Annotated in this window: 87 protein-coding genes and 2 pseudogenes (2 of these 89 cut by a window edge); 45 read left to right on the top strand and 44 right to left on the bottom strand. The window is 45.9% G+C overall.

Annotation, left to right across the window (positions count from 1 at the left end):
* The 3 genes from H6F73_RS07135 to H6F73_RS07125 all read right to left on the bottom strand — a co-directional run.
* Positions 1 to 902, bottom strand: partial view of a metallophosphoesterase gene (locus tag H6F73_RS07135; protein ID WP_190758070.1) — the 5' portion only. It extends 670 nt beyond the left edge of the window; 902 of the gene's 1,572 nt are visible here — the first part of the coding sequence; its start codon is at positions 900 to 902; its stop codon lies off the left edge, out of view.
* 194 nt (positions 903 to 1,096) lie between these two features.
* Positions 1,097 to 3,052: a gamma-glutamyltransferase gene (ggt, locus tag H6F73_RS07130; protein WP_242072359.1), complete on the bottom strand. Its 1,956-nt coding sequence runs from the start codon at positions 3,050 to 3,052 to the stop codon at positions 1,097 to 1,099.
* A gap of 53 nt (positions 3,053 to 3,105) precedes the next feature.
* A complete protein-coding gene (locus tag H6F73_RS07125; protein ID WP_190758069.1) occupies positions 3,106 to 4,521 on the bottom strand; it encodes an S-layer homology domain-containing protein in 1,416 nt (471 codons plus the stop codon).
* Positions 4,522 to 5,186: 665 nt separating this feature from the next.
* Between H6F73_RS07125 and H6F73_RS07120 the strand changes: the two genes are divergently transcribed.
* Entirely contained in the window at positions 5,187 to 8,561 is a 3,375-nt protein-coding gene (locus H6F73_RS07120; protein WP_190758068.1) for an ATP-binding protein, read from the top strand.
* A 73-nt stretch (positions 8,562 to 8,634) separates the two neighbouring features.
* Here the strand turns inward: H6F73_RS07120 and H6F73_RS07115 are convergent, their stop codons facing one another.
* Entirely contained in the window at positions 8,635 to 8,901 is a 267-nt protein-coding gene (locus H6F73_RS07115; protein WP_190758067.1) for a hypothetical protein, read from the bottom strand.
* A gap of 256 nt (positions 8,902 to 9,157) precedes the next feature.
* Here H6F73_RS07115 and H6F73_RS07110 point away from each other — a divergent pair, with 256 nt between their 5' ends.
* Both H6F73_RS07110 and H6F73_RS07105 read left to right on the top strand, forming a co-directional pair.
* Complete coding sequence (locus H6F73_RS07110; RefSeq protein WP_190758357.1) at positions 9,158 to 10,636, top strand: folate/biopterin family MFS transporter; 1,479 nt, start codon at positions 9,158 to 9,160, stop codon at positions 10,634 to 10,636.
* A 150-nt stretch (positions 10,637 to 10,786) separates the two neighbouring features.
* Positions 10,787 to 12,286, top strand: coding sequence for a carotenoid oxygenase family protein (locus H6F73_RS07105; RefSeq protein ID WP_190758066.1), 1,500 nt, complete (start codon positions 10,787 to 10,789; stop codon positions 12,284 to 12,286).
* Positions 12,287 to 12,403: 117 nt separating this feature from the next.
* On the opposite strand, the gene H6F73_RS07100 is transcribed toward H6F73_RS07105, so the two are convergent.
* A complete protein-coding gene (locus H6F73_RS07100) occupies positions 12,404 to 12,964 on the bottom strand; it encodes a transcriptional repressor (RefSeq protein ID WP_190758065.1) in 561 nt (186 codons plus the stop codon).
* Between the two features lie 1,059 nt (positions 12,965 to 14,023).
* Between H6F73_RS07100 and H6F73_RS07095 the strand changes: the two genes are divergently transcribed.
* The gene (locus H6F73_RS07095) at positions 14,024 to 16,504 is read left to right on the top strand and encodes a WD40 repeat domain-containing protein (protein WP_190758064.1); all 2,481 of its coding nucleotides are present in this window, start codon (positions 14,024 to 14,026) and stop codon (positions 16,502 to 16,504) included.
* Between the two features lie 23 nt (positions 16,505 to 16,527).
* On the opposite strand, the gene H6F73_RS07090 is transcribed toward H6F73_RS07095, so the two are convergent.
* The 4 genes from H6F73_RS07090 to H6F73_RS07075 form a co-directional block, all read right to left on the bottom strand.
* Complete coding sequence (locus tag H6F73_RS07090) at positions 16,528 to 17,931, bottom strand: response regulator (RefSeq protein ID WP_190758356.1); 1,404 nt, start codon at positions 17,929 to 17,931, stop codon at positions 16,528 to 16,530.
* A gap of 165 nt (positions 17,932 to 18,096) precedes the next feature.
* Positions 18,097 to 20,859, bottom strand: coding sequence for a response regulator (locus H6F73_RS07085; RefSeq protein ID WP_190758063.1), 2,763 nt, complete (start codon positions 20,857 to 20,859; stop codon positions 18,097 to 18,099).
* Positions 20,860 to 20,872: 13 nt separating this feature from the next.
* Positions 20,873 to 21,781 (bottom strand): phosphate/phosphite/phosphonate ABC transporter substrate-binding protein, encoded by a 909-nt coding sequence (locus H6F73_RS07080; protein ID WP_190758062.1) that lies wholly within the window; start codon positions 21,779 to 21,781, stop codon positions 20,873 to 20,875.
* 540 nt (positions 21,782 to 22,321) lie between these two features.
* Positions 22,322 to 22,663, bottom strand: a complete 342-nt coding sequence (locus tag H6F73_RS07075) for a hypothetical protein (RefSeq protein WP_190758061.1) — start codon at positions 22,661 to 22,663, stop codon at positions 22,322 to 22,324.
* Between the two features lie 945 nt (positions 22,664 to 23,608).
* Between H6F73_RS07075 and H6F73_RS07070 the strand changes: the two genes are divergently transcribed.
* The 8 genes from H6F73_RS07070 (at position 23,609) to H6F73_RS07035 (ending at position 32,203) form a co-directional block, all read left to right on the top strand.
* Complete coding sequence (locus H6F73_RS07070) at positions 23,609 to 24,694, top strand: HMA2 domain-containing protein (protein WP_190758060.1); 1,086 nt, start codon at positions 23,609 to 23,611, stop codon at positions 24,692 to 24,694.
* A gap of 283 nt (positions 24,695 to 24,977) precedes the next feature.
* Positions 24,978 to 27,182, top strand: a complete 2,205-nt coding sequence (locus tag H6F73_RS07065) for a heavy metal translocating P-type ATPase (RefSeq protein WP_347239484.1) — start codon at positions 24,978 to 24,980, stop codon at positions 27,180 to 27,182.
* Between the two features lie 214 nt (positions 27,183 to 27,396).
* A complete protein-coding gene (locus H6F73_RS07060) occupies positions 27,397 to 27,690 on the top strand; it encodes a DUF5132 domain-containing protein (protein ID WP_190758059.1) in 294 nt (97 codons plus the stop codon).
* A gap of 103 nt (positions 27,691 to 27,793) precedes the next feature.
* Positions 27,794 to 28,117 (top strand): DUF5132 domain-containing protein, encoded by a 324-nt coding sequence (locus H6F73_RS07055; protein WP_190758058.1) that lies wholly within the window; start codon positions 27,794 to 27,796, stop codon positions 28,115 to 28,117.
* A gap of 136 nt (positions 28,118 to 28,253) precedes the next feature.
* Positions 28,254 to 28,841 (top strand): HMA2 domain-containing protein, encoded by a 588-nt coding sequence (locus H6F73_RS07050; protein ID WP_199330443.1) that lies wholly within the window; start codon positions 28,254 to 28,256, stop codon positions 28,839 to 28,841.
* Positions 28,842 to 29,379: 538 nt separating this feature from the next.
* Entirely contained in the window at positions 29,380 to 29,952 is a 573-nt protein-coding gene (locus H6F73_RS07045; RefSeq protein WP_190758057.1) for a hypothetical protein, read from the top strand.
* Between the two features lie 80 nt (positions 29,953 to 30,032).
* Positions 30,033 to 31,859, top strand: a complete 1,827-nt coding sequence (locus H6F73_RS07040) for an HMA2 domain-containing protein (protein WP_190758056.1) — start codon at positions 30,033 to 30,035, stop codon at positions 31,857 to 31,859.
* Positions 31,860 to 31,903: 44 nt separating this feature from the next.
* Complete coding sequence (locus tag H6F73_RS07035) at positions 31,904 to 32,203, top strand: DUF5132 domain-containing protein (RefSeq protein ID WP_190758055.1); 300 nt, start codon at positions 31,904 to 31,906, stop codon at positions 32,201 to 32,203.
* A gap of 252 nt (positions 32,204 to 32,455) precedes the next feature.
* Here H6F73_RS07035 and H6F73_RS07030 read toward each other — a convergent pair whose 3' ends face one another.
* The 4 genes from H6F73_RS07030 to H6F73_RS07015 all read right to left on the bottom strand — a co-directional run bounded on the left by H6F73_RS07030 (position 32,456) and on the right by H6F73_RS07015 (position 39,508).
* The gene (locus H6F73_RS07030) at positions 32,456 to 33,223 is read right to left on the bottom strand and encodes an opioid growth factor receptor-related protein (protein ID WP_190758054.1); all 768 of its coding nucleotides are present in this window, start codon (positions 33,221 to 33,223) and stop codon (positions 32,456 to 32,458) included.
* A 48-nt stretch (positions 33,224 to 33,271) separates the two neighbouring features.
* The gene (locus H6F73_RS07025) at positions 33,272 to 33,997 is read right to left on the bottom strand and encodes a queuosine precursor transporter (RefSeq protein WP_190758053.1); all 726 of its coding nucleotides are present in this window, start codon (positions 33,995 to 33,997) and stop codon (positions 33,272 to 33,274) included.
* 24 nt (positions 33,998 to 34,021) lie between these two features.
* Entirely contained in the window at positions 34,022 to 38,137 is a 4,116-nt protein-coding gene (locus H6F73_RS07020) for a PAS domain-containing protein (protein ID WP_190758052.1), read from the bottom strand.
* Positions 38,138 to 38,491: 354 nt separating this feature from the next.
* Complete coding sequence (locus tag H6F73_RS07015; protein WP_190758051.1) at positions 38,492 to 39,508, bottom strand: TOBE-like domain-containing protein; 1,017 nt, start codon at positions 39,506 to 39,508, stop codon at positions 38,492 to 38,494.
* Between the two features lie 424 nt (positions 39,509 to 39,932).
* Between H6F73_RS07015 and chlP the strand changes: the two genes are divergently transcribed.
* A complete protein-coding gene (gene chlP, locus H6F73_RS07010; RefSeq protein ID WP_190758050.1) occupies positions 39,933 to 41,153 on the top strand; it encodes a geranylgeranyl reductase in 1,221 nt (406 codons plus the stop codon).
* A 238-nt stretch (positions 41,154 to 41,391) separates the two neighbouring features.
* Positions 41,392 to 42,147 (top strand): choice-of-anchor K domain-containing protein, encoded by a 756-nt coding sequence (locus tag H6F73_RS07005; RefSeq protein ID WP_190758049.1) that lies wholly within the window; start codon positions 41,392 to 41,394, stop codon positions 42,145 to 42,147.
* A gap of 157 nt (positions 42,148 to 42,304) precedes the next feature.
* Here H6F73_RS07005 and H6F73_RS07000 read toward each other — a convergent pair whose 3' ends face one another.
* The 5 genes from H6F73_RS07000 to H6F73_RS06980 all read right to left on the bottom strand — a co-directional run bounded on the left by H6F73_RS07000 (position 42,305) and on the right by H6F73_RS06980 (position 47,214).
* Complete coding sequence (locus tag H6F73_RS07000; RefSeq protein ID WP_190758353.1) at positions 42,305 to 43,078, bottom strand: response regulator transcription factor; 774 nt, start codon at positions 43,076 to 43,078, stop codon at positions 42,305 to 42,307.
* Between the two features lie 272 nt (positions 43,079 to 43,350).
* Positions 43,351 to 44,151 carry a tryptophan synthase subunit alpha gene (gene trpA / locus H6F73_RS06995; RefSeq protein WP_190758048.1) on the bottom strand — a complete coding sequence of 267 codons (801 nt, stop codon included), beginning with the start codon at positions 44,149 to 44,151 and terminating at the stop codon, positions 43,351 to 43,353.
* Between the two features lie 124 nt (positions 44,152 to 44,275).
* On the bottom strand, positions 44,276 to 44,584 hold the full coding sequence (locus H6F73_RS06990; RefSeq protein ID WP_190758047.1) for a DUF3007 family protein: 309 nt from the start codon (positions 44,582 to 44,584) through the stop codon (positions 44,276 to 44,278).
* Between the two features lie 237 nt (positions 44,585 to 44,821).
* A complete protein-coding gene (ndhL, locus tag H6F73_RS06985; RefSeq protein WP_190758046.1) occupies positions 44,822 to 45,034 on the bottom strand; it encodes an NAD(P)H-quinone oxidoreductase subunit L in 213 nt (70 codons plus the stop codon).
* 839 nt (positions 45,035 to 45,873) lie between these two features.
* Entirely contained in the window at positions 45,874 to 47,214 is a 1,341-nt protein-coding gene (locus H6F73_RS06980; RefSeq protein WP_190758045.1) for a pentapeptide repeat-containing protein, read from the bottom strand.
* A gap of 875 nt (positions 47,215 to 48,089) precedes the next feature.
* Here H6F73_RS06980 and H6F73_RS27220 point away from each other — a divergent pair.
* Together H6F73_RS27220 and H6F73_RS06970 are read left to right on the top strand one after the other, a co-directional pair.
* On the top strand, positions 48,090 to 50,258 hold the full coding sequence (locus H6F73_RS27220; RefSeq protein ID WP_190758044.1) for a PQQ-dependent sugar dehydrogenase: 2,169 nt from the start codon (positions 48,090 to 48,092) through the stop codon (positions 50,256 to 50,258).
* Between the two features lie 152 nt (positions 50,259 to 50,410).
* Positions 50,411 to 51,472 carry a TIGR03032 family protein gene (locus H6F73_RS06970; protein WP_190758043.1) on the top strand — a complete coding sequence of 354 codons (1,062 nt, stop codon included), beginning with the start codon at positions 50,411 to 50,413 and terminating at the stop codon, positions 51,470 to 51,472.
* On the opposite strand, the gene H6F73_RS06965 is transcribed toward H6F73_RS06970, so the two are convergent.
* The gene (locus H6F73_RS06965) at positions 51,469 to 52,011 is read right to left on the bottom strand and encodes a DUF4347 domain-containing protein (protein ID WP_190758042.1); all 543 of its coding nucleotides are present in this window, start codon (positions 52,009 to 52,011) and stop codon (positions 51,469 to 51,471) included. The genes H6F73_RS06970 and H6F73_RS06965 overlap by 4 nt on opposite strands.
* Positions 52,012 to 52,244: 233 nt before the next feature.
* Positions 52,245 to 52,607 (bottom strand): late competence development ComFB family protein, encoded by a 363-nt coding sequence (locus H6F73_RS06960; protein ID WP_190758041.1) that lies wholly within the window; start codon positions 52,605 to 52,607, stop codon positions 52,245 to 52,247.
* A 379-nt stretch (positions 52,608 to 52,986) separates the two neighbouring features.
* Between H6F73_RS06960 and H6F73_RS06955 the strand changes: the two genes are divergently transcribed.
* The 6 genes and pseudogenes from H6F73_RS06955 (at position 52,987) to H6F73_RS06935 (ending at position 68,373) form a co-directional block, all read left to right on the top strand.
* A complete protein-coding gene (locus H6F73_RS06955; RefSeq protein ID WP_190758040.1) occupies positions 52,987 to 54,258 on the top strand; it encodes an NB-ARC domain-containing protein in 1,272 nt (423 codons plus the stop codon).
* 150 nt (positions 54,259 to 54,408) lie between these two features.
* Positions 54,409 to 54,495: pseudogene (locus tag H6F73_RS27215) on the top strand (4-Cys prefix domain-containing protein); the annotation flags it as partial.
* Between the two features lie 18 nt (positions 54,496 to 54,513).
* Positions 54,514 to 55,995 carry a serine/threonine-protein kinase gene (locus H6F73_RS06950; RefSeq protein ID WP_242072358.1) on the top strand — a complete coding sequence of 494 codons (1,482 nt, stop codon included), beginning with the start codon at positions 54,514 to 54,516 and terminating at the stop codon, positions 55,993 to 55,995.
* Positions 55,992 to 56,909: a hypothetical protein gene (locus tag H6F73_RS06945; RefSeq protein ID WP_190758038.1), complete on the top strand. Its 918-nt coding sequence runs from the start codon at positions 55,992 to 55,994 to the stop codon at positions 56,907 to 56,909. The genes H6F73_RS06950 and H6F73_RS06945 overlap by 4 nt, the downstream gene beginning before the upstream one ends.
* Positions 56,909 to 67,591 (top strand): CHAT domain-containing protein, encoded by a 10,683-nt coding sequence (locus H6F73_RS06940; RefSeq protein WP_206754741.1) that lies wholly within the window; start codon positions 56,909 to 56,911, stop codon positions 67,589 to 67,591. Before H6F73_RS06945 ends, H6F73_RS06940 begins: the two co-directional genes overlap by 1 nt.
* A gap of 122 nt (positions 67,592 to 67,713) precedes the next feature.
* The gene (locus H6F73_RS06935) at positions 67,714 to 68,373 is read left to right on the top strand and encodes a cadmium resistance transporter (protein WP_190758036.1); all 660 of its coding nucleotides are present in this window, start codon (positions 67,714 to 67,716) and stop codon (positions 68,371 to 68,373) included.
* A gap of 39 nt (positions 68,374 to 68,412) precedes the next feature.
* On the opposite strand, the gene H6F73_RS06930 is transcribed toward H6F73_RS06935, so the two are convergent.
* Positions 68,413 to 69,222 (bottom strand): prohibitin family protein, encoded by an 810-nt coding sequence (locus H6F73_RS06930; RefSeq protein ID WP_190758035.1) that lies wholly within the window; start codon positions 69,220 to 69,222, stop codon positions 68,413 to 68,415.
* A 601-nt stretch (positions 69,223 to 69,823) separates the two neighbouring features.
* Between H6F73_RS06930 and H6F73_RS06925 the strand changes: the two genes are divergently transcribed.
* Positions 69,824 to 70,210, top strand: coding sequence for a hypothetical protein (locus tag H6F73_RS06925; RefSeq protein WP_199330442.1), 387 nt, complete (start codon positions 69,824 to 69,826; stop codon positions 70,208 to 70,210).
* Between the two features lie 22 nt (positions 70,211 to 70,232).
* Here H6F73_RS06925 and H6F73_RS06920 read toward each other — a convergent pair whose 3' ends face one another.
* Positions 70,233 to 71,237, bottom strand: coding sequence for a LysR family transcriptional regulator (locus H6F73_RS06920; protein ID WP_242072357.1), 1,005 nt, complete (start codon positions 71,235 to 71,237; stop codon positions 70,233 to 70,235).
* Positions 71,238 to 71,436: 199 nt separating this feature from the next.
* Here H6F73_RS06920 and H6F73_RS06915 point away from each other — a divergent pair, with 199 nt between their 5' ends.
* From H6F73_RS06915 to H6F73_RS06885, 7 genes are all read left to right on the top strand, one after another.
* Positions 71,437 to 72,891, top strand: a complete 1,455-nt coding sequence (locus tag H6F73_RS06915) for an APC family permease (RefSeq protein ID WP_190758034.1) — start codon at positions 71,437 to 71,439, stop codon at positions 72,889 to 72,891.
* Between the two features lie 87 nt (positions 72,892 to 72,978).
* Positions 72,979 to 73,680: a cadmium resistance transporter gene (locus H6F73_RS06910; RefSeq protein WP_190758033.1), complete on the top strand. Its 702-nt coding sequence runs from the start codon at positions 72,979 to 72,981 to the stop codon at positions 73,678 to 73,680.
* An 87-nt stretch (positions 73,681 to 73,767) separates the two neighbouring features.
* Positions 73,768 to 74,430, top strand: a complete 663-nt coding sequence (locus tag H6F73_RS06905) for a hypothetical protein (protein WP_190758032.1) — start codon at positions 73,768 to 73,770, stop codon at positions 74,428 to 74,430.
* A 227-nt stretch (positions 74,431 to 74,657) separates the two neighbouring features.
* Positions 74,658 to 75,080 carry a DUF202 domain-containing protein gene (locus tag H6F73_RS06900; RefSeq protein ID WP_190672991.1) on the top strand — a complete coding sequence of 141 codons (423 nt, stop codon included), beginning with the start codon at positions 74,658 to 74,660 and terminating at the stop codon, positions 75,078 to 75,080.
* A gap of 123 nt (positions 75,081 to 75,203) precedes the next feature.
* On the top strand, positions 75,204 to 76,355 hold the full coding sequence (locus H6F73_RS06895; RefSeq protein WP_190758031.1) for a glycosyltransferase family 4 protein: 1,152 nt from the start codon (positions 75,204 to 75,206) through the stop codon (positions 76,353 to 76,355).
* A gap of 113 nt (positions 76,356 to 76,468) precedes the next feature.
* The gene (locus tag H6F73_RS06890; RefSeq protein ID WP_190758030.1) at positions 76,469 to 77,863 is read left to right on the top strand and encodes a sulfotransferase family protein; all 1,395 of its coding nucleotides are present in this window, start codon (positions 76,469 to 76,471) and stop codon (positions 77,861 to 77,863) included.
* A gap of 26 nt (positions 77,864 to 77,889) precedes the next feature.
* On the top strand, positions 77,890 to 79,740 hold the full coding sequence (locus H6F73_RS06885) for an ABC transporter transmembrane domain-containing protein (protein ID WP_190758029.1): 1,851 nt from the start codon (positions 77,890 to 77,892) through the stop codon (positions 79,738 to 79,740).
* Here H6F73_RS06885 and H6F73_RS06880 read toward each other — a convergent pair.
* Both H6F73_RS06880 and H6F73_RS06875 read right to left on the bottom strand, forming a co-directional pair.
* Positions 79,707 to 80,444 (bottom strand): phosphatase PAP2 family protein, encoded by a 738-nt coding sequence (locus tag H6F73_RS06880; protein ID WP_190758028.1) that lies wholly within the window; start codon positions 80,442 to 80,444, stop codon positions 79,707 to 79,709. The two genes, H6F73_RS06885 and H6F73_RS06880, sit on opposite strands and share 34 nt — an antisense overlap.
* Positions 80,445 to 80,497: 53 nt before the next feature.
* Entirely contained in the window at positions 80,498 to 81,514 is a 1,017-nt protein-coding gene (locus H6F73_RS06875) for a TOBE-like domain-containing protein (RefSeq protein ID WP_190758027.1), read from the bottom strand.
* A 166-nt stretch (positions 81,515 to 81,680) separates the two neighbouring features.
* On the opposite strand from H6F73_RS06875, the gene H6F73_RS06870 reads away from it, so the two are divergent.
* Positions 81,681 to 81,893: a transposase gene (locus H6F73_RS06870; RefSeq protein WP_190758026.1), complete on the top strand. Its 213-nt coding sequence runs from the start codon at positions 81,681 to 81,683 to the stop codon at positions 81,891 to 81,893.
* Between the two features lie 314 nt (positions 81,894 to 82,207).
* Here H6F73_RS06870 and H6F73_RS06865 read toward each other — a convergent pair whose 3' ends face one another.
* Both H6F73_RS06865 and H6F73_RS06860 read right to left on the bottom strand, forming a co-directional pair.
* Positions 82,208 to 82,849, bottom strand: a complete 642-nt coding sequence (locus tag H6F73_RS06865) for a Uma2 family endonuclease (RefSeq protein ID WP_190758025.1) — start codon at positions 82,847 to 82,849, stop codon at positions 82,208 to 82,210.
* Between the two features lie 148 nt (positions 82,850 to 82,997).
* On the bottom strand, positions 82,998 to 83,621 hold the full coding sequence (locus tag H6F73_RS06860) for a class I SAM-dependent methyltransferase (protein ID WP_190758024.1): 624 nt from the start codon (positions 83,619 to 83,621) through the stop codon (positions 82,998 to 83,000).
* Between the two features lie 112 nt (positions 83,622 to 83,733).
* Here H6F73_RS06860 and hemH point away from each other — a divergent pair, with 112 nt between their 5' ends.
* The gene (gene hemH / locus H6F73_RS06855) at positions 83,734 to 84,897 is read left to right on the top strand and encodes a ferrochelatase (protein WP_190758023.1); all 1,164 of its coding nucleotides are present in this window, start codon (positions 83,734 to 83,736) and stop codon (positions 84,895 to 84,897) included.
* A 163-nt stretch (positions 84,898 to 85,060) separates the two neighbouring features.
* Here the strand turns inward: hemH and H6F73_RS06850 are convergent, their stop codons facing one another.
* The 4 genes from H6F73_RS06850 to H6F73_RS06835 form a co-directional block, all read right to left on the bottom strand.
* The gene (locus H6F73_RS06850) at positions 85,061 to 85,672 is read right to left on the bottom strand and encodes a pentapeptide repeat-containing protein (RefSeq protein ID WP_190758022.1); all 612 of its coding nucleotides are present in this window, start codon (positions 85,670 to 85,672) and stop codon (positions 85,061 to 85,063) included.
* Between the two features lie 245 nt (positions 85,673 to 85,917).
* On the bottom strand, positions 85,918 to 86,475 hold the full coding sequence (locus H6F73_RS06845) for a pentapeptide repeat-containing protein (RefSeq protein ID WP_190758021.1): 558 nt from the start codon (positions 86,473 to 86,475) through the stop codon (positions 85,918 to 85,920).
* A gap of 429 nt (positions 86,476 to 86,904) precedes the next feature.
* Positions 86,905 to 88,872 (bottom strand): iron uptake porin, encoded by a 1,968-nt coding sequence (locus H6F73_RS06840; protein ID WP_190758020.1) that lies wholly within the window; start codon positions 88,870 to 88,872, stop codon positions 86,905 to 86,907.
* Positions 88,873 to 89,105: 233 nt separating this feature from the next.
* The gene (locus H6F73_RS06835) at positions 89,106 to 89,708 is read right to left on the bottom strand and encodes a DUF4126 domain-containing protein (protein WP_190758019.1); all 603 of its coding nucleotides are present in this window, start codon (positions 89,706 to 89,708) and stop codon (positions 89,106 to 89,108) included.
* 683 nt (positions 89,709 to 90,391) lie between these two features.
* Between H6F73_RS06835 and H6F73_RS06830 the strand changes: the two genes are divergently transcribed.
* Both H6F73_RS06830 and H6F73_RS06825 read left to right on the top strand, forming a co-directional pair.
* Positions 90,392 to 91,678: a Glu/Leu/Phe/Val dehydrogenase gene (locus H6F73_RS06830; RefSeq protein ID WP_190758018.1), complete on the top strand. Its 1,287-nt coding sequence runs from the start codon at positions 90,392 to 90,394 to the stop codon at positions 91,676 to 91,678.
* A 262-nt stretch (positions 91,679 to 91,940) separates the two neighbouring features.
* A complete protein-coding gene (locus tag H6F73_RS06825; RefSeq protein WP_190758017.1) occupies positions 91,941 to 92,891 on the top strand; it encodes a type IV pilin-like G/H family protein in 951 nt (316 codons plus the stop codon).
* On the opposite strand, the gene msrP is transcribed toward H6F73_RS06825, so the two are convergent.
* Entirely contained in the window at positions 92,888 to 93,865 is a 978-nt protein-coding gene (gene msrP / locus H6F73_RS06820) for a protein-methionine-sulfoxide reductase catalytic subunit MsrP (RefSeq protein ID WP_190758016.1), read from the bottom strand. The two genes, H6F73_RS06825 and msrP, sit on opposite strands and share 4 nt — an antisense overlap.
* 147 nt (positions 93,866 to 94,012) lie before the next feature.
* On the bottom strand, positions 94,013 to 94,657 hold the full coding sequence (locus H6F73_RS06815) for a Uma2 family endonuclease (protein ID WP_190758015.1): 645 nt from the start codon (positions 94,655 to 94,657) through the stop codon (positions 94,013 to 94,015).
* Positions 94,658 to 95,369: 712 nt separating this feature from the next.
* Here H6F73_RS06815 and H6F73_RS06810 point away from each other — a divergent pair.
* From H6F73_RS06810 to H6F73_RS06795, 4 genes are all read left to right on the top strand, one after another.
* Positions 95,370 to 95,681, top strand: coding sequence for a hypothetical protein (locus H6F73_RS06810; RefSeq protein WP_190758014.1), 312 nt, complete (start codon positions 95,370 to 95,372; stop codon positions 95,679 to 95,681).
* 198 nt (positions 95,682 to 95,879) lie between these two features.
* A complete protein-coding gene (locus H6F73_RS06805) occupies positions 95,880 to 97,607 on the top strand; it encodes a succinate dehydrogenase/fumarate reductase flavoprotein subunit (RefSeq protein WP_190758013.1) in 1,728 nt (575 codons plus the stop codon).
* A gap of 257 nt (positions 97,608 to 97,864) precedes the next feature.
* On the top strand, positions 97,865 to 98,293 hold the full coding sequence (locus H6F73_RS06800; RefSeq protein ID WP_190758012.1) for a GNAT family N-acetyltransferase: 429 nt from the start codon (positions 97,865 to 97,867) through the stop codon (positions 98,291 to 98,293).
* 307 nt (positions 98,294 to 98,600) lie between these two features.
* The gene (locus H6F73_RS06795) at positions 98,601 to 98,972 is read left to right on the top strand and encodes a DUF2237 domain-containing protein (protein ID WP_347239501.1); all 372 of its coding nucleotides are present in this window, start codon (positions 98,601 to 98,603) and stop codon (positions 98,970 to 98,972) included.
* An 83-nt stretch (positions 98,973 to 99,055) separates the two neighbouring features.
* Here H6F73_RS06795 and H6F73_RS06790 read toward each other — a convergent pair whose 3' ends face one another.
* The 3 genes from H6F73_RS06790 to H6F73_RS06780 form a co-directional block, all read right to left on the bottom strand.
* A complete protein-coding gene (locus H6F73_RS06790; protein ID WP_190758010.1) occupies positions 99,056 to 99,742 on the bottom strand; it encodes a hypothetical protein in 687 nt (228 codons plus the stop codon).
* A 133-nt stretch (positions 99,743 to 99,875) separates the two neighbouring features.
* Positions 99,876 to 100,271: a type II toxin-antitoxin system death-on-curing family toxin gene (locus H6F73_RS06785; RefSeq protein WP_242072356.1), complete on the bottom strand. Its 396-nt coding sequence runs from the start codon at positions 100,269 to 100,271 to the stop codon at positions 99,876 to 99,878.
* A complete protein-coding gene (locus H6F73_RS06780; RefSeq protein WP_190758008.1) occupies positions 100,258 to 100,446 on the bottom strand; it encodes a DUF2281 domain-containing protein in 189 nt (62 codons plus the stop codon). Before H6F73_RS06780 ends, H6F73_RS06785 begins: the two co-directional genes overlap by 14 nt.
* A gap of 113 nt (positions 100,447 to 100,559) precedes the next feature.
* Here H6F73_RS06780 and H6F73_RS06775 point away from each other — a divergent pair, with 113 nt between their 5' ends.
* The gene (locus tag H6F73_RS06775) at positions 100,560 to 101,132 is read left to right on the top strand and encodes a Uma2 family endonuclease (RefSeq protein ID WP_190758007.1); all 573 of its coding nucleotides are present in this window, start codon (positions 100,560 to 100,562) and stop codon (positions 101,130 to 101,132) included.
* A 54-nt stretch (positions 101,133 to 101,186) separates the two neighbouring features.
* Here the strand turns inward: H6F73_RS06775 and H6F73_RS06770 are convergent, their stop codons facing one another.
* The 3 genes from H6F73_RS06770 to H6F73_RS06760 all read right to left on the bottom strand — a co-directional run bounded on the left by H6F73_RS06770 (position 101,187) and on the right by H6F73_RS06760 (position 103,680).
* Positions 101,187 to 101,750 (bottom strand): Uma2 family endonuclease, encoded by a 564-nt coding sequence (locus H6F73_RS06770; protein ID WP_190758006.1) that lies wholly within the window; start codon positions 101,748 to 101,750, stop codon positions 101,187 to 101,189.
* A 152-nt stretch (positions 101,751 to 101,902) separates the two neighbouring features.
* Positions 101,903 to 102,316, bottom strand: a complete 414-nt coding sequence (locus H6F73_RS06765; RefSeq protein ID WP_190758005.1) for a hypothetical protein — start codon at positions 102,314 to 102,316, stop codon at positions 101,903 to 101,905.
* Positions 102,317 to 102,444: 128 nt separating this feature from the next.
* Positions 102,445 to 103,680, bottom strand: coding sequence for an LL-diaminopimelate aminotransferase (locus H6F73_RS06760; protein ID WP_190758004.1), 1,236 nt, complete (start codon positions 103,678 to 103,680; stop codon positions 102,445 to 102,447).
* A 265-nt stretch (positions 103,681 to 103,945) separates the two neighbouring features.
* Between H6F73_RS06760 and H6F73_RS06755 the strand changes: the two genes are divergently transcribed.
* Positions 103,946 to 104,341, top strand: coding sequence for a RidA family protein (locus tag H6F73_RS06755; protein ID WP_190758003.1), 396 nt, complete (start codon positions 103,946 to 103,948; stop codon positions 104,339 to 104,341).
* Between the two features lie 142 nt (positions 104,342 to 104,483).
* Here H6F73_RS06755 and H6F73_RS06750 read toward each other — a convergent pair whose 3' ends face one another.
* Both H6F73_RS06750 and H6F73_RS06745 read right to left on the bottom strand, forming a co-directional pair.
* Positions 104,484 to 106,478 (bottom strand): family 10 glycosylhydrolase, encoded by a 1,995-nt coding sequence (locus H6F73_RS06750; protein ID WP_190758002.1) that lies wholly within the window; start codon positions 106,476 to 106,478, stop codon positions 104,484 to 104,486.
* Positions 106,479 to 106,490: 12 nt separating this feature from the next.
* Entirely contained in the window at positions 106,491 to 106,646 is a 156-nt protein-coding gene (locus H6F73_RS06745) for a hypothetical protein (RefSeq protein ID WP_190758001.1), read from the bottom strand.
* A 120-nt stretch (positions 106,647 to 106,766) separates the two neighbouring features.
* Between H6F73_RS06745 and H6F73_RS06740 the strand changes: the two genes are divergently transcribed.
* From H6F73_RS06740 to H6F73_RS06730, 3 genes are all read left to right on the top strand, one after another.
* A complete protein-coding gene (locus tag H6F73_RS06740; protein WP_190758000.1) occupies positions 106,767 to 107,345 on the top strand; it encodes a Uma2 family endonuclease in 579 nt (192 codons plus the stop codon).
* 120 nt (positions 107,346 to 107,465) lie between these two features.
* On the top strand, positions 107,466 to 108,227 hold the full coding sequence (locus H6F73_RS06735) for a Uma2 family endonuclease (protein WP_190757999.1): 762 nt from the start codon (positions 107,466 to 107,468) through the stop codon (positions 108,225 to 108,227).
* Between the two features lie 149 nt (positions 108,228 to 108,376).
* Positions 108,377 to 109,711, top strand: a complete 1,335-nt coding sequence (locus tag H6F73_RS06730; RefSeq protein WP_190758351.1) for a DUF3370 domain-containing protein — start codon at positions 108,377 to 108,379, stop codon at positions 109,709 to 109,711.
* Between the two features lie 374 nt (positions 109,712 to 110,085).
* On the opposite strand, the pseudogene H6F73_RS06725 reads toward H6F73_RS06730, so the two are convergent.
* Positions 110,086 to 110,169 (bottom strand): annotated as a pseudogene (locus tag H6F73_RS06725) (DNA-binding response regulator); the annotation flags it as partial.
* Positions 110,170 to 110,443: 274 nt separating this feature from the next.
* Between H6F73_RS06725 and H6F73_RS06720 the strand changes: the two are divergent.
* Entirely contained in the window at positions 110,444 to 110,725 is a 282-nt protein-coding gene (locus tag H6F73_RS06720; protein ID WP_242072355.1) for a hypothetical protein, read from the top strand.
* A gap of 45 nt (positions 110,726 to 110,770) precedes the next feature.
* Here H6F73_RS06720 and H6F73_RS06715 read toward each other — a convergent pair whose 3' ends face one another.
* The 3 genes from H6F73_RS06715 to H6F73_RS06705 all read right to left on the bottom strand — a co-directional run bounded on the left by H6F73_RS06715 (position 110,771) and on the right by H6F73_RS06705 (position 114,158).
* Positions 110,771 to 112,198: a hypothetical protein gene (locus H6F73_RS06715; RefSeq protein WP_190757997.1), complete on the bottom strand. Its 1,428-nt coding sequence runs from the start codon at positions 112,196 to 112,198 to the stop codon at positions 110,771 to 110,773.
* Positions 112,199 to 112,406: 208 nt separating this feature from the next.
* Positions 112,407 to 112,760 (bottom strand): phage holin family protein, encoded by a 354-nt coding sequence (locus H6F73_RS06710; RefSeq protein ID WP_190757996.1) that lies wholly within the window; start codon positions 112,758 to 112,760, stop codon positions 112,407 to 112,409.
* A 189-nt stretch (positions 112,761 to 112,949) separates the two neighbouring features.
* On the bottom strand, positions 112,950 to 114,158 hold the full coding sequence (locus H6F73_RS06705) for a sorbosone dehydrogenase family protein (RefSeq protein ID WP_347239483.1): 1,209 nt from the start codon (positions 114,156 to 114,158) through the stop codon (positions 112,950 to 112,952).
* 176 nt (positions 114,159 to 114,334) lie between these two features.
* On the opposite strand from H6F73_RS06705, the gene H6F73_RS06700 reads away from it, so the two are divergent.
* A protein-coding gene (locus tag H6F73_RS06700) for an iron uptake porin (RefSeq protein ID WP_190757995.1) crosses the window boundary here: on the top strand, positions 114,335 to 115,343 show its 5' portion. Its footprint extends 689 nt past the window's final position; the window shows 1,009 of its 1,698 coding nt (coding positions 1-1,009); it begins with the start codon at positions 114,335 to 114,337; the stop codon falls past the right edge of the window.

Below are 115,343 nucleotides of genomic sequence, written 5' to 3'. Positions count from 1 at the left end.
TCGTCGAGATGTTCTGCTTCATCGGGGACATTGGGGTTAAGACGAGACGAAGTTTCGGCAATTTCAACTTGTTGTTGGTCTAACTCATCCCGGCGCTTTTCTAACAGACGGCGGTAAGCATCCCCTTCTTTGGTTGCCGGCAACGGTGGGGGTGCATTAAAAGTATTTGAATCGAGGGCAAAAAAGTCAATTCCACCGTAACGAAAGCTATAATAACGGTTAGGTAAGCGAGTAAAACGTCCGGGTTCGTAACGCAGACATCGCCCGGTTTCTGTTGTGGCGGTGTAATGCCGGTCTAAATGATTTCCCAGCTCCCAATCGTTAACGCCTTGAAGGTAATCGAGGAACGCTTTCGCATACGCTTTGCCTTGCCCTGAACCATGCAAACCTATATCAAGATCCAGCCGAGATCGCAGCAACCGGCGAAGTGGCAGCGCGACTAAAGACATCACACCGTAGACTAAAGGCAAGTCATAGTAATCGTGATTGCCCAACACCGGCAGAAACGGCAAGTTAAACACCATCTTGTCATAATCAATGCGGTCAGGATGCTCGCCGCCGGCAAGAAACTCTCGATAAGGCTTGATAAAGTTTTCGGGGTAATATTCGCTCGATCCCACGAGATAAATCACGTCGCCGGTGTGCAGCACAAACCGGCAACTGTCTCGCTGTAGCGCCATTTGTTCTGCAATTTGCCGTTGTGGGTTTTGACTGCCATGCCGGCCCGATCCGCTATCTCCGACAACCAAAAATGAAAACTCTGGAGAGTCGTCTTTGCCATCGTCCACAACCATTCGGGTTTGATCGATAGAACGTTCGGCAATCATGGAGTGCCGCCACCGCACCCGCTCATTCATCTTGCGGATTTTAACAGTGATCGATGGGTCGGACACGAATTGCATGACTCTTTACTCCCAGATTCCCAACTTCGACAAGCCTTGTACCTTTGTAACCAGAATGGATACTCAAGGGCAATTACATTCCATCTTCCCAGATGTGCGTAAAAACTTGTCTTTTGCCTTTTTTATCAATGGTTTTTAAAACCCTCGCGCCGCAACTTCCCCATCAGCTGCTCCTTCTAACGTCCCATCCGGCGTTACCACGACCACATTGGCATTGGCATTGCCTCAAAAAAGCCTCGCGCCGCACCTTCCCCACGCGGATCGGCTGCTCCTTCTAATGTCCCATCCGGTGTTACCACAACCACATTGCCATTGCCCCAAACGGGTTGCACATCAATCTGATGACCCCGCCGGCGCAATTCTTCTAGCGTTGCCGGATCAAACCCCCAAGGTTCCACCCGCAGTTGATCAGGCAACCATTGATGGTGCAAACGCGGCGCAGAAACCGCAGCACCGGCATCCATCTCATAAACCAGCACATTCAGCACAATTTGCAGCACGGTGGTGATAATGGTACTGCCACCCGGAGCACCGGCAGCCATCCGCAATTTGCCATTTTCCCTGACAATCACCGGCGTCATACTGGAAAGCGGCGTTTTTCCCGGTGCGATCGCATTGGCTTCGCTGCCTACCAACCCGAATAGATTCGGTGTATTCAGTGCGATCGCAAAATCATCCATCTCGTTGTTAAGCAGAATGCCGGTTCCCTCCGCCACGACGCCGGCACCAAAGGGACCGTTCACGGTAAAGGTTAAGCTGACAACATTGTGCTCTGCATCCACCACTGTTAAATGCGTGGTATCTTGGGATTCACCCTTGGCAAATCGGCTTAGTGTCTCGGCATCTACCGGCTTCACTTCAGTTGCCGGTCTGGCTCGTCCCATCTCGATTTCCTGACGCCGTAATTTAGCATAATCTGGGCTAATCAGCGACGCCACCGGCACCTTCACAAAATCCGGATCTCCCAAATGTTTAGAACGATCCGCATAAGCAATTTTCATGGCTTCCGCGATTAGGTGCAGTGCGTCTGGATGGTGCCAACCCAAAGATTTTAAATTTGTATCCCCGATAATATTTAAAATTTCTAACAGGTGAACCCCACCCGAAGAAGGCGGCGGCATGGAGCAAATTTCCACTTGCAGCGCCACCCCACACAGCGGTTCACGCCAGATCGGTTTGTAAGCTTTCAGGTCTTCCAGGGTGATTAAACCGCCATTTTTCGCCATATCTGCAGCGATCGCCTGGGCAGTGACGCCGGTGTAAAAACTTTGGGGATCTGCGGCAATATTCTGCAAGGTTTGGGCCAAACTCCACTGCTGCAAACGCTCTCCCACGGCGTACATCCTCCCATCAACGGTGAAAATCTCGCGGGCGGCTGGGTTACTCAGCAGCATCTCTTTGCGATATTCTGCATAGGTCACGTACTTCCGGCCTACTAAAAAACCTTGATTTGCCAGACGAATTGCCGGCTGCACCACTGATGACCAGGGCAATTTTCCATACTGCCGGTGAACTTCATATAACCCGGCAACCGTTCCCGGTACACCCGCCGCCAGATGTCCGTTTAGGCTAGAATTTGGGCGCACCTTACCCGCTTGATCCAGGTACATATCTCGCGTTGCCGCCAGGGGTGCGCGTTCCCGAAAGTCCAACGCCTTCACATCTTTTGTACCGGCTTGGTGCAGCAGCAAAAACCCACCACCCCCAATGCCGGCGGAAAATGGCTCAACCACAGAAATTGCAAAAGCCGTCGCCACTGCTGCATCAACGGCATTGCCACCCTGTTCCAACATCGCCACACCGGCATCACTTCCCGAAGGATGAGCAGAGACAACCATGCCTTTTTGACTGCGTTCCGGTTGCACAAACGCTGCCGGTGCCGGTGCCGGTAAAAGTAAGATGGAAACTGCAATCAGGAAGATATCTTTATACCTGAAATTTTTTCCGCAATCCTTTGTTTTCGTGACATTTTCTCGATGCCGGCTCACCCACTTAAACTTAAAATCCCCAGCTAATAACGAAAGTCGGATGAATCCGACTGAAGAGGAATATTTTTTCCTTTCAGGGACATTTTCAAGGGGTGACTTTTTATTTCTGCTATTAGCCAGAGAATTCATTTTTTTGTGAGGGAGCGTTACTGGCGGTTTCATGATTTAGAAAATTTCCACTAATAAAACGATTGCCTTTTTTCTTCTTACTTTCTTTACTGAGAATAGCCGATACTGCGAAGGAATCCCCGTAAATTTTCCAAATATTGCGTGCGATCACTGCCGGCATAATTACTCTGCACTTCACTCCAGGCTTCGCGACCTTGACCCAGCAAGAATTGATTCGCAAGATATGCCGCTAAGACTGATCTGACATCCTGACCTTGAATGAGCCGAGATTCATAATCTTGCAATAATTTACTAGAATTATCTGCGACTAAAATCGGATATTGACGAGTAACATCAAACATCTGCCCTTGCCGGTATTGCCAAATTTGAAGAGGAGCTGCCGCTTCCTCATAAGTCGAAGCAAATCGCAAGCCAAATCGCGGATCTTGACTTTCAAATTCTGGCACACCATCCTGATTGAAATCTCTGAGATTGTAGCCGGCATATCCCCACGGTTGTTGCAGATAAGTATACTGTCCAGATGCGGGAAGATAGCGATAAATCAAAGAATAAGTACAGCAGCCTTCCCCGCGTGGAAATAAATCGATTAACAGTTCCGGTTCCGTATCGCCATCTAAATCAAGCAATCGAAATGCTAAGGAAGAACTGACGCCGCCACCAACCGGCAACGGAGAGTCTAGCAACGTTTGCCCGGCTTGTTCAACTTTGACACGCAGGTTGCTGAACACATAATTTTCTTTCTGATAAGTCAGCTGCGCCCGCACTTGTCCGTTGGGAGAGGTTTGAACATTGGTTTGGATGCCTCCAGAACTTGGGGGGGCGACGACATACTGCTGCGCGACCGGCGAAGCTTTCCCGGAACTAGCAAGTGCTTGACAGACAAAGGCTGCGACTTCTGCCCGTGTTGCCGGCTGGTTGGGTTGAAGGAAGCGGATTTCGGGATAGTTGACAATTAACCCTCTTTCTGTTGCGGCAACGATTGAATTGAGGGCATAATCGGGAATCGATTTCGCATCATCATAAACCAGCCCTAACTCGCTGACGGCAAAGTTAGTCGGTGCCAAGTTTAATCCATTGGTTAAGGAAACGATTGCTTGAACACGAGTCAGGGGTTCATCGGGTTGGAAGACGCCACTGGGAAAGCCGGCAAGAAAGCCGGTTTGACGGGCAGTGCGAACTGCGGTGCCGGTGCGGGTACGGGTGGGAACATCAAAAAATGGGACGTCGTTGCCGACTGCCGGTGCACTGAAAAACGCTTGAGCGACAACTGTGGCAAATTCCCCCCGCGACATTAGCGCATTCGGACGGAATGTACCATCGAGATAGCCGGTGACAACACCCTGCTGTGCCAATCGTTCAATGCACAATTGCGCCCAATGCCCCTGCACATCTTCAAAGGTTGTGCGGGCTAAGGCTGGGCTGTGAATTGCCAAGGGAGCAAGGCTGCCGGTTGTCAGTCCCAAGGCTGCAAGGAATGCCGAGCCTGTTTGCCATCTGCCCATTTTTACCACCTCTATAAAATTACACGCTGACCGATAATATTTTTTATGATGGCGATCCAAGTTTTTTGGTTGCCAGAACCCAGCCCACTGTCTTTGTTTGGATTTTACCGAATTCTGGAGTGGGTGTGCCGGCCATCTATCTTACAGTAATGTTGTTTCGCTTGCTTTGAGATGTTTTATAGATTGCTTACAGCGCCTAGTCACCTATCCAAAACAAGCCAATTTCAGGATTAACATATCGGCAGTTGCCCAAACCAGCCCACCCATCACTTGCCGGCCATAAAAGTGACTAACAGAACACTTTTTTGTTTAAGTATTTGTGCTAATTTTTACGGCATCTTGTGTTGCTGCAATCGCCCATGTATCAGTTATCAAATCCTCCAATAAAAAAATGAAGAAACAAGGTTATTTCAGATATTTATAAAAACCTTTAATTTTAGGTTTCAGTGAAAATGCTAGCTTTATAAACAAAAAAACAGGCATTTATTAGTTTTGAGCAGTAATTTAATCATTACAAAAAAACAGTAAGTATTATAAAAACTTAAATAAATATGAATTATTACATTTTTTTACATTGTCTTTTATTTTCTAATGATCTGGGATAACCCATATAAGGCTTGTGCAACTCCCTTATACTTTTTTTACAGCATACTCGGCTCACCCCCATGTCAACCGAATTTTTGAACCGTTTAGTTGCCCGATTTCCTAAGCAGATTTCTTTGCAAGCCGTTCTCATTGTTCCTTTTATCCTGCAAATCTTTGCCGCAGTGGGACTGACCGGCTGGCTGTCGTTTCGCAACGGGCAAAAGGCAGTAAACGAGCTGACTGCTCAGTTGCAAACCGCCGCCACAGCCCGCATTGAAGAACGCTTTCGTCCCTACTTAGAAACCCCCCACATTGTCAATCAGATAAACCTCGATGCTATCGAGCAGGGTTTATTGCGCCCGCGAGACTTGAGCAGCATCGAGAGCTACTTGTTGAAACAGCTCAACTTGTTTCAAGCGGTGGGCTATATTGAATGGGGCAATGAGTTTGGAGAATTTATTGGAGTGGTGCGAGTTCGTGATGATGGCACTCTTAACATTGAAGCCGCCGACGCCTCCACCCGAAATCACTACTATACCTACACGGTAAACAGCAAAGGTCACCGAGACAAACTTTTAAGAGATAATGGACCCTACGATCCTCGAAAACGGCCTTGGTATAAAGCCGCGATGCAACAAGGGAAACCGGGCTGGAGTCCAGTTTATCTCGGCTATGGCACAGCGGAAGTTGTAACCGATGCCATTGTTCCTGTCTACGACAAAAACGGCAAGAAGTTAGGCGTTTTAGGAACGACTTTATTTCTCTCACAAATTGGTGACTTTCTCCGCAACTTAAAAATTAGTCCTTCCGCACAGAGCTTTATCGTTGAACGTTCGGGATTATTGATTGCTTCTTCCACGCTTGATAAGCCGTTTGTCATGCGAAACGGTCAGGCAGAACGGATGAAAGCGACCGAAAGCAAAGATATTTTAATTCGCTCCACTGCAAAGTATTTAATCGAGCGCTTTGGCAATCTTAGCGAAATTAATAGTAGCCAGTTTCTGACCTTCGAGCTAAATGACCAGCAGGAATTTCTTCAGATAACTCCGTTGCGTGACAATCGAGGTCTGGATTGGTTGATAGTTGTGGTGGTTCCTGAAGCAGACTTCATGGAACAGATAAACCAGAATACCCGCACTACAATTGTGCTGTGTATTGTTTCCTTATGCTTGGCAACCGGCATCGGAATTCTCACAGCCCGCTGGATAACCCGACCAGTTCACCAATTAAACCAAGCCTCACAAGCCATTGCCAGAGGAGAATTTGATCGTCTCGTTGCCGTCAAAGGGATTAGCGAACTAAAAACCCTAGCCCAGTCCTTCGCCGGCATGGCTGGACAATTGAAAGCATCATTTGTCAGATTAGAAGCACAAAACGAAGAATTAAAGCGCCTAGATCAACTCAAAGATGAGTTTTTAGCAAATACCTCTCACGAACTCCGCACTCCCCTCAATGGCATCATTGGCATTGCCGAATCCTTGGTAGATGGCGCAACCGGCCAATTGCCGGCAGCCACCGCAGCAAACCTTAACTTAATTGCCTCTAGTGGTCGTCGTTTGTCAAGGCTAATCAATGATGTTCTCGACTTCTCCAAACTCCGGCATAAAAACTTAGAACTACAACTCAAACCCGTAGACTTACGAGCAGTGACCCAGGTAGTTTTAACCCTAAGTAACCCCTTAATTGCCAATAAAAACTTGCAACTCGTGAACGCCATTCCCGTTGCTTTACCCCTTGTAGAAGCTGACGAAGATCGTCTGCAACAAATTTTGCACAACCTCGTCGGCAACGCCATTAAATTCACTCCCTATGGAACCATCACTCTCTCAGCCGAAATCCTCAACACTCAGCCGTCAGTGACGAATGAGAATGAAAAAATAGCGATTACTATCTCCGACACAGGAATTGGGATTCCTGAAGATAAATTTGAGAGCATCTTTGAATCCTTTGAACAAGCCGAAGGTTCCACCGCTAGAGAATATGGAGGTACAGGACTGGGACTTGCTGTTACAAAAAAACTGGTGGAATTGCACGGAGGAGAAATTAGCGTTAAATCTCAACTGGGACAAGGTTCGCAATTTACATTTACCTTACCCATTTCTCAGGCTCAAGTTAAATCTACGAAAGCCCCTACTGCTATTTCTGATAGTGTTCCTTTAGAGTTAGTGCTTCCTTTAGCACGGCCAGAAAATGAAACAATCCTAAATCAAAAGCAATTCAAAGTCTTGATAGTAGATGATGAACCCGTTAACCTTCAGGTACTTGTAAACATTCTCTCTCTATACAATTATGCGATTACCAAAGCCAGTAACGGACAAGAAGCTCTGGAAATTATTCAAGAAGGTTTTATTCCCGACCTCATTTTACTGGATGTGATGATGCCGAAAATGACGGGGTATGAAGTGTGCCAACAAATTCGCGAACGCTTTCCCGCACACGAACTCCCGATTGTCATGCTAACGGCAAAAAATCAAGTCGCAGATATTGTGGCAGGATTTGAATCGGGAGCCAATGATTATCTCTGCAAGCCGATTCAAAAACAAGAAATGCTAGCTCGAATTAAAACGCATTTGTATTTAGCTAAATTAACTTCTGCTTATGGGCGATTTGTTCCGCATAATTTTCTCAAGTTCTTAGAGAAAGAAAGCATTATTGATGTCAATTTTGGAGATCAAATGCAACAAGAAATGACCGTCATGTTTTCTGATATTCGATCATTTACAACGCTGTCAGAGTCTATGACGACCCAGGAAACTTTTAGTTTTATCAACTCTTATTTAAGCCGCGTTAGCCCCTTAATTCGTCAGCACAAGGGATTTATTGATAAATACATCGGCGATGCAATTATGGCTTTGTTTCCTGAGTCAGCTTCGGACGCTATCTTGGCGGCACTGGCTATGCAAAAAGAAGTGAGACTCTATAACCAACATCGTCAGAAAGTCGGTTACGCTCCCATTAAAATTGGCATAGGCTTGCATACAGGCAATTTAATGCTCGGAACCGTTGGTGAATCGGAACGGATGGACACAACCGTAATTTCTGATGCCGTCAATCTAGCATCTCGGTTGGAAGGATTAACTAAGGTTTATGGAGCCGGTATTTTGGTGAGCGAACAGACCATTGCCCAACTGAAAAATGTATCGAGCATTCAGTATCGCTTTCTAGATCGGGTTCGGGTGAAAGGGAAGAGTGAAGCGGTTGCAGTCTATGAAGTGTATGATGAAAAGTTGGACTCGTCAAACTTGTTAAAGAGCGAAACGCGAGGGCTTTTTGAACAAGCGTTTTCAGCTTATAGCCGGCAAGATTTTCCTAAGGCAAAAAAACAGTTTCAAGAAATATTAGCGATAAATGCCCACGATAAAGCTGCCATGCTTTATGTAAAACGATGCCAGGAATATCTGCATTATGGTGTTTCCCAAGGGTGGGAAGGTGTGACGACTCTCGATTTTAAGTAAAAAGTCTGGCGTGGCTGATATCGTGTTGATTACATTCCCCACAAAAATATTTGGTCTTTTCTCCATAAACGGACTAATCAATAAAGTTGCCGGCATCACTACCGCCCATGAATCCTGATTCGTGGCTGCCGGCAAAAAAATTTCTCAGCCTCATCAAAACTTGAGAACTTAATGCTCTGCCTGATCGATATTGCGCTGATGCTGATGGACAAATGCGAGGACAATGCCTGATTTTCCTGAAAATACTCGTAAAGTTTAAAACTTCCTGGGAAATATCCTCCAATTTATACAGATTATTGCTTCTTTGTTGAACCGGCTTTGTTGGCTCTAAGTTCGGCATCTGGTATCTGATAAACCGCTTGAAGACGCTCTTATACTGGGTAGTACCGGCTAAATTGATGGAATTTTCAAATTTTCTGATCCAAATAACTCTTTGATGAGATAGCACCGGCACAGTATTTATCCGATTGTTGTCTTCTTACCACAGACCGATATTTCTTGATTGTGGCCCCTTCTTCACATCCTCCCTAGTCGGCAGCCACTCACTGAGAACGGTATGATATAAAAGTTGAAGCTTCTTAATGAATTTTAATCAAATGTTGATTTCTTCCTCTGGCCTAGCCAAGTTCAAAGAATCAATAACAGAAAAAGTGTTTTTTGGCAATGAGCCAACCCCAGAATTAATCGCAATCTTACTTGTTTATTTCGTTCAAGGAATTCTGGGGTTAGCGCGTCTCGCCGTCAGTTTCTTTCTCAAAGACGAACTGGGGTTGAGTCCTGCCGAAGTGTCGGCTTTGTTTGGGGTTGTCGCTTTGCCCTGGATAATCAAACCTTTGTTTGGCTTTATTTCCGATGGCTTGCCGATTCTAAACTACCGCCGGCGTCCCTACCTCATTCTATCAGGGCTGTTAGGGACATCCGCTTGGGTAGCCCTGGCCACCGTCGTTCATAACGCCTGGGCTGCTACCGCTGCGATCGCTTTGAGTTCTCTCGCTGTCGCTGTCAGTGACGTGATTGTAGACTCCCTCGTGGTGGAACGGGCGCGGCAAGAATCTGCTAGCACTGCCGGCTCGCTGCAATCAGTCTGCTGGGGCGCTTCTTCTCTAGGCGCATTAATCACAGCGTACTTTAGCGGTGCTTTACTCCAACACTTCAGCACCCACACGATCTTTCTGATCACGGCATCCTTCCCCCTCATCGTCTCAGCCGTCGCTTGGTTAATTGCCGAGTCGCCGGTGACTGAGCAACCCAACTTCGACACAGTCAAGCAGCAAATTGGGCAGCTGCGTCAAGCGATTACCCAGAAAGCGATCTGGATGCCGACTGCTTTTCTTTTCATCTTGCAAGTTACGCCAACGGCTGACGCTGCCTTTTTCTACTTCACCACCAATGAATTAGGCTTTGAACCGGAATTTCTGGGTCGTGTGCGCCTTGTCACCAGCATCGCCTCTCTTGCCGGCGTCTGGTTATTTCAGCGCTTCTTTAAATCTGTCCCCTTTCGCACCATTTTCGGCTGGTCAACTTTAATTTCAGCCGTTTTGGGGATGACAACTCTATTGTTGGTTACTCATGCTAACCGTGCATTGGGAATTGATGATCACTGGTTTAGTTTGGGCGACAGCCTGGTACTGACGGTGATGGGGCAAATTGCTTATATGCCGGTGTTGGTGTTAGCTGCACGTCTTTGTCCACCCGGTGTTGAAGCAACTTTATTTGCTTTGCTAATGTCTGTAACGAATTTGGCTGGGCTGCTTTCTTATCAATTTGGTGCGCTGTTGATGCACTGGTTTGGTATCACTCAGACTAATTTTGACAAACTTTGGTTGTTGGTTTTGATTACGAATCTTTCGACGCTTCTGCCGCTTCCTTTTCTGGGTTTGCTGCCGGCAAGTAGTGCTCAAAGTGATGGAGAAGGTGCGACTGCAGAATCATTACCGGCTCTTGAACCTGGGTTTAGCAGTGCTAAGCCGGTGGGGCAGCATCTTGTCCCGGATTTTATGCCGGAATTGTTGCCGGCGGGGGGTTTGTCTGATAAGCACCCGACTGATGATAGCGCAGCGTGCCGTGAGGCATAGGCAGATAATCTGCTAAAGGTTTGTGTCTTTGGAGTTTACGAATTAACCGCAGATAATAGCGCAGCCTGCCACAGGCTAACGCAGATTTTTATTGACTTAATCTGCCTATTTCTGCTTTTCAAAAATTACAAAACAAGAGGTTTTACCATCATGCAGAATCTACAGATTGCGGGGCCGGCACCAACATCTGAAAAGGTGCCCTACAACCGCAATGACTGGCAGCGCGGTTATGAATCTCAACCGAATGAACATGACTACTGGATTGATGACATAGAGGGTCAAATTCCGCCGGAACTTCACGGCACTTTCTTTCGGAATGGCCCTGGTTTGCTGGATGTGAATGGCGAACGCATCCATCACCCGTTTGATGGGGATGGCATGGTGTGTTCGGTCGGTTTCTCTAATGGTCGCGCCCACTTCCGCAACCGCTTTGTCCACACTGAGGGTTATTTAGCCGAAAAGAAAGCCGGGAAAATTCTCCATCGCGGTGTATTTGGCACACAAAAAGCGGGCGGTTGGTTGGCTAATATTTTTGATATCAAGATGAAAAATATTGCCAACACTCATATTATTTATTGGGGTGGCAAACTTCTGGCATTATGGGAAGCGGCTGAACCCCACCGGCTTGATCCTCACACCTTAGAAACGATTGGGTTAGATTCGCTTGATGGTGTTTTAAAAGCCGGTGACGCTTTTGCGGCTCATCCCCGAATTGAAAATAGGCAGGAAAATGGGGAGCAGAGATTAGTTAATTTCTCTGTCAAACCCGGACTTTCCACCACGATTACGATTTACGAATTAGATGTGGATGGCAAAGTTGTAGAGCGTCATGCTCACTCGGTTCCGGGTTTTGCTTTCCTGCATGATATGGCGATTACGCCGAATTATTGCATCTTTTTCCAAAATCCTGTTTCGCTCAATCCTCTGCCTTTCTTGTTAGGATTGCGGAGCGCCGGCCAATGTTTGCAATTTAACCCGAATCAACCAACGCGAGTCATTATTATTCCCCGTGATGGTAAGCGTGAGGTTCAAATTTTAGACACTGAGCCTTGTTTTGTCTTCCACCACGCGAATGCTTGGGAAGAAGGGGATAACATTTTTGTGGACTCGGTTTGTTATGAGTCTTTCCCCAGTGTTGAGCCAGATGGAGACTTCCGCGACGTTGATTTTGAGGCGATTCCTGCCGGCGAATTGTGGCGGTTGCGGGTGAATTTGCAGGAGAAAACCGTACGGCATCAGGTGGTAGAAAGCCGGTGTTGTGAGTTTCCCACGTTGCATCCCGATAATGTGGGACGCTCTTACCGATACTTATATATTGGTGCGGCGGATGCCCCCACCGGCAATGCGCCATTGCAAGCTGTGCTGAAAATTGATTTAGTCACGGGAAATCGCCAAATGTGGAGTGCCGCACCACGGGGGTTTGCCGGTGAGCCGGTGTTTGTACCGCGTCCGGGTAGTACGGCTGAGGATGATGGCTGGCTGATCATGTTGGTTTATGATAGCGCTCACCATCGTTCTGATGTGGTCATTTTAGATGCGCGTGACTTAAATAAAGGGCCGGTGGCGCGTCTGCATTTGAAGCATCATGTGCCTTATGGCTTGCATGGCAGTTTCACGCCTGAGTATTTTGGCCCTAATGCCGGTGTGTAAGGAAATTGTCAACTAAAAAAGCGCAGAGGAGCCAACTAAGCGTTCCTTTGCGCTTTTTTGTCTAAAAAGGGGAGTTTTTTAACGGAGTTTATCACCGGCATGACTTTTGACGTTGGCTTAGTGTGCAACCTCCTCCGCATGGAGTTCATGGGTGTGGAGTTCGCTTTCATCCCAGGGATGTGCTTCCATTTGAGAGCGTGGGCATGACCAATTACTCGGCAGCAAAGAAGGCCATCCCTGGCGCAATGCTTCCGGACAAATGGTATGAATGGTTAGCTGACAGTCAATCATCTGCAAGCCGGATTTTTCTGCTTGTTTTAAGCCACTTTTTAAAATCGTGTCATTTTTGAATTCAATCGTTTTGTTGCACTGAATGCACACCAAATGATGGTGGTGATGCGGATATGGCTGATTGAGTTCATAATGTTTATGGCCTTCAGCAAGCTCCAGTTCACGCAAAAGCCCCATCCGTGCCATCAACTTCAGTGTCCGGTAGATGGTGGACAGGCTAATTGCTTCCCCACGACGTTGCAGCAGATTGTAGAGATCCTCCGCACTCAGGTGGTTGCCCCTGGGAAGATTTTGAAAGACGTGCAAAATAGTCTCTCGCTGGGGCGTCAGACGCCACCCCCTCGAATTGAGTTCGGCTTTCAATGAAGTTGCTGTGTAGAGAGCCATAATTATCTTCCCAAATAGGTCTCTTTATTGAAAATCATAGCGATTTTTGCATCTAATTTTCAAGAAAAGAGGCTAATTGATAATGCTTCGCATTACCTAGTTGGCTCAACAACTTGTCATTGAGGGTGCCGGCAGGTGCTGTGCTACTGGGTGATGGGAAGAAGCTGAAGTTTTAAGGGGACAGGACTGGGGGCTGAGAAGCACTGCTGTGGGGAGATTCAGCCAAATGTGATGACGTACGCATATTGGCTGGTGTTCCATTCAGCTAGGGCTGATGGCCATACAGTGCAGCCCTAGCGCCTATTGAAGATTCAATACTCCCGATTCTCAGACTTGATGAATGAGATGAAAGGGAAACTGGCTGAGTTCGACAGATGTTAAGCATTAAATTGAAACGAGTTGAACCCGAAACAGGGTCTTGTCCAGAACATCTGCCGGCCCTAACTCAAAACTATTCGTGTGCCTTCCTCTGTCCATGTCACAGAAACACAGAGAGGTTAAAGCCTATTGATGTGGGCACAAAGATTTGTAATAATTGCTTGACTTATAGACAATAATCTAATTTTTGTTTTTAATATAAAAATTGATGACTGAACCAAACTAGCAATAAGTTCAGCATATAGATTGTATTTAATTGCTAAATACTTGCAATAAATTGCCGAAAATGCCTAACTAGGTCAACAAAGTCTGTTTTTAAACCAAGCTGATAGTGGCGAGGATGGTTTAGTTTAAAGGATGAGCCGGCTAAACTTGTCCTCAACTTTTCAGGGTGTCAATTTTTCCGGCAATGATGGGTGAAATATCCTAAATTACCCAATCGCGGCGACTTCAGAACAATTGAGACAAGAAATTGTTTGCGATTAAGCCGGCACAAAATAAAGGTGTAACGAATTGGCTAGAGTAATCTGGCTGACTGCGGTATTTACACGTTTAGGATTACTATATCTGTTTGGGGTGGCACTAAAATTGCAGGGTAAGGTGCCGGCACCAACGCTTTAACCAAATCTTAAGGCAATTTAGCAACGCAACGAAAGCCGATTACTCATCATAAAGGTAGTTATGGAGCAATGGATTAAGTTACTCATCGAATATGCGGTGCCTATTTTTAACACTTTAATGTATATGAGGAACGGTCAACCGTTAAGCACTATACATATTGAACTGGATGAGAAACACCGGCAAGCGCAGCTCATGCTGGAATATTTAGGAAATGATTCCCATGTAGAAGATAAAAATGGGCAATCTTTTGCGAAAAATCTAGCGAAACTGGGACTTGAATATAGTGGAGAAATTCAAGAATTCATCCAGAGTGCTAGCTGGGCAATTCAGCAAAACAGCCAGGAGTATCAGCAATGGCGTTTCGCGCAAGAGAAAGCCTTTCAGCAGCAGCTAGCGACTTACAACCGCGAGACACAAATCCAACTGGCAACCGAAAGACGAGAGATCGCACTCAAATTGCCTGAAGTTGAGAAAATTCTTGATAGCTGGCCTCTGCGACTACTGCCTTCGCAAATTCTCAAATCCCACACCGGCAGCGGCCCGATTCCGTTACGAATTATTGTCGCACCTCCCAACTTAGAAAGATTGGCAGCAACGTTTGAGGATCAGTTGGGACAAGGGCCGGTGATTCCCAACATTGAGCCAAATTTAGCTCAAGGACTGCGAGAATTTCTCAGTGAACATTATCCGCTACACAGCCAAATTAGACCCACAGAATTTTTAGGTGGTGCTTGGGACAGCCGGCGGTTTCAAGGTGAATCTAGCATTAAAGCACTATTTGGGATGCTTAAATCTGAACCAACTTTAATATTGGAGTCAGAAATTGAGGGAGATTTCTTAAATTTCCGCATGGCTTACTGGGGTTTATCCCAAGACAATTACTGTTATGAAACGATTGTTAAGCTTCCTTACCGGCACCTGATTTATGAGTCGGCAAAAACGCGAGCTTTGAAATGGAAAGCAACGCGAGATAAACTGCTGGCGATGGGAAAAACTTTTGTAGAGATCGATAAATTGGGTGGACAAAATGCGATTAACCTAAAAATTTTAGAAGAAGAAGAGGAATTGAAACAAGCCGGCATAGATGTGAGCGAACTATCGTTTGCTTATCAAATTAATAGCAAAGATTTTGAAGCAGTTAGTCAGTTATTAACCAGTTGTCACTGTTTAGTTGCCGGCTGGATGGCAGATGTTCATCATTTGGTTTATCATGACGTTTCCCCGCGATTGCCAGAACTGTTACCCCATGTATTTCAAGAAGGCGCTAACCAACAACTGCTGAAACAGGTAATGCAAGCTGCTGTTTCTAGCTATCAAGATGTCTTGAAAACGTTGGCGTACGAGCGCCCTTATTGGGTGCCAGAAATGGCTGTGAAATTAGCGAAAAGTCTCACGCAACTGCCCGATAAATCTTGGGCGAAGGAGCAAGTGGAATATTCCCTAACGTCTTGGCTGGAACAGCGGCAGCTACCCCAGCCGGCAGGCGTGAAAGCCTTAGAGGCGATGAAGTCTGCTGTGGCGAAAGAAGATCGGGAGTATTTGGAGCAGCTGAAGGAATGTTTGGAGGCTTTGGGGGATGATCAGGCGGTTGCCCAAGTGGAGAACCTGCTGAGCGGGATGGCCAGTTTCACGGGGAAATTCAACCTGGAAAAACTTGTTCTGTCGCACAGTGTCAGCGGGGTTTCAGGCCGGCCCACCGGCATCGCTATTAGTCCAGATGGTCAAGTGTTTGGCGGTGGGGTTGAGAAAAATATAATTGGACTTTGGCATCTAAAAACCGGCCAGCAGACTTATCAGTTTACAAGTCATGCCGGCCAAGTGTTGACCCTCACGATCAGCCCAGACGGTAAAATTCTCGCCAGTAGTGATAAAACTGAGCAGAGAAGTCATATTTATATCTGGGATCTGCACTCTGGCAAATTGCTTCGCACTCTGTTCGGACATAAAAAGTCAATTCACGCTCTCGCACTTAGTCCGGATGGCGAAACTTTAGCTAGTGGCTCTCACAAAGTCAAAATTTGGAACCTACAAACCGGGGAGCCGGTGCGGACGTTATTCGGCCATAAAGAGTGGGTTTATTCTATAGCAATTAGTTCCGATGGCGAGACGCTGGTGAGTGCCAGCGCGGATAAAACGATTAAAATTTGGCACCCGAAAACTGAACAGTTGCGCCATACATTGAGAGGTCATTCAGGGTCGGTTTATTCAGTGGCGATTGCTCCAGATGGGGAGACGTTGGTGAGTGCCGGCGCGGATAAAACGATTAAAATTTGGAATCTACAAACCGGCCAGCTAGTACGCACGCTCAGCGGTCATTCGGGAGCGGTTTATTCGGTGGCGATTGCTCCAGATGGGGAGACGTTGGTGAGTGCCGGTGCGGATAAAACCATTAAGATTTGGAACCTACAAACTGGCAAAGAATACCATACGCTTGCAGGTCATTTGGATGTCGTTTATTCGGTAGCAATCGCGCCTGATGGGAAGACGCTGGTGAGTGCCGGTGCGGATAAAACCATTAAGATTTGGGGGACAATTGTTTAGTTAAAAAGACTGAGTTGTAATGATTATTCTGGCTGATTGATGGGAATTTCTAGTACGAATTGTGTTCCTTGTCCGGGTGAAGAAATACATTTGATCCGGCCTCCATGTTTTTCTTCGACAATTTCACGACTAATAGACAAACCCAAGCCGGTGCCTTTGCCAACAGGTTTCGTGGTAAACATTGGCTCAAATAGATGCTTTTGAGTTTCTTGAGTGATGCCGGCAGCATTGTCTTTTACCCGGATATCGACATAGTTTCCTTCTAAAACTTCTGTGGAAATCCAAATCGTCGGGGTGTTCTTTGCAGTTCCTTCAATGACTGAAAGTTGGCCGTTAACTACTGCTTCTTCCAAGGCATCAATCGCATTGGCGAGAAGATTCATAAACACTTGATTGAGCTGGCCGGGGTAGCAGTTCACTGCCGGCAAGTTGCCATATTCTTTAATGACTTCAATCGCCGGGTGATTGCTACAGGCTTTAAGCCGGTGTTGCAAAATTAATAGCGTACTGTCTAACCCTTCGTGAATATTTACCGGCACCTTTGATGAGGTATCCGTTCGGTAAAAGTTTCGTAAGGAGACACTTAAAGAACGGATACGCTCAGTCCCAAATTTCATTGAATTGAGGATTTGAGGAATGTCTTCTACTAGATACTCTAACTCAATGTTTTCTGCGTGTTCTGCAATTTCTGGCAATGAATTTGGGTACTGGCGCTGGTAGAGTTGCAAGTGATTAATTAAGTCTGTACTCGCGGTTACCATGTGTGAAAGATTGCCAGAAATCGAGCTAACAGGGTTATTGATTTCATGAGCCACACCGGCTAACAACTGACCGAGTGTTGCAAGTTTCTCGCTTTGAATGAGCTGGATTTGTGTTTTTTGAAGGTTTTGCAACGCGTTTTTCAGTTCTAGCGTCCGCTCGTCTACCCGTTGTTCTAACTGCTGTGTGAGTTCAATTAGGGCGACTTCTGCTGCCGCACGCGCTTCTACTTCCCGAATCAGTTGTGCGTTTTGCGCTGCAAGTGTTTTGGTCATGTTTCGCAGTTTCAGGTGCAGCCTCACTCTAGCTAACACTTCTTCCTGCTGAAGCGGCTTGGTAATGTAATCGACTGCCCCTAGAGAAAGCCCTTTGACCTTATCTACTGTATCCGAAAGGGCTGTCATAAAAATTACGGGAATGTCTTTAGTTGATGGAGAAGATTGCAGCCTGCGGCACGTTTCAAACCCATCAATTCCCGGCATCATCACATCTAACAAGATGATATCGGGCGGATCGTATTCTACTTTCCGAAGTGCGCTTTCGCCATCTCGCGCCACCCAGACTTCAAGGCCGGCTTCATCTAGAAAATCGGAAAGTACGCCTAAATTTGCTGGATTATCATCAACGATCAGTACAATTCCGGGTTCTTGGCTGGATTCATTGCTCATATCAGCTATTGAGGCAAAATTGCTAAGAATCATAGAACTCTCTCTTTCATTTTTTGCCAGCTTTTGAAAGACAAATTTTTAAGCGTGTGAGTTGATATACTTTTTTACATTAACCCTCACTTTAATTTAATTATAGATTCTTTGCAAGGAGAGGAAAGTTCCCAATCAGCCAGACACTTCTATCTTTTCATTTCTGTACCGGCTGAGAAATTCACTTAGCTCTTGCTCCTGAAAACTTTTCGCATATAGGCGTACCTGAGCCAGAAAGGGGAGAAATTTTTCATCCGACTGTTCTAGCAAAGCCGCCTCCTTGAGAACCCCTTTCATATTGCCTCGCACTGCTAGCTGAAACAAAGTTTCTATTTGCTCAGGCGAGGGGGAAATCAATTTAGTTTTTGTCAATACTTCTTTACAATCCGCAGCGGGCACTTGAGCGGGAAGCCTTAATTCTTTATAAAACAATTTCTGTCCTAAATGGCGCTGTAACTTTTCTAACAAATCCTTTGCCTGTACCGGCTTTGCCAAAAAATCATTAGCGCCGGCTTCTAAACTTTGGTGCTGGTCAGTTTTAAACACGCTGGCAGATGAAACAATAATCACCGCATCCTTCAACTGTGGGACTCGGCGAATTTGCTGGGTTAATTCCAATCCGTCCATCCCTGGCATCGCCAAATCGGTGATAATGACATCGGGCTGAAACTGAGCCGCTTTTTCTAACCCTTCTTGACCGTTACCGGCTTCTGCTATTTCAAACCCAATGGGTTCTAGCAAATTGATAATAACCGAGCGATTTTCCCATTGATCATCCACGATGAGAATTTTTCGCTTGCTGCCGGTAATTTCTGCTTCAGGGACTGAGGGAAGGTTGGGTGTAAAGTTGTTGGAGGGAATTATTTCTTGCTGTTGCGCCGGCTGTTTTTGGAAGGTCTCATAAATCCATTCAATTTGTAAATACTTTTGTAATTTCTCAAGTAACTGCTCCCCTTGAATTGGCTTGGGAATAAAATCATTGCCACCGGCTTCTGAACTTTTGTGCTGATCTTTAGCAAACACACTAGCAGATGAAACAATCACAACTAAATTTTTAAGCTGTGGAGACAGTCGCAGCCGACGCATCATTTCAAACCCATCAAGTACCGGCATCACTAAGTCGGTAATCATCAAATCAGGCTGAAATTGCAGCGCTTTTTCTAAACCTTCCTCACCATTGCTTGCCTCTGCTACTTCAAAGCCAATCGGTTCTAGCAAATTCACAATCACAGAGCGATTTTCCCATTTATCATCCACCACCAGAATTTTTCGCTGATTGCCAGTGAAGCTAATAATTTTTCCTTCTTCAGCTACTTTGGCTGTCTCTGTCCAGTTTGTAAGAGCCGGCAAATCTAAATCTATCCAAAAAACGCTTCCCTTCCCCAGCTCACTTTGGACTTGAATGCTACTGTCCATCATCTGAACAATCTTTTGGCTAATTGCTAAACCCAAGCCGGTGCCTTCTGCTTGCTTTTCGCGATCTCCCACTTGTTCAAAAGGCAAAAATATATTTTCTAATTGCTCTGGACTCATGCCAATGCCGGTGTCGGTGATTTGAAACCGAATTTTATAATTTATCTTTTCTCTTTTATTATTTTTTAAGACACCAAGCGCTTCATTTTCTTGACTGATGCCGGTGGGGTAACGCTCAATCACACTCACTTGAAAATTTACTCCACCTACGCTTGTAAATTTAATGGCATTGCCCAGTAAATTAATTAAAACTTGTCGTAAGCGTTTTTCGTCAGCATGGATGGCAATGGGCAGTTTTGTCGTGGTTTGATAAACAAAGGCAATCTCTTTTTGTTCAGCTCTAATTCGGCAAATTTCCTCTACTCCTTGCAAAAAAGACGGAAAATGAAAATCGCTGTTGTCCAGTTCCATTTTTCGGGCTTCAATTTTAGACAAGTCTAAAATGTCATTGATCAGGGTTAGTAAGTGTGAACCGCACTGATAAATAATATCTACGCCATCGCGTTGTTTGCCTGCTAAGTTTTTACTGCGTTGGAGAATTTGGGCATAACCCAAGATGCCGTTGAGAGGCGTTCGCAATTCGTGGCTCATATTAGCCAAAAACTCGCTTTTTGCCCGGTTAGCCGCATCCGCTGCTTCTTTTTTTACCTCCAAGGAGCGATAAGATTCGGCAAGCGTTGCTGCCATTTGGTTGAAGGCATTTGCTAGCTGTTCAATCTCATCTTTTGTCTGAATATCTAAGCGATAATCTAAATTGCCGGTGCCAATTTGTGCCGCCCCTAGCTGAAGCTGTTGGATTGAACGAATAACCGGCAGTAATATCAATACTAGCTGAGCGATAAAAATTAAAAGAATAATTACAATAATAATTTGTCTTTTGGAGCGGGTTGTTTGCTTGAAGTGGTCGAATTCTTCCTCTTCTAGAGCATCTTGTTCTAGAAGCTGATCAGCCAAGAAATCTAAATATAGGTTAATGTCTTTTTCAAAAGAATTGATCGTTCTAAAGTCCTGCTGTGATTGAGTGAGGCCAAGCGGTTTTTCCGAAGGCGGTCTATCGATAAGTCCGTTAGCTAAATCTAAGAGAAACTTGTGCCGGCGGCGAACCAGTTGCACTTCTGAAGCGGCCTGGGGCATTATATTTTCTAGTTTATCCAGTGCCTTCGTAAATTCAGACAAAGCTTGCTTGTATGCCCCCACGTTCGCAGCATCACGGCTCAAGAGAATCAGATCCTTCAGCGCCTTTACTTGGTCACTCAAAGACGCGTTGAGCTGAAGGATCGTATTTAAAGCCTGAGTAGTTCTTGCTCGGCTTGCTTGTGCGGTTTCTTCGGCTTGTCTAATGAAAATATCACCACCAATTAACAAAGAAGCAACCAGGCTGACTACAATTGCCGAAGAACCAATACACTTAGTTGTTATTCTCATATTTCACTTAATTTCACCTCGTGTTAATGCGCTTTTGCAGCTTTCGGATAATGTCGTAGTCAGAATCCTGTACAGACGTGTATCCAGCACCCACAGCCCCGGTAGGATCTACAAGTCCATCTGGGGCGTCGATAAGTGCCTTTTTTAAAGTATTTTTTAATTCAGGTGAAAGCTTACTAGAAGCTACTATTGGCAAGCTAGGAATTGGGGCAGATTCCCAAATAATTTTGTACTTTTCAGGATCTAACCTTCCTTCTTTTTGTTGTTCCGTGTATGACTGCTTATCCTCGGCAATCGCATCCACTTTCCCCTCTAGAAGCATCGCTTTTGCCTTGTCATGGCTACCCGCAAAAATGACTTCAGCAAACTCGCGTTCGGGATCAATACCCTTGTCTAGGAAGTGAGCCATTGGTACGAGATAGCCTGATGTTGATAATTTGTTCACAAAGGCAAATCGCTTGCCTTTCACATCTGCAATAGTTTTAATTCCCTGAGCGCTGTTAGCAATAATTACGGCTGTGTACCAAGGTCGTCCTGTGTGTTTGTTAATAGGAGCGGCAAGTGCCTCAACATTGGGATCGCGAAGACGCGCCTCGATATATGTGCTTGCACCGAGGTAGGCGAGTTCAACTTTTCCCTCTACGAGTAAATCAACCGCTGTTTTGTAATTTGGGGCTATTTGAAATTTGAATGGCCGGTTAAGTTTTTGTGTGAGGTAATCAGTCAAGGGCTTTAATTTCTCTTCCTGTTCTACGGAAACCTGCCAGGGAATGAGTGCCATATTGATGGTTGCCAGTTCATTCTCAGCCTGGCCGGCTGTTTCCTGAACGCTGCTTTTTGAACGTTGGGTTTCGGCTAACTTGGATGTTGTGCATCCTGTGAGAAATAATAAGGAGTAACTGACAAAATTACGTCGTTTCATTTATTTGTACAGCCTGTCTGTAATTGATGGTTTACACTTAATAAGGTTTTATGAAAAAGTCGTTAAATTTTATTAAGCTTTAGGTTGCATTTATAGAGTTTGAACAGGAGTTGGCCTGGTGCATCCCACATTGGCAAAAATATTAGGAGTGGGAGCATCTTGCTCCCTGAGATGGCAGACATCGGACAAATTGACCAAAATGGGCTGCACCTTGCGCTTGTAAAGTTTTGTCTCTCAGCCGAACCTAGGTTAGGACTTTAGTTTAATTAGCTTGACTTGGTGCTCACAAAGGGTGACAGTTAATTAACTGCTAAAACTATTCAATTATAATAACTAACGCTGTATCAATCAGCGGTAAATATACTTAAAGTCCTATCATTTATTCAATTCTTAATTTAAACTTAATGTTATGAATTAAGCTTAAATACTCTTTATGAAAAATAGAATTATTTAAACATTTATAACTTTTTCATCAATTCTTTTATCAGCACCGGCTTGAGAAAAAATTAGCAAAAAATGATTTAAAGTTATATTAATGATTCATTCGTAACAATTTAGCTTTAATCTAATAAGTTTTATCTGAGTAACTCTAGCGAACCCTTGGTAAGTAAGATTGCCGAGGAAAACTTTTAAATTACTCATCGAGATTGCTTGGAAGTATCCCACTTTTGGAAAAAGATTAATAGTTTGTGGAGCCGGCGTCTTATCTGCTTTGTCTGCCGGCACAAAGGTGATACCTCTTGCCTCCTGTCCTCCTGTCCCACAAGAAATCGATTTGCAAAATAGACAGACTGCCGATTGCTTGTCAAGTTTTTCTCTCTCTAAATTATGGGAATCGATTTTAGGATTAGTCTGCTTTTCAAAATGTTCATGGTGTGCCATAATCCGCAATTTTCCCTTTTGTCATCTATTCCTGACAATTTTCCCAGAGTCAGGCGTGACAAATGAATTAAAAGTTATTGCGACTTTTACACCGGCAGAGATGCCGGCAAGGAGTTCAGAGCGTGTGAAGTGTGCCTAAGCAAGGAAAAATTTAGGCAATTGCATTGCAAATAATCAGGGATAAGCACTGAAACAAAACCCGCATACTTTAAGTAACTTCGAGAGATTTTCAGCATATTCACTTAAAACATTTTGCTAAATTTGAGCGAAGAACCGCTTAGCTCGATCTCTCTTAATAACTCTTCAGTTTTGCCACTTGCGCTCAATAAATTCTCAATCTATAATCGAAAGTCTGGAGTTTAAAAGTCGCCAAAAAAGCTGTCAATCCTACCGCAGCTAATCTTCAACCGAAGAGGCAGCTTTGAACGAGAGCGCGATTTAAAGGCAAATCAAGAAAATTTTCTTAAATCCCTGTCTTAATCCAAAAATCGTGTTATATTAACCTAGTCTTAATCACAAGCTTAACCTGCTGTTTCCCTGAAATCCGTAGCCGGTGGCGTCGCACATAACAAGCGCCATGATTCGGATAGAGAGGGGGGGGTAAGCCGCCAGCCGAGGATGTCTCCTAGAACTTAGTGCAGACAGACTTGCAACAACGGTAATTCCAGTATGGGGAGGCTGCTTTCATCTCTTAATCTCTAGCCTGGGGTAAGGGGGGGCAACTCTTATGTCACACGTATCTGTGCTGGTGTCACACACCACAAACACTTCAAAATATTTCAGTTACTTTTTGCGCCGCAGCACAGGGATAAGCGTTGTGCGTATGAGGCGTTGATGGGATAGGAGGCGCAAAAGCCCTCCCACAATGCAACGCACGGGCTGAAAAGCTGTACAAACGCCAGACATCGGCACGTTTGTATAGGAAACGAAATCGGAGACAATTGAATGACTGAATTAAATGTGCAATGCCCGCAAACGGGGCTACAAATTGTGCACGCAATTCCTGGGCGCTTGCGGCTTCGTGCTGTAGGTAGCGCATCGGAATCGGCACTGGAAACGGTAGCGGAACTGCTGCGGCAACAAGAAGGAATATACAAAGTTAATATCAATCCCCAAACGGGAAGTTTGCTCGCCACTTTTGACGAGAACCGGCTGCCGTTGCAAAAGTTGCTGGGGATGCTAAAGCAACAAGGCGTTTCAGTGGCTCCTTCCCCGTCGGAAGATTTGCCGGTGCCGGAACTGTGGGAGCCAGTTTCAGCAGCTCTTTCAGCCACACAACTGGATTCTGCGATCCCGTTAATTGTGGGGATGCTAATCACGCAACGCTTGGGAATCCAGGGTTTGCCGGCAATTCCTTTGTATCTGATCGCTGCCGGCACAACCCGTCAGGTGATTGACGAGCAAGGAATGGGAGGATTGATCCAGCAACCACTCACCGCTGAGTCTTCCACCCAAAATTCAACCTCAGAAATTCAACACCGGCTGGTTCATGCAGTTCCGGGACGGTTGCGCTTTCACGTTCCCCGGCTGGCGGATGATGCCGTTTACACTCGCCGGCTCGAGCGGTTAATTGAATCGGCTGCCGGTGTCACCAGCGTGCGGGTGAATCAGACAACAGCATCACTGGTTGTGAGCTACAAAGCCGGCTCGGTATCACTCTTGCAAATGCAATCGCGTCTAGAAGCGCTGATTGAGCAAGCAAAGGTTGCGGGATTGCCGAAGATTCCTCAACCGGCAGACAGTACACCTGTCCCTATGCCGGCATCGGAATTGGCGAACGCTGCTGTGCCTTATAACGGGCGAGTTCAGCACTCCTCGCAGCCGGCACCCGAACCGACACTCGCAGTGTCAAACGGGCGAGTTCAAACTTTGCCGCCGCGCTCAAAGGCAGTCAGTCCTGTATCCGTGAAAATACCTCAAAGGTTAGTATTAACGAATACATCCTCGACACGTAAAAAACCTAGTTTTTGGGATAGCTACAAGCCGCCGGCGCTCAAAGCCTCCCTCGCCTTCTTAGCTAATCTTTACTAAAAAAAGATTACTCACTAAGGAATACGAGCCGCTTTCAAGTTTTAACCTTACGGAGGATTGAGGCTAGTAAGGTTAAAGCTAAATTAAGTAGCCTAAAGTATAAATTTTTACTCTTTATACCAAAGCTCTAAGATTCAGCGCCGAACCTCCAACCCCCAAACCGCACACCTTAGATGGAGTTGCATGAGATAGAGAAATGACACAAGCAATGGTAAAACTGGCACCGCAGGCAAACACAATATCCAGGGTGATATCTGCGGCTGAGAATGAGAAATCTGCTCTAGTGAACGGAAATAACCACGCAAAAATCGGCCATTCCGTAAAAAGTAATGGCAATAAAAAATCTGAGCTACTTGGGGTAGCTTGTAGTGTGGTTCACGCGGTTCCGGGACGGTTGCGGTTTCGGGTGCCTCGGCTGATCAACGATCCCGAATACGCGCATCGTCTGGAAGTGTTGGCTTCGTCTGCTGCCGGCGTCACCAGTGTCCGCATCAAGCCCTCAGCGGCCTCTGTTGCGATCTCATACAACCCGCAAGGGATTTCAGAAGCGAAGATGCGCTCTGCACTGGTCAGCTTAATTCAGCAGGCTAGCACCGCGATTTTACCACAAGAGTTGTCAAAAACCTCGAAGCAGGAACCAGAGAAAGCCGAGAGTAGCTCCTGGTCTGGACTGAAACTGCCGGTGTTGGCAACCACCTTAGCGATATTGGGTGGCCCATTCGGCTTACCGATCCCCGCCGTGTTGGTGGGTAGCACAATCGCGATGACAAGCCTACCAGTGGCGAAACGGGCTTGGGATAGCGTCCGCAACGACCGCAAACTGAATATTGACTTCCTCGATTTCTCAGCAATTGCGATCACCACGCTTCAAGGTCACTTCATGGCCCCATCGTTGATGTTGTGCCTGATTGAAGCGGGAGATGCGATTCGGGAACGCACCGCACGTTCCTCTGAGCGACAAACGCTGGATTTACTCGATTCCCTCGCTGATTTTGTCTGGGTTGAGCGCGACGGCGAAAAAGTGGAGATTTCGATCCACGACGTGCAGCGCGGCGATACGGTGATCGTTTATCCAGGCGAACAAGTGCCGGTGGATGGACGGGTGCTGCGCGGCAAAGCCACGATTGACCAACAAAAACTGACTGGCGAGTCGATGCCGGTGATTAAAGAACCGGGACAAGAAGTGTATGCTTCTACCCTCGTGCGCGAAGGACAAATTTACATCGTCGCGGAACGAGTCGGAAGTGATACCCGTGCCGGCCAGAGCATTAAGTTAATGCAAGATGCGCCGGTGCACGATACTCGGATTGAAAACTACGCCGCCAAAATTGCAGATCGGGCGGTTTTGCCAACGATCCTGCTGGCCGGCATTGTGTTTGGCGCAACCCGTAACCTGGCACGCGCCGCCGCCGTTCTCACCCTCGACTTTGCCACCGGCATTCGCGTTTCTGTCCCCACAACCGTTCTCGCTGCACTCACCTCGGCAGCGCGGCGCGGCATCCTGATCCGCAGCGGACGCGCCTTAGAGCAATTCGCCAAAGTCGATACCTTCGTCTTTGACAAAACCGGCACCCTGACTCAAGGCGATATTGCTATCTGTGGCGTAAAAACCGTGAATGGCATGACTGCTGAGCGGGTGCTGGAACTCGCCGCCGCCGCCGAACAGCGCTTGACACACCCCGTCGCCTCCGCTTTAGTGCGCTATGCCGAACAGCAAGGTGTTGCCCTGCTGCCACGCGGTGAGTGGAATTATGAAGTTGGTTTGGGTGTGCGTGCTGATATTGACGGCCAGACGGTTTTGGTGGGAAGCAAGCGCTACCTGAAGCAGGAAGGCATCTGCATGACTTGCCTGTATGAAGAACATCCAGACTTGCAAACCGGCTCACTGATTTATGTTGCCAGCGACGGCAAGTTACGCGGCGTCATTCAGTACACCGATCCCCTGCGTCCGGAAACCCTGGAAGTGATCGACGCCCTCCAGAACCAAGCCGGTATGGAAATTCATCTGCTCACTGGCGATAACTGGAACCGCGCCAAGGCTGTAGCGGCTGAGTTGGGCATTCCAGACGAGTGCACTCATGCCGAAGCATTTCCCGAAATGAAGGCAACAGTTGTGCGCCAATTGCACGAAGCCGGTCAAACGGTGGCGTTCATCGGCGACGGCATCAATGATTCTGCCGCCTTGGCGTATGCGGATCTGTCCATCTCCTTTGGCGATGGTTCCGATGTCGCCCGCGAAACCGCTGATGTGGTGCTAATGACGAATGATTTGCGAGGACTTGTGGAAGCGATCGCAATTGCCCGTCAGGCAATGGGGCTGATTCATCAAAACACCGGCATTGTGGCCATCCCCAACCTGGCTGGCTTACTGTTAGCCGGCACTGTGGGACTCAACCCAATGGCGGCAACCGTGGTGAACAACGGTTCCAGTGTGATTGCCGGCGTCAACGGTTTGCGCCCCCTGCTGAACTCGAAAACCGGCAGTTGAAGGGGCATGGGGCATGGGGAATGGGGCATAGGGCATGGGGCATACCTTCACGTTGGCGCAGCCTAACGCCCCTACGACGGAGAGAGGGAGAGAGGAAAAAAAGCACCTGATCCCTCATCCAATGCCCATACCTTTAGGTTGGCGAAGCCTTGCCCCATGCCCCATGCCCCATCCCCAAATTAAGTTTTTCTACTTTCAATGGAGGAAATGAATCATGTTATTTGGTTTAGACGATTTGTTTGAAGATTTTGGTCTTCCTGCACTTGTTGTCGGTGTCGGGGCGGCAATTTTAGCCCCTGTGTTGATTCCGGTTGGTAAGCCCTTAGCAAAATCAGCCATTAAAGGGAGTATTGCCCTTTATGAAAAAAGCAAGGGTGTATTTGCAGAAGTTGGAGAAGCTTTTGAGGATCTCGTCGCTGAATCTAAAGCAGAACTTGCTGACGCCCAAAATCAACAAGATTTGAAATCAGCCGCAATTCCAACTCAAGCCCATCCCGTAACTGAATGAGCCTGGAAATCGGGAGAAGGGAGCAACTTTTTTCTCTAGTTCCCTAATCCCGCCTTCCCAAATTTCCACTTTCAAAGTTTGCATTAAATAGGAGAACAAAGACATGGCAATCGGAGAATTTTTTGAAGAACCGGGCGTTTTATTAGAAGAAGCCGGCGCACCTGGTTTGGCGGTTGGTTTGGGTGCTGTATTGCTTGCACCTGTTTTAATTCCTTTTGTTGCCGGTATTGGCAAACCCATCGCTAAAGCAGCAATCAAAGGCGGCATTGCTATCTTTGAAAAAACCAAAGGCGCATTTGCCGAAGTAGGCGAATCTGTTGAGGATCTCGTCGCTGAAGCCAGGGCAGAAATGGCTGAAAAACAAGCGCAAAACATCGTAAACGTGGAAACCCATTCTGAGCCGACAACCGATTATCCCGGCAGCTAGAAAAATGGGGCGGGGGATGGGTAAGAACAACACTTCTTAATTCCCCCAACCCACTTTTCCCAAAAGTTTAAGGGTTCTCACTTTTAACCTTTTTCACCGTTCAAGTTATCTAGGAGAAAATTGTAAAATTATGAATATGGCTGCTGGAAATCATACTAAATTTTTACCGACGATGAATGGCTCGACTTTTAAACCCCTGACTCAACTGATCCACACTCGCGTTGTGAGTCAAACACCAGGCCGGCTGCGGTTAAAAGTGTCTGAACCCCACCGGAAACAGGGCGAAATGGCAGAAATTGTCAATGCTTTAAACGCGCATCCCAATGTTTCCGAAGTGCGGATGAATCCCCAAACTGGCAGCATTGTCGTCCATCACGACAATTATCACGACACCGTTGAAAATGTCTTCGCCAGTTTGCGAGATGTGGGCATAATTTTTGGCGATATCGTTCTCAGAAAATCGGTCGCCGCAAACGGAGTCACGGATGCCGTTAGTGATTTGAATCAGCGAGTCTCATCCCTAACACATGGGGTAGTAGATTTGCGGTTCTTGTTACCTGTGGGATTTGGAACACTCGCCGTGCGGCAGTTGATGGCGAAAGGGTTGCAATTTGATATTATTCCCTGGTATGTATTGGCTTGGTATTCGTTTGATAGTTTCATCAAATTGCACTACACGGCTGATCCGCACAAGAAGAATAACTATCAGCCTACCGGACGTTAATTAGCTATTTTTGACACCACGTTTGATGGCTGCAAAGTAGATTCTCCTCAAACCTGCGTGGTGTTGAAATCTCTGGCTGATAGCAAAAGCCGGTTAAAGCCGGCTGAACTAATAATTTCAAGTCGTCTGAAGACGACTTTCGCTATGAGACAGGGACTTAAGTCCCTGTCGGACTGTCGAATTTTGGGATTATCCCTTGCTTGTAACTCAAGCCGGTTTTAACAGCATCTAATTTTAATTTCTACTCGTCTTCAAACGACTTTCGCTATGAGGCAGGAACCCGCCAAGGGTTAAAACCCTCGGCTAATAGCCTAAGCCGGTTAAAACCGGCTGTTAATTTATAGTCGTCTTTAGACGACTTTCATTATGAGACAGGGACTTGAGTCCCTGTCGGACTGTCGGACTACGAATTTAATTAATTCTTAAGCAGTACAGTTCGATGTCCTTTTATTAGGAGTATTATGCCGCTCTAGCGACAGGGCATTTAATACTGTCGCCACTTAACTTGTCTTTGTAGTTTACAGGGGGTTAAATAAAAATGGTAAGTACATTTGAAATTCAAAAAAATTTGCAAAATGTTCTGGCTGAACACCCGATAACGGTTAAGACATATTTAACCAAAGATGAATTAATTATTGTGCTAAATCGCTCAAGACGCAAGCCTATTAATTATGAAAATGTTACGCGAATTGTTGAAACTCAGTTAATCGAGTGGCAGTTAGAGGGAATTAAAAAGCTTAAAATTTTTGGGAGAAGCACTCACCAAAATTATCCCGAATGGCAGCAGGTCATTGAAATTAATGCAAATCATTTGACCAAGAAATCTAATCGAAATCAAATCCACCTACCGGATACGGCAAAACTGATTCCAACGTTTTTCAAAACATTAACATCAAAAAAAGTTACGGCACAAGCCGGCAACCGATTGTACAGAATCAAGCTAGCGCTACTGGTGCCCGGTTTTTTAACTTTTCTTTACGGGATTTGGTTAATCTGCAATGCAGAAATGGCAGGATTTATACTATTTCTAATCACCGCAGTCTTAGCCACCGGCTTAGCAGTCGTTGAAGCGTTGGATGTCCTTTGCCAGGAAATGAACCGCAGAGACTAGCGAGAAAGCAAGGGTTTGCCGCAAAAAAGGAAAAACCCTTAAAAAACACAGGTGTCACCAAGTTGGAATGGAGAATGGTCATGGCTGAGCAGACAGCGCAAACCGAACAAAGCAAAATCCAAGTGGTGCACGCGATTCCGGGTCGTGTGCGGCTGCGCGTCACCGGCAAGGATATGGAGCCGGCATTGGATATCCTAGCGCAACAGCTACGGCAGGAAGACGGTGTTTATGAAGTGGGCACAAATGAGGCAACCGGCAGCGCAGTGATTGCCTTTGATGCCAACCGGCTACCCTTGGCACACTTGTTAGAAGGACTTCAGCATTGGGGAGTAAATGTCAGTATGACAAACATCGAAAGTGGTAACACAGTTACTGCAAGCAACACGCAACAACAGACGGCGAACCAGAAAGATCCGTTTGCGGCGTGGAAGTCACCCGCTTACTGGAAAAAGCAGGGCCGGTCATTCCTCCCCATTATTGCAGGACTAATGGTGACAAGAGGGTTCGGGCTGTTAGGCTGGAGAGCGCTGTTTGCCTATATTATTACGGCCAATACCACTCGCCAGATTATCGACCAACTGGACACGGAAACGCCAGTTATAGTGCCGGCAGCCAGTCCCAAAGCCGCCGCTACCATTCCCACTCCAAAATCGAATGGAAAATCAGCACCGGCACCTGTAGAAACGCCCTCGGTTGCGTCTGCTTCAGCGATCACCTATAAAATGATCCACGCAATCCCCGGACGAGTGCGGTTTGGGGTGCCTCGCATCGCCGAAGATCCTCAATATGCGCGGCGTCTGGAAAAGTTAATAGAATCCGCACAGGGTGTCACCGGCATTCGTATCAACTCGCAGGCAGCGTCTATTGCGATTACTTATGATATTCGTGCCGTTACCGATGTGGAAATGCGTTCCCATCTTGCCGAACTGATTCAATCTGCCGATGAGACAAAAGGTGTAAGCTACGTCGCTACAGCACCGGCACCCACTCTTACAGTCGTCCCGCCTATCCCGCAACCGGAACCCTCAACACCACCCCCACCGCCGGAACCTACTCTGACAAGCGAGATGCCTGTGTCACAACCGGCACCCCCAGCAAACGTCGAAACAGATGAGCCGGCAGACTCTCCACCTGATGATTTAGAAGGATCGAGTGACGACACGCAAGAGGCAACCGATGAGTCGGCACAGGTTGAACCTGTTGTTTTAGAAGCTGATAAAGAAATAGAACTGGCAACTGATGAGCCGGTTGAACCTGTTGCTTTAGAAGCTGACAAACAGGCAGAAGCAGCAAGCGATGAGCCGGCACAGGTTAAACCCGTTTCTAAAGGAGGCGGCAGTAAACCAAAAAAGGCACCGAATAAGCCGGCAAAATTTCAATCAGCTTTAGAAGTTGTTCATGAAGAATTTCACGCAGTTGCTGCACCCGATCAGATTGTGACTGAAGAGACGATGCATGAGCCGGCACTTTCGCCACCTGTCTTAGAAACTGCAATACAAATGTCCCAGGTTGTGGATGAGCCGGCACTTCCGCCACCTCTTTTAGAAACTGCAATACAAATGTCCGAAGTTGTGGATGAGCCGGCACTTCCGCCACCTCTTTTAGAAACTGCAATACAAATGTCCGAGGTTGTTGATGAGCCGGCACTTTCGCCACCAGCCTTAGAAGCCAATCTTGAAGAGACAAGCAATTCAATGCCGGTGCCTGAAGCATCAATTAAAGAAAAAGCTAGCTTGTTTTATTGCCTTAAGCAAACCGCTCGATCCACATTCCAGTTCTTAAACAAGGGACAACCCCTATACAACGCCTTAGCTTTAGGCTGGAGAGAGGCCGGCATGATTCGCTTAAAAGCGATCGCTTCGCTTCAGATGGACAACTCACCTGAGTTGGATCTCCGAGTTGAGTAAGCTATCCTAAATTGGATTCTGTAGAGTACAGGAGGAAAGGTTTTATGGCAATAAAGATCGGCGATCTGTTTGAAGATTTTGGCCCAGCCGGCATTGCAGCAGGCATCGGTGCGGTGATTTTGCTTCCAGTCGTAGCCGGTTTTGGGAAACCGCTAGCCAAAGCAGCGATCAAAGGTGGCCTTGCCGTTTATGAAAAGAGTAAAGGTGCTCTTGCCGAAGCCGGTGAAGTTTTTGAGGATTTAGTGGCAGAAGCAAAAGCTGAACTCGCTGACGAAGAGACAAATGGCCACATAGCCGTCGTTGAAACCCCACACGATAGCATCTCTACGATGCACCAAGGGTGAGCGAACAATTCCCAGCTTTCCGGGAAACTTTATCCTAAAAGCTATTTAAGAAGCCGATTCTCCCAGAAGAAAGCCGGCTTCTTAATTTTGTTTTTTCCATCTTTCTATAGCACTACGCATTAAAGTTAAGACGATAATATAATTAAAAAGAAAGTTCCAAGCCACCCAGAATAGGATGCCGGCACGCTATAGTTACCATTTCCGCTAGGGGGGGTAACAAGGAAGCTTCCTAGAGAATTGGTATAACTCCAATCATCTAATGGCATTTCTCCAGTAATTAAAACTTTCACTTCCAATTTTTTTGCCCTCTTGTTTGTAAATTTTTTCTAAACATTCAAAAAGAGCTTGTGCGTAGTTTTCCAATCCCAGAAGTTTTAGACAAGTTAAAATTCTAGTTAAGCGTAGGTAATTGTGATTCCCCAGATTAATCCATTCTTGTTTTCTTTCGCTGTAAGCCTCAGACCGGGTTATTTCTAGATTCTCACTATCAGGATTAAGACACTCTAACCCGTAGAAACTCAACATAACTTTTAGCGATTTAAGCAAATGAATTCTTAAAACGGTATTGGTTCTGAATTCTTGAATAATTTCATCATTTAATATGGGTGCTTTTCGGTTATACCGGCTTCTCTCTTGCAGGGGAAAAAGCCATTGAATGTAATCATGTTTATTTTCAAGCTTTTGGTAATTCCATGACCAAATTTCTTGAATCGTTCGCCCTTCTGAGTCGGGTTGTTGGCCGAGATAAAACCCCACAAGAACTTCGGCAATAACCCGAATCGCTAACTCAACTTTATCAGCATCAAGGGTAATTTCCAGATGGTGATTGCCCGGTTGCAGGAAGGCTATCTCAATTTGCCAAGTTCCTGCAGATGTGACGGCAGAACCGGCAATTTTAAATTGGCGATCAACGGTTAAAAACACTGTCTTACCGGCATCACCAAGATGGGCAGTTCCAGAAACAGAAAAACTGTTTTGAGCAATAATCGGTTCAGTCGGCGCTTCCGAGATTTTCAGCATTTTTTTAATCAGCTAGGTAAAAAGAATTGAGACGCTATCCTTTAACGGTTATTCCGACAATGACAGTGGATTAAATCGCGTATTGTAATCATAGGTATCTACCCGCTCTTGCCGCTTGAGGAAATTCACCACCCAGTAAGTTAAAGGCGTTGCAGCAGCCTCATAAATCGATTTAGCAAGCCACTGGGTAACAATGGCCGAAATTAGCTCAGAAGGCGGGATTGTGCCGGCAAAAGCCAGCGTTACAAACACCAGCGAGTCTAATGCCTGCCCCACCAGTGTTGAGCCAATGGTTCGCGCCCACAAAAACCGCCCTCTGGTTGCTATTTTCATTTTGGCTAAGATAAAAGAATTGGCAAACTCACCGATTAAATAAGCAAAGAATGACGCTAGCAACAGTCGAGGCGTGTAACCTAAAATGCGTGCATAGGCATCTTGTCCATCCCAAAATGATGCCGATGGCAACAACAAAGTGATCCAAATCGTGCCGGTGGCGATCAGATTGCAGAAAAAGCCTAGCCAAATCACCCGTCGCGCTTGCCGGTAGCCGTAAACTTCAGTGAGAACATCCCCGCAAATGTAGCTAATTGGGAAAATTACAATCCCTGCCGTTAGCACAAATCCAAACACATTAATCAGCTTGACAGCGATAATATTGGAAGTAATTAAACAAGTGACAAAAACCGTAACAATTAATAAAAACCAAGGAGAATATTTAGCCCCAGATGGGGAAGTTGGCGGCAACTCGCTGGGTTGTGAACCAGATGGTGACATTTTGGTTAAAGTAAGGGTTCAATTTTATAAAGTTCGTCCGGTTAGCTGAGCAACAATTGCCACTAACTTGGCCGGCTCAATTGGCTTCGCTAAGTGAATTTGATAGCCGGCTGAAAGCGCTTGTTGCCGGTCTTGTTCGCGGGCGTAGGCAGTCAGTGCCACCGCCGGCACCGAGGCAATTTCCTCACCCTTCAAAGCACGTTCTTCCTCAAGCACTCTCACTTTTTGAATCAGCGCATAACCATCCTGTCTCGGCATCGCAATATCACTGATCAGGATATCAGGCCACAACCGCTCAATCTCAACTAGCGCCTCACCGGCACTGCTAACCGCACTCACCTGAGCACCGTACTGTTCCAGCGCCGCTGTTACAACCTCAAGGGCATCCGCTTCATCATCCACAACCAGTGCTCGCAAGCCATCGAGAGGCAGAGGCGCTTCGGAAGCAGGGGAAGCAGTGAGTGGAACTTGGCACTCATTGTCGCCTTCACTGCCCCAATTGCCGGTTTTGCTAACCTCTGCTGCACCATAACTGCCCATCAGTGGCAACTGCACCGTAAACGTTGCCCCCTCTCCCTCACCGGCACTGTCTACGCTAACCGTCCCGCCATGCAATTCCACCAAATGACGCACAATTGCCAAACCCAAACCCAAACCCCCGTGAAGCCGGATGCTGGTGCTGTCTGCCTGTCTGAAGCGTTCAAAAACAAACGGCAGAAACGCCGGAGGAATGCCCTTGCCGGTGTCGCTGACTTGAATCTGAACATAAGGGCGACCCGTCCGGGAGTCCGCAGTACACTCAAGCATCACCCTGACACGCCCGCCTCTGGGGGTAAACTTGATCGCATTAGATAGCAGATTCCAAACAACTTGCTGGAGCCGGTCTGGATCGCCAAAGAAAATCTCAACCCTAGGATCAATGGCTGAGGAAAGTTCAATTCCTTTAGCCTCCGCCGCTAGCAGCACTGCATCGGTGGCGGCTGCAATGACGGTAGCGAGATTCACCGGCTCAACATTCAGCTGAAGTTGACCGCGAATGATCCGCGACACATCCAGCAAATCCTCAATCAGCTGGGTTTGCGCCCGTGCATTACGCTCAATTGCCTCAAAAGCGCGGGCGCTGGTTGCCGCGTCCAACTGTCCGCCCCGCAGCAGCCGTGCCCAACCAAAAATCGCACTCAGGGGTGTCCGCAACTCGTGGGAAAGCGTGGCTAGAAACTCATCTTTCATCCGGTTCGCTTCCTCTGCCTCGCGGTAAAGCCTTGCATTATCCACCGCAAAGGCAGCACGGCGGCCCAACTCTTCAGCCAGCGTCAACTCAGCCGTACCGTATTGCCGGCCTGATTCTGCTGAAACAAAGCAGATCGCACCTAGGGTTCGCCCACGGGCCGTTAAGGGGACGCACATCGCAGATTTGATGCTCAATTGCTCAATTGGCAAGGCGCGGCCTGCCTCACTAATTTCTGGTTGGCACGCCCAGTCTGTCGCCTCCGCCCAGATCCGCGCCTTGCCGGTGCTTAATACTTGGGCGACACCGAGGGTTGCCTGCAAATCGCTGGCATAGTCTTGAAGCAACTGCTCCTTGTCTGGGTTCTGATGCACCATCGCTACGCGCCGGATCGACTGGTTTTCATCCAGCAGATCAACCTCACACCAGTCAGCAAGATGGAGTACCGCAAGGCGGGCGACATTGGCGAGGGTGAATTCACAATCTAGGGAGGCAGCGAGAAGGGCACTCGCATCAGACAGAAAGGCAAGTCTCCTTTGGATCAACACCGTCTCTGTGACTTCTTGAGCCAAAATCAGCACACAATCGACTTGATCCTCAAGCCCGAACAGAGGCACGTGATCGATGTTCCAGTAGGTTTGCTTGCCTCCCGAACCGGCACAAACTTGATAATTGCGGACGATTACGCTCTTGCCGGTACGGTAAACGTCTTCGATGAACACCCCGGCGCTTCTAGCGGCAGACAGTGGGAAAACTTCAGCCACAGTCTGACCCACGACTGAGCGATTCACCACACCGGGAATGGCATTATAGGTTGGGTTTGCCAAAATGTAGCGATGGTCGGCACCTTTGACTGCCGCGATGCCAATGGGGGCGTTTTCCACCAACGTTTCCAAAAACTCGCGCTGCCGGCGCTGTTCGCTCAGCAGCCTGGAGCGTTCTGCCTCTATTTGTTTTTGGGTTGTGATGTCTCGCACTGTCAAAATTGCCAAAATGCTCTCACCGGCATAGTTCCGCACCTGTGTGCCTGCGTAGGAAGCGATCCAGACGCTGTCGGTGTCTTTGTGCCGCACTTGCACTTCTAGTTTGGAAAAGGTTTCTCCCCGCACCACCCGTCCTAAGGGCCACTCTTCAACCGGCAGTGTTTTCCCTTCCAAGTCACGCACTTCAAAGATTTGGTCAAACTCGTGCAGGTGCTGTAGGCACTCTTCTAGCCGAGCAAAACCATGCAGTTGCAACGCGGCGGGGTTCATGTCTAAAACCTTCCCGTTGAGATCGGCGATGACTAACCCATCTGTCATGCCGATGAGGATCGCTTGGAGTTGAGCGAGGTTGGCTTCAGTTTGTATGGCCAGTTCTTCGAGTTGTTTGCGGGCCAAGACCTGTTCGGTAATTTCTATGGCCAAGACCATCAGATCAGGGTTCACTTGCCCTGATGAAAACAAGGGCAGCAGCGACCAGCGCCAGTAGGTGACGCCCCGCGCAAAGCCCACCATTTCGTATTCTGGGTCTATGTGGGCTTCCCCTGTGGCGGCTGTGCGGCGGAAAATATCGGCTAAGCCATTCTCTTCGGAACCGGGGAGGTAATCTTGCAGACGCACTCCGGTGATATCTGCGCTGCAAAAAGGTTCTTCTAAAAATTGCCCGTAAGTCTGGTTGGCCCACTTGACCCGCAAATCTTTGCCATCAAGTACAGCGATGCCGGCAGGTACGTTATCGACGACCATTTGAAACAGCCGGCGCTGTTGATCAATTTCTTGCAGCAGTTGCTCTCGTTCTTCGGCTACCTGCTTGCGCTGGGTAATTTCCATTGCTGCGCCGGTGATGCCGACGATCTTGCCGTGATAATCGCGCAGGGGTTCAACGATTAAGTCATAGTAAAAAGCCTGTCCGTTGAGGAGAGAGGCACGGACTTCTTCTCGTAACCCGATGCCGGTTTCCACAACTTGGCGCTTCATTTCATGGAGGCGCTGGCCGTCGGGTGGTGCAAACAAATCGATATCCGTCTGTCCCAAAAATTCCCCGACAGAGTACCCCATCTGCGGGTTGTCAATCCAGGTGTAGCGCAAGTTTTGGTCTTGATTGAAGACGACAATGGGTGAGTGTTGGATGGCGAGCCGGAATCGCTGTTCGCTCAATTTGAGGGCGTCTTGCGCTTGCACGCGTGAAGTCACATCCTCAATAGATCCTTCATAGTAGAGGAGTTGCTCTTGAGGATCTTTAACGGCTCGCACACTGTTTTTTATCCAAATTTGTGTGCCATCATACCGGCGCACTTGGGCTTCAAAATCCCGGACGATTCCCTCGCGTTCCATCAAAACTTGCCAGCGTCCGAGGGTTTTGGTGTTGATCAGGAAATTGCCGGCGTTAACTGCTAGCAGGGTTTCCCGGTTGGGATAGCCTAGCATCTGCACCATTGCTGGGTTGGCGTCGAGGATTTGCCCACATGGGGCAGTGCGATACAGTCCCACCGGCACGCGGTCAAATAAGCTGCGATATACGCTTTCAGCTTCTTGTTCCGCCCGTTGCTGTTTTGAGTCCTCTAACGCTGAACGAACTGCTTTTGTTAAACCGCTGTTGCAATTGGGCGATTTTATGATATAGTCATCGGCTCCGGCTTTCATGACCTCTACGGCGATTACTTCGCTACCACTGCCGGTGAACACAATTGCCGGACTGTTGGGATAGCGATTTTTCACGGCTTTGAGAATTTGCCGGCCCTCGATCTCGCCCAGCCGGCACTCGGTAACTACCAAGTCAAAGTCAAATTCCTCCAGCACTTGGTAAAAGTCTTCTGCATTGCTAAGTTGTTTTACCTGAAGGTTCGCAAATTCCTCTTCCAGCAGGCGCAGTGTTAAAACACTGTCATTTAGATTTTCGTCAATGAGCAAGAAGCGCGGAGATAAGTTCATTTAGCTGCCCATTCAGCAATCGCGGCCTAAGGTCTTTTTTTAGCCTTACCCACTATATATTAAGCGATTAAGCCTCCGCATAAGATATCTCCACACTTCGGACTTTAATAGTTCCGAGGAATTCGCGCTGACACTTCAGTTATATTTTTGTGAAGGTCAGGAAACTTTTAGATGGGTAATCGCATCGAGTTCAAACTCAAGAAAACCAGACTCAACAGTTTCCTGATCCCATAATTGCCGCCTGATTAAAGCCTGGAATCTGTCTTTTTGTTCGGGATTCCTCCATCGCTTGTTCTATTTTTCTTTGGTCAGAAACTTAATTTTTAGTGAAAGTCGTGTGATTTTTCATTCTTTTTAAATTGAGTAGTAGATCGGAAAAGATTTTGCTTCTTTGGGTTTCACATAAACCCGCTGTTGCGGTTCTAACTGTAGTTCGTCAAATCGTTCGCGGCTGAGATGGGCGGTGACGACTTGCCCATCATCCAAAGCTAATTCTGCCTGAATTTCCCAGCCTAAATGAACCAGACGCTTGATTCTCGCCGGCGCGGTGTCGGTATGGGGTTTGGTTTGCACCAATACGTCGTGGGGACGCAGAAAAATTTGGGGTTGGGCCGAGTCGATCCGGCTGCTGTGAAAAATCCCAGACGTGCTCGGCAGGACGTTCACCGGCCCGATAAAGCTCATGACAAAGGCAGTGGCTGGGTTGTCATAAATTTCTGCCGGCGTGCCAACTTGCTCAATCCGCCCTTTATTGGTAATAACAATTTCATCAGCCACTTCCATTGCTTCTTCTTGGTCGTGGGTAACAAAAACGGTTGTGACGTGAACTTCATCATGCAGCCGGCGCAGCCAAGCCCGCAAGTCTTTGCGAACTTTCGCGTCTAAAGCACCAAACGGTTCATCTAGTAATAAAACTTTCGGTTGCACCGCCAAAGCCCTGGCTAAGGCAACTCGCTGTCGCTGACCTCCAGAGAGTTGGGAAGGATAACGATCTCCCAAACCTTTTAATTGAATCAGTTCGAGCAGTTCTTCAACTCGCGCTTTCACTTTGGCTTTGGCTATTTTTTGGATTTCTAAACCAAAGGCAATATTCTGCCGCACGGTGAGGTGTTTAAACAGGGCGTAGTGCTGGAAGACAAACCCAATGTTACGTTCTTGAACGCTTTGATGGGTGGCATCGGTGCCGGTGAGCCAAATTTTACCGGCATCGGGGGTTTCTAAACCGGCAATCAGCCGCAGCAGCGTTGATTTCCCAGATCCCGACGGCCCTAGTAAGGCGACTAACGAGCCGGTTTTGATTTCTAAACTGACTTGGTCAACTGCTTGAAAGCTACCAAAATGTTTGGATACGTTTTCAACGAAAATGCCCACTTGTTATCACCTTTGGATACGAAAAGTTGGATAGGAAAAGTGTAAACTTTTCAATGCGGTCAGTTGCTAATATGCGAGATCGCTCTTGGTTTCCCCTTTGTCCGGGCGGGCGCGGGCGCATTTTCCCGACAGACGGGCGCATCGCTTTGAGTCTGGGCGCTTAAATCTAACATCCAAAGAATGGCCCGAATTGCCATACTACGGTTTAACCATGTACTTACTGTAGATTTATATCATAAATGGACTGCTTAGAGTAAAAAGACTATAACAACTCACCGGGTTAACCGCGAGATATGAAGCTTTGTTGCCGGTGTTTGTTAAGCAGTGTTTCAAATTGGCGCAATTCTGGGGCAAGGTGGGTAATCGAACCAAAAGTCCGTGATACCATCACACCTTGTAATCGTAATAGATTGGGAGACGACCTTTGGTATTACGGGTTGCTATTGTTGGATCTGGGCCAGCGGGTTCCTCTGCCGCTGAAACGCTTGCAAAAGCTGGGATTGAAACTTTTCTATTTGAGCGCAAGCTAGACAATGCTAAGCCCTGCGGCGGTGCGATTCCGCTGTGTATGGTGAGTGAGTTTGACCTGCCGCCGCATATCATTGACCGGCGGGTGAGAAAAATGAAGATGATCTCACCATCGAATATAGAGGTCGATATCAACATAGAAAAAGAAGAAGAATATATCGGGATGTGCCGGCGCGAAATCATGGATGGATTTATGCGCGATCGGGCTGCCACTTTGGGGGCAAAACTGATCAACGGTACGGTTCATAAACTTGATATCCCCACTAACAATACCGATCCCTATACCCTGCACTATGCCGATCACTCGGATGGTAGCTTGGAAGGGACAATGAAATCCCTGAAAGCGGATCTTGTGATCGGCGCTGATGGGGCAAATTCCCGTGTTGCCAAGGCCATCGATGCTGGAGATTATAACTATGCGATCGCGTTCCAAGAACGCATTCGCCTTCCAGATCACATGATGGACTACTACCAAGATCGGGCGGAAATGTATGTGGGGAACGATGTCTCCCCCGACTTTTACGCTTGGGTGTTCCCCAAATACGACCACGTTGCCGTTGGCACCGGCACGATGAAAGTTAACCAAGCCCAAATTAAAAAGTTACAAGCCGGTATTCGCGCCCGCGCCGCACATCGTCTTGTCGGTGGTGAAATTATCAAGGTGGAAGCTCACCCCATCCCTGAACACCCCCGTCCTCGTCGCGTCCGGGGTCGCGTTGCCCTCGTTGGCGATGCTGCCGGTACGGTGACCAAGTCTTCGGGCGAAGGCATTTATTTTGCCGCCAAGTCTGCCCGGATGTGTGCTGAAACCATTGTGCAAGCTTCCAACGGTGGCACTCGCATTCCGACGGAAGACGATCTCAAGCAGTACCTGAAGCAGTGGGATAAGAAGTACGGACTCACCTACAAGGTGCTCGACATTCTGCAAACCGTCTTTTATCGTTCTGACGCCACCCGCGAAGCGTTCGTGGAAATGTGCGCTGATCGCGATGTGCAGAAGATGACGTTTGATAGCTATTTGTACAAAACGGTGGTGCCGGCTAACCCTCTGATTCAGATGAAAATTACTGCCAAGACAATTGGTAGCTTACTGCGGGGCAACGCCCTCGCTCCCTAAAAGAAGCTGCTCGTTTACAATGCCGTTTTATTGAGCCAGTGCTTAGATATTTTGAGATATCTAAGGCTGGCTTTTTCAATAAAGCGAAAATTTCTACTCCCTGGCGATAAAGATCAGGGGATCTCCTGAGCTTTCATTAGAAATTCTGTACAGATTTGCCAAAGTTCAGTGTTTTTGCTAATTAAAAAAATGGTTATAAATTTATAAATTGATAGCATTCAGTCAAGGGTGCTTGTTTGTGAGACCACTTAGCTTTTGGGCGACTCAATTATCCGCTACGGCGACTCTCTCCGCTACCCTATTGCTGGCTACGTCCGGTATCGCCCAGGCTTTGAGCTTCACCGGCACTTCATGCGGTGAATGGACAATGCCGGCCCTGCCATCTGGGAGTACGCTTCTTTCCAACCAGGATAGCGGGATCAACAATCATCTGGAATGGGGGCAGACTGGTTACTGTACGAACTGCACCTCATTTAACAATTATGTTCAGTATGACGGAGTGAGTTTTAATGTTAATACAAATACCTTGTTTAATCTTGGCAATTTAACTTACCGCAATGGCTCAACCTGGGACGGTTTCAACGGTGATTTCGGGCTGATGGTGAGTTTGTCTCTGAACCATCCCTTCACTCAGACACAGACGTTTGACTTTGGATTTAACATTCTCAATACAACGAATTTAACCGGCGATCCCGTTTTGGACGGTGATAAGCTGCGTTTTGCAAGTGCCGGTTTATCCAGTCAAAGCTTTAACTATGCCGGTGTAGATTACACGCTGCAACTAAGTGGCTTTTCTACTGATGGCGGCAAGACTATTTTAAGTGAATTCAACTCTCCTGAAGGCAGTGCGGCCAACGCATCGTTATACGGACAAATTACTGCTGTTCAAGCGGCTGACACCACTTCTGTTCCTGAACCGGCAAGTGGAGTTGGGCTGACTCTGTTAGGGCTTTATTTTGTGCGTCGCCGCGCTAAAAATAAGTTGGGCGATTAAATTGATTCACAAAAAAAGAAAACGGCAAGATAAAGTTATTTCCGCCGGCAAGACGATAGGGGCGGTTCTAAAAAATTTAAATTCAAATAATATAAGCCGGCACTCTCTAGCATGAAGTCACAAAGAATGCCGACTAACAGATATTTTAAAGAGCGGTTTAAGACTCTTGTACAGGCTTAGCTTCTTGATCTACCACACTTGCCAGTTCGCCGAAGTCGTTAGTCGGCCCATTGCTAGGCAACTCCAAACAGTAGCCGGCACCGTAGACGGTTTTAATGTAACGAGGATGGCGCGGATCAGGTTCCAGTTTGGTTCTTAAGTGTCTCACGTGCACCCGGATAGTTTCGATATCATCGTCTGGATCGTAACCCCAGACTTCCTTAAGAATTTCGCTGGGCGAGACAGTTTGGCCATGACGCTGTAGTAAGCAGTGCAGGAGTTCAAACTCCAGATGGGTTAGCTTAACCGTGTGATCGAACCAGATAGCTTCAAAGCGTTCTGGTACAAGGGTTAAAGGGCCATAGTTGAGGATTTCAGCGTGTTTGGCCGCTTGGGGAATGCGGTCTGTACGGCGCAGCAAAGCCCGCACTCTCGCCAGCATTTCCTCAACTTCAAAGGGTTTAGTCAGGTAATCATCGGCACCGGCATTGAAGCCTTCCACCTTATCCTGCGTTTGACCTAAAGCCGTCAGCATTAGCACAGGAATATCTGCAGTGCGATCATCTCGACGCAGGCGTTGGCATACCGTAAATCCATCTACCCTAGGCAGCATCAAATCCAGCATGATCAAATCTGGAATCAGTTGCATGGCTAGGGCTTGACCTTTGATGCCATCTTCGGCTTGGCTGACTTCATAGCCGGCCATTTCCAGGTTGACAGCCACAAGTTCTGAGATTGCTGGGTCGTCGTCGATGACAAGTATCCGGGGCATCATTAAAAATTTTTACTACTGTGTTTCTTTTAAGGTTCAATAAGAACCGTTAAGAGGATACAAAGATTCCTGTACAGATTATAAGCAGATTCTTAAGTCTTTCCAAAAAAATCACGGTTTTACTGGAAACTGAACTATAAAGAGCGGCAGGCAAATGGCACAAACCACTGCGGTTGTGCGCCGGCCCCGTGATGCCTAGCTGGCAATGATTTGCGCTTTTGTTTTTACTTTGCTATTTCAAGGGGACAATTTGGGCCGGCAGCGATTGCAATCTAGGCAGTTGTGATGGCTGTCTTGAGACTCTGACAAAACGTTTCTATTGCCTGCAATCCTTCGGCTGGTGGGCAATCTGCTAAGCGTTTAACAAAGGCGCTGCCCACAATGACGGCATCTGCACCCCAATCTTTGACCTGACGGGCTTGTTCCGGCCCAGAGATGCCAAAACCGATGCCGATGGGTTTGTCGGTGGCTTCCTGCATCTGGTGGAGTAAATCCTGAACGCGAGATTGCAACTCAGTTCGCACGCCGGTAACGCCGGTGACACTAACTAGATAAATAAATCCTTGGGATTGACGGGCGATCGCTTCAATCCGGTCTTGTGGCGTGGTGGGCGCGACCAGTAAAATCAACTCAATAGAATATTTCGCTGCCGGTTTTAAGAGAATCTCAGCCTCTTCTAGGGGCAAATCCGGGACAACTAATCCTCGGATGCCGGCCCCACTAATCTGCTGCAAGAATTTATCAATACCCCGGTACAAAATTGGGTTGTAGTAGGTAAATAAAATAATTGGCGCTTGTAGGGTGGGGCTGACATCGGCAACCATTTCTAACACCTGTTCCAAGCGGGTTCCGCGTTGCAGGGCGCGGGTAGCCGCAGCTTGAATCACCGGCCCATCTGCGAGGGGATCTGAGTAGGGGACTCCAAGTTCGATTAAATCAGCGCCGGCGCGATCTAAGATCCGCAAGGCTTCGGCTGTTGTTTCTAAGTCTGGATCGCCGGCTGTAATAAATGGAATTAAGGCGCATTGGCCGCGTTCGCGCAGAGATTTAAAGCAATGAGATACAGAATTCATCTTTGTCAGTTGTCAGTTGTCAGGGCCGGCTTCTATCGTAAACCCAGCGGTACAGGGGTAAGTGACTGATGGATTATTATTTGCAGTTGAGCGTTTCTCACACAAAACTGTCAACAGCACACAATTATCCATTGCCTTTTTCCTGTTCTATCTCAGCTTGGAGCTGTGCGAGTTCTTCTGATGTCATTTCTTCTAAGCGCTTTTGGAAGACTGCGTCTTCGTAATCTTTAACCTGTTGGTTATAGGTCAGATTTTTAGTGAGGGCGCGAAATAAATAGGTCAATAGCCAGCCGACTAATCCCCCCACTAAAAAGACTTGACTCCAGATGCCGGCTTCCAGACTATTTAAACCGGCTGCCTGCAAAATGAGATAAGCTAAGCCGCCTGCGGCAAAGATGCCGAAGCCAATACCGATGATATCAATTCGTCGCATTTAGGACTGTTTTCATTTGAAAAGTGAATCGTGAATATAAGGGTAGAGAGGAAGCAACTCACCGATTTTTAATAGCTTTAAGCCGCATTTCTCGGCTGGAGTAGATTACTGTACTTTCGGCTTACGTCAGAAACTCAATTCCCTGTTACTCCCTTCCCGGAATCAGATTAACGATCTCCGTTGTTCTTTCTCCCCCTCTCCCCTTCATTCTTTAAGTTAGGAAGAAAGTAACACTTTTCAAACTTCTATCTGCCGGCGATGGGGCCGAAAGTTTAAAAATGGGCCGAGTAAGATTAACCCAGGAAAGAAAAAGAACACTAAGAAGTACATGAAAGCTCGCTCAAAGGAGCTTACCACGTGCCAGCGTTTTTGCAGGTAAATATAGAGAGCAAAAGGAACTACCACCAGGTAAGCTCCTCCCAAAATCAGATACAGTAGCGCAATCATCATGCTTTTTTCCCCCAGCTAAAACAACTGTACTAGCGAGCTTGACATGGGCAGAAGCCACGCCATCGCTGTCAGACACGCCGTTGATCGAATGCGTGCCGGTGTTGCAGACTTCCTTATTTTACCGCCTAGGCAGTTGTAGAGCTTGTTTTTTTACGACAAGAATGAGTTGAAGTGCTTATGCCGGCATCCAAAAATTCCCAGATTGAGGGGGTGTCGGTGCTATGCACTTAAATTGGTTAACGTCAACCCGTTGCATAGATCGCCCAACTCGTGTTCAAATAATGAAGCAAGTCAGGTTGTACTTTAGATAACATAAATCTACAGGCAGCCGACTAGGGGGCGTGGCGGAATGGTAGACGCTGCGGACTTAGAAAACTGAGCCTTGAAGGAGAAATCCCTCAAGTGACCGCTCTCAAATTCAGGGAAACCTAAAGCTGGCAACAGATAAGGCAATCCTGAGCCAAGCCAAAACGAGTAACGATTTGGAAGGTGCAGAGACTCGACGGGAGCTACCCTAACGTAAAGCCGAGGGTAAAGGGAGAGTCCAATTCTCAAAGCCGATTGGCAGTAGCGAAAGCTGCAAGAGAATGAAAATCCGTTGACTATAAAAAGTCGTGTGGGTTCAAGTCCCTCCGCCCCCATTACCCAACTAAATAGTTGTCTACAGTCACAAATTAATGGTCTTCGCTGACATAATCTTGTCGTTGAGTAAGTTGTGACAAATTTATGTCCTCGGTACGCTAGGGATGAGGATGCTGTCGATTGCCCAATTCATGGCAGGTTGACGACATTTTTATTTTTCCTTAGCACATTGCCCAGATTAAATTTGTTACAAAGCCTTACACATGGCGGTGCGAGAAAGAAGAATGATTATCCACCGGCTTCAAATCTGCCTCAGTCATAATCGCGCCATCGAACAAAGCGCCTTCCAAGTTTGCCCGCGTTAAATCCGCCTTTCTTAAATCAGCCCCCTTAAAATTAACGCCCCGCAAATCTGCTTTCGTTAAATCGGCTTCTCTCAAGTCAGCTTCACTAAGGTTTGCTTGATTTAAAAAAGCGCCGCTGAGATCCGCTTTTCTTAAATCTGCTCCCGTGATATTGGCTCCTCTTAACTCTGCTCTCGTCATGTCTACTTCTCTAAGGTCAGCTTGAGTTAAATTAGCCCAATTTAAACAAGCTGAAACTAAATCGGCTCCTCTCATTTCTGCATCTTGCAAATTTGCTTTTTCTAAGTAAGCTTTCCTCAAATTTGCTTTTGTGAAATCTACTCCTATCAAGTTAGCTTTACTGAAATTAGCGCCACTTAAATTAGCCCCACTCAAATCGGCACCACTGAGATCAATTTCACTCAAATTAACTTCAGCCAGCGACACGTTAGGCGCGATCCAATAAGCCCCCGCCTCTGTTAGGTCAATTTCTTCAGAAAACCGAGTTTTAATATCGTAGACAGCTTTTTGCAGGGTCGCGCCGGTTAAAACTGCGCCTCTGAGGTCGGCTCCACTTAAGTTCGCTCTAAATAAATTCGCATTTTCTAGGTAAGCGCCCATCAATTTCGCCCCTCTTAGGTTCGCACCTCTAAGATCGGCTCGCTTTAGTGTTGAGCCACTCAAATCTACGCCACTAAGATTAACTCCGGGTAGGGACACATTTGCATTAATGCAGTAAGCGCCTCTTTCAACGGGATCGATTTCTTTTGAAAACCGAGTCCTGGCATCGTAAATTGCTCTTTCTAGGGTTGCGCCGGTTAAATCTGCCTCGCTGAGATCCGTTGCGCTCAAGTTGGCCCCGCTCAAGTTGGCCCCACTCAAGTTGGCTCCAATGATTTTGGCCTCTCTCAGATTAGCCCCACTCAAGTCTGCTTTAGAAAAGTTGGTTCCAACTAAGGTGCTGCCACTTAAGTTAACTCCTTTGAGGGTTGACTCATTAAGATTGGCCAAGTTCAAGCAGGCTTTCATCAAGTTGGCTCCATTCAGGTTTGCCTGACTTAAATCTGCATCAACCAAGTCTGTGTAACTGAGGTTGGCTTCACTTAAGTCTGTGCCACTGAGATCGGTGCTTCTGAGGTTTGAACCTTTTAGGTTAGCGCCACTGAGGTTTTCTTGCTTCAGGTTTGCCGGCAGGAGGTTGGCGGTATATAAGTCCTGGCTATTTAAATCTTTGCTATTCAATAACCCACTCATTTTTTAGTTAGTAGTTGTGAGAATGATTTCGGGTAATCTGGGACTCAGTAATGACAAATGTCTGGTGGTAGAAGATGCACGCGTTCTGATATACAAATTCAATCTGTAAATTTTTGGGAATAGGCCGGCATTAGGGGATTAGAGGATTTGGATCGCTTTGGTATGGAGAATTGGGGCGGCGGCGAGAACTTTTGACTGCCGGCAGCTTAAAGGTGGCCGGTGTCGTGGATTGTCTTCCATGTTGGACTGCCCTGTTACCCCCTCTCACAATTGTCACATCCCAAAAAATTTAAGACGACTGAGTGTTTCTATTTTCATTCCCAACCGCCGTTTCTGGTAACGGCGCTCCCAAGACTTTAAGAAATCAAGATTTAACCTTCAAATAAATGGGTATTTTTGAACAAAAGTCGGCAAATTTGGCTAACTAGATCGTAAAAAATATTGCGGAATATTTCTATCAATCTTAATTTAAGTTGATTTAGCAATTTTTACCGAGCTTGCTATCAAATAACCGTGCGGCGAGGCTTGGCAACCGAGACGCTCGATATCACTCTCTAGCCGGCAAGACAAAAAGCGAGTAAAGGCAAATGAGAGATAGGCTGTCAGGTTGATAGACATTGGCAATTTTAAAGTAATAAAGCCGCTAAATGGTTGAAAAATGTGTGCGTTGGGTGATGGATTGCCGGTAATGTCTCCTTTTAGGCGAGTTCAGTCAATTTGACATCATCTTATAGGAGGATTCCCTAACTAAATCCAAAATACAGCACCGGCAGAAGCGGCAGTCTGGAACTGCGCTGCTTGCTAAAAGCTTTCAAGTCAGAATGCCGGCATTCTAGCGCTACAGTGTTAATGCGGCAATCATCAAAAACTCAATCGTGGTTTTTAATCTTGAATCCTCCCTATTTGTTGACCTCGACTTCTACCAGTCGAGCAATGCTGAGCTAGCCAACTTGAACAACCCGCAGCTTTTAGAACACTTGGGAACCTCTGGGTTGCCCCAAGGACGGGCGTTTTCGCCGTTGGTTGACTTAGAATTTTACCAATCGGGCAACAGTGACTTAACCGGCATGGATCACCGGCAACTACTAGAACATCTGGAAACCTACGGCGTATCTGAGGGACGGATGTTTTCGCCGTTGATTGACCTAGCATTTTACCAATCTAGCAACAGTGACTTAACCGGCATGGATCGCCGGCAACTGCTAGAACACCTGAAAACTAACGGTTTGGCTGAGGGACGCAGCGCTTCTCAAGTCTTTGATGCCAATTTCTACCGCACTAACTCCCCAGACTTGGCGGCTGAGGGGATGGATAACCGGCAATTGTATGAACATTTCCAAATTCACGGTTTAGCAGAGGGACGCGCCGGCTCTGGATGGTTTGATGCCGGTGACTACCTGAACAATCATGCCGATTTGGCGGCACAAGGCTTTAATTACCGGCAAGCGTTGCAACACTTTGTCCGCTATGGCTTACTAGAAGGGCGGGCCGGCAGCAACAGTACGCCTCCAGATCCCGCAGGTAATACTCTCGCTAGTGCCCGAAATATCGCACTGGGCACCGACACCGTGACTTACCGGGATGCAGTGGGAGGTGGAGATGCTGCCGACGTGTATCGCTTCAACTTGGGAACGCAGAGTAATTTCAACCTATCCTTAACCGGCATCAGTGAGGATGTTGATGTGCAACTGCTGGATGCTGCGGGTGCCGGTATTCGTTCGTCGGAGGCGGATGGCGTCGCAGATGAATCGATCAAAACGCTGTTAAATGCCGGCACCTATTACCTCTCAGTTGATCCAGCAGAGGGTGCCGGCGAGACTTTGTACAATCTCCACCTGTCTGTGAGTCCTGTTGCCATTGATTTGGTGCCGGTACAGGAAATCGTGCCCATGCAGACACGCATTACCCCGGAGGATTTACCGGCACCCTTTGCCAGCAACAGCGTTTCCAACCCCGCCCAAGTGCTGCCGGTGCCAGAAAATCCCCTGCTGAATGTGCCGGCAGGCTTTAGCGTAAACGTATTTGCCGAAGCCTTAGATCGCCCGCGCTGGTTGGCTGTCACACCCACTGGAGATGTACTCGTAACCGAAACGCCCCAAAATCGCATTCGCTTGCTGCGCGACACCAACGGCGATGGCGTGACGGATGTGCAGCAGACGTTTGCCGGCGCAGAAAATGGGTTAAATATGCCCTTTGGCATGGCATTCGCCGGCGGTTATTTTTATGTGGGTAACGAGGATGCGGTGCTGCGTTTCCCCTATATAAATGGTCAAGAACAGATTGCCGGTAGCGGTGAAAAAATTACCGATCTGCCTGCCGGTGGACACTGGACGCGCAACCTTGCTGTGTCGCCCGACGGGCAGAAGCTTTACGTTGCAATCGGTTCAGCCTCGAATGCCGAACCAGAAGAACTACCACGGGCATCGGTACAGGTAATGAACTTGGATGGTTCCAACCGACAAACCTTCGCCTCCGGTTTGCGGAACCCCACAGGACTAGATTTTAACCCGGTTACAGGTCAGCTTTACACAACGGTTAATGAACGGGATGGACTCGGCAACGACTTGGTGCCAGACTATCTTACCGGCTTGAGTCAGGATGATTTCTACGGATGGCCTTATGCTTATCTGACACCTGATCAACTCGATCCCCGCCGCACGCAAAATGGCCAAAGTGAGCGCCCAGACTTAGTCAGCCGTACCCAAACCCCTGATGTTCTGTTTCAAGCGCATTCCGCACCTTTAGGACTGCAATTTTACGACGGGCAAACTTTCCCGGAAGAATACCGCAATGGCGCATTTGTAGCATTTCGCGGCAGTTGGAACCGGGATCAAGGCACCGGCTATAAATTGGTGTATGCTCCTTTCCATGCCGGTGGCAATGCCGGTGGCGACTATCAAGATTTTCTCACCGGCTTCTTACTCGATCCTGCAAAACCAGCAACTTGGGGACGCCCCACCGGCTTGCAAGTTCACCCAGATGGTAGTTTATTGTTTACTGAAGAAGAGAACGGTCGCATTTACCGCATTCAGTACACAGGCTAGGAAAGGGAGTGCTGAGTCCTGAGTGCTGAGTCCTGAGAGTGGGAGAAACAGAGTAGGAGAATACTTAATATTCCCCATGCGCCTACCTTTAGGTTGGCGAAGCCTTGCCCAATCCCCCATGCCCAATGCCCAATCCCCCATGCCCAATCCCCATGCCCAATCCCCCACAACAAGATACCCCCCAACTTGAATTAACAGGTTCCCGCCAGTTCCCAGAATGGCTGGCGGAACAAGGTGTTAGCCTTGCTTTCACGACTTATCAAACCGGCAAACTTTTTCTAATAGGCTTGCAGCCGAATGGGCGTCTTTCTATTTTTGAGCGCACGTTTAACCGGGCGATGGGGCTGTATGCCACCCCAGATCGCTTGTATATGAGTTCGCTATATCAACTGTGGCAGTTTGAAAATGCCCTTGATGCCGGCCAAATTCATCAAGGTTATGACCGGCTTTATGTGCCCCAGATCGGTTACACCACCGGCGATATTGATACGCACGATATTGCAATCGATGAATCAAATCGCGTTGTTTTTGTCAATACTTTATTTAGTTGTCTAGGAACGGTAAGCGAACGATACAGTTTTGTCGCCTTGTGGCAACCGCCGTTTATTTCCAAGCTGGCTGCTGAAGATCGATGCCACTTGAATGGATTGGCAATGGAAAACAATCAACCCCGTTATGTTACCGCCGTTTCCTCAACGGATGTAGCGGATGGCTGGCGAGATCGCCGGCACAATGGGGGTTGTGTGATCGATGTGGTGAGTAACGAAGTAATTTTAAGTGGTTTGTCGATGCCTCACAGTCCTCGTGTTTACCAAAATAAACTGTGGGTGCTTAATTCTGGTGCCGGTTATTTCGGCTATGTAGATTTGCAACGGGGAAGTTTTGAGCCGGTGACGTTTTGCCCCGGATATCTACGAGGATTGGCATTTATCGGTGATTTCGCAGTCGTGGGGTTATCGAAACCCAGGCATAACAAAACCTTTACCGGCTTGCCTCTTGATGAAGCCCTCGCGGCTAAAGATGCGGAAGCGCGTTGCGGTTTGCAAGTTATTGACTTACGCACCGGCGATATTGTGCACTGGCTGCGAATTGAGGGGATGATTGAGGAATTATACGACGTGGCGATTATTCCTGGTGTGCGGCGTCCGATGGCGTTGGGATTTAAAACTGATGAAATTCGCCGCGTGATTACGTTTGATTTTGCATCCAGTTAATGCGGCAAGCCGGTTTCATTTGTTTCAGAAAAGATAAAGCTGTAGGCTGCTAAAACTGCCGGCTCAAATGCTAAATAAGTGTTAGCATTGCCGGTGGTATATTCGAGTTCCCAATTCCCGCCCTTTTCCGCATTACCTGTTGGGTTAATCGATGCGGCAATAACAGCGCCGGTTAGCTGACTCAGTTGGTTCACGAAATCGGCACCCCTCTCGCCGGCTGCCACAGCGCAACCATAGAGGAAAATATTTCCCTCATTTGTTAAAGCACTTCCCCACTGCTGTAACTCATGGGTGTAATTATCGAGATTGGTCAAATTTAGGCTAGCCGATCCCAACTGCAAGCTTCCCGGTGTACCGTGGGAGACAATGTGAATGTGCGAAATGCCGGCGCGATCTGCTAGGAAATAAGTGATTTGCTTAACTCCATCAAGGTTGGAGTTCAAGATCACAACTTCTGTGCCGGCTACCACTCCAGCAATCAAACTTTCTTTGTCTTCAATCGTGCTGTCGATAAAGACAATACTCACTAAATTTTCCATCGTGGCAATTTCCTATTTTTAAATTTGTGAGCTGCTGTAGATAGAAGTCCCTGATTAAAACTCCGATTTTCTCAGGAATGAATTAAAAGATATTAAATTCGAGATGATGAATTTGCTCAGGTGGTTTGCAAAGATTCTTAACTTTTGATTTAACTAAAAACAATTGCAATTGCTAGAGCAAAATCGACGACAATGGAGTAGTAGTACACCCATTTTTTTAGGGTAAAAGTTTTTCAATGCCCAATTGAGGCTAGTGTCGCTGTTCTCAATTCAGAGTTTTCGTCTTCAGAAAACATCAGTGGCGTTGACAGTTTTAAAGGATCTCGTTGCACCGCAGCCAATCCCTGACGGACTGCCAGACAAATCTGACCGGCTAACTGATCTTTGGCTCGTTGCTGTTGCCAGTTCCAGCCTTCTACACTGGTGGCATAGAGTGCCGGCAAACGATTGAGCGCGTAAGCAATCACTTGATTCGGGTCAAGATATCTTACTAATTTGAGCGGTTGATTTTGCATTTGTCGGATGACTTCATTTGTCACCAGCGGCTCAAGAACATTCCGAAAAGGTGAAAATTGTTCGTTAAATAATGTAGTCATAAGACTTATCTCCGTCCGTACAAAAGTTGTTTGAGTTTGCTTCTTTCTCTCTGTTTTTAGATGACTTAACTTGTTTACCCTGATTTTGCTGATTACCGGCTCACTTTTTCAGGAATTGAGCCATTGATTACAAAAAAACTGCTATTTTGAAAAGAGTTAAGGAGAGTTGAGGGTGTAAAGAGTTGTTACAAAAATGAGGCATATTTGAGAGGCAGTCTGTGAACTTACCGTGTCTGACTTGACCGATAAAGCAACCCTGCCGGGTTAAAACCTCATATATTTAAAATCGTTGATTGGGTGGGATAACACCAGATCAGCTTCAGATCAGAAAACAGCCAGCATATAATTGATCTTGACAAACGGTTAGTAAGTGTGTTCTATGGCAGCTCTCAAAGCATCTAAGCAAGGACTCGCCAAAATTAAGCAAAAAAGGAAAGAACTGGGCTGGCCAATCGGGGATCACAGATGGCTAGAGGAAGCCAGTTCAATTTTGGGCGTGAGTTGGGAAGAAAAAGGCTATTTAGCCGATGGCATTTCCGAAGGGACTTGGAGCCGCTTTTTGGCCGGCAAAGAAGGCATCAACACTCCCGCCTTCAAAGCCTACTGTCAGGTACTCACAATCAACTGGGAAGAAGTGGCTAACCCCCTAGAACGCCAAGATTGGGACAGCGCACCCGATGTCTCAGTTTTTTATGGTCGCACGGAGGAGCTTGACCGGCTAGAAGAATGGATTGTTAAAGATCGCTGCCGCGTTGTCGCGCTGTTGGGAATGGGAGGAATTGGTAAAACAACTTTATCAGTCAAGCTAGCCCACCAAATTCAGGATGATTTTAAATCTTTAATTTGGCGAAGTTTGAGGGGCGATCCACCTCTTCAAGACCTTTTAGGCGAGCTGATCCTTTTCTTGTCTAACCAACAAAAAACTGATTTATCCAATACTTTAGAAGGAAGACTTTCTCAACTGATGGAGTGCTTGCGCTCTCAGAGATGTCTGGTGGTATTAGATAATTGGGAAACCGTGCTCGACACCGGCTCACTAGCCGGTCATCCACGCCAGGGATATGAAGGTTATGGTGAGCTATTAAAACGAGTGGGAGAATCTCAACACAATAGCTGCTTCGTACTCACAAGCTGGGAAAAACCAAAAGAAGTTGCCGCAATCGAAGGCCCAAACCTGCCGGTTCGCTCTTGGAAACTGAAGGGTTTAGGGTCAGATGCTAAAAATATTCTTAAGGAAAAAGGTTTGCAAGAAGAATCTCTTTGGGAAGAACTCATTCAACTTTATAAAGGAAATCCTTTTGCTTTAAAAATTGTTGCGACAACCATTCAAGATTTATTTGATGGCAGTGTTTCTGATTTTTTAAATGGAACTCTTTTTTTAGGGGATTTTGAATATTTATTATCTGAACAATTTGAGCGATTATCCCAATTAGAGAAAAAGTTTTTAGTTTATCTGGGGAATTATGCGGAACCTATTTCGCGTTCTCAATTACAAGATTTTTTCTGTTCAGAAATATCCGTTACAGAACTACTAAAAGCTTTGGAATCCTTGAACCGAAGGTGTCTTGTTGAAAAAATAAATAATGAAAATGGAACGTTTTTCACCTTACAACCGGCACTGGCGAAGTATGTTACGAGAAAATACAAGTAAATGTAGAGAAGTAACGCTTTATACGCAGTTTAGTCAAAGTGTACGGAACTGAGCAACAACAAAAAGAGTCTATCGCTGAGAGTAGGGGCATCTTCAAGGTTACAAACTAGAGAAGTAAAGGTTGATAATCTTGCAGCCTGAATTAAGGGTGTGATTTTTGTGAGTTATTGTTTCAATCCCGACTGTGAAAATCCCGATGATCCATTAAACTATAAGGAAAAGACCTGTCAAAGCTGTGGGTCAGAGTTGTTGCTTTTGGGGCGTTATCGGGGGATTAGGCTGTTAGGAAAAGGGGGTTTCGGCAAGACGTTTGAAATTGATGATGCCGGCACACCAAAAGTTTTGAAATTGCTGCTTACAAGTTATCCCAAGGCTGTTGTATTGTTTAAGCGGGAAGCCGAGGTTCTGAGGCACTTAGATCATCCGGGAATTCCGAAAGTGGAGTCTGAGGGATATTTCACTTGGAAACCCAAAAATAGGTTAGATCCGGTGCACTGTTTAGTCATGGAAAAAATTGCCGGCGAGAACTTGGAAAAATGGCTGCGAGATCGGGGAAATAACCCGATTACAACGGATCTCGCAATTAACTGGTTAAAACAATTAGTAGGAATATTGGGTCAAGTTCATCAACGACAGTGTTTGCATCGGGATATCAAGCCGGCAAACATTATGCTCACCCCAAATGGGCAATTAGCATTAATCGATTTTGGGGCTGTTCGAGAAGTTACAGATACTTATTTGATAAAGGTAGAAGGACAGGATGTTACACAGCTAGTTTCACGCGGTTACACCCCACCCGAACAGTACGAAGGTGCAGCGGTATTTCAATCTGATTTCTATGCACTCGGTCGCACTCTCATCCATTTATTAACCGGCAAACATCCCTGCGATCCGACGCTAAAAGACCCACAAACAGGTGAGTTCAATTGGCGAAATCATGCGCCGGCGGTCTCCAAAGCGCTGGCAGACTTAATTGATCATCTAATAGCTCCCTCTCCACAGGAACGTCCTCGAAATACGCAAGTAATTTTGCAAGAGTTGAAAGCTTGTCAATCTCCCTGGTTGCGTTTTATTCACAAAGGGAAATACTTTAAAGTTACCGCTTTGCTGCTATTAGGGTTATTTAGCATCCGGTTTGGACTGGAGAAACTTGCTTTTGAATACAACGAGCGCGGAGTTGAGCATTACCTTGCCAAGGAGCCGGTTCAGGCGCTTTCAAACTTTAATTTCGCCCTAAAACTTGACCCATACTATGCAGAAGTTTATTACAATCGAGGGGTAATTTATGAAGATTTGCGAGATTTTGACCGCGCTCGCACCGAATACCAAATTGCGGCAAAAGCTGGGATTCCTGAAGCTTACAATAACCTTGCTCGTCTCTATATTTTAAACAAAGACTATACAGCAGCCGTCGATCTCATTGGGCAAGGAATGAAGCAGCCAAATCCCAGCCAACAAAAGAAATATGTTTTGCACAAAAACCTAGGCTGGGCGAGACTAGGGCAACAACGTTACGCAGAGGCTCAAGAAGAACTTCTGATTGCGATGAAGTTATCGCCCAAACGCGCTGCTGCTCATTGCCTGTTGGCACAGGTTCTGGAAGCTCAGGGCGATCACAAAAGTTCGCTTCAGGAGTGGAAAAGCTGTCAGCGTTATGCTTTAAAAGATAGCTCAGACGAGGATACTTGGAAAGGAATGGCAGACCAACGAATTAAACAAGCAGGAAAGAAAAAATGACACATCGGTGGAAATTATATTTTATCCTCGTTCTCGGCTTGGTGCTGACACCGGCACTACGGGGAATCGCTAGCGTTGGCGAACCGTCTGGGGGCGAAACCCAATATTTGGCCCAAAGCGCCGCGCCCGAACAACCGCAGCGCCGGGGAGGTTCGACAATTCCTCCTCGTGGGGATACGAATGCCTTAATTCCCTACATTATCAGCCCTCGCGATACGCTTTTGCTGACAGACAAGCCGGTGTTGCGCTGGAATGCCTCTCCCGGTGCGACAAGTTATCTGGTAAGTGTCAAGACTGATAAAGGTGAGCTGATTTGGGAAACACAGGTGGAGGCAACTGAGGTTGTTTATCCTGGGGAACTGCCTCTGAAATCGGGCGTGAATTATTTAGTCACGGTTAGCGCCGATAATGATCGCTCGTCTGAGGAGGAAGAGGAAGATGTCAGCGAATTGCAATTCAGGTTGCTAGATGAAACTGAACGCCTGCCGGTGCAAACCGAGATCGCACAACTCGAAACACAGGGGTTAGCCGGCACAGAAAAAGCCCTAGCTTTAGCTAAAGTTTACATTAAACACAACCTGAAAGCTGAAGCAATTGATACCCTAGAAGAACTAGGAGCCGGTGGAACTCAACAAGCAGAAGTTTACCGCTGGCTGGGTGAGCAATATATGGGAATTGGACTGCTTCTTAAAGCTGAGTCAAGTTTGCTAAAAGCGGTTGAATTGGGGGCAGCATCTAGCGCTCAGGAACAGCAAGCCATCGTGAAAGCTAAGTTAGGGGAAATTAGTGCTGAACTGGGTAAAAATCAAGAGGCCGTCCGCTGGCTAACAGAGGCACACAATAGCTATAAAGCGATGGGAAATATGGAACGGGCAAGGGAACTTGAGGAACAGTTGAAATCAATAAATCTGTGATGGAAAAAAGTATGCGGTTGCATCTAACAAGTCTGATTGAATTGGTGGTCGCTGGAAGTTTAATCGCCATCACCGGCACCAGTCGGGCACTCGCACAATCGATTGTTCCCGCAGCAGACGGGACGAATACGTTTGTTCTTCCCGAAGGCAACCGCTTCAACATCACCGGCGGATCTAAATCGAGAGATGGGGCCAATCTTTTTCATAGTTTTGAGAAATTTGGCCTCACTCAAAATCAGATTGCCAACTTTCAATCGAACCCTGCAATTCGTAATATTTTCAGCCGAATTAATGGGGGAGACGCCTCTTTTATTAACGGCTTAATTTCAGTTACAGGGGGTCACTCTAACCTTTTCCTAATGAACCCTGCCGGCATCGTCTTTGGCTCAAATGCCCGATTAGACGTGCCGGCCTCCTTTTTAGCCACAACCGCCAGTGGAATTGGGTTTGGCTCAAATTGGTTTAATGCTGAGGGTGCTAATAATTATGCCGCCCTCGTCGGGACTCCCAGCACGTTTGCGTTCACCATGTCGCAACCGGGTGCAGTTCTCAACTTTGGCGATTTGGCGGTTCAACCGGGGCAAAATCTCACTTTGTTAGCCGGCACCACCCTCAGCACCGGCACGCTTTCCGCACCTGGCGGCAATATTACGGTTGCGGCAGTTCCCGGTGAAAGTTTAGTGCGAATCTCGGAAACCGGGATGCTGCTGGGGTTAGATGTGCAACCGTTGAATGCAATAGGCAATCAACCGGGTAATTGGACGCTGCCGGTGGCTTCTTTGCCGCAGCTACTGACAGGAGGCGGCGATATCAATCATGCCAACGATTTTGTCGTTAACAATGATGGAACCGTGCAGCTAGTCGGGTCGGGTATCCGGGTAGATAGTAATGATGTTGTGGCGCGACAGGTAACAGCCGGCACCGCAACTTTAGCAGCCGGTCACAATTTAACGTTAGTCGAGAGCCGGCTTTCTACGACGGGAGACTTAAATTTGCTTGCCGGTGATACATTGCGAGCACGCGATAGCGTCTCAAATCCCTTTGTTGCCAGCGCTGGAGGCCGGCTGCTGGTTCAAGGCAATCAAAATGTTGATATTTTTGCATTAAATAATTCTGGCAGTGGTTTGTATGCCGGTGGCGATCTGGTGCTGCGTTCAAATCAAACTGTCGGAGGTGATGCTCACTATTCCGCAGGCGGCAATTTTAAAATTGAAACATTAGATGGAAAACTCGGAAAATTATTCAGTCCTTATGACCCTGTAATTCGAGCCGGTGGGGATGTCACGTTTGACAGTTATACAGGTGCCTCTCTGCACATTTTCGCAGGAGGTAGTGTCACGATTACAGGAGATGTCACAATTACCGGCCCAGACACTGCGGCGAACTCTATTAACGAAACTTTCAATCTATCAGATGGAACCCCCATTACTATCAATGGTAACGCTGAAGCAACCCTCGATATTCGAGCAGGAACTACGGCATTTGGACTGCCTGGAATTACAGGCGATCCTTCTGGAATAGCACCAGGGCCACCTGATACAAATGGCACTGCAACAAGTGCAAATATTACAATCGGCAGTATCACGAATAATATAGGAGCTATCTTTTTAACCAATCAGTATGCTCCCAACCCATTGGCATTAAGTGGAACAATTACTACGGGGACAATTAATGCAAGTTTTGCACAAGCGGGGCCATTCCCCGGTAGTAATGTCACCATTGATGCACGTAACAACATCATTATTAATGGAGGCATAGCTGCTGATGGTGATGTGGGTGGAAATATCACGCTGATTAGTGGTGGTGATGTCAATGTAGGTAGTCTATCTACCGGCAATCCCGGCACTGTTCCAAACGAACCGGGGATTCGTCTTCAGGCTGCTGGCAATATTACCACTGGTGCAATAAGTACAAACACATGTTGTGACTTTGGGTTCAATATGGGCAATATTACCCTCACCAGCACCGGGGGCACAATTAACACGACTGCCGGCTCTCTAAATACCTTTTCTGAGGGGGGTGGGCAAGGTGGGGCGATTGCCCTTAGCGCCCCCAATGGAATTACGACAGGAAACATCAACGCCAGTGGCACCGTTGGCGTCAATGGCACCGAAGGGGGTGGAAATATTAGCTTCACCGGCCCGGTCATTCTTCCAGCAAATAACTTAGAAATTATAACCGGCCCAAACATCGGCAATATCACTTTTAATAATACGGTTAATGGTAATTCAGCGCTAACACTCACTGCCGGCACAACAGGCACGATTCAATTTAACGATTTTGCCGGCAACCTTATGCCCTTGGGTGGACTAGATATTACCAGCGCCGGGAATATTTTAGTGTCTGGTGGCGTTATTACTGCCAACAGCAACCAAACGTTTAATAGTCCGGTTACTCTCACCGGCAATGCAATTTTTAATGCCGGTGCAGGCACAATTGCATTTAACAATACTCTGACGGCAGATACTAACGCACTAACGCTTTTAGCAAATGAAATTAACCTCTTAGGAGGCGCTAATTCAGTCACTGGCACTGGCAGCGTTACGCTACAGCCTTTCACGCCAAATTGGCCTATCGAAATTGCTGGGGGTGGCGCAACAGCAAATACTTTGAATCTGACATTAGCCGACCTTGCAGCCTTACAGCCCGGTTTTAGCACCATTAATATCGGAGGGGCTACAGCCGGCCCGATTACGGTTGTTAATGATGTGACATTCACCAATCCAGTAAATATTCAAGCGCTAGCAGATTTGGGTTCGATTCTAGCAAATGGGGCAATTACCGGCACAAACGGCGCATCCATCGAGCTACAAGCCACAAATAATATCGACACCGGCAACATTACCGGAACTGCTCAAGGTATCACCCTTACTAGCAATCGTGGTGCAATTAACACGACTGGCGGTTTTATAAATGCTGGACTTGCCGGTGATAGTGGCTTAATTCAAGTGTCTGCTGATAGGAATATTACAACCGGCAATATTACTGGACAAAGTATTACCCTCAATAGCATTAATGGCGACATAAATACAACTGCGGGGCTTCTCAATACTGGGGTTGATGTTAACGCCGGCCCTATTGAACTAACTGCCAATAGCAACATCACGACTGGGGATGTCAGGGCTAATGCCACATTTGGTGGTTCTATCGCCATGACTACCAGCAGTGGCGAAATTAACACCAGTGCCGGTACTCTATCATCTGCCGGTGATGCAATTGGCGGTAATACCACACTCACTTCCTCTAGCAAAATTACTCCCGGCAATATTGACGCGCAAGGAACACTAAGTGGTGAGGGAGGAAATATCCAGCTTAACGGCCCTGTGACGATGCCGGCAACCAACATCAGTCTAACAACTGGCGCAGAAACAGGTAATATCACCTTTAATGACACAATTGATGGGAACATCAACGCAAATTCAGTTCTAACACTCAACGCCGGCACGGCAGGCACAGTTCAATTTAACGGTATTGTCGGCGGCATAACTCCTTTAGGTGGGTTGAACATTCCCACCACTGGAACTGTTGTAGTGGCAGAGGATATCACGACTGCCAACAATGACATCATTTTTAACAGTCCTGTGAGTGTCACAAATAATGCGACATTCAACGCCGGCACCGGCACAATTGCATTCAACAATACCCTAGCAGCCGGCGCAAACGCACTGACTTTAACAGCAGACGAAATTAACTTTTCAGGCGTTGCCAATTCAGTCACCGGCAGCAATTCCATTTTGATGCAACCTTTCACAGCAGCGCGGAATATCGAAATTGCAGGCAATGGTTTAACCGCAAATACTTTGAATCTGACAGCCGGCGAACTTGGCTCTCTCACTGATGGATTTAATTCGATTACCATTGGAGGGGCAAATAGTGCCGGCATCTTGAGTATTGCTAACCCCATCTTATTTAATGACAGCGTAACCCTTGAGTCTTCCAATGGTTCAATCGCAGTTAATGGACTCATTACAGGGGGAGCTAATGCAGCCGTCACGCTCAATGGGCCAACGATTTTAAACGCCGGCATCACTACCGCCGACCAAAATATCACGATTAACGGTAATACCTCCGTTGGTAGCAATGTCACACTCAGCACAGGCGCAGTTGGAGCTGGCAATATCCTCCTTAATGGAACCGTTGATGGCAACAACAACCTAACCCTAGAAGCCGGCACTGGTGATATTAACGTTAATGGCGCTGCCGGCAGCTTCACTCCTTTAGGAAATCTGACATTCAGCAGCGCAAATAATGTCATTACACAAGCAATTAGTGCTAATAGCATTACTCAAACTTCAGGTACCGGCACTACGAATTTCACCGGCGCACTAAACACCAATACTGCTGCCGGTATTAACCTCACAGGCACCAACTTTACCTTTAACAGTCCCGTTACTACCACCAATGCCGGTGGCGTTAATATCACCAACAGCGGTTTACTAAGTATTGCTCCCGCTGCTGATATGACTTTAGCCGGCGCTTTCCTCCAAAATGGTGCGGGGGCAGTTTCCACGGGTGGAGATATCACCGGCAGCAGCATTCAATTCACAAGTCCTTTGACGCTTACGGATAATATTTCTCTCAATACCAGTGCCGGCAACGGTAGCATCCTCTTCAATAACACGGTAGATGGGACAAATCCAGGCGCTCAATCTCTTACCTTAGCAGCCGGCACGGGCAATATTACTTTTGATAGTGCTGTCGGGAGTAACACTCCTCTGGGCAACTTAACAGTCAACAGCGCTAACAACGTTACTACACAGGCAATTACTGCCAATAACATTACTCAAACTTCCGGCACCGGCACTACGAATTTCAACGGCACACTAAACACTAATACTGCTGCCGGCATTAACCTGACAGGTAACAATTTTATTATTAACAGTCCTGTGACGACTGCCAATGGTGGCGGCTTGAGCGTCAACAATAGTGGCACACTAAATATTCCTGCCGGTGCTAACTTAAACCTAGACGGTGCTTTCTCTCAAACCGGCACAGGAGCAGTTTCCACAGGCGGCAGCATTGCCACAAATAACAATAACATTAGCTTTACCGGCCCACTTAATTTAACAAGCGATCTCTCCCTCAATACGGGTGCCGGTAATGGGGACATTACCTTCAATAATACTGTTAATGGTAATCAAAACCTGACTTTAGCAGCCGGTATAGGCAACATCTTCTTTAACAATTCATTGGGAGAAACAGCTCCATTAAATAGTCTAAATGTCAATACTGCTAGCAATGTTTTTCTCAGCAGTAGCGTTAGAACATTGGGCGACATCTTGTTTAACGCCCCCCTGACTCTTCAGAATAGTGTCATGCTAGATAGCAGTGTCGGCAACGGGAATATTGTATTCAATAATACGGTAAATGCCTTGAATTCTGGTGTTCAAGACCTCATTTTATCAGCCGGCACGGGCAATATTACTTTCAATAATTCAGTCGGTAATATTAATCGCTTAGGCGCTCTAACCATTGATAGCGCGGATAATGTCCTAACACAGGCAATTACTGCCAATAGCATTACTCAAACTTCCGACACCGGCACCAGTATATTATTCAATGGAGTGTTAGATACTAACTCGGCTGCCGGTATTAACCTGACAGGCAACAATTTTACTTTTAATAGTCCTGTCACGACTGCTAATAGGGGCGGTATAGGCATCAACAATACTGGCACCCTGAATATTGCTCCTAATGCTGATATGACTTTAGCAGGAGCTTTCCTACAAAATGGTGCGGGTGCAGTTTCCCTTGGGGGAGATATCACCGGCAGCAGCATTCAATTCACAAGTCCTTTGACGCTTACCGATGATATTTCTCTCAATACCAGTGCCGGCAACGGTAGCATCCTCTTCAATAACACGGTAAATGGGACAAATCCAGGCGTTCAATCCCTGACTCTAGCAGCCGGCAACGGCAATATTACTTTTAATAATTCAGTCGGCAATATTAATCGCTTAGGTGAGCTAACCATTAACAGCGCCGGTAATGTACTAACACAGGCAATTACTGTCAATAGCATTACTCAAACTTCAGGCACCGGCACTACCACATTCAATGGAGTATTAGATACTAACTCTGCCGCCGATATTAACCTGACAGGCACCAACTTTACCATTAACAGCCCACTCACGACTGCTAATGGTAGCGGATTGAGCATTAACAATAGTGGCACCCTAAATATTACCGGCAATGCACCCCTGAACTTGGATGGAGCATTCAATCAAACCGGCACAGGATTAGTTTCCATCGCAGGCAATATTACGACAACCAATGACAATATCAGATTGACCGGCCCAGTTAATTTAACAGGTGATCTCTCCCTCAACACGGGTGCCGGCAATGGTGACATTACCTTCAACAATACTGTCAATGGTAATCAAAGCCTGACTTTAGCAGCCGGTATCGGCAACATCTTTTTTAACAATTCATTGGGAGATGCAACCTCATTAAATAGCCTAAATGTCAATAGTGGCAGCAATGTTTTTCTGAGCAATAACGTCAGAACATTGGGCGACATCTTGTTTAACGCCCCCCTGACTCTTAAGAATAGTCTCATCCTAGATAGCAGTGCCGGCAACGGGAATATTACTTTCAATAATACTGTAAATGCAACAAGTTCTGGTATTCAATCCCTGACTCTAGCAGCCGGCAACGGAAATATTACTTTTAATAATTCAGTCGGTAATATTAATCGCTTAGGTGCTCTAACCATTGATAGCGCCGGTAATGTACTAACACAGGCAGTTACTACCAATAGCATTACCCAATCCTCCGGCACCGGCACCACAACTTTTAATGGAGTATTAGATACGATTAGTGCCGCCGGCATTAATCTAACAGGTAACAACTTTACCATTAACAGCCCTGTTACGACTGCTAATGGCGGCGGATTAAGCATTAACAATAGTGGCACACTCAATATTGTCGGTAATGCCCCCCTGAACTTGGATGGAGCGTTCAATCAAACCGGCAGAGGCGGGGTTTCCATCGCAGATAATATTACGACAACCAATGACGATATCAGATTTACTGGACCCGTTACATTAGATGGAACCGTAACATTTAATCTGGGAACGGCAACAATTGCCTTTGGTTCTAGCTTGGCAGCCGGCAGTAATCCGCTGACTTTAACAGCCGGTGAAATTGATTTTACTGGGCCGGTGACGGGTAATAGTACGCTAGTTCTAAGGCCGGCATCTGCCGCTCAAAATATCACACTTGGCGGCACAAGCAATTTAACTTCAGCGCTGGATCTGACAGCAGATGAGTTAACAGCGATAGCCAATGGTTTTAGCTCAATTACTATCGGACACAGGGATGGCAGCGGGACAATTAACTTTGAAAGTGGTGCGCCCGCAGATTTATTTAAAGATCCGTTGACCATTCTCTCTCCTGCCGGCACGCTTAACATAAATGGGTTAATTGGGGCAGTTGATAATGCTTCTGTCACCCTTAATGCCGGCACTATCAATCTCGGAAATAATATTACCACCCAAAATCAAAATATTACCCTTAACGGCAATATATCCCTCAATAATAATGTCGAGTTGAACACCGGCTTGGGCGCAGGTGACATTATTCTCAACGGGTCAGTTAATGGCAGCCGCGAGTTATTCTTGAATGCCGGCATTGGTAATGTCGAGTTTAACGGTATTATCGGACAGCTAAGCCGGCTGGACGTTACTGCACAGAATACGCTGCTGCCACAGGGCGATGATATTACTATTACAAGCAGCAATGGCGACATCCTTTTTAACGGTGCTGTTACCCTCCGAGGCAAAACAAGATTTGATGCCGGCACTGGCACAGTTGGATTTACAAACACTTTAACGGCGGGTAGCAACGATCTCACACTAACCGCAGACGAGATTAACTTTACAGCAATCACCGGCAGCGGTAATCTTGTACTGCAACCGACAAGTTTAAATCTAGATATTGCAATCGGCGGGTCTAGCGATACGAATGGTTTAGACTTGACTGCCGCAGAAATTAACGGCCTGCAAGATGCGTTTAATTCTATTATTATCGGGCGAGAAGATGGCAGCGGCGCTGTCAGAATTCTAAATGATGTGACATTCAATAGCCCACTAACCGTTCAGTCTCCAATGGGGTCAGGTTCTATCACGGCAAATGGAGCAATTGCCGCCAGAGGAATTGAACTAGAAGCCGGCAATAATATCACCACGGGCAATATTACTTCGGCTAGAAATATTTTTATCACAAGTAATCGTGGCGAAATTGATACCAGTGCCGGCACGCTTAATACCTCCTCTGGTGATGAAGTTAGGCTAACTGCGGCTGGCAATATTAGATCGGGTGACATTATTTCTTCACCGGCAGTGGGTGCCGGCGGTGATATTCGACTCAGTAGCAACAATGGCAGCATCAGCACAGGACGGTTAAATGCTAGTTCTACAGATGGCGATGGAGGTAATGTTGAAGTAAGCGCGACGGGCGAGATTAAAACCGGCAACATTACCACTCATTCTGATAGCAATGCCGGGGGTAATATTACCCTGCAAAGCCAGAGAGGTGCGATTGTAAGCGGCAACCTGGATGCGTCAGGAAACACGCAAGGTGGGGAAATCAAAGTTCTCTCGCCTATCCAAATTACTGCCGCAGAGATCAATTCCAGTGCTCGCATAGGCAATGCCGGCAATGTTACTCTCGACCCCGAAGGTGATATCCAGGTTAGCTTTATTAACGCGCAAGGTGGGACTCAGGGTGTCGGCGGTGTGGTTGACATTACAACCCAAAGGTTTTTTGGGGCAAGTGGGACGTTTATAGATAGAAATGGCATAATTTCCAGCATTTCCACTGCCGGCGGAGCGGGAGGAGGCCAAATCACGATCCGGCACGGGGGTGGCCCAAATATTCCCTTTGTTGTGGTGGGTGGGGTGACAAATGGAACTGCCGGCAACATCACAACTGGCGCTCAGGTTGGAGAAACGGTTCAGCCTGGAGATTATTTCGGGCCGTTTACCCAAGGAATTGTGGGAGTGATTACTGGGCCGGTTTCACCCGAAACTCCAGAAGAAATCCCCGAAACACCTGAAATTCCCGAAATCCCAGAAACACCAGAAACACCAGAAACACCAGAAACACAGCAACCGCCAACATCGGTTCCCACTCCAACACTGACGCCGGTTCCATTTCAGGGATCAACTCCAATACCGACAGGCGGGATAGGTGTTCCATCTCAGGGATCAACTCCAACACTGACTTTCCTTCCGAACCAACCAGAGGCAGAATTAGACAACATTGGTAACTCAAGAGACACTGAAAAAGTATTTTTTGAGTCTACAAAAATTCGTACAAAGGTAGATACCTCTGGAGAAAGAGCAACACTCGCTTTTGATACAACTCCGCAACTGCGTCAAAATTTAGAGCAGGCGCTCAAAGCTGGAAAATTAGACCTAGCAGTATCGCTGATTGAACAACTTAGGGCTGAGGAATTTAAAAATTACTTTGGGGAAAACTTTGGCGACAACACTGCTTTAGCCGAGTCGGAGCAAGGTATAAACCCTGGAAACACCGCAGAAGCAGTGTCTATTGAAGAAATCCAAAAAACCCTCACAGAACTGACAGATCAAACCGGCAGAACGCCTGCGGTTGTTTATGTTTTTGTTCAGCCAGAACAACTCTATTTGATATTAGTTGGCCCTAAAAGCAAGCCGGTTCTCATAACTTTACCGGAAGCTAATCGTGGGGCGCTACTCAAAATGGTACAAGCGTTTCGCTTACAAGTTAGCAATCCGCAAAAAAGTCAGACAACTGAGTATCTGGCATCATCCCAAAAACTGTATCAGTGGCTAATCGCCCCTCTGGAAGCAGAACTGGCAGCGCAAGGGATAGACACACTGGTTTTCTCTTTAGATACAGGAGTGCGTTCGCTGCCGGTTGCTGCCTTGCACGACGGAGAAAAGTTTTTAGTGGAAAAGTACACAATTGGCTTAATTCCGAGCATTAATTTGGTTGATACGCGTTATGCGGATATTCGGAATTTCCACGTTTTGGCAATGGGAGCCTCACGCTTTAGCGACCAAAAAGCCTTGCCATCGGTGCCGGTGGAATTGTCTATGATTACCAAGCAATTATGGGAAGGAAAATCTTTTCTTAATGAGGCTTTCACCTTAGAAAATCTTAAGTTAGAACGCGCGAAAGAACCTTTTGGGATTATTCACTTAGCAACACACGGGCAATTTCAGCCGCGTTCACCGGCTCATTCTTATATTCAATTATGGAATTCCCAGCTACGGTTAAATCAATTGCGTCAGCTCGGATGGAACGAACCGCCGGTAGAGTTATTGGTACTGAGTGCCTGCCGCACCGCATTGGGGGATGAACAAGCAGAGTTAGGCTTTGGGGGTTTAGCGGTTGCAGCCGGCGTGAAGTCGGCGCTAGGGAGTTTGTGGTATGTTTCAGACTTAGGAACTTTAGGACTGATGAGTGAGTTTTACCAGCATTTAAAGACTGCGCCCATTAAGGCGGAGGCGCTGCAACAAGCGCAAATTGCCATGATTCAAGGTCGTGTGCGGGTTGAGGGAAATCAATTACATTGGTCGGTTTCTGAATCCAAAAGCGTGCCGGTGCCGGCAGAATTAGGCCGGCAAGAAGATCAAGATTTCTCACATCCCTACTACTGGGCAAGTTTTACCTTAATTGGCAGTCCTTGGTAATCAATTTTGCTCGTTGTTGCAAAGATGCCAAAAGCCAAGTTTTACCTTTTTGACTGTTTGCAGTACGATAATCCTAGTTTGATGCATTAAATATTTTCAGATTTCTCTCCATCTTTTAATCAATGAATTGGTTTTTCACAGCCCTCGCAGCCGGAGTAACAAGCTTTGTTGCTACCAACATAGATGACATCATTATTTTGATGTTGTTTTTTTCCCAAATGAACGAGAAGTTCCGTCCCCGACATATTATTATCGGTCAGTACCTAGGTTTCACCGTACTTATTCTTGCCACTTTGCCCGGTATTTTGGGGGGATTAGTTATCCCTAAAATGTGGACTGGGTTATTGGGATTACTTCCTATTATTATCGGTATTAAACAGTTACTGAGCCGGGAAAATGAATCTTTGGAAGTGCAAGCCGTTTCCGATGAGTTGAACCAAGTTCCAAATCGCAACCCGATAGTAGCTGCACTTACTAAGCTTATAAGCACCCAAGCTACCAATGTTGCTGCGGTCACCGTGGCGAATGGAGGGGATAATATCAGTATTTATATCCCGTTATTTGCCAGTAATAATCTGGTTAGTTTAGGAGTCATTCTCGGTATTTTTTATATTCTCATCGGAGTTTGGTGCGCTGTTGCTTACTTGTTAACTCGCCAGCCGGCTGTTGCCAAAATTTTAACGCGTTACGGCAATGCTATTTCGCCCTTTGTGCTGATTGGCTTGGGTATTTTTATCTTGATTGAAAGCGGTAGTTACCGGCTCATCCCGCTGTTTCAGTAAATTTCTCTCGAAACTCTCTACTTAACTGGGCAAATCCTCTCAATTTTCTTTGCCTTTAGCAAGTTTACTCAAATTGAGCAATTTTGCCCCACCTTCACCAATAATTAGGGGTGGCTCACCATTCCATTTTTCGATTGCTTGCTTAAGCAGGAGTTCTGAAGTCAAAGTCTCGCGCAACAAACTTTGCGCCTCAGCCTCTCCTCTTGCTAGATTTACCTTAACCTCTGCGTCTTTTAATGCTTTCATCACGACAAATCCCGCTTTTTTAGCTTCCTGTTCGGCAATTTGTTTGGCTTCTACCGCATCGCTAAATCGCTGAGAAAAGTGGACGTGTACTAAAGAGATATCATCAACTCGAATGTGATAGCCGGTTAGGCGTTCAGTTAAAGAATTATCTACCCCAGCTTTGACTTCACCTCGCTTGGTAATAATTTCTTCAGCCGTGTATTTTGCCATGACTGCCTTAAGCACTTCTTCAACGGCTGGGTTAATAATTCGCTCAACAACAGCGTTCTCGTCTCCAACTTGTTGAAAAACAGCATTGGCTTCCTCTGGCACAATATGCCAATTCAGCGCTACATCAGTGAAAACCTCCTGAAGATCCTTAGAGGAAGCTTCAGCCGAACTTTCCTGTTTTTGCACTCGAACACTTAACTTTTTGACAGTATTAACAAGCGGGATAACTGCGTGAATTCCTTCTCCCAGGATTCTTTCTTCCACTTTACCAAACTGCATCAGCACCCCTCTTTCCCCAGCATTGACAATTACAAAAGGGTTGAAAAGGATAACGACCAGAAATAAAAGTAAAGCCAGTGTACCGGGATTATATAGAGTTTTCTTTTTTGTCATAACTGAGTTTAAAGCTTTTCAATACAATTAAGGCTGCAAAACTTACAGCGCCACCTTCTGCCGGCAAATCGGTATGTCAGCCGAGGGATGGTACAGCATCAGTTGAGTATGCCAGCTCAAAGCGACAATTTAGCGTCCCATTCATTTGCCTTGGTGTGCTTTACATCAAAACAGAGCTGGTGAAAGCTCGTTGCAGCAAGCTTTTGAGCGACTTGCTCCCGAAAGGTTCGTGAAAAGCACTCTTAGCAGCCTACTAGACTTTTACGGGGCTTTAAGATTAAACTACGATAATCCTACCAAAATAGTGTACTTTAATAAAGTACCATAAACTTAAGCAGAATGAGACAAGCGATCCCCAAGCAGCAGTTGTAACAGACTGCTTAAGAGGGTTGTAACTCAGCATTCTGCCTGGTTTTCCCTTGGTCAATAGGTTTTCAGAAACAGACACAATTTAGAGATTGCGAATGTTAGTTTATGACTCACAGCACAACTTGCTGCTATTTTTCCCCGAGAAAAATAGCTTTTGAATCAACCCGGTGAGTTTTAGTCAACCTCAACGGTAAATGACCCTAAGCGTTCACACACTGGAAGAATCAAATATATGTTGAAAAAACTTAGAGGCGGATTCTTACTGATCATTGGATATTTGCTGTCTCCCCTATGCTGGTGGAATGATCTTTTTTTCAATTTGCCCATTGCCTATTTTTTTGGGTATGTATGCAGTTGGTTTTCTCCGAACTTATTACTACCCTGCTCGATTATCGGGTACTGGGTTTCTAATATTGTCGGGATTCTTTTAATGCAATTTGGGACGGTAGATATTTTTCAAAAGCAACCTGAAGAACGTAATTTGAAAAAACAGTTACTGACGGGTATGGTGTCTTCAACGATTTATACCATTGCAATTTTGGCATTGATTCAGTTAAAAATTCTCGATGCTCCTGTTTTATTTTCCTTTATTGGGAAGAATGATTCAATGCCATTTTAGTAGTAAAGATGAGGAAAGCCTATTAAGTAGACGCTCCTTCCTTTGAGCTAGAATTATCGGGAAAAGGCAATGTTAACAACTGTTCAAAAGCTTTTGAAAGGCGAGTTTGAAAGCGCTGCCGATGCTTCAATTTTAAAAATGGCCGGACTATTTCTGCATTCACATGAGAGCCGTTTCTATTATCGATGACTCGCATCGCCCGGAGAGTGCCAAGCTGTAATTCTTTTTTAACCATTAATTCAGAAATTGCAGCAGCGCCAACACCTCGTTCAATAACGGCCTTCACCATCTCGCCGCTGTTCAAAATTATAATTGTATTGAGTTCGCTTGGCTCAATCCCCCAATTATGTAAGACTTCTTCAAAGCTTTGCTGTGTTCCCGATCCAGACTCGCGCATCACCCAATCTGCTGTAACCAATTCTGTTAAAAGGATTTCTGTACGTTCAAACCAAGGATGAGATTTACCAACAACAATTACTAACTTATCTCTGGCGACAACTTCTTGCTCTAAACTAATCTTAAGGGAAGGTTTGACCTCTCCTTCTACCAAACCCAAATCAAACAATCCTGTCGCCGTTCCCTCACAAATTGCTTCTGTATTTGCGAGAGTGCAGTCAACGAAAATGCCAGGATACCGGCGCTTAAACTGGCTAATTTTTTCGGGTAACCAATAGTTACCAATGGTGAGACTCGAACCCAACTTCAACTCTCCCCGTTGCAGATCGTTCAATTCTTTTAAACCGCGCTCTGCTAAAGCAACTTGGTCAAGAATTTTCTGTGCTTCCACCTGTAACAATTGCCCAGCCTCAGCGATCTCTATGTGGCGACCGATTCGATGAAACAATTTCACGCCGTATTCCTGCTCTAAATTTTGAATCGCCGCGCTGACAGCCGGCTGGGTGATGTAAAGCGCCTCCGCAGCACGGGTAAAGTGCAGGTGTTCCACTACAGCTAGAAAAATTCGCAACTGATCTAGCGTCATGCCGGCCATCTGTGAGACTCCTAAAACCTTGGGTTCACTGTTCAATCATTTCTATTTATCATAACGACAAAAAAGAACATTTGATTCTATTGCTTGGCTTGCGTAGAGTAAATTCAAGCCTTTATGAAAGGGTTGAGCTGAGGTAGTTCCGCAAAGTTCAATTCCAGTGAACAAGCAAGTGTGTTACTGCGTAACACTTCGCCAACGGCACTGAAGGTAAACCTGTACGTTTAGAAAATGCTGTATGACCAGTGAAATCCGATTAAATCAGAGTGCTCATGGCTTAAGGTCACAATGTCTGCCTTATAAGGAAGTCCTGGCACAATCATTTGCCGTCATCGCACCCACCACAACACCGGCTGCGAATTTAGGTTTAATCTTCGCCATGTCAGGAAACGGTACGTGGTTGAGTTTCCTGCTGGGAATGATGGGGCTAGTCTTTGTCAGTGTCAACATTAACCAATTTGCCAGCCGTTCTGCTTCTCCCGGTTCGCTGTACTCTTACATCGCCAAAGGTTTGGGACCCACTGCCGGCGTCCTTTGCGGGTGGGGTTTAGTTCTGGCTTATCTATTTACAGGGATGGCCGTTTTGTGCGGTTTTGCCAACTTTAGCGAAGTGTTGATGGGTCATTTGGGAATTCATATTTCCAGCATCACGCTATTAGCAATTGGCGCTGGACTCTCTTGGTATATGGCTTGTAAAGATATCCAGCTATCCGCCACAACCATGCTGATCATCGAGGGCGTTTCTGCCGGCTTAATCTTGGTCTTAGGGATTATTGTTTGGGCGCATAAAGGCTTCGCATTTGACCCCGCTCAACTGACTTTGCAAGGCGCGACTCCTGGAGGAGTGGCGATGGGACTTGTCTTAGTTGTATTCGGTTTTTCAGGGTTTGAAAGCGCGACTTCATTAGGAGATGAAGCAAAAAAACCGCTTTCAACGATTCCCAAAGCTGTGATGTCCAGCACGATTCTGACAGGTCTGTTTTTCATCATGATGGCTTATGTGGAAGTGCTGGGATTTAGCGGCAGTTCCGCGTCTCTGGCTGACAGCGAAGAACCGCTAACTTTTTTAGCGAATGAAGCGGGAGTTGGTCTTTTAGGAGAGTTAATTAGCCTCAGCGCACTGCTGTCGTTCTTCGCTTGTGTTCTCGGCAGTATTAATCCGGCTGCCAGAGTGTTCTTTATGATGGCACGTCACGGTTTGTTTCACACTTCTTTGGGTGAAGCGCATAAGTCAAATAAAACGCCTTACGTCGCGATCACGATGTCATCGCTCATTACATTCCTGGTGCCGGCAACGATGTCTCTGTTCGGCCTCAAGCTGTTTCAAAGTATGGGCTATCTGGGGACAATTTGCACCTACGGATTTTTGCTCGTTTACATTCTGATTTCTATCGCTGCACCTGTTTATCTCTACCGGCTGGGAAAACTGCGGCCTTTAGATGTGGTGTTCTCACTGTTAGGGGTTGGATTTATGATGATTCCCGTTTTGGGGACGGTGGGAATCCCTGGTAGCGAGCTTTTTCCAGTGCCAGAGTACCCTTACAACGTGTTTCCGTTTCTGTTCCTAATGTACTTACTTGTCGGTTGTGGGTGGTTTATTATGCAAAGATTACGCTCTCCGGAAATAGTTGAAGAAATGGAAGAAGCGATTGATGCGATTCACGTCAGATTTAACGAGCCAGAAAAATTTTAACAAAGTTGCTTGCTGGCTTAAAAAGCCGGGGAAACCCCACAGCCTAAACGTGTACAGATTTGACTTTGAAAATCAGGACAGGCAGAAATGAGCGAGTTAATCACTGCAATTCCCACAGGGTTAGCAGCCTTCACGGCGACCAATATTGATGACATTCTTATTTTGACGCTGTTTTTCGCCCAAGTGAATGCGACGTTCCGCCGGCGGCACATTGTGATCGGTCAATATTTAGGCTTCAGCGCACTATTGGCGGCGAGTCTTCCCGGTTTTTTTGGCAGCTTTATCGTCCCGCACGCTTGGATTAAACTCCTTGGTTTAGTGCCTCTTGCAATCGGTATCAACACTTTGCTTGCATCCGATGAAGAAGATTCACCGGAAGCTGAGATAGATATTGAGCAATCTAAATCTTCTTCTGTTGCCGGATTTCTTTCTCCTCAGACTTACAGTGTAGCTGCGATTACAATTGCGAATGGCAGTGACAATATTGGCGTTTACGTTCCACTATTTGCCAGTAGCGAATGGGAAAGTCTTTTGATAATTTTGGGCATATTTTTGACAATGGTTGGAGCTTGGTGCTATGCTGCTTATAAATTAACAACACTGCCGGCAATCACTCATCTCTTAACGGGTTACGGTAGTAGTTTGGTTCCTTGTGTCTTGATTGGATTAGGCGTTTTCATCGTCAAAGAAAGTCTTGCTTTAACTTTACTCGCTCTCGCTGCTAGTTACGTCTGGTTGGTAACTGTGGGCAGAAATAATGAGGGTTCACCGGAAGTGGAAAAAAATTAGAGCCGGTGAAAACAGAACCCTTATCAGCTTGCTCTTTGAAGCAATTGCGAAGTTGAAAATTTTGCCATCTAGGAAAGGAGAAAATCCATGAAACTCTTCAAATCTCTTGTCATCGCTTTAGTAATTCTTGCGAATCTAGTGTTCGCTCAGCCCTCGTTTGCAGACAAGCCGAAGTTTGTCAAAAACCCTGAGTATATAGAGATAACCAAAGCTCTCAACAGTCTAAATGATGCGAAGAACTCTCAAGCTCAATTACAAACTGCTTCTCCTGAAGAAACTCAGAAAAAAATCGATGAATTAGAGTTTCAAAAATACGCTCTGGAAACCGGGCGTACCTGGGGACAGTGCCGTAATGAAACCGGAAAAACCCTAGCTGTTTATGGGCCACAACCGGACTTGGATGATGATGACGATTACGAGAACGCCTACGGCGCTACCCTGTATTTCTTAGCGAATGGGCAGACGACTAAAAATAAATGGGACTGTGAAGGAGTTTATCTAGCCAATGATACCCAAGCTGTTGATTTAAGCGCGAATCAGCAAGAGCAAACATTGGCAGGGCCGGCTGCTATCCAAATCACTAACGGCACTCAGTTAGTTGTTAAGACAAATCCCGATACTGCCGCTGTCGAATTTAATCTTCCTACGGCTAAAGTCGTAAAAGCCGATGAGGTTAACTGGTTTATTCCAAATGTGTCCCAAGCGCTGATAGACACGCGAGTTCCAGACGCACCTACCAATAAGTCTTGAACTTCACCTAGTTGTTGACCTGTGAAAATGTCTTTCTAAATAGGGTTACAGTCAAAATCAGAGGCAACGCCGAACCGGCTCTAAAACGATCTTTGATTTTGGCTGGTAGCCTTCCCCAGAAGACGAAGACGCCCGGAACTAAAGATGAAGTTCTAATTGAAAAGAATTTTAATATTCTAAGGCTTGCTTTATTAAAACATCTATACTGAGACTAAAGGGTGTTATCGATGCAATTAATGGTCAAATCCGTAGAAACCGAGATACAGAAGCCCCAGCAAAAGAATCCGTCGCGTGTGCAGGCTCATTTAGCGAATGAGCGCACCTACCTGGCATGGATGCGTACTGCGATTTCTCTGATGGGGTTTGGTGTTGTCATTGTCCGCCTTCGCACCTTTCATCCACCTATTTTGCCTCACCCTGGGAATGGTTGGAAGCTAGGTTTACTCTTTTCTCTGGTTGGCTTGGTAACTGTATTACTCTCCACCCATCATTACTTTTCCGTTTGCCAGCACATTGAGCAGGATACCTATCAACCAACAGATCGCTGGGTCATCCTGTTTAGCCTTGCTGTGACGCTTCTAGGAGCCGGCGTGATTTATTATGTTTTTACAGCACCCCTCAGCCCAATGAGTTTTATGGTGCCTGAGTAATTACGGTAAAAGGCGCGTCAATATCACTTCAAATCAAAAAGTAGTAATGGGTTGCAAATGAGTTGACCTAAGGATTGCTTCAAGCAAGCTAAAGCTACTTTTAAATCAACAAACTTTTACATTATGAAAATTCTGCTGCTAAGCGTTCACCCACCAGAAGGGGGTGGTTCAGCCTACTCAAGCCAAGAACTTGCGAGTGGATTGCGCTGCCTTGGCCATGAAGTTCTTCATCTATCGCCTTATAAATCGGTATCTCCCAGAGCCGAATATCAGGGATTAAACTGGTTTCCCGCTGATTTTCCTGCGGATATTGGCATTAGTTTGCAAGCTCAATCAGATATCGATAATTACGCTCAATCTGCTTATCTAAAGCACGGCCCTTTCGATTATGTAATCCTAGGTCGCGAGTCATTTCTTTGGCATTTGCCGGCTATCCGTCGTGTTCATTACGATAAGCCGGTTGTTCTCATCTGTCGGGGAGCATATATTAACCGTCTAGCTAGCGGCGATCCGATTGAAGAAAAGCTTAGAGAACAACTACTCAAACTATACCGGGGTTGCGATCTCATCGTTTGCATTGCTCGCCATCTTGCTAAATCTATAAATCGTGTGGTTGGGGTCAACAATACCTTTTTTTTACCTAACCCAATTGTACTGCCTTCGTTTAACCGGGCTGAGAGCAAAATACCGGCAGCCGGTGAGCCGATTCATTTATTGATGGCGGCTCAAATTAAGCCGAGAAAAAGACCTTTAGACGCCATTGAAATTATACGGATTTTGGTCGAGCGACAGGTTGATGTTCATCTGACTATTTGTGGGGATGGATCTGACATGAAAGCAATGTTAAATCTGATCAATCACTACGGCTTAGAAAAACATATTCTCGTTAAAGGTCGTGTTGACCGGCAGGAAGTGCTTTCTTGTCTCAATCGCGTAGAAACCGTTTTGCTTTGCTCAGAAAATGAAGGCCGGCCTCGCATCCTTCAAGAAGCCATTGCAGCCGGTAAGGGAGTTGTTGCCTACGATAATGCCGGTTCCCGCGAGGTTCTTACTGAATGGTCAACTCAATGGCCTTTAGGTCGTCTTATTTCGATTGGAAATACTCAGGCAGCGAGTCAGGCAATTTTAGATTTAGCCAACTATTTACGCTCAAGACCAGAGCCTTTGCCCCCACTACAATTGCCCGAAACTCTTGAAGTCACTTATCAATATGAAGCCATGTTAAAAGCTTTAAAAAGTCAGCCGGTCGCTCAAGCTGAACTGCGTCTGGTTTAAAGCTAATTTTCCAGCCTTCCTTATTTTAGGGACGGGAACTTCAAACAGTTCATATTAGGGCAGACTGAAGGAAAAAATGCAAGAATAAAGGCTTTAAGAAAGAGGCTTAAGTCATGAAAAAAATATCTTTGGTTTTTAGAACCATTGGAGAAAGAACATCTAATATTTCTTTGGACTTAGCCATCCAAAATATCCAACCTGATCAAGTGCATATTATTGATCAGGTTAAACCTTTTTCCTTAGCTGTTCAACAAATGCTGAAGATTGACTATCATTGTGATTTTGTCGTCTTCATGGATGCTGATTGTTTGATTGTGGAGGATTTAACGCCTTTTCTTCAGAAAAATAATGCCCCTTATGTAGATTGTTACGTTTTGGATAAATTCAGAGGCTATATTCATTGCGGCGTACATATTGCGAGAATAGATGTCGTCAAAGCAATGCAAAATATCAAAGAGCCAAAGGACGATCCCAAATATGTGCTAAGACCTGAATCTAGAATTCGGGATTTAGCGATGAACCAATTAAACTTTAAAAAAGATTTCAAGCGATTCAATATTTTTCATGACTTCTGTCAATATTATCGAGATATTTTTGCCAAATACGCTCTAAGGGAACTGAGAAGCCGTACAGATTATCAGCGAGCAAAACTCAATTTCATTCAAGAAGATTGGGAAATGCAAGATGAAAACTTAGATTTTCAAGTGGCTAAGTTGGCAATTAACTATGCCAGAGATTACCTCGGCAGTGATGCGTCTGTTAAAGAAACGGCAAAATTTATTGAAGAGTTACCTAATAACGCTATTTGCGAATTAAATCAAATAAATATTTTAGAGAAGCCTGATTTAACTTTAAAAGAAGTAGAAAAATTGTCAAAAATATTCAAAATCGGAACCGAAATTAATCGGAAAAATTATAAAATTTTTGGAATTGGGCTTAGCCAAACAGGGACAAGATATCTAGCACAAGCATTGACAAGGCTAGGATTCAGTGTCATCCATTCTCCCGATGACGATTTAACATTAAAAGAACTCCTCACAGGAAAGTATAATTTTTCAATATTAGATGACTTTGATGGAATAACCGATATAACAGTTGCACCTTTTTATCCTCATTTAGATCAACTGTTTCCAAACAGTAAGTTTATTTTAACTCTATTATCTGATAAAGAATCTTGGCTCAAGTCCCTGGAAGCTCAGTGGACTCTTCAGCCAGGGGAAGATTTACTCTCAGATCAAGACAGAAATATGCAGTATCGAAGATTAGTACGGGTTGCAACTTATGGCACTTATACTTTTAATAAAGAGCGTTTTTCTTATGTTTATGATTTGCATTGTAAAAATGTCATTGACTACTTTAAGAACCGCCCGGAATCTTTGTTAATACTGAATGCAGAGACTGGAGAAGGCTGGGAAAGGTTAAGTTCATTTTTAAATCAACCACTGGACAATCCGTTTAAGAGTAAAAGCTCTGCAAAGGGCAAAAGGAAGCAGGAATTATATAATTAAAGATAGGTAAACTACGGAAATTTTCAGTGAAAGCAGATTTAATTCTCAAGGTTGCCACGAATGACCCCGGTGACTTACCGGACAGAGTATCGGTTAAAATACTGTGCCGGCGTCTTTTCACCTACATTTGGCAGAATAAGTCCCCATTATTCATGGGTTTGGGGACGATTGTTTGTCTTTCTCTGCTTCAGGTTCTCCTGCCTCAGATTACTCGCTATGTGATTGATACGGTTATTCCAGAAAAAAAATTTCATTACTTGCCTTGGGTAGCCGGCTCAATTTTATTCATTTCCTTCTTAATCGGAGTTCTTAATTTCTTCCGTAGTTACATGATGTCTCTGTTTGGACAGAGAACGATTGATCATATCAGAAACGACTTATACAAACACCTTCAGAAACTTTCAATTGGCTTCTTCAATAGCCAGCGAACCGGGGATTTAATGACCCGTCTGTCTCAAAATGTCAATACTATTGGCAATTTAGTGACGGCTGACATTGCGGATATTTTGGCAGATAGTTTTACGTTTGTGGTGATTGTCAGTTATCTGATTACCGCTGATTGGCAACTGACTTTGCTACTGCTGATTACTTGGCCTCTGATAATCTATCTGACCCAAGTTTTTGGTAAATCTATGCGTGAGGCTTACTTCGACGTTCAAATCCAAGCAGCAGCGGTTAATGATCACCTGCAAGATACTATTTCTAATATTAATATAATTAAGTCTTTTGGGAATGAGCAATATGAAATTAACCGTTTTTCGCAGCAAAGCCGCAATTATAGAGATGCCAATATTCGCGCTACGCGCCTTTGGTCAGTATTCTTTCCATTAATTGACATTTTAAACAACCTTAGCACCGTTATTGTTCTCGTTTTCGGTTCTTGGGAAGTGATGGTTGGGCGTTTAACCATCGGTGAACTTGCGGCTTTTCTCGCCTATATCAATCAAATGAATCAACCTATCAGGCGGTTTAGCAAAGTTATCAACCTGATGCAAAGAGTTGTCGTTGCGTTAGATAGAATCTTTGAAATATTTGATACAAAACCAGAAGTGGTTGAAAAGGAAGAAGCTGTAAGTTTAACGTCTTTGAAGGGAAGTCTCAAATTTGAAGATGTTGAGTTTGCATATAACAGTGAAAAGCCAGTTCTCGATAACTTTAACCTAGAAATTAAAACGGGAATGACGGTCGCTTTAGTCGGTTCTTCGGGTGCGGGAAAAAGCACAGTGGCTAAATTAGCGGCTCGTTTTTATGACCCGCAAAAAGGCCGGATCTTGATTGATGAATACGATCTACGAGATGTGAGTTTAGAGTCACTGCGAGAGCAAATGGGGATTGTTTCCCAAGAAACTTTACTTCTCTATGGCACTGTGCGCGACAACATTGCTTATGGAAAGCTAGATGCTACAGACCAAGAGATTGAAGAAGCCGCTAAAGCCGCCAATGCTCACGATTTTATTGTCAGCTTTCCTGATGGTTACAACTCCCTTATTAGTGAGCGTGGGGTGAATTTATCAGGGGGACAGAAGCAGCGCTTAGCGATTGCGAGAGTTTTGCTCAAAAACCCTCAATTTATTGTACTAGATGAAGCAACTTCTGCTCTAGATACTGAGTCTGAGTCTCTCATTCAAGAGTCTTTAGAAAAACTATTTAAAGGTCGGACTAGCTTAGTCATTGCTCACCGGCTTTCAACTATCCAGCAGGCAGATTTGATTGTCGTTATGGAACATGGGCGTATTGTAGAAACTGGAACTCATGCAGAATTACTTTCTAAAGAAGGACGGTACGCCCATTTACACGCTCTCCAGTTTCCACAAAAATACAGCCGGTTAACTTCACCAGAGATTCAGGAAGAAAAACTTGAATCACTGATGGTTTGATCGCTCAGTGGGTTTGCTTTAGTTAAATGCGGTTTAATTAGTAGGCTGACTCCCACTGCCCAAGCCACTGAAACCAGCCAGCCGGCTAGAATATCGCTGGGAAAGTGAACGCCTAAATAGAGCCGTGTCCAAGCAATTCCCAATACAAAAAAGCTGCCAAATATCCCCACGAACCAGCACCACCGGCTGCCCCAGGTCAGAATTACCAAAACTGCGATCAGCGCCATGCTGGACATTGCATGACCGCTCGGAAACGCATAGTCATGCGCTGGTGGATAGGATGACTCCCACAGATGAGGACGTATTCGATGCATTAAACTTTTTGCTGTGCGGTTGATGATCGCGGTTCCCACAAGCGTGGTTAGCAAATAGGCTAAAGATCGCCACCGGCGTCGAACCAATAGCACCAGTGAAAGTACAGTCGAAATTAAAAAGACACCATGAAACCCCCCAAATTGAGTTAGGAAAAGCGCAAAAGCATCCAATTGCGCCTGTGTAGTTTCGTGAATTGCTAATAGGATCGATACATCCCACGGAAAGGCACCTTCATTCTTCCATATCTCGACTGCAAGCTCCTCAAAGATCAACAAAGGTAAACACACTCCTACAAATAGCGCCAGCAGAGGACGCCAGCGGGCAATAAATAGCTGCTTGAGGAAGCTGGAGAATGATTGAAGCAACTGCTGAAAATTTGGTTTAGTCATCGCTCTACTGAAACAAAAGTCTTTACGTTAGCAACTATGACCTGGTGGGTCGATTAAATTGAGTATGAGGGTGGAAAAGATTTGGCAGATTTCGGTTTTACATAAACCTGTTGTTGTGGCACCAAATTTAACTCATTAAATCGTTCTCGGCTGAGAATCGCATTGACAACTTGACCGTCCTCTAAAGCTAATTCGGCTTGAACTTCCCAACCAAGATTAATCAGTCGTTTGATCTTTGCAGGAGCAGCGGCCTCTTTTGGCTGGGTTGCTACGACTACATCGTGAGGGCGCACAAAAACTTCTGGAGGGGCTTCATCAACCTCATTGTTAGAGAAAAAGCGCGAACTACTGGGCAGAACATTGACCGGCCCAATAAAACTCATCACAAATGGCGTAGCTGGCTGGTCATATATTTGAGCCGGCGTGCCGACTTGTTCAACTTTGCCCTTATTCATCACCACAATTTCATCAGAAACTTCCATTGCCTCTTCCTGATCGTGGGTGACAAAAACGGTTGTGACGTGGACTTCAGCATGGAGCCGGCGCAACCAAACCCGTAAATCTTTGCGGACTTTCGCATCTAACGCCCCGAACGGTTCATCAAGCAGCAGCACTTTCGGTTCAACGGCCAGCGCTCGCGCCAGCGCCACCCGTTGCCGCTGACCCCCAGAGAGTTGGGACGGATAGCGATCACCCATTCCCTTCAACTGCACTAACTCCAGCAGCTCTTCCACTCTTGCATTTGTTCTAGCCTTGAGAGCGTTGCGGATCTCCAGACCAAACGCAATATTCTGGCGAACGGTCAAGTGTTTGAACAAAGCGTAGTGCTGAAACACAAAGCCGATCTTGCGGTCTTGGACGCTCTTATGAGTAGCCTCCTCGTCCGCGATCCAAATTCTGCCGCTATCGGGAGTTTCTAATCCAGCAACCAGCCTCAGCAAAGTGGATTTGCCAGAGCCTGAGGGTCCCAGTAACGCCACTAGAGAACCACTTTTAATTTTTAACTGAACTTCGTCAACAGCCTTAAAACTGTCGTAATGCTTGGATACCTTATCAATGATGATGTCCACGATTAAGAGAGACTCCTAAGGATAAACTACGGTTTACCCATGACTTTACCGTAGATTGTGCCTACTCGCTTAGTAGACTGAGAAAAAATTTAATCTCGACAAGAGTCGAGAAACCTGACTGGGCGTTTGAATCAGCATGAAACGGTCAGCTTTTCTACTTTAGGTAATGCACAAATCCGTTTCAAGTGACCTTAACAATGCCGCGTGGCAGTTGATTGAAGCGATTGTGCCGGCTAAATCTGTTATTGGCCACCCCAGAGCTGTTAAGTTGCGAGATGTCGTTAACGCCATTTTCTATGTGCTACGAGGAGGCTACCTGCCTCTGTGGCAGAAACTTGGCATCTGGCAGAGTTTGCAAGATTGTCTACGCACCCAATGAAGAGCGGCAATGGGCAAAAAGCCGCAAGCGAGTGCAGGTATCCTCGATTCTCTTCGCCCTATTAAAGACCTACGGATGACCTAAAAAAGGGAGGTCTACGGCTTTGTTGGTCTTTCTACCACGAAAGCTGTAGACCTGAGCCAGTATTAGTTTCAGGCCGGCTCTATATTCATAAATTTTTAAATAGTTATTCCTTCAGTTCACTGCGTCCCAGATAATCTACTAAGTAAGCTTTTCTGGGCATACTTTTTCTCAATTTATTTTTTATTTTGATCAGTAGTTTATTAGAACTCGATGTGCCAATACTTGCTTTTTCACTGTTGAAATTGCTGTAATAACCACGCACCAACTTGGGATTGATCTATCGTGCGAGAGCGCCGCAGTGCTTCTTCCAAAACCGGCATTCCTAATCCTGGCAACACCAGAGACTCAGAAATGCGCCGGCTTCCTCCATTCTCAATTGCAAAGGCAATCATTCGTACATTTGCCACGTCTACAATCCAGTATTCTTTCACCTGTAAATCTTCATACAGCAGCCGTTTTGCCCCCTGATCATCTGCGAGTGAAGTATTAGCAACTTCAATGACTAATTCAGGAGACGGATAGCGATCTAAATCAATAATTGATGTTCCCCAAGGAATCGCTTGGGAATTATTACCAATGTAATAGGAAATATCAGGCTGGCACTCTTGAACCCCCGTTTGCCGGTAAGTTGTGTTAGTTATCCCTTTGATAGGAATGTGTTTAACGATGCAAAACAGGTTGACAGCAACAGTAATAATTGTATGATCGCAGCCGTGGTCATGTCCCAGTGGTGTCATTTCAATCCTCAAATGTCCATTGTGGTAGTAGCACTTAGCTTTTTCATAAGCTGGATTTTCGGTAATTTGGATGTATTCTTCCCAAGTTGCCGGCACCCAAATCTCACTCTTGATTTTAGTTTGTAAGTCACTCATGGCTTAATTCGATAGTGTGAGTATTCGCAAAATCTTCATCAAACTTTAACTTTCAAAAAGTAGCCTAAAATGAAGCTAACCTTTGACGGATTCATCTATTTATGATAGCGCTATCATCAAAGATAATAGTGCTATGTTCATGTTCTATTCACTTTTTCGCTTGAATGACTTGCAAACTGCCACCGGCATACAAAGCGTGCCGGCTCACTTCAAACCCTATCTCCGACAACACAGCCGGCACATCACTTTCAATGAGCTGCCAAGAAGTTTCTGTTTCAAACAACCACAAAAACACAGCAAAACCCGGCCAAAATAAAAGATTTGTGGGGCGATGAAAATCCACCATTGTAAAGATGCCGCCCGGTTTTAGCACCCGGTATACTTGTTGAAAAATTTGCCGGCGCTGTTGCGGTTCCATCTCGTGCATCGCCACACTTGTATGCACAATCTCGAAATAATTGTCAGGAAACGGCATCTTTTCAGCAAATGCTTCTACATATTCAGCTTGGGGAACATTTTGCTGAGCTCGTCTCAATGACAAAGGGGAAGCATCAAGGCCGGTAACAGATTGGGAGTATTTCACCAAAAATTGCGTTGCCTGACCGCTGCCGCAACAGAGATCGAGTATTTTTGTATCTTGATTTATTGACAAATCTTGCAAAGCCAGCCGGCGAAATCTGCTCTCTCCACCGACGCTAAGGGCAGCAATGCGGGAAATCCCATCGTATAGCCATTGATATCGATAACTCCAGTCTCTTAAAATTGTTGCCATTTCTCCACCCTTATTAAAAATATCTATCTATTAATCTTCACTCTTACTGCTAAAAAGGATATATTGTTAAAATCGGTAACAAAAATGAAAATACTGGGAAGCTGTAACTGATATGGGCCGTGTAGGGGTTTTATTGCTAAATCTGGGAGGGCCAGATCAAATAGAGGATGTCCGTCCCTTCCTGTTTAACCTATTTTCCGATCCAGAGATTATCCGCCTACCGTTTCCCTGGTTGCAGAAACCCTTGGCATGGCTGATTTCCTCCATGAGAGCTAAGAAATCTCAAGCAAATTACCTGCAAATTGGTGGCGGATCTCCCCTGCGTCGCATCACAGACGAACAAGCCCAAGCCCTGCAAAAGAACCTGCAAGAAAAGGGGAAAGATGCCCAAGTCTATGTGGGAATGCGTTACTGGCATCCGTTTACCGAAGAAGCTATTGCCAGAATTAAGCGTGACCAGATTGAACAGCTGGTGATTTTGCCCCTCTATCCTCAATTTTCAATTAGCACCAGCGGTTCCTCGTTCCGGCTGCTAGAAAAACTGTGGCTAGAAGATCCATCTCTCGAACGGCTGGAATATACAGCAATTCCTTCCTGGTACAACCGGCCCGGCTATCTGCAAGCAATGGCCCAACTGATTACCCAAGAATTAGACCAGTCTCCCAACCCTGATAACGTTCACATTTTCTTTAGCGCCCACGGCGTTCCCGTCAGCTACGTTGAAGAAGCCGGCGATCCCTATCAACAAGAGATCGAACACTGCACCGAGTTGATTATGCAGACGCTCAACCGGCCTAATCCTCACACCCTAGCCTATCAAAGTCGTGTCGGGCCGGTGGAATGGCTCAAGCCCTATACTGAGGATGCCATTAAGGAACTGGCTGCCGAGGGCGTTGAAGATTTGCTGGTTGTGCCTATCAGTTTTGTCTCGGAACACATCGAGACGCTGCAAGAAATTGATATGGAGTATCGGGAATTGGCGGAGGAAGCCGGTATTCATAACTTCCACCGGGTGCCGGCGCTCAATACCCACCCCGTATTTATTGACGATCTGGCTAATTTAGTCGTTGAAGCCCTTGAGACTCCTGGCTTGCAGTTGGCTTCTGTGATGCACCCCAAGAAACAGGTGAAGATGTATCCCCAAGAACGCTGGGCGTGGGGCATGACAACCACTGCTGAAGTGTGGAACGGGCGTCTAGCCATGCTGGGCTTCCTGGGATTGATGGTGGAGTTAATCACCGGCCACGGCCCTTTGCACTTTATTGGGTTGCTGTAACGCTCAAACATTAACCGGCAACTGAACGACTGAATGCACCTTTTTAGCTCAGTTTAAACAGCTTAACCCTTTCTCTTTTAAGAGGCTCTATATTGCTCCCCCTCAAACCTGTTTTTTATAGGTCTATCAGGGGGAATTTTTATGGTTTAATCGAGAAACGCTATTATTTAGCAATCGCTTGGCCGGCTCCAATTGCATCATTGTTGTTAAGACCCATTTGACCCAGCAGGCTGCCTTCATCCCAGCTAGCGCCTTTGAGATTTACACCAGCTAAGTTAGCTTTCTCTAAAAGCACCCCATTTAGCTTGGCATCCATTAAATTAGCGCCACTCAGGTTAGCATGACTCAAATTAGCATTACTCAAATCTGCAACACCGAGATTGGCGTTCGTTAGATTTGCACCCTTTAAATTTGCTTGATTTAAATTAATATAACAGAGATTAGCATCTCCTAACTCAGCATTACTTAGGTTGCTATTAGTAAAATTTGCCTCAAATAAATTGGCATTAATAAGATTGATATTAATCAAATTCGTATTTGTTAAATTGGCTTGAAACAGGTTAGCTTCACGCAAATTAGCTCCACTTAAGTTTGCACCGCTTAAATCAGCTTGAGCTAAATTCGCACCTTGAAGATTAGCACCGCTCAGATCGCATCCTTGACATTGTTTAGTTTTCAGTAATTGTTGAACGTGTGCGGGATTTTCCGCTTTCACCGGCATTGCTAAACAAAGTGTTGCCGGCAGCATTAAAGCCACTAAAAAGCTTAATTTCATATTTTCCTCATATATCACAACGCTTGCACTTTAGTCTTCCCGCCGGCAGACTAACGCTACCACAGCGTTATCTATTCAGTTTTTCCATTTAAGTTGCATGATTATGTAGCTTTAAAATTCCTTGAATTTCTAAATTTTTCAACTATAAACATTAAAAAAGCACAAAAAAACTGGCTCATCGCCAGTCATTACGTTCAGCTTATTGTTGCCACCACTATCACATTTAACGATAGTACAGTGTACTGCTAGCGAACCAAGCCAATTCCATTGGTGAGATTAGCACCCTTCACCCCAAGTAGATTTGCGCCATATAAATTAGCCGCGTTAAGATTTGCCTTATACAAATCAGCACCTCTCAAGTTGGCTCCATTAAGATTTGCCCTAAACAAATCAGCATTTCTTAAATTGGCACTAATTAAATCAGCACCTTGCAGGTTAGCCGCATTCAAACTAGCATCGGTTAAAATTGCTTCATCAAATGTAGCATTCACTAAATTCGCGACCGATAAATCCGCTGCGTTTAAATTCGCCTTACTGAGGTTCGCACCACTCAAGTTGGCACCTTTTAAATTCGCACCACTTAAATTAGCGCCGGCAAGATTCGCGTTCGTGAGATTGGCACCTCTAAGATCAACATTTGCCAAATCTACACCGCTTAGATTTGCACCACTTAAATTAAAACCCGGCCCGCGTCTCGTTTCTAATAACTGCTGCACCTGAACTGGATTTTCTGCGACTGCCGGCATCATTAAACCCAATGTCGTTGCAAGCACTGCTGTCGCCGCTAAAAGTTTGAGTTTCATCTTTCCTATCCCTCTATCACCCGTATTTTTGCGTAAGCTGCCGGCAAATTTTTTTAAGCCGGCTTGTCATATTTGTCGTTTACTATAAGTCAGCTAAAAATTATTTGAGCTTGACATTTCCGTGTATATACTTAAATTAACATAAAGTTTTAAAATCTGGCAACTTCACACTGAGCGATATTAACAAACCCCTGCTTATAAAACTGACTAAAATTCTCAAAATTTAGCTAAAAATCAGTCAATTTTGAATTTTGCGTGAATTCTCCATTGGCTGTCAGCAGCTAATATCGCAATCCTAAGTCGGTTTTCAGATTTCTAGCCGGCAAGATGCCCACACTCCAAGCTTTTTGCGGTGATGATCCTTAACTCATCACAAAAGATTGCTAGAGTTCAGTCGCCTAGCGTTTTTTAGACTTGTTGCAAAGTGAGTTAGAACGAAAATTGTGTTTGTACAGTCCCTACATAGATATTTGGGTTGTCGTCAAAATTATTGGCGTTGCCGACAAAATAAAAAGCCGGAAGAATTGCAATATTATCCGTCACCGGCAAATAATAAGTCAGCTCAACCTCATACTCGACCCCACCATCACCGGCTCCTGAAACCAGAAATTGCCGGCCATCCAAAACACTAAACGGCACTACATAAGATAGTGTCGCCAGCGCCCCCCTTTTACCGAGATCCGGGAAAGCAACACCTAATTGCACCGACTGCGCCTTAATCTCGCCACTTTCCACGCCCCTCGTTGCCGGCTCTAAATGGGTTTTTGCGTAAGTATACCGGCCAAAAAAGCCCAACCGAGGTGTCGCTAACCAATCAAAATTAAATCCAAAAACGTCGGCAGTGGCATCTTCAAGCGCTCCACCAAAGCCGTCATCTGCCGCCCCCATAATTGGTCGAGTTCTAATTTGTCCGTCAACCGGCTGAATGGTTGAGCGATCATAAAGAAATCTGAGATTAATCGTTCGGATAGGAGAGTAAGTCACTTGAGCCGTAAAAGCACGGGTGCCATTAAATAACCCTGTGCTTGGACTGCCGGCAGCAGGGCTAGCGACATACCCTAAATTTAGATTTAATCGTTCATTTAAACGCCAAAGCACGACAGCACCAGCTCCCCTTCCAGGATCTTGGACAAGGGTGCTGCCAAACGTATTGTTGCCCGTTGCGCCTTTACCAATGCCAGAGGTAAACGCGTTCGTGTCAAAATAGCGGAGCCATAAGACTCGCGGAGCTACCACGACTTGCAAAGAATCGTTCACAGGAAACGAGTAGGCAGCCTCTGACAAAACCACATCATTGGCAACCGCACTGGGCGTTAAGTCTAAAACTGGTGCCCCAAAAGTGTTATAAAAACCGGCAGACGTGTAGTAATTGGCAGAAGAATTACCATTGCCGGCTTGCAAAGTCATAAACAAACTATCCTTGCCGGTGAAGGATGTAGTGAGAAACAAGGCAATGCTCTGACTAAAGGTGAGGTTGGCATCTTCCTCAACTCTCGTCACAATCGGCTTGCCATCCGCCCCCCGCGCCGCCGGACTAAAAATGTCATTGGGATCAGTTCTTTCGACTCTGACATCTCCGCCGGCATTTGCTTTCGCCACATTGAAACTGATCAAGCCATTGAGCTTCGTGGTTGTGGAAAACTGATTCGCCTCCAGTTCATCTCCGCGTGCTTGTAGCGTATCGATTCGCGCCCGTACTTGCGCTAATTCTGTACTAAAATCCGCACTTAAACGCTGTAATATTGCTAAATCTTCCTGACGCAACCCATCCGGCTCACTTATGCTCAGTAGTTGATTGATGGCTTCTAGGGCTGCATTCAAACCGGCAGCGAATTCGTAGCGCGTCATCGCCCGGTTGCCGCGAAAGGTTCCGTCAGGATAGCCGGATATCGCACCATAGCGCTCAACTAAGCTTTGCAGGGCTTGGAATGCCCAATCTGTTGGCTGTACATCCGACAATTGAGAAACAGACGTTACCTGAGCGAGTGGATCGCTCAATTCCTCTGCGCCGGCATTTATTTGGGAAGCGTCTATTGCCATCAACGCTTTTTTCGGCGCAATGGGAGGCACTGCCATCACACTGAGGGAATTCAGATTCAATTGTTGTGAGACAGCCGGCAGACTGTGAGTTTTTGGCTCTTTTTGCGTAATCTGTGCAATTAATTTCTTCTCAACGCCCTGTCTTCGTGCGGCCAAGATCCCTGCTTTTTGAAGATTTTGTTCGTCTTTGTCACAACTAGCTTCACCGGCACAGTGTTCGATATCTTCTACTGAGCTTGCAAGATTACAGCAAGTTTGCAGCAATGGCTCAGCAGCAAAAACGCCAGTGGTAGCAAGCAAAGTACATCCCACAATTGGGGGACAAAGTTTTAAAGCCACCCAAAAAATATTAGTCATAATATCTGTGTTCTTCTAGTTGTCTGTGGTGAGCGTTTTGACAGCTAGTAGTGCACCGAGGGCGACCGTAACGAAGCGCTTCTTTAAGGTAAATAGCGAAAATCGCTCACTTTACGGATTAAATTGTAGTAATTTTGCAGCTATTCGGTCTTTTTTTTAATAATTTGGTTGCAAATCTTATTTCTCGCATCCGGTGAGTGCGAGAGGGAGTAAATTTTGCTTAATATTTAAACTCAATCGGGATTTCTTTTATAGCGGCGGGGATTTTTAGCCGGCCCTTGTTTGACATACCAGTTATACCACTCCTTAGAACTGCGAATGGCTAGCCACAACAAAACTAAAGCGATTAAGCCTCCCTGTGTAGGTGCATCAAAGGCGAACAGAACGAGGGAAACGCAAAGAATATCTTGAGCTAAAATCACCGGCAAGGGTAATCCGCGCAGCCGGTAAAACCAGCCGGCTTGAACCAGTTGCAACACCAGTGCCAACAAACCCCCGACTAGCCCAATAATCCACACAAATTGAGGTGGTGGGGCATTTGGTTGGGCGAAGGTTGCTTCAGCAATTGCCATGCCCATAATCGCACCCACAATGGGGCTAAATAACAGTTGGACAATTTGCAGGACACGCTGTCCCAAAAACTTTTTAGAAGCAAATAGCTCAAACAGCGACCAACTAACCAACACTCCCAGAACCACCGGCGGCGAGATCCGAGACAGCAACGGCACGCGAGACCACAGCTTATCACTTTCCAATAAGCCAATTAACAGGAGGGGCAGGGCGATCCTCATTCCCCCTGCCGCAGACGCAGAGAGCGCGGCTAGGAGTTCTAGCATAATGGTTTCAGCCTAAATTAAACATTGCTTGACGCTCAGCGACCTTCGATCACCCTGCCAGCTTAGGTTAATTGGACAATTGCCTTTGAAAACAAAGCTGGGGTTGATGCCAAACCCATACTTTTAGTCTATAGCTTGGATCTCTGTTGTGCAGCAACAATATTATTGTTCGCAGACAGGATTTCCTCAGCCTCAAGGATATTCTAGTGCTGGAGGCTTGTTCGTTCTGGAGTTTTCTTCCATTCTTTTGGCCATTTTATCAATATCTGTAGTCCTTTGGGATTGATAGGCCGGCGAGAAGAGGCAGGCGGTTGCCGAATTATTCCCGGCTCCTTGAGTCCGTCATAAATCGTAAATAAATAAACAAATCAGCATAGCCTGATATTATTTGACATTTTGTGTAAATAGATACAATAATTTAGATAGAGAGGTTTAAAAAACTTTTCTATCTAATTAGGTTTTGTTATAAGTATCGATTCAACAAGCCCCATTGTTGGATGTTTGGATGGGGAAATTTGCGAGTCATCGGCTCTCTGTTGGTTCGGTTTAGATTAACCGGGATCAGCGAAAGCCTCTCAATTGTGGTGCAAATATAAGTGCAAAACTGTAGGGTCATCATCGCACAAAGTCCCTGCAAAAATGCAAAGTGCGGATTGCCACTGGTAAAAGGAGCAAATACTTAAATGTCAGACTCACTATTTGCAGATGCTAGTAAGAGACTGGAAAAAGCCTTAAAATATGCATCAGTTTCTGAAGATGCGATCGAACGCTTAAAATATCCGAAAACCAGTTTAAGCGTCTCGATTCCTGTACGGATGGATAATGGCTCTTTGCGAATTTTCCAAGGCTATCGGGTTCGCTATGACGATACGCGAGGGCCGGGGAAAGGCGGGGTGCGATATCATCCAAATGTTTGCATGGATGAAGTGCAATCTTTAGCCTTTTGGATGACATTTAAATGTGCAGTCTTAAACTTACCGTTTGGTGGGGCAAAAGGCGGGGTGACGGTTAATCCCAAAGAACTCTCCAAACTGGAATTAGAACGTTTGAGTCGGGGCTATATTGATGCGATCGCAGACTTTATCGGCCCTGATGTCGATATTCCTGCCCCTGATGTTTATACGAACCCGATGATTATGGGTTGGTATATGGATCAGTACAGTATTATTCGCCGTCAACTGTCTCCAGCCGTTGTCACCGGCAAGCCACTTGCCATCGGGGGAAGTTTGGGGCGCGATACTGCAACCGCAGCCGGCGCATTTTATGTGATCGAAGCGCTGATGCCGAAATTTGAGCAGCCACCGGAAGCCACAACTGTTGCCGTGCAAGGTTTTGGCAATGCCGGCGCACATTTGGCAGAACTGCTGTCAAAAGCCGGTTATAAAGTCGTGGCGGTGAGTGATTCCCAAGGGGGAGTTTATGCCAAAAAAGGCTTAGATATTCCCAGCATCCGCCGATTCAAAGATTCTCATAAAGGTATCCAAGCGATCTACTGCGAAGATACGGTTTGCAATGTTATTGAACATGAAGTGATTACTAATGAGGAACTTTTAGGGTTAGATGTAGACATTTTGATTCCCGCTGCCTTAGAAAATCAAATTACTGAGGCAAATGTCAATAACATCAAGGCTAAGTATATCTTTGAAGTTGCGAATGGCCCAACTACTTCTGGTGCAGATAAAATTCTAGAAGAAAAGGGCGTTTATGTATTTCCAGATATTTTGGTGAATGCCGGCGGCGTCACAGTTAGCTATTTCGAGTGGGTGCAAAATCGCAGCGGATTTTACTGGACACTCGACGAAGTTAATCACCGCTTGAAAGTGAAAATGGTGGAGGAAACTCAGCAAATTTGGAAAATTGCTCAAGAACTTTCCATTTCCATGAGAACAGCCGCTTATGTCCATGCTTTAAATCGGCTGGGTGAAGCATTAAGCGCCAAAGGAACCAGAGATTATTACATCAATAGCTAATCTCTAAACCCTCGCGTCTAAAATAAACCTCTTGCAAAAATCTTAAAAATCCACAAACAAACGCATCAAATCATTTTTTGCAAGAAATCCAAATTAGCGAAAGGCATAAGAAAAACTTCTTTCTTTTGCCTTTTTTTATTGACTTTTTTCCTAATTTATTGTTTTGCCTGAAAAGTCAAAACTCGCCGGCTTAGAACTCCGTATCAGAGGCGGGTTGCCGGCGTTTCCGCTAAAATCCAGAAAACGCCTTATCTGGGTTCTCATGAATAACATCCTCCTGAACCGGCGCAACTGCCTGACTAAACTCTCAGTTGCCAGTCAATTAATCGTATCCAGCCTGTTTTTAGGTCTTGCCGGCAACTTGGGTATGTCAGTCAGCGCACAGCCATCCATCGCGCCGGTGGTGGCCCAATCTCAGCCGGCCCCCGCAACGAACCCTGTTGCCCAGCAATTACTGGGGCAATGGCAAGCAAAAGATCCATCAGGGCAAGAACTGCTGATGTTCGTCTTTGCGCCAGAAAACAAGCTATACATCATACTCCCGTCTACTGAACAACCCGACCCTGCGGTTGAGATGCGCTATCGCATTGATGCAGCCCAAAACCCCATGCACTTGGATGTGCAAATTAATAGTGATGATACGGTTATGACGTTGTTTGAGGTCAGCCCCGATGGCAAGATGCGTGTGCAACTCGACGGCACAAATCCCGGAGTCCCCAGACCAACAGCACTAACGGACGCGGCAACAGTATTCGAGAAGGTTTCTGACGCCACGACGGTGCCGGCGGATGCTGAAATAGTCGGGTTTGAAGAACAAAAAGGGATGGCACAGCAAAGCGAAGCCAGACTGTTTATGAGCGCGATGAATCGAGCACAGCAGGCTTATCAGTTGGAAAACAATAAATTCGCCGCGACGATTGAGGAACTAGGTCTAGGGATTAAGCCAGAAACAGAGTTTTATCGCTACCAGATTGTGCCCCAAGGCGATGCGACCAAAAGCGTACTGATGACTGCCCAAGCAAAAAGTGCGGAATTGAAAAGCTACAGCGCTGCAGTATTTGTGATGACAAATAATGCTGAGGAAATCACCATTCCGGTACTGTGTGAAACTGAGCAACCTTCCACCTCGTCTCCCCCGATGCCAACCGCCCCTAGCACTGCGACTGGCCAGGGTCAGTGTCCGGCTGGGTCTGTAGCTGTAACGTTGCGTTAAGTGTATAGCGACGCAACGTAGTCACCGTAACCGTTATAGGGCAGGGTCGGGCGTTTTTCCCAAGTTAAGGCCGGCCCTGGCCCAACCATCCGTTCTGTTGCTTGGGACCAGCGGGGGTGGGGTTTAGTGGGGTTAACGTTGGCCTCGAAGTCATACTCGCTGGGAATTAGGCTGTTCCAAAAGGTGGCCGGTTGCTTGTCGAGGAATTCGATTTTGACGATGGATTTGGCTCCTTTAAAGCCATATTTCCAGGGTGTCACCATACGGATAGGAGCACCGTGTTGTTTGGGGAGGGTGTGACCATAGATGCCGGTGGCGAAGAATGCTAGATCGTTTGCCATCTCCTCAATCCGCAGTCCTTCGGTATAGGGCCAAGGCAACTCGCCAAAATGTAACGGGCCGGGGGTAATTTTCGGGTCGTAGAAAGAGGTGAAGCGAACAAATTTAGCAGCGGAAGCCGGTTCTACATCTGCAATTAGCTGTTTCATGGGGAATCCAATCCACGGCACCACCATTGCCCAAGCTTCTACGCAGCGGAATCGATAGATACGTTCTTCAACGGGAAATTTTTTCTGGAGATCATCTAAGTCATAGGTGCGGGGGTTTTTGACCAAACCTTTGACTTCAACTTTCCAATCTTCGGTTGGCAAAGCTTGGGCGTTTTCCCAAATACCTTTGGTGCCACCAAACTCATAAAAGTTGTTGTAAGTAGAGGCGAGAGATTCGTCAGTGAGAGTCCTGTCAACTTTGTCAAATTTGGGATTGCGTTGAACGGAACTCAGATCCTCTGTGCCGGCAGCCGGATTAATTTTTGATTTGGTTTTGCTCTCGCAGCCAAGTACCGGCAGAATCGTGGCACCTATGCCGGCACCGATCAGGGTTTTGACGAAGCGACGCCGGTTGAGAAATACATCTTCATCGGTCACTTCTCGCTCTGGAATTTCCCAAATTTTAGGAATGCGGATCAGTACCATCGAAAAGTAACTCCATCTTTAATGCAGCATAATTTTAATGATAACAAATAATTTAAACGATTTTTAATTTTATAAATTACATCATTTGTTATTTTATATCTAAAAAGCTTACTCTTTTTAAGATTTATAGTGTTAACTTACTGATTTTCATTCATTTTGCTGAATCTGACTTCTTATCCACTCCCGAAACAACCGCAGCAAAGCTTTTTCTTTTGTCGTTTTTCTCAATTCCAAAAACCGCTCGATTTCAGTTTGTGGAAGAAAAGGGAAAGTGGGGGAATTATTGCATTCTGCATATTCCTTTCCTTCTAAGTGATAAATGATTAAACGAGTTCCGTCATAACGCCAGACTTCCGGTACACCTAAACTTGCGTATAATGCGAGCCGGTTAATTGAACTACTTGCAATGTCAATCTCAATGACTAAATCTGGTGGAGGATCTTGATTTAAGTCAATTTGTTCTTTATCCCAGACTAAATCCTCGTTCTGGATATAGTAGCACTGATCAGGTTCTAATCCGCGATCCAAATCTTCACGCTTACAGGTTCTTGAACCTAGGCTGTAAATATCAGTATCCAATTCCTCACTTAGGGTTTCTACAAAACGCCCTAAGATTTTTTTATACTTTTCGTGTGGATCTAAAGGCGTCATGATTTCTAAAGTTCCTCGGTCATAAGTCAAGCGAATTCCTGGCTGTTCTGCTAAATCTTGCACGAGGAATTCATAAGTCTGCCAGCTAATATTTTTTAGCAGAACTCTAGAAGTGGGATTTTGAATCAGGGTGGTTGTCATTGCTTATGGATACCTGCCTGATAATTTTTCTAAAACCGGCTTGTGGTTTGTTCTCTCTTTCAACAACAATCTCGCCCCACTCACCGCAGTTGATACAGGAATTATATCAAATGTAAAAGCTCACCGGCATGAAGTCCTAAAAATGTAGCCGGCTATCCTCTTTGATACAACCGGCCTCTTAATTTTTTTCTTGCTTAATCACAATTGATTAACTATTCTCTGGTAAATTATTGATTTTTGCACAAACTTCTACCGCTTTCTCGTAGGCTTTGTTAAATAATTCAGCCGCCTCATCATGCCGGTTTAACCTCGACATCGTTTATTTCCCAGATGCTTGTCCTGTATTCCCTCAATGGCATTGAAAAAATCTTAAAATAAGCTTATGAATTTTGCTGTATTTATATTTTTGTGGTTTTATGCCGGCATAAGTTAGAAAATTTAGCACAATCTAAAGATCAGGGCAGATATCAAAGATTAAAATAAGAAAAAATAACACCGGCTCCAGCGAACTCTTCCGAATTAGGGAAATTAGACACAATGAGTATGAGGAATTGGGATTTGACTTGACGCAATGCCGGCAATGTGAGTTACCGCAAGCAAACGTAGCGAAATGTAAAATCATATTGCAAGGATTTTAAAAATCTTTAAAAATCCTCTACAACTGAATCAGAGCTTTACACTAGAAATTTAAACGAATGTTGCGAGGGACGTTATGAATAACCCGAATGATGGATATCGTTTAGTCTGCACCCTGACCTTTGGTGATATTTACGGTCAAATCATCGTTTGGTTAATGGTCATCTTCATTAGCCTAGCCACCGCACTCGCGCTGTGGAGTACCACTCGCCAAATTTACGCACTGGCAACCGTTGGACTCATCCTTGTCCTCTCTCTCCCCTTCCTCCTCTTTGCCTTCGTCACCACCCTGCTGAACCACATCGAGTTTGCGCCGGTAGAAACCGCAAAAAACCCACAGCCGCAGGGCAACGTCCCCACTCAGAAAACCGTCCAAGCCACAAGCTGAATAGCGGCGCGAGTAAGAGGGGAAGAGTGGAAGTTATCCTCCATGCCCTATTCCCCTACCGTTCTTGTTGGCGCAGCCTTGCCCTATTCCCTATGCCCTATTCCCCATGCCCTATCTAAAACCTTCCCTGCCTTTTGGTGGGGAGTTTTTTTCAATGGGTGAGCGTAAATAGAGAAAGAAGCACATATTAAGCAAAATATGCTAGACCATGATGTGATTATTGTTGGCGGTGGATTAGCCGGCTGCCGCGCCGCCGTCGAAATTGCCCGCACCGATCCGAATTTAAAAGTAGCTGTGGTGGCGAAAACCCACCCGATTCGATCTCACTCGGTTGCCGCCCAAGGTGGCATGGCTGCCTCACTAAAGAACGTTGATTCCGAGGACGATTGGAAAGCCCACGCCTTTGATACTGTCAAGGGTTCAGACTATCTTGCCGATCAAGATGCGGTGGAAATTCTTGCCAAAGAAGCGCCCGATGTGGTGATTGATTTGGAACACATGGGCGTTTTGTTCTCCCGGTTGCCCGATGGACGTATTGCCCAGCGTGCTTTTGGGGGGCACTCTCACAACCGCACCTGCTATGCGGCTGACAAAACCGGCCATGCAATTTTACACGAATTAGTTAACAACCTGCGCCGGTATGGCGTCCACATCTATGATGAGTGGTACGTCTTGCAGATGATCCTGGAAGACGGGCAAGCCAAAGGCGTTGTCATGTACCGCATCGATGATGGCAAGCTGGCAGTGCTCCGCGCAAAGGCGGTGATGTTTGCCACCGGCGGCTATGGTCGTGCTTACAATACCACCTCGAATGATTATGCCTCCACCGGCGACGGGTTGGCAATGTCTGCCCTTGCCGGCATTCCTTTGCAGGATATGGAGTTTGTGCAATTCCATCCCACCGGGTTGTATCCTGTGGGTGTGTTGATTTCTGAAGCCGTGCGCGGTGAAGGTGCCTATTTAATCAATAGCGAGGGCGATCGCTTCATGGCAACTTACGCCCCCAGCCGCATGGAACTCGCACCACGTGATATTACTTCTCGCGCCATTACCAAAGAAATTCGCGCAGGACGTGGTGTTCATCCGGATGGCAGTGCCGGCGGCCCTTTTGTCTATCTGGATTTGCGTCACATGGGGCGTGAGAAAATTATGCTTCGGGTTCCCTTCGCTTGGGAGGAAGCACACCGGCTGCTGGGAATTGATGCGGTTGAGAAGCCGATGCCAATTCGTCCGACTGTTCACTACTCGATGGGCGGAATTCCCGTCAATATTGAGGGCAAGGTGCGGAGTGGGGTTGATGGGTTTGTCGAAGGCTTATTTGCTGCCGGTGAGGCGGCTTGCGTATCGGTTCACGGCGCAAACCGGCTGGGGAGTAATTCCTTGCTGGAATGTGTGGTGTATGGCAAGCTGACGGGCGCTGCGATCGCTCAATATGTGCAAAATCGCAAGTTGCCGCAAGTGGATGAGCAACGCTATCTGACTGCTGCGGTTAAACAAATTCAATCCCTGTTAAATCAAGCCGGTAAACTTCGCATCGGGCAGTTGCGTCAGTCTTTCCAAGATTGCATGACAGATCATTGCGGGGTATTTCGCACTGAAGAAACAATGCGCGAAGGTTTAAATCAACTGGAAGAATTACAGCAACAATACCAGAAAATCTATTTAGATGATAAGGGAAGTTGCTGGAATACGGAAATTCTTGAGGCGATTGAACTGCGGAATTTAATGATTGTCGGTAAGGTGATTCTCACTTCCGCATTGAGCCGGCAAGAAAGTCGCGGCGCTCATTGCCGCGAGGATTTCACTGAGCGCGATGATGAGAATTTCTTGAAACATACGCTGGCTTTTTATTCGCCGGCTGGCATTGATTTGCAATACCGGCCTGTTGCAATTACCATGTTCCAACCCCAAGAACGGAAGTATTAATTTGCTGGCTTTCAGTTTGCTTTCTTGTAATGAGGGGGAGAAAAATTAACGCTAAACTCTGATAAAATTCAGATATTATTGTACCCTTCTTAATCAGCCCGAAATACTGCTGCCGGCTGCACTTTCCCTAGGTAGCGCAAAGCATTCGGATACAAAAATCGTTTAAAACTCCGATTAATTGCTCCCCGAATGCTTTGCCCCTACAATTGAATGAATTGGGTGCTGAAAGAGAAAACACTTACTTGATCTAACTCATCATGGAAAGCTACCGAATTATTTCAGAACTGAATGAGGAGCAAATTTCAGAGTTAACAGAATTATACAGTCATGAATTCTGGAGCCACAACCGCAACCGGCAAGATGTAGTGAAGATGTTGGCAGCTTCAGATATTGTGATCGGATTGGTCGATGAGTGCGATCATCTCATCGGTTTTATTCGCATCTTAACAGATTTTGTCTACAGAGCATTTATTTTTGATGTGATTGTTAAGTCCACTCATAGAAATCAAGGTTTGGGAAAAAAGTTAATTGATTCTGTTGTCGAGCATCCTCAATTGCAATCGGTGGAGTTATTGGGTTTGTACTGTCTGCCAGAGATGATGCCGTTTTATGAGCGCTGGGGCTTTACAAATGAACTAGGTGGAATTCAATTAATGGCTCGACTAAATCAGCATTCCGCTTCTTGATACATTTTTATTTGCTATAAAGTTAGATAATGTTTAGTGCTATCTAGCTCCAAACTAAAGCGATTGTAGCTCGCATAAAGTAACAAAAAAAACCGTAAGGTGAGGGTTGAGCGTGGACGAATTTGCTCCAATTATTCAGGGTAATTGGCAAGATTGGCTGACTGTCGTGGGATATATAGCCTTCGCCGGCTTCATTATGTGGCGCGTCTTTACAACCGGCAAAAAGTAAAGTATCGGCATACCGCTTGCTAAAAGTGAATCTATATCGCTAATCTAACCAAAGAAAAACTATTGTGGAGAAGTTGCAATTGTGAGAGAGGCTAGTAACGTTCTGGGTGGAAAACTGGAAACTTGCTGCACATCCCCGATCACCGGATTTTATCGGGATGGCAAATGCAACACGGGTGGGGGTGACATGGGTGCTCACATTGTTTGTGCCCAAATGACGGAAGAATTTTTAAACTACACGAAATTGAGGGGAAATGATTTAAGTACCCCTGTGCCGGCGTTTAATTTTCCAGGTTTGAAACCGGGAGATCGCTGGTGTTTGTGCGCCTCTCGCTGGAAAGAAGCGCTGGATGCAGGAGTCGCACCTCCTGTCGTTTTGCCGGCAACTCATGCCTCAGCTTTAGAATACGCTTCTTTAAACGAACTGAAGCAGAACGCTTTAGAACTTTAGGTTATAATTTGCCCTTGTTTTCCTCATAATATCCTGCCGGTGTTCTCAGTTACCCGCGTTACAATTGCATTATTTTGGACTGCTTAACCGCAACGTTCAACCCAATCAATTTCAGGTAACTGGCCGGCTCGGATATAGATAACGCGATGTCCATCTGTCTCAAAAATTAAGCGAGAGTTACTATCCTCTGCATCTTTAGGAATCACCGTCATAAAATGCCCTCCGGGGATGTATTTATGGTCAGTAATTTCCAGCTTTCCAGCATATAAACTTTTAATTTGGGCTTCTGTATCCCCAATTCGAGCACCGCTTAGAGTTGAAATTGTGCGAATCTCTTGAGTCACATCAACCAACTGAGGCCGATTATTAATATCTTTGGTAATTTGAGAAGTTAAATCGACTCGGACAATGCGATTGGAATTAAGCATAAACTCCAACCCGTCTGGAGCATCTGGCAACTTCACATAGCTGCAACTTTCACTCACATCAGGTGCCTTGCCATCTAAGGCAACCAGTTGAGTTCCTGCGGCTTGAGAGGCTTCCTCAACCGTCATCCCGACCCGAATGGCACCAAACCCCTGCGTTGTCACTTTAGCAGAATAGAAGCGCTGCGCTTGGTTGCTAGGGGGTGCCGGTGACTCGGAAGCAATCGGTGTAGTGGTTAATGGTTGAGCGATCAACGCTTGATCTGAGGTTTGCGATTCACAAGCAACCATATTCAGCAGCAGAATTGAAGTGATTCCTATAAACTTTAACTTTGCAACTTTCATAGAATTTTCTCGACTTAAACTTTTAATTGTTCAGATTATTGCCGTCTGCATCTATAGACACAGCATGAAAGAGCCGGTTTCCGCAATCTGACAAAAAAAAAGTTAAAGCCGGCAATCTTGTTTTCTCCGCAATTTATCGTGCCGGTGCAATTGCTTCTTCTAAAAAGTTCCCTAATTCAGCCTTACTCATCTGACTCTGCACAACCTGGATCACCAAGTCATACGCCTGATCATTCGTCAAATTAAGAGAATAGCGATTCAATCGTAAAAAAGTATCCATCACCGCAAATGCTGTCCGCTTGTTCCCATCAATAAACGGGTGATTCATTGCCAAATGATAAAGATATGCGGCGGCTTGTTCATGAATTGTAGCGTGTAGAAGCGTGCCGGCAAATGTCGCTTGGGGTTGAGCGAGAGCAGACTCTAGCAAACCGCTATCTCTGATTCCCTCGCTTCCCCCAAAGCTAGCAATTTGTCTAGCATGAATCTTCAGAACCGCAGTTTTGTTGAGAAACTCATGAGTTGGCAAGGCGACGGTAAACCTCCTCTCTCTCCCCTTCAGAGTCCAGGTATGCCTGCCATACCCGATCATTTATGCTAGATTGTTCCTCAGCTTTGAGAGAACGCACAAACTCTAATACTTTTTGCAGATCAGACTCCGGCACTTGATCAAGTTCCTGAAAGAGCTGTTCTTTAATGGTCATTATCCTAAATTGTTAGATAAAGCATTATTTAATTTTACACTAATCGGGGTGCCGGTATCCACTATTATAATAAGATAACATCTGTCTGATTCCGCTCACGGAGGCAGCCTCAAATGGTACAAATATCTCCTCAATCTCTGAACTTAGAGGAGTTTCTCAAACTCCCAGAGACGAAGCCGGCTAGTGAGTATATCAACGGTGAAATTATTCAGAAATCTATGCCAAAAACTCGCCATTCCCGCCTTCAGGGAAAGTTGATCAGTACAATCAATGAAGTGGTGGAGGATCGCCGAATCGCTTATGCTTTCCCTGAACTTCGATGTACATTTGGCGGGCAGTCAATCGTTCCTGATGTTACTGTTTTTCACTGGATTAAAATTGAATTCAATGGATACGGGGAACCTGTCGATGATGTTTTGATAGCCCCCGACTGGACGATAGAAATCCTTTCCCCAGAACAGAGTTCAAACCGAGTGACAGGTAAGATTTTGCACTGTCTGAGTTATGGCTCTCAATTAGGATGGTTAATTGACCCGGATGATCGCTCGATCTTGATCTTTTTACCGAATCAACAACCCCAATTATGCCGGGGAAGCGATCAGTTAGTTGTGCTGGATGGAATCGATCTTTTGTTAACGGCAGAGCAAGTTTTTGGCTGGTTAAGAATGGCCGGTTCAGCAGGCTAAATCTTGTCGGTGGTGCCAACAATGGAAACCAACATTAAGCTAATTTAGTAAGGTTTATTCTAACAGCCATCTGAATAAATCTCCTACACTCAATCGCAGCTCACTGGCAAAGGAAGGAACGGGAACTTTCTGTTCAGATTCATCAAAAACTTCCGTCTGCTGCTGGGGACGATAAACAAAAACTGTTTTCTCCTCTGGATCAATCAACCAGCCCATTTGAGTCTCAAATTTCAGGCATTGGATAATTTTTTTTGTTACTTTTGTTTGACTTTGTTCGGGTGATAAAATTTCAATAATCCAATCGGGAGCTATGGGAAATACATTCGCTACACTGCCATTGTCTTCGCGGGGAATTCTGTTCCCAACAAACACAGATACATCAGGCACGATTGCTCTGCCACCAAACGTGCATCGTAATTCAGGAAATGCCCTTGCTATTCGCTGCGGTTTTAAAGCTGCATTAATTGCCGTTACCAATTCACCCTGAATTACGCTGTGTTGACCCTGTGGCATAGACTTCTGAATAATTTCTCCGTCTATATATTCACTAGCCGGCTCTGTTTCTGGCAGTTTTAGGAACTCTTCTAAGGTTAGAAGTTTAGATGATGTCTGTATCATTTGAGGCTGCCTCCAAATTTAGGTTAGTAAAGTAGGTAACAGCAGCTATTGAGTGTAACACCGGCACCAAAAACTGCTCACTACTTTTCTGATTATTAAAAATCGACAATCGCTCAATCCGAATTCTTATTGAAAGAGCGATTGCCAATGAATTAGCGGTCACGCGACAGCAAATTTGATACGGCTGCGTGCATAAACGCAATATCAGGATCGCGCTGAATTGCTTGATAGTAACGCTGCTCTCGCGGCGTCCCTTCTTCTGAAGGGTGAAGCAAGCTACGAGCTTCGTTTAATAGCTCATTTGCTCTGTCCAAGGTAATTGGTTCTTTCGCGCTGACAGCTTCATCAATTTCGACAATAAACTGAGACAATGGCCGCAGCCAGCTAAACCATTCATCACCGACAACAAGCTGGAAAAATTCGCCTTTTGACTTGATAGGGCCATGAGACTGCTCATAAACCCCTCGTTCTGAGTGCAGCAGCGCTTTGTGCAAGTGGAGCACTGCATCGCGCACTTCGCGCAGGCGGTGAAAGGGAAGATCGAGACCGGGATTAGTTGGAGACATTGACAAGCATGATAATCGCTACTTCTTCGATCTTGTCATATTGATTTGATTCTCTGCGAGATCACACGTGAATCTCTGAAAACCGGCAGGGTGGACAAAAGCCCACCGCTACCCGCAAACCGAGCGATCTATGCCTTAAACTTCTCAGTAATTCGCCGCATCGCCTCCTCTACATTTTCCCGGCTATTAAATGCCGAAATGCGGAAGTACCCTTCGCCGGCAGCACCGAAACCAGAACCCGGTGTTCCCACTACATTGCAAGTTTGCAGCAACTTATCAAAGAAATCCCAACTTGAAAGGTTATTTGGTGTTTTTACCCAAACATAAGGTGCATTCACGCCACCATAAACAGCGATACCGGCTTCACTCAGTTTCTCGCGGATAATTTTGGCATTTTCTAAATAGAAACTGACCAATGCTTTAACTTGTGCCTTTCCTTCCTCAGAATAAACCGCCTCAGCCGCACGTTGCACGATGTAAGAAACGCCATTAAATTTAGTCGTTTGTCGGCGGTTCCACAGCTTCCACAGTTCTACATCAGAACCATCAGATGTTTTTGCCGTGAGTGTTTTTGGCACGACTGTAAACGCACAGCGAGTGCCGGTAAATCCCGCCGTTTTGGAGAAGGAACGAAACTCGATTGCACAATCTCGTGCGCCTTCTATTTCGTAGATAGAATGGGGAAGATTTGGATCGGTAATATAGGCTTCGTAAGCTGCATCAAAAAAGATGATGGAGCCATTCGCCTTAGCATAATCTACCCACGCTTTTAAGTGTTCCTTGGTGGCAACTGCGCCGGTGGGATTATTGGGGAAGCAAAGATAAATTAAATCGACTTTTTGAGTAGGAATTTGAGCGGTAAAATTGTTTTCTGCGGTGATAGGCAGATAAACTAAACCCTCAAATTCGCTCTTGTCGTTAGCAGTGCCGGTGTGTCCTGCCATCACGTTTGTGTCTACATAAACGGGATAGACGGGGTCGGTAACGGCAATCGTGTTGTTATCGCCAAAGATGTCGAGAATGTTGCCGGTGTCGCATTTAGAGCCATCAGAGATGAAGATTTCCGACGCATCAACGTTGCATCCCCGCGCCTGGAAGTCATCGCCGGCAATTTTTTCGCGCAGCCAAGCATAACCCTGCTCTGGGCCATATCCTTTGAAGGTGGCGCGATCGCCCATTTCTTCGACTGCTTTAATCATCGCTGTGCGGCACGCTTCCGGTAATGGTTCCGTGACATCACCAATGCCTAGCCGGATAATCTTGGCGTCAGGATTTGCCTCAGCAAAGGCATTCACTCGTCGCCCTATTTCAGGAAACAGGTAGCCGGCTTTAAGTTTGAGGTAGTTATCGTTAATCGTTGCCATGTTTAATCATCACAAATGCCCTAAAACAGCTTACTGCTAATCGTCGCGCTATGGGGAGTCTCTCACGTTTGCACACATATCAGGCAGTTAGCTGATTATTAAGATAATCTGAGGGATCTTTTCCAATTTTTACTGTGCGCCACAAATTTTTAAAGCTTTTCCCATCTATTTCACCGCAGATTTAACGCTCAGAGGTGCGATAATGCCTGATGGAGAAATCTAGAAACCGGCATACTTTCAGGAAAACTTAGAACAAGAAATATCCATGACGAAAAAAATTATCCATACTGAACAAGCACCGGCACCCGTTGGCCCTTACAATCAAGCAGTCGCAGCAACCGGCACGATGATCTTTGTTGCTGGTCAAATTGCGATTGACCCCAAAATTAATGATATTGTCTTTCCCGACGATGTCGCTAAGCAGACCGAACAAGTGATGAAAAATATTGAAGCAATTCTAACAGCGGCTGGAGCCACTTTTAATGATGTGGTGAAAACGAGTGTATTTCTCTTAGATATGAATGATTTCGCGGCGATGAATGCCGTTTATGGGAAATATTTTGATGAGGAAACAGCGCCGGCACGCGCGACAGTTCAGGTTTCCCGTTTACCTAAAGATGTGCGGGTAGAAATTGAGTGCATTGCGGTGATTGCCGGCTAAAGTTAGTTACTGAAAATCCATTTAGTGCATCTGGGATTTGTCAAAATATGGAAGTGGGAGCATCTTGCTCCCTGAGATGACGACAAGCGGGCAAGATGCCCGCATTCCATGCTTTTCAGGCTGAGGACTGCTACATTTCCCCTTAAATTGAAATGATCACGCCTAGGCTTTCGTTAGACATCCGATCAACAGCAGATAAAGCATAAGTCCCCGGTTCAACTGCTGTAGATGTTCTGGAAGCCGCCATCACTCGCACCAGCGTCCAAGTCTGACCATTCTGCCGGTAAAGCGTCCAAGCACGAATGTCATTGTTCGCTACAGCATTCCACACGATTTGATTGTCTACACGCTTGACTCCCTTTGGCAAAGTTGGGGGAGTAGAATCTAAAGCCGGCATGGTGGGTGCGAGTGCCGGCTTTGCATAAATTTCCTGCTTGAATTTGTCAGCAATTCCGTGCCGGTTTTCATTCAAAACCTTCATGCTATAGAAAATATTTCCTAAAGCCATCTGGCTATTCAAGCTGCGGGTAATTTCAATCTGCCTTTGTGTTTCCTGAAGCGGCCAGCTTGTCCCATCGATCCGTTCAATCGTATTGCCAACGTAAAAATGCTTGCCCTTGGGATTGTTTTGCAGCCACCATTTTAGCAACACAGGATAACTTTGTGCCGGCCTGTCAATCACCCAGTAAAGTTGCGGCGCGTAGTAATCAATCCAACCTTCAACTAACCATTTTTTCGAGTCGGTATAAAGTTGATCGTAAGAATCTAACCCTTGAATTTGTGCCGGCTGTCCGGGACGAAAAATACCAAAGGGACTAATTCCAAATTTGACGTGAGATTTGATAGCACGAATGCCTTGGCCGAGGCGGAAAACTAATTTATTAACATTTTCCCGTCGCCAGTCGCCGAGGCTCATTTTTCCCCCGGCAGCTTGATAGGCAGCGTAGGTTTTGTTATCTGGAAAAGGGATATTGAGTTTTGGATACGGATAAAAGTAGTCATCAACATGAACGCCATCGATATCATAGCGGCGCACCACATCCATCACCACGTTATACGTTAAATCCTGAACAACTGCCGCGCCTGGGTCCATCCACAGCTCATTGCCATATTTGTAAACATATTCGGGATGCGTAACGGAAATGTGAGGGGCGACTGTTTTGGCATCATTAATTACACCTTTGGCGCGGTAGGGATTGAACCAAGCATGAAGTTCAAGATTGCGTTTGTGACTTTCTTCAACCGCAAATTCTAGGGGATCGTAATAAGGGTTTGGCGCTTTGCCTTGAGTGCCTGTCAGCCAATAACTCCAAGGCTCTAATTGTGAGGGATAAATTGCATCGCCTTCTGGACGGACTTGTAAAATAACAGCATTAAAGTTTAGCGATTTAAGCCGATCAAGAATGGCAATTAATTCTGCTTTTTGCTGTTCCACCGGCAGTCCAGGTTGTGAAGGCCAATCTCGACTCCAAACGGTTGTCACCCACGCACCGCGAAACTCTCGCGTATGTCCAACTGCCGCCAGTGGAGTTGTGGGAACAATGTAGTTCGATTCAATGAGCGGAGCTTGGCCGGTTTTAACTAAAGCTTGATAGATAAAAGCGACAACATCCGCACGCGTTGCTGGATAAAATGGCTGTAAAGATTTTAAGTTGGGATAGTTAACAACCATTCCCGCGCCGGTTGCGATTGCAACTTTGTCAGTTGCATAGTCAGGAATGCCGGCAGCATCTTGATAAAATTGCGGTAATTTTGCCTTAAAGCCGGCTGCATTCTCAACAGTAATTCCTAAGCCACTGACAAGGGAAATTAAAACTTGCGCTCTTGTGATTTGATCTCCCGGACGGAAGCGCTGTTCGGGATAGCCTGATAAAAACTCGGTTTCGTAGGCTTGTTGAATCGCTGATGCTGCCCAAAAGCCAGGAGCAACATCTACAAATGGAACGTATTGCCGCTTTAAAGGTTGCTTAAAAGCTCTTTGCAGGACGGCAGCATACTCAGCCCGACTTATGGGTTTATCTGGTCGGAACGTGCCATCGGGGAATCCACTAATAATATTACGCGCGCGTAAGCCTTCAATGAAAGGACGCGCCCAGTGAGTTTGAATATCAGAAAATTGTGAGCCGGTCGTTACCATATTTAAGTCTCTCTAGATTGCTTTGATTTTACCACCGGCATTGTGGTCTGCCGGTAGGGGTCTAGACCGATTTTTCGGTTGGTTGGTTGCTAATTCAGCCTTGTCTGCATTGCGGTTAGTTAAATAGCATACGTGCCGGTTGCCGGCTGTCACCGTTTTTCTTGACACATCGTAACTTGACTTAATTAAGTTAATATGATAGTCAAATAATTTGCTGTTAAGCGAAAAATAAAGTATCTATCGTGCTTTTGTTAGTATAAACAAAAAGACGTACCAAAGGGTTGTTTTATGATTCCCACAACTGCCGAACGTCTCTACACTTTTGCAGAATATCTTGTTTATGATGATGGCACAGATAACCGTTATGAACTGGTTGAGGGGAAGTTAACTCAAATGAATCCCCCGACTGTCAAGCATCTTTTGATTGCCAAGTTCATTGAGCGGGTATTAGATGCAGAAATTAACCGTCTTGGTTTGCCTTGGCTGTGCTTAAGAGAAGCAGGAGTCAGAACGGGTTATAAAAAATCCAGGTTGATGGATGTTTGTGTTGTGCCGGCAGAATTGGCGATGGAATCGCGTGATCATTCTGCGGTTTTCCAGCTACCTCCCTTGTTAGCGGTGGAAATCGTCAGTCCTGAATCAATTAAGCGTGACTATCGATATAAGCGTTCTGAGTATGCGGCCTTAGAAATTCCTGAATATTGGATTGCCGATCCGATAGAGTCTAAAATTTCAGTGCTGATACTGGAAGAGGGATTGTATGAAGAAACCGTGTTCACCGGCACTCAGCAAATTGTTTCTCAAATTTTCCCAGAACTATCTTTAAAAGTTGAGCCGGTGTTAAAATATGGAAATATCGGTGAGTGAATAAACTTTTTGCAAAAAAGCCGGCAGAAAAGTCAAAAATTCGGGCAATGAATCGCCCCACCCACTCATTTAAAACATAGTAAACAGTCATAAACAAACCCAATTTAGGGAGCTGGTGCGATGTCAGTTGATGCGACAACAGAAGCAATAGCCCAGACTGAATTAACCGCAGAGTGGCAACCCCCAATGCCACCCACAGACTTGATATTTGATGATGGAGTCCCCTTGGAAACGAATCGTCACCGCACGGCAATGAATGTACTGATCCGCTCCTTGCAACAAGCTTGGGCGAGCCGGCAAGACTTCTTCACCGGCGGCAATATGTTCGTTTACTACAGCAGCACCCAAGCCCGAAACCGCGACTTTAGAGGGCCAGATTTCTTTGCCGTGCTGGGCATTGATGGATCTTACTCCAGAGAAGGTTGGGTGGTGTGGAATGAAGAGGGGCGTTACCCGAATGTAATCGTCGAGTTGATGTCGGAAAGCACAGCAGAGATAGACACCGGCATCAAAAAAGATATTTACGAACAGACTTTCCGCACACCCGATTACTTTGTCTTTAATCCGTTTGATCCGAATTCCTTGCAAGGATGGCATTTGGATATTTCGCAAGGCTATCAGCCTCTCGTACCGAATGAGCGAGGTTGGCTGTGGTGTGAGACGTTGGGTTTTTGGTTGGGAACTTGGGAGGGAATCGTAGAGCGGCAACCGGCAATTTGGTTACGGTTTTTTGACGAGGCCGGCAATCTGGTTTTATTACCGGAAGAAGCGGCAGCGCAACAAGCTGAAACCGCTCAGCAACAAGCTGAAGAACAACGCCAACGGGCTGAGCGTTTAGCGGCTCGATTGCGAGAATTGGGAGAAGATCCAGAGAATTTATAGAAGTTTATCGCTGCCGGCATCTGATTCCCCCAACAGATGCCGGTAGAAATAGATTGGATTACCGTGATTGAGGACTTAGCAAGATCGTGCTGCACATCCTTCCTTTTCTATCAACTCTGCTGTTCGCCCAAACAACGCCCCCAAGCGCGATGCCTGTCCCCCCACCGGCACCGGAAACTCAAGAGGAAATCGTCAAACCCCAGGAAGTGCGCCCCTTACCGGGCCAACTTAACACCGTGCCGGTTTTCAACAGCAACAGCCCGGAAGTTGTGCAAACCGAGGGAATTTTACTCTCCACCTTTCCCCCCACTGGCAAGCAAGCGCCGGCAGCACATCTCAACTTCCCTTTCCAAGGACGCTTTGACATCTTTGCCCACCACATCGCCAAAGCCACATCACCGGAAGATTTACGCACTCTCTACTTAGGCGTCATCCTGCACAACCCAGGCACACAACCCGTAACCGTCAATGTTCTGCAAGCTGCCAGCTATCTCAGCCAGCCGGATGCCCCCTTTATCGAGTTGCCCTCATTTGTGGAAAATCCAGCCGGCACGGTCTACGCCGGCCCTGGAAGTCGGGTGATGAATGAAGTGCTGCGAGGGCAACGACAAGCCGAGTGGCCGGCTCGAATCGTTATCCCGCCTGGGGAAAGCCAGATGTTACTCAATCATCCCATCCCGGTTCGCACTCTAGAACCGCCGATTAATGGCCGATCAACGTTGATGCGCTTGCAAAGTTCTGGTCAAGTCTATGCCGCTAGCTTGGGGATGTTTGCTAAACAAAACCCTGATGGCAGTGAACGCCCGCCCAGCCGGGAAGAATGGCAGCAGCTACTGGAAACCGGCAACTTAGCTGGCCCTCGCGATAAAGTCCCCACACCTCCAGAACAAACCACCGGCCAAATTATCTATGGGCGCGTTGCCGGTGTTGCGCGAGGTTCCGCATGGAAAGCCCAACTCAGTGATGGTGCCGGCAGCCCTAATCTCACGATTCCTAAAGCCGGTGAAGCCTTTTCCTACGCCCTGAGTACGCTTTCTCGCGGCCAGATGGGCACAGGTCAAGTGCAAAGCGCCCCGATGATCGTGCGTTATCCAGACACCGCTTACAGCGCCCACGGCAATTACGGCATTGAATACAGCCTCACTTTGCCTTTATACAATCCTTCCGCTACCGCACAAACCGTCACACTCGCCTTGGAAACTCCCATCAAAGAAGAACAACTGGCTAGAGGCGGGTTGCGCTTTTTGGAACCGCCGGCCCGCCAAATCTTCTTCCGAGGGACTGTCCGCATCCGCTACAACGATGATCGCGGTTTACCCCAAACTCGCTATGTGCATCTGGTGCAGCGACGGGGACAGCAAGGGGAACCTTTAGTGCGGTTAATGCTGCCGGCAGCGAGTAGCCGGTTAGTGCGCGTCGATTTTCTTTATCCCCCCGATGCCACTCCGCCTCAAGTGCTAACGGTTAAAACGCTTGATAACTGATAGCCATTTTCTTGGGTGATGAAATCGTAGATTTTGGAAAAGAATTTTTAACCACAGATTCCGCAGGTGAAACTTGAATGTGCTGCGCTTGTCATTCAAGTTCCACCTGCGTCCACAGATAAACACAGATGAGTTAAGGGTTGGTGTCAGAGGTGGATTTGTGGATTTTTGGAGCTGGTAACGGTGTTCAAGTTAATTGATTGGATTTTTAAGAACATTCGAGGGAGGTTTATTTCTTTGAAAAGACTGGCTTAGCGAGGCGATTTCAGCGGCAGTTCAATTTGAAACGTTGAACCTTTTCCCATTATGCTGCTAACGTTGATTTCCCCCCCCGTGTGCTGCGACGATTTGCTGGACGATTGCTAAACCTAAGCCTCAACGATATGACCGGCTTGCGGCAAAGCAGCCTGAAGTGGTTCTAATTGCTTGGGGTCATCTTCTACCAGCAAAATTCTCATAAAATGACTGTGTGAAACGCCTTTTCAAGAGAATCCTCGCTTTAAAAAAACAGCATTCAGCTATTATAGGTATCATCTAGTCTGCTGGCTAACTTCACATCTTCCTTTAGAAGTATTTATATAACAATTTAAATGGTAATTTTTATATACAGTTAAAATATTTAATTTTAGTTTAATCTTTTTATTTTGAAGATAAAAAATGCCCAGCTTTCCCCTAAGATTTTTGTTGCTTCTTCCCTTTTTAGGAATAACTTTTTGGGTAGGAGGCAGAATTTTGACTGACCGAGTTTTAAACCGGCCCTACGGCACATTAGATAAGCTTCAAGCTCAATCTCAACTCCCTCCGCAACTTTCTCCCTTATTGATTAAAGCAGAAATCAAGAAAAGCCAAGGAGTTACAAAGGTTAAAGTTAAGAGTGCAAATCCTGACCTTAAAGGCTCAGTGTTTGAGGTGCCGGCTACAGAAATTAGTCAAATCGAAACTGTGATCGCGCAAAAACTGAACATTTCAGTTGAGGAAGTTAGACAACTTGTGCGCTATCAGATCGAAAACTAATATTTATCCTCATTTTAAATAGCAGAATCCCTCAGAAATATAAGCTTAAGTTTTCCGAACTATTGGATAAATAGATCGATGAAGCCGCGCAGCTTCTTCCAAAGTTTCCTCAAGGTCTGCTTCAGCTATGTTTTTAACGTAATTAATTTTAATTTCTTCCAGCAAGTCTATCAGCCAAGATTGAATTTCTTGAACATTATGAGGTTTTTGTAATTCTTCTTCCAAGGCATCTCTAAAGTTTTCAAGCAATGCGCCGGTTAATTCGGCTCCGATTGGATCTTCTAGCGCTTTTACCAAGTTGCTGTAGACTGTCTCAGATAAAGTTTTAGCCAATCGATCACTGACTTGAGCCGGCAAGTGACTCAAACCAGGCAAGTTCTGAATTTGTTGGAAAGCAGCAGTTTGATCAAGAGTCTTTTTAAGACTGTGGTGTACTAAAGCTTCAATTTCAGGCTTAATTTTTGGGAAAACCTTATAAACACTTAAATTGATTAAGCGAGTGGTAATTGCTTTCACTTCATTGGTTTGATTTACCTGAACATAAGGACGACGAGTTTCCGGATGAAATAGCCACCTTGCTAGCTCACCTCGTCGAATCGAATTTTGCAGCTGATCAATTGCCTGAATTCCCACAATTTCAGTCAATTCTTCCGCAAAATTTCCAGCAAAATCATAATTAATTTGTTCCCTCACCGGCTCTAGATTTAATAAATTACTTTGGTAGAGGCGAACCGTTACAGGAATAATTCTCAACCACCGCCAAAAAGGTAATAATAGAAATAAATCGTACCATCGCCGCAAAATCGCTTGCAGCCAAGATAATTCAGGTTTGCGACGACTCAGGGAGAACGTTCGGATTAAAAATTCTAATCCAAAAAATATTATAAAAGGTATATCGATGCTCCAAAAATTATCCTTAAATTGACCGTATTGGTTAATATCTCGATAGTAATTGGTTTCTATCAGCGGTCGAATCTGGGTGTCAAAAAAAGTTAATTCTTCCTCCCAACCGGCTGCCACAAGATATTCTTGGCTCCAGAAAGTGGCAAACGCTTCTCGCGCTGATGCGTTGCCGGTGCGTTCACGCATTTTATGTTTAATCTTTTCTAAAATGCTACTTTTATTAGCCATATCGAAAGGATTGTCTTCAATAATTTGCAGGCTGAGCATCTGCACATTTTGGAGCGAGCGAGCTACTGTTTCTGGCAAAACTTCATCCTGCCGCACTTGCTCTTCAAGCTCATTCACTTGTTTTAGATAATTTTGAGTTTCGGCATGGGGTTCAATTGTTTTAATTGGGTCGTATAACTGAACTAAACTTGGAGCAAAATCTACATAAAAATTTCGCAAATGTACATAAGTCAGATTGAAACCTACTAAAACAAAATTAATGGTGACAATCAGCGCAATCAATTTGTTTAACCAGCTATGCTGACCGGCATTTAATTTTTTGTGAGCGGGTTTAGATGCCATAGGTAATTTTTTTACTTATGAATGAGTAAATTTAGTTTAAATAATATTGAAGCACTATTTTTATTAAATTGCAAATAAATTGAAATTAAGTAAAAAGCAGGCGGCTTCCTCATTTTAACATTAGGAAGTTTGAAAGCCGCCTGAAAACAGAACTGAATAATTGTTGCATTATCTTGTTACTTTTGCATTCCCTGTACCCAACTTTCATTTATAAATTGAGCTTAGACAAGATGTGGAAAAGAATAGAATTTACAATTTCCAGAGCGATTGAGCCGAGGATGGCGCTCCAAATCCCCCAGCGCAAGCGAAATCCTGTGACTAACCAAGCGGCTAAACCAAAAATAATCGCATTAACGATTACCATAAATAACCCAAAAGTAACTAGAATAAAGGGGAACGAGAGAATGGTTAAAACGGGTCGCACTAAAGCATTTAAAATTCCAAAAACGGCGGCTGAAAATGCGGCTTTGCCAAAACTGTCAATTTCAACGCCAAGGGGCAACTTAGAAAGAATTAAAAAGCTGACCGTTGTCACTAACCAAGTAATTAGAAGCCCAACCATAATACCAACTCCTTCTATGCAGTCGTTTTGCAGCCGGCTCGTTTGGATAATTGAAACTCGGAACCAATCTCAAGCGGCCTGCTAATCCATCTGTTGTCCGATCTCACTTTCCATTCATGGCTATTATCAAATACAAATGTGAATAAAAAGTGATAGCAAGCCGCTATTTTAGATGGAATTTGTGGGCGACTACCGGCTACCGTTATAGGACACCCGATAGATCACCCCATTGGTATCATCGGTAAACATAAGCGAACCGTCTGGTGCCAAACCTAAACCAACCGGCCTGCCGAACTGCGCCATTTGATCTTCCCTCAAGAAGCCGGTGATAAAATCTTCAAACGCCACAGGTTGGCCATTCTGGAAGCGTACCCGCACAACTTTGTATCCCACCGGCGGGTTGCGATTCCACGAACCCCGCATCGTCACAAACGCATCGCCGTTATATTCCTGCGGAAACTGTGAACCCGTATAAAAAACCAGATCCAAAGGTGCACTGTGCGCTTGGTAAGTTAACACCGGCGCTTCTGTTTTCGCGCAATATTCCTCCTTCGTCATCTCTTTCGGATTTGCAGAAAGGTAGACATCAGGACGGCGATCAGCATAGCAGAATGGCCAGCCGTAATTCTGTCCCTGTTGAATGCGATTTAATTCTTCAGGCGGTTGATCATCACCCCGCCAGTCGGAACCATGATCCATTCCCCAGAGTTCGCCGGTTTCTGGATGCCAAGCAAAACCAATAGTATTTCGCAAACCGCTTGCATAAATCGTGCGCCGGCTGCCATCCATTGGTGCCTGCAATAATGTTGCGTGTTCTTTATTAGGCTCATCGCAAGCATTGCAACTACTGCCAACAGAAAGATACATCATCCCATCAGGGCCAAAACCAAGTGTGCGATTGGGATGTTGCCCCCCATCGGGCAAATCATCAATTAAAATCTGTGGTTGTCCCACCGTACCATCTTGTTGCAAATCGGCGGCATATAATTGCTTATCCGTGACAAAATAAAGCCGGTTTTGATGAATAGTAATGCCATTAACAAAAGGAAGTTTTGAGGCAACTGTAGTTTGTTTGTCTGCGCGTCCGTCACCTGTGGTGTCCTTCAATGCCAGCACATCACCCTGTTCGCGGCGCGTCACGTAAACCGTGCCATCGGAACCCACTGCGATCATGCGCGGGTTGCCCAAATCCTTCGCAAACACGCTAATTTCAAAGCCGGCAGGCATCTTAAGTTGTTGCAACAGTGATTCGCTAAACTCCAAACGTTCTGGAGTTGCCAAGTGTCCTTCCATTCGCTCTACTGCCGGTTTCTGCGGCTGTTGTGAGCCAACAGGCAACGCGATTCCCAACAGCAACAAGCTAATGAGTAACCACCGCGAGTTTCTTGTTTGTTTCACTTGTGTCCTCTGTTTGTTATAAATTAGAGCGCGGGGCGTAAGCGAGCGAACGCTTGAAAACGCTTGGCTCAGGCTAGTCCATAAAAAATTTAATTACATCTAACCAATGGGATAAAACTTGTCTTGAATGTAATCTGATAACTATTCCATTAGTTAGATATAAGAGTCCCCCGGATATGGAAAAATACTTTATTTTGAATAGCTTGGTAATTACGTCAACAATTCTTAGCAATGCTCTAGCCGGTTCCACTTCGGCAATGGCGGCTGAAATTGAGAAAGTCAGTGTACTTAAGAAAATTCAAACGATTAAAACCCTCACAACAGAGCGTGAAGTTACAGAGCTTTTTTCAAACAACGAGCTAGAAAACTTAATTCCAAGCGATCAAACGCCGGCAATTTTAGAAGATAGCGTCTTAAACGATCCGATTCCCTTAGTTTCCGAACTCTCTGATGTACAGCCGGCAGATTGGGCGTTACAGGCTTTGCAATCTTTGGTTGAACGCTATGGTTGCATCGCTGGGTTTCCTGACAATACCTACCGAGGGGATCAAATTCTTAGGCGTTACGAATTCGCGGCGGGATTGAATGATTGTTTAAATACACTTAGCGAATCTTTGAGAAATTCTATTGTAGAAGTCTCTCCCGAAGACCTTGCTAAAATTGAACGATTACAACAAGATTTTACCGCTGAGTTAACCGCCTTGGGAGGGCGAATTGAAAGTTTAGAAAATCGCCTAGCTGAATTAGAAGCTAATCAATTTTCTACCACAATGGTCTTAAATACTTCAGTAGTGGTTGTTGCCAGCGACGTAACGGGAGACACTGCTGATGGGGATGCCGGCACGACAATTGAATCCAATTTAGCACTCAACTACCGTACTCGATTAAATTTTATTACCAGCTTCACCGGCAAAGATCGCTTACTCGTTCGGCTTCAATCTTCTAACCGCGTTCCAAATTTCAATGGAAGCACCGGCACCAACATGACGCGCCAATCCTTTGAAGTGGGAAATACCGATAACAATCTCACCGTTAACTTACTAGAATATCGCGTTCCTGTTGGTGATCGTCTCAACTTTTATCTTTATGGCAACGCCGCCTCTCACCATTACTACACCACAGTTGTTAACCCCTATTTTGCCAGTTTTGGCGGTGCGAAAGGTTCCCCCTCCCGCTTTTCAGAAC

This window comes from Microcoleus sp. FACHB-68 (assembly GCF_014695715.1).
Taxonomy (GTDB): domain Bacteria; phylum Cyanobacteriota; class Cyanobacteriia; order Cyanobacteriales; family Oscillatoriaceae; genus FACHB-68.
The sequence above is the reverse complement of the archived record's forward strand: the minus strand, read 5'-3'. Positions and strand labels throughout refer to the sequence as shown.

Excerpts from the sequence above, each read along its gene's own strand:
- H6F73_RS06960 (WP_190758041.1), bottom strand. The coding sequence starts at position 52,607 with ATGACTACATTATTTAACGAACAATTTTCACCTTTTCGGAATGTTCTT.
- H6F73_RS06760 (WP_190758004.1), bottom strand. The coding sequence starts at position 103,680 with ATGGCAACGATTAACGATAACTACCTCAAACTTAAAGCCGGCTACCTG.
- H6F73_RS06935 (WP_190758036.1), top strand. The coding sequence starts at position 67,714 with ATGAATTGGTTTTTCACAGCCCTCGCAGCCGGAGTAACAAGCTTTGTT.
- H6F73_RS07080 (WP_190758062.1), bottom strand. The coding sequence starts at position 21,781 with ATGAAACGACGTAATTTTGTCAGTTACTCCTTATTATTTCTCACAGGA.
- H6F73_RS06905 (WP_190758032.1), top strand. The coding sequence starts at position 73,768 with ATGAAACTCTTCAAATCTCTTGTCATCGCTTTAGTAATTCTTGCGAAT.
- H6F73_RS06740 (WP_190758000.1), top strand. The coding sequence starts at position 106,767 with ATGATTCCCACAACTGCCGAACGTCTCTACACTTTTGCAGAATATCTT.
- H6F73_RS06790 (WP_190758010.1), bottom strand. The coding sequence starts at position 99,742 with ATGAAAGTTGCAAAGTTAAAGTTTATAGGAATCACTTCAATTCTGCTG.
- H6F73_RS06845 (WP_190758021.1), bottom strand. The coding sequence starts at position 86,475 with ATGAAACTCAAACTTTTAGCGGCGACAGCAGTGCTTGCAACGACATTG.
- ndhL (WP_190758046.1), bottom strand. The coding sequence starts at position 45,034 with ATGATGATTGCGCTACTGTATCTGATTTTGGGAGGAGCTTACCTGGTG.
- H6F73_RS06925 (WP_199330442.1), top strand. The coding sequence starts at position 69,824 with ATGTTGAAAAAACTTAGAGGCGGATTCTTACTGATCATTGGATATTTG.
- H6F73_RS06815 (WP_190758015.1), bottom strand. The coding sequence starts at position 94,657 with ATGACAACCACCCTGATTCAAAATCCCACTTCTAGAGTTCTGCTAAAA.
- H6F73_RS07125 (WP_190758069.1), bottom strand. The coding sequence starts at position 4,521 with ATGGGCAGATGGCAAACAGGCTCGGCATTCCTTGCAGCCTTGGGACTG.
- H6F73_RS07070 (WP_190758060.1), top strand. The coding sequence starts at position 23,609 with ATGACTGAATTAAATGTGCAATGCCCGCAAACGGGGCTACAAATTGTG.
- H6F73_RS06915 (WP_190758034.1), top strand. The coding sequence starts at position 71,437 with ATGACCAGTGAAATCCGATTAAATCAGAGTGCTCATGGCTTAAGGTCA.
- H6F73_RS07105 (WP_190758066.1), top strand. The coding sequence starts at position 10,787 with ATGCAGAATCTACAGATTGCGGGGCCGGCACCAACATCTGAAAAGGTG.
- trpA (WP_190758048.1), bottom strand. The coding sequence starts at position 44,151 with ATGAATTCTGTATCTCATTGCTTTAAATCTCTGCGCGAACGCGGCCAA.
- H6F73_RS06945 (WP_190758038.1), top strand. The coding sequence starts at position 55,992 with ATGACACATCGGTGGAAATTATATTTTATCCTCGTTCTCGGCTTGGTG.
- H6F73_RS06800 (WP_190758012.1), top strand. The coding sequence starts at position 97,865 with ATGGAAAGCTACCGAATTATTTCAGAACTGAATGAGGAGCAAATTTCA.
- H6F73_RS06990 (WP_190758047.1), bottom strand. The coding sequence starts at position 44,584 with ATGCGACGAATTGATATCATCGGTATTGGCTTCGGCATCTTTGCCGCA.
- H6F73_RS06955 (WP_190758040.1), top strand. The coding sequence starts at position 52,987 with ATGGCAGCTCTCAAAGCATCTAAGCAAGGACTCGCCAAAATTAAGCAA.
- H6F73_RS07100 (WP_190758065.1), bottom strand. The coding sequence starts at position 12,964 with ATGGCTCTCTACACAGCAACTTCATTGAAAGCCGAACTCAATTCGAGG.
- H6F73_RS06755 (WP_190758003.1), top strand. The coding sequence starts at position 103,946 with ATGACGAAAAAAATTATCCATACTGAACAAGCACCGGCACCCGTTGGC.
- H6F73_RS07025 (WP_190758053.1), bottom strand. The coding sequence starts at position 33,997 with ATGTCACCATCTGGTTCACAACCCAGCGAGTTGCCGCCAACTTCCCCA.
- H6F73_RS07035 (WP_190758055.1), top strand. The coding sequence starts at position 31,904 with ATGGCAATAAAGATCGGCGATCTGTTTGAAGATTTTGGCCCAGCCGGC.
- H6F73_RS06765 (WP_190758005.1), bottom strand. The coding sequence starts at position 102,316 with ATGTCTCCAACTAATCCCGGTCTCGATCTTCCCTTTCACCGCCTGCGC.
- H6F73_RS06850 (WP_190758022.1), bottom strand. The coding sequence starts at position 85,672 with ATGAAATTAAGCTTTTTAGTGGCTTTAATGCTGCCGGCAACACTTTGT.
- H6F73_RS06735 (WP_190757999.1), top strand. The coding sequence starts at position 107,466 with ATGTCAGTTGATGCGACAACAGAAGCAATAGCCCAGACTGAATTAACC.
- H6F73_RS06865 (WP_190758025.1), bottom strand. The coding sequence starts at position 82,849 with ATGAGTGACTTACAAACTAAAATCAAGAGTGAGATTTGGGTGCCGGCA.
- H6F73_RS06880 (WP_190758028.1), bottom strand. The coding sequence starts at position 80,444 with ATGACTAAACCAAATTTTCAGCAGTTGCTTCAATCATTCTCCAGCTTC.
- H6F73_RS07075 (WP_190758061.1), bottom strand. The coding sequence starts at position 22,663 with ATGGCACACCATGAACATTTTGAAAAGCAGACTAATCCTAAAATCGAT.
- H6F73_RS06825 (WP_190758017.1), top strand. The coding sequence starts at position 91,941 with ATGAATAACATCCTCCTGAACCGGCGCAACTGCCTGACTAAACTCTCA.
- H6F73_RS06930 (WP_190758035.1), bottom strand. The coding sequence starts at position 69,222 with ATGACAAAAAAGAAAACTCTATATAATCCCGGTACACTGGCTTTACTT.
- H6F73_RS07095 (WP_190758064.1), top strand. The coding sequence starts at position 14,024 with ATGGAGCAATGGATTAAGTTACTCATCGAATATGCGGTGCCTATTTTT.
- H6F73_RS06965 (WP_190758042.1), bottom strand. The coding sequence starts at position 52,011 with ATGGAAAATTTAGTGAGTATTGTCTTTATCGACAGCACGATTGAAGAC.
- H6F73_RS06710 (WP_190757996.1), bottom strand. The coding sequence starts at position 112,760 with ATGGTTGGGCTTCTAATTACTTGGTTAGTGACAACGGTCAGCTTTTTA.
- H6F73_RS07115 (WP_190758067.1), bottom strand. The coding sequence starts at position 8,901 with ATGCCGAACTTAGAGCCAACAAAGCCGGTTCAACAAAGAAGCAATAAT.
- H6F73_RS07045 (WP_190758057.1), top strand. The coding sequence starts at position 29,380 with ATGGTAAGTACATTTGAAATTCAAAAAAATTTGCAAAATGTTCTGGCT.
- H6F73_RS06890 (WP_190758030.1), top strand. The coding sequence starts at position 76,469 with ATGAAAAAAATATCTTTGGTTTTTAGAACCATTGGAGAAAGAACATCT.
- H6F73_RS06900 (WP_190672991.1), top strand. The coding sequence starts at position 74,658 with ATGCAATTAATGGTCAAATCCGTAGAAACCGAGATACAGAAGCCCCAG.
- H6F73_RS07050 (WP_199330443.1), top strand. The coding sequence starts at position 28,254 with ATGGCTGCTGGAAATCATACTAAATTTTTACCGACGATGAATGGCTCG.
- H6F73_RS06780 (WP_190758008.1), bottom strand. The coding sequence starts at position 100,446 with ATGACCATTAAAGAACAGCTCTTTCAGGAACTTGATCAAGTGCCGGAG.
- H6F73_RS06835 (WP_190758019.1), bottom strand. The coding sequence starts at position 89,708 with ATGCTAGAACTCCTAGCCGCGCTCTCTGCGTCTGCGGCAGGGGGAATG.
- H6F73_RS06870 (WP_190758026.1), top strand. The coding sequence starts at position 81,681 with ATGCACAAATCCGTTTCAAGTGACCTTAACAATGCCGCGTGGCAGTTG.
- H6F73_RS06970 (WP_190758043.1), top strand. The coding sequence starts at position 50,411 with ATGCCCAATCCCCCACAACAAGATACCCCCCAACTTGAATTAACAGGT.
- H6F73_RS06750 (WP_190758002.1), bottom strand. The coding sequence starts at position 106,478 with ATGGTAACGACCGGCTCACAATTTTCTGATATTCAAACTCACTGGGCG.
- H6F73_RS07110 (WP_190758357.1), top strand. The coding sequence starts at position 9,158 with ATGTTGATTTCTTCCTCTGGCCTAGCCAAGTTCAAAGAATCAATAACA.
- H6F73_RS07120 (WP_190758068.1), top strand. The coding sequence starts at position 5,187 with ATGTCAACCGAATTTTTGAACCGTTTAGTTGCCCGATTTCCTAAGCAG.
- H6F73_RS07000 (WP_190758353.1), bottom strand. The coding sequence starts at position 43,078 with ATGCCCCGGATACTTGTCATCGACGACGACCCAGCAATCTCAGAACTT.
- hemH (WP_190758023.1), top strand. The coding sequence starts at position 83,734 with ATGGGCCGTGTAGGGGTTTTATTGCTAAATCTGGGAGGGCCAGATCAA.
- H6F73_RS06715 (WP_190757997.1), bottom strand. The coding sequence starts at position 112,198 with ATGGCATCTAAACCCGCTCACAAAAAATTAAATGCCGGTCAGCATAGC.
- H6F73_RS07085 (WP_190758063.1), bottom strand. The coding sequence starts at position 20,859 with ATGAGAATAACAACTAAGTGTATTGGTTCTTCGGCAATTGTAGTCAGC.
- H6F73_RS06860 (WP_190758024.1), bottom strand. The coding sequence starts at position 83,621 with ATGGCAACAATTTTAAGAGACTGGAGTTATCGATATCAATGGCTATAC.
- H6F73_RS07030 (WP_190758054.1), bottom strand. The coding sequence starts at position 33,223 with ATGCTGAAAATCTCGGAAGCGCCGACTGAACCGATTATTGCTCAAAAC.
- H6F73_RS07020 (WP_190758052.1), bottom strand. The coding sequence starts at position 38,137 with ATGAACTTATCTCCGCGCTTCTTGCTCATTGACGAAAATCTAAATGAC.
- H6F73_RS06770 (WP_190758006.1), bottom strand. The coding sequence starts at position 101,750 with ATGATACAGACATCATCTAAACTTCTAACCTTAGAAGAGTTCCTAAAA.
- H6F73_RS07055 (WP_190758058.1), top strand. The coding sequence starts at position 27,794 with ATGGCAATCGGAGAATTTTTTGAAGAACCGGGCGTTTTATTAGAAGAA.
- H6F73_RS07040 (WP_190758056.1), top strand. The coding sequence starts at position 30,033 with ATGGCTGAGCAGACAGCGCAAACCGAACAAAGCAAAATCCAAGTGGTG.
- H6F73_RS06775 (WP_190758007.1), top strand. The coding sequence starts at position 100,560 with ATGGTACAAATATCTCCTCAATCTCTGAACTTAGAGGAGTTTCTCAAA.
- H6F73_RS07090 (WP_190758356.1), bottom strand. The coding sequence starts at position 17,931 with ATGAGCAATGAATCCAGCCAAGAACCCGGAATTGTACTGATCGTTGAT.
- H6F73_RS06910 (WP_190758033.1), top strand. The coding sequence starts at position 72,979 with ATGAGCGAGTTAATCACTGCAATTCCCACAGGGTTAGCAGCCTTCACG.
- H6F73_RS06805 (WP_190758013.1), top strand. The coding sequence starts at position 95,880 with ATGCTAGACCATGATGTGATTATTGTTGGCGGTGGATTAGCCGGCTGC.
- H6F73_RS07060 (WP_190758059.1), top strand. The coding sequence starts at position 27,397 with ATGTTATTTGGTTTAGACGATTTGTTTGAAGATTTTGGTCTTCCTGCA.
- H6F73_RS06940 (WP_206754741.1), top strand. The coding sequence starts at position 56,909 with ATGGAAAAAAGTATGCGGTTGCATCTAACAAGTCTGATTGAATTGGTG.
- ggt (WP_242072359.1), bottom strand. The coding sequence starts at position 3,052 with ATGAAACCGCCAGTAACGCTCCCTCACAAAAAAATGAATTCTCTGGCT.
- H6F73_RS06840 (WP_190758020.1), bottom strand. The coding sequence starts at position 88,872 with ATGACTAATATTTTTTGGGTGGCTTTAAAACTTTGTCCCCCAATTGTG.
- H6F73_RS06730 (WP_190758351.1), top strand. The coding sequence starts at position 108,377 with ATGCCTGTCCCCCCACCGGCACCGGAAACTCAAGAGGAAATCGTCAAA.
- H6F73_RS06895 (WP_190758031.1), top strand. The coding sequence starts at position 75,204 with ATGAAAATTCTGCTGCTAAGCGTTCACCCACCAGAAGGGGGTGGTTCA.
- H6F73_RS06810 (WP_190758014.1), top strand. The coding sequence starts at position 95,370 with ATGAATAACCCGAATGATGGATATCGTTTAGTCTGCACCCTGACCTTT.
- H6F73_RS06980 (WP_190758045.1), bottom strand. The coding sequence starts at position 47,214 with ATGAGTGGGTTATTGAATAGCAAAGATTTAAATAGCCAGGACTTATAT.
- msrP (WP_190758016.1), bottom strand. The coding sequence starts at position 93,865 with ATGGTACTGATCCGCATTCCTAAAATTTGGGAAATTCCAGAGCGAGAA.
- H6F73_RS06830 (WP_190758018.1), top strand. The coding sequence starts at position 90,392 with ATGTCAGACTCACTATTTGCAGATGCTAGTAAGAGACTGGAAAAAGCC.